Origin of the sequence: Streptomyces sp. NPDC001222, from assembly GCF_042896945.1 — a bacterium.
Classification (GTDB): domain Bacteria; phylum Actinomycetota; class Actinomycetes; order Streptomycetales; family Streptomycetaceae; genus Streptomyces; species Streptomyces gibsoniae.
In genome coordinates this window covers 115,343-226,433 of sequence record NZ_JBIAXT010000004.1, presented here as the reverse complement: position 1 = coordinate 226,433, position 111,091 = coordinate 115,343, and the positions used below count along the sequence as shown (strand labels likewise).

At 71.7% G+C, this 111,091-nt stretch carries 99 protein-coding genes and 7 pseudogenes (1 of these 106 only partly in view); 51 read left to right on the top strand and 55 right to left on the bottom strand.

The window, feature by feature from the left end; all coding sequences use genetic code 11:
• Positions 1–157: 157 nt before the first annotated feature.
• Positions 158–607, top strand: coding sequence for a nitroreductase family deazaflavin-dependent oxidoreductase (locus ACFY2Z_RS08470; protein WP_390743398.1), 450 nt, complete (start codon positions 158–160; stop codon positions 605–607).
• Here ACFY2Z_RS08470 and ACFY2Z_RS08465 read toward each other — a convergent pair.
• Positions 597–1,829, bottom strand: a complete 1,233-nt coding sequence (locus ACFY2Z_RS08465) for a geranylgeranyl reductase family protein (protein ID WP_390743397.1) — start codon at positions 1,827–1,829, stop codon at positions 597–599. The genes ACFY2Z_RS08470 and ACFY2Z_RS08465 overlap by 11 nt on opposite strands.
• A 209-nt stretch (positions 1,830–2,038) precedes the next feature.
• Here ACFY2Z_RS08465 and ACFY2Z_RS08460 point away from each other — a divergent pair, with 209 nt between their 5' ends.
• The gene (locus ACFY2Z_RS08460; protein WP_390743396.1) at positions 2,039–3,394 is read left to right on the top strand and encodes a dipeptidase; all 1,356 of its coding nucleotides are present in this window, start codon (positions 2,039–2,041) and stop codon (positions 3,392–3,394) included.
• A gap of 313 nt (positions 3,395–3,707) precedes the next feature.
• Here the strand turns inward: ACFY2Z_RS08460 and ACFY2Z_RS08455 are convergent, their stop codons facing one another.
• The 4 genes from ACFY2Z_RS08455 to ACFY2Z_RS08440 all read right to left on the bottom strand — a co-directional run bounded on the left by ACFY2Z_RS08455 (position 3,708) and on the right by ACFY2Z_RS08440 (position 10,924).
• Positions 3,708–4,751, bottom strand: a complete 1,044-nt coding sequence (locus ACFY2Z_RS08455) for an NUDIX domain-containing protein (protein WP_390743395.1) — start codon at positions 4,749–4,751, stop codon at positions 3,708–3,710.
• Between the two features lie 183 nt (positions 4,752–4,934).
• Complete coding sequence (locus ACFY2Z_RS08450) at positions 4,935–5,129, bottom strand: hypothetical protein (protein WP_311700851.1); 195 nt, start codon at positions 5,127–5,129, stop codon at positions 4,935–4,937.
• A gap of 61 nt (positions 5,130–5,190) precedes the next feature.
• Entirely contained in the window at positions 5,191–9,492 is a 4,302-nt protein-coding gene (locus ACFY2Z_RS08445) for a hypothetical protein (RefSeq protein WP_390743394.1), read from the bottom strand.
• 472 nt (positions 9,493–9,964) lie between these two features.
• Positions 9,965–10,924: an ROK family protein gene (locus tag ACFY2Z_RS08440; RefSeq protein WP_390743531.1), complete on the bottom strand. Its 960-nt coding sequence runs from the start codon at positions 10,922–10,924 to the stop codon at positions 9,965–9,967.
• 258 nt (positions 10,925–11,182) lie between these two features.
• On the opposite strand from ACFY2Z_RS08440, the gene ACFY2Z_RS08435 reads away from it, so the two are divergent.
• A complete protein-coding gene (locus ACFY2Z_RS08435; protein WP_390743530.1) occupies positions 11,183–12,232 on the top strand; it encodes a LacI family DNA-binding transcriptional regulator in 1,050 nt (349 codons plus the stop codon).
• A 64-nt stretch (positions 12,233–12,296) separates the two neighbouring features.
• Here the strand turns inward: ACFY2Z_RS08435 and ACFY2Z_RS08430 are convergent, their stop codons facing one another.
• Positions 12,297–13,601 (bottom strand): DUF6986 family protein, encoded by a 1,305-nt coding sequence (locus ACFY2Z_RS08430; RefSeq protein ID WP_390743393.1) that lies wholly within the window; start codon positions 13,599–13,601, stop codon positions 12,297–12,299.
• Between the two features lie 216 nt (positions 13,602–13,817).
• On the opposite strand from ACFY2Z_RS08430, the gene ACFY2Z_RS08425 reads away from it, so the two are divergent.
• Positions 13,818–14,723 (top strand): endonuclease/exonuclease/phosphatase family protein, encoded by a 906-nt coding sequence (locus ACFY2Z_RS08425; RefSeq protein ID WP_390743392.1) that lies wholly within the window; start codon positions 13,818–13,820, stop codon positions 14,721–14,723.
• A 56-nt stretch (positions 14,724–14,779) separates the two neighbouring features.
• Here ACFY2Z_RS08425 and ACFY2Z_RS08420 read toward each other — a convergent pair whose 3' ends face one another.
• The 5 genes from ACFY2Z_RS08420 to ACFY2Z_RS08400 all read right to left on the bottom strand — a co-directional run bounded on the left by ACFY2Z_RS08420 (position 14,780) and on the right by ACFY2Z_RS08400 (position 17,877).
• On the bottom strand, positions 14,780–15,742 hold the full coding sequence (locus ACFY2Z_RS08420; protein WP_390743391.1) for an electron transfer flavoprotein subunit alpha/FixB family protein: 963 nt from the start codon (positions 15,740–15,742) through the stop codon (positions 14,780–14,782).
• A 57-nt stretch (positions 15,743–15,799) separates the two neighbouring features.
• A complete protein-coding gene (locus tag ACFY2Z_RS08415) occupies positions 15,800–16,585 on the bottom strand; it encodes an electron transfer flavoprotein subunit beta/FixA family protein (RefSeq protein WP_311700845.1) in 786 nt (261 codons plus the stop codon).
• Between the two features lie 194 nt (positions 16,586–16,779).
• Positions 16,780–17,289, bottom strand: coding sequence for a flavin reductase family protein (locus ACFY2Z_RS08410; RefSeq protein WP_390743390.1), 510 nt, complete (start codon positions 17,287–17,289; stop codon positions 16,780–16,782).
• Positions 17,290–17,336: 47 nt separating this feature from the next.
• Positions 17,337–17,417 (bottom strand): putative leader peptide, encoded by an 81-nt coding sequence (locus ACFY2Z_RS08405; protein WP_390743529.1) that lies wholly within the window; start codon positions 17,415–17,417, stop codon positions 17,337–17,339.
• A 127-nt stretch (positions 17,418–17,544) separates the two neighbouring features.
• The gene (locus ACFY2Z_RS08400) at positions 17,545–17,877 is read right to left on the bottom strand and encodes a TlpA family protein disulfide reductase (RefSeq protein WP_390743389.1); all 333 of its coding nucleotides are present in this window, start codon (positions 17,875–17,877) and stop codon (positions 17,545–17,547) included.
• A 346-nt stretch (positions 17,878–18,223) separates the two neighbouring features.
• On the opposite strand from ACFY2Z_RS08400, the gene ACFY2Z_RS08395 reads away from it, so the two are divergent.
• On the top strand, positions 18,224–18,952 hold the full coding sequence (locus ACFY2Z_RS08395) for a lysophospholipid acyltransferase family protein (protein ID WP_390743388.1): 729 nt from the start codon (positions 18,224–18,226) through the stop codon (positions 18,950–18,952).
• A 144-nt stretch (positions 18,953–19,096) separates the two neighbouring features.
• Here ACFY2Z_RS08395 and ACFY2Z_RS08390 read toward each other — a convergent pair whose 3' ends face one another.
• The 4 genes from ACFY2Z_RS08390 to ACFY2Z_RS08375 all read right to left on the bottom strand — a co-directional run bounded on the left by ACFY2Z_RS08390 (position 19,097) and on the right by ACFY2Z_RS08375 (position 23,059).
• On the bottom strand, positions 19,097–19,690 hold the full coding sequence (locus ACFY2Z_RS08390; protein ID WP_390743387.1) for a transglutaminase domain-containing protein: 594 nt from the start codon (positions 19,688–19,690) through the stop codon (positions 19,097–19,099).
• A gap of 95 nt (positions 19,691–19,785) precedes the next feature.
• Positions 19,786–20,856 (bottom strand): threonine aldolase family protein, encoded by a 1,071-nt coding sequence (locus tag ACFY2Z_RS08385; RefSeq protein ID WP_390743386.1) that lies wholly within the window; start codon positions 20,854–20,856, stop codon positions 19,786–19,788.
• A complete protein-coding gene (locus tag ACFY2Z_RS08380) occupies positions 20,853–21,605 on the bottom strand; it encodes an SDR family NAD(P)-dependent oxidoreductase (protein ID WP_390743385.1) in 753 nt (250 codons plus the stop codon). The genes ACFY2Z_RS08385 and ACFY2Z_RS08380 overlap by 4 nt, the downstream gene beginning before the upstream one ends.
• Before the next feature lie 56 nt (positions 21,606–21,661).
• Entirely contained in the window at positions 21,662–23,059 is a 1,398-nt protein-coding gene (locus tag ACFY2Z_RS08375) for a DUF6421 family protein (RefSeq protein WP_390743384.1), read from the bottom strand.
• Positions 23,060–23,501: 442 nt separating this feature from the next.
• Here ACFY2Z_RS08375 and ACFY2Z_RS08370 point away from each other — a divergent pair, with 442 nt between their 5' ends.
• On the top strand, positions 23,502–24,185 hold the full coding sequence (locus ACFY2Z_RS08370; protein WP_390743383.1) for a glycerophosphodiester phosphodiesterase: 684 nt from the start codon (positions 23,502–23,504) through the stop codon (positions 24,183–24,185).
• A 93-nt stretch (positions 24,186–24,278) separates the two neighbouring features.
• Here the strand turns inward: ACFY2Z_RS08370 and ACFY2Z_RS08365 are convergent, their stop codons facing one another.
• Entirely contained in the window at positions 24,279–24,827 is a 549-nt protein-coding gene (locus ACFY2Z_RS08365) for a GNAT family N-acetyltransferase (protein ID WP_390743382.1), read from the bottom strand.
• Positions 24,828–24,898: 71 nt separating this feature from the next.
• Between ACFY2Z_RS08365 and ACFY2Z_RS08360 the strand changes: the two genes are divergently transcribed.
• Both ACFY2Z_RS08360 and ACFY2Z_RS08355 read left to right on the top strand, forming a co-directional pair.
• Positions 24,899–25,291 (top strand): VOC family protein, encoded by a 393-nt coding sequence (locus ACFY2Z_RS08360; RefSeq protein ID WP_390743381.1) that lies wholly within the window; start codon positions 24,899–24,901, stop codon positions 25,289–25,291.
• A gap of 60 nt (positions 25,292–25,351) precedes the next feature.
• Positions 25,352–26,122, top strand: a complete 771-nt coding sequence (locus ACFY2Z_RS08355) for a VOC family protein (protein ID WP_390743380.1) — start codon at positions 25,352–25,354, stop codon at positions 26,120–26,122.
• 10 nt (positions 26,123–26,132) lie between these two features.
• On the opposite strand, the gene ACFY2Z_RS08350 is transcribed toward ACFY2Z_RS08355, so the two are convergent.
• The gene (locus tag ACFY2Z_RS08350) at positions 26,133–27,254 is read right to left on the bottom strand and encodes a hypothetical protein (protein ID WP_390743379.1); all 1,122 of its coding nucleotides are present in this window, start codon (positions 27,252–27,254) and stop codon (positions 26,133–26,135) included.
• Between the two features lie 116 nt (positions 27,255–27,370).
• On the opposite strand from ACFY2Z_RS08350, the gene ACFY2Z_RS08345 reads away from it, so the two are divergent.
• Entirely contained in the window at positions 27,371–27,829 is a 459-nt protein-coding gene (locus tag ACFY2Z_RS08345) for a nuclear transport factor 2 family protein (protein ID WP_390743378.1), read from the top strand.
• A 65-nt stretch (positions 27,830–27,894) separates the two neighbouring features.
• Here ACFY2Z_RS08345 and ACFY2Z_RS08340 read toward each other — a convergent pair whose 3' ends face one another.
• Together ACFY2Z_RS08340 and ACFY2Z_RS08335 are read right to left on the bottom strand one after the other, a co-directional pair.
• Positions 27,895–28,524, bottom strand: a complete 630-nt coding sequence (locus ACFY2Z_RS08340) for a MarR family winged helix-turn-helix transcriptional regulator (RefSeq protein ID WP_390743377.1) — start codon at positions 28,522–28,524, stop codon at positions 27,895–27,897.
• A complete protein-coding gene (locus tag ACFY2Z_RS08335) occupies positions 28,521–30,158 on the bottom strand; it encodes an FUSC family protein (protein WP_390743376.1) in 1,638 nt (545 codons plus the stop codon). Before ACFY2Z_RS08335 ends, ACFY2Z_RS08340 begins: the two co-directional genes overlap by 4 nt.
• A gap of 170 nt (positions 30,159–30,328) precedes the next feature.
• On the opposite strand from ACFY2Z_RS08335, the gene ACFY2Z_RS08330 reads away from it, so the two are divergent.
• The 3 genes from ACFY2Z_RS08330 (at position 30,329) to ACFY2Z_RS08320 (ending at position 32,827) form a co-directional block, all read left to right on the top strand.
• Positions 30,329–30,874, top strand: a complete 546-nt coding sequence (locus ACFY2Z_RS08330) for a DUF5134 domain-containing protein (RefSeq protein WP_390743375.1) — start codon at positions 30,329–30,331, stop codon at positions 30,872–30,874.
• 151 nt (positions 30,875–31,025) lie between these two features.
• On the top strand, positions 31,026–31,961 hold the full coding sequence (locus ACFY2Z_RS08325) for a M56 family metallopeptidase (protein ID WP_390743374.1): 936 nt from the start codon (positions 31,026–31,028) through the stop codon (positions 31,959–31,961).
• A 167-nt stretch (positions 31,962–32,128) separates the two neighbouring features.
• Positions 32,129–32,827 (top strand): HAD family hydrolase, encoded by a 699-nt coding sequence (locus ACFY2Z_RS08320; protein WP_390743373.1) that lies wholly within the window; start codon positions 32,129–32,131, stop codon positions 32,825–32,827.
• Positions 32,828–32,846: 19 nt separating this feature from the next.
• On the opposite strand, the gene ACFY2Z_RS08315 is transcribed toward ACFY2Z_RS08320, so the two are convergent.
• Complete coding sequence (locus ACFY2Z_RS08315; RefSeq protein WP_390743372.1) at positions 32,847–33,092, bottom strand: DUF2630 family protein; 246 nt, start codon at positions 33,090–33,092, stop codon at positions 32,847–32,849.
• Between the two features lie 291 nt (positions 33,093–33,383).
• Here ACFY2Z_RS08315 and ACFY2Z_RS08310 point away from each other — a divergent pair, with 291 nt between their 5' ends.
• Positions 33,384–34,097: a TetR/AcrR family transcriptional regulator gene (locus tag ACFY2Z_RS08310; RefSeq protein ID WP_390743371.1), complete on the top strand. Its 714-nt coding sequence runs from the start codon at positions 33,384–33,386 to the stop codon at positions 34,095–34,097.
• 78 nt (positions 34,098–34,175) lie between these two features.
• Here the strand turns inward: ACFY2Z_RS08310 and ACFY2Z_RS08305 are convergent, their stop codons facing one another.
• The gene (locus ACFY2Z_RS08305) at positions 34,176–34,676 is read right to left on the bottom strand and encodes a DUF6214 family protein (protein ID WP_390743370.1); all 501 of its coding nucleotides are present in this window, start codon (positions 34,674–34,676) and stop codon (positions 34,176–34,178) included.
• A 228-nt stretch (positions 34,677–34,904) separates the two neighbouring features.
• Here ACFY2Z_RS08305 and ACFY2Z_RS08300 point away from each other — a divergent pair, with 228 nt between their 5' ends.
• Positions 34,905–36,344 carry an FAD-dependent oxidoreductase gene (locus tag ACFY2Z_RS08300; protein ID WP_390743369.1) on the top strand — a complete coding sequence of 480 codons (1,440 nt, stop codon included), beginning with the start codon at positions 34,905–34,907 and terminating at the stop codon, positions 36,342–36,344.
• Between the two features lie 60 nt (positions 36,345–36,404).
• Here ACFY2Z_RS08300 and ACFY2Z_RS08295 read toward each other — a convergent pair whose 3' ends face one another.
• The gene (locus ACFY2Z_RS08295; protein WP_390743368.1) at positions 36,405–37,004 is read right to left on the bottom strand and encodes a rhodanese-like domain-containing protein; all 600 of its coding nucleotides are present in this window, start codon (positions 37,002–37,004) and stop codon (positions 36,405–36,407) included.
• Positions 37,005–37,079: 75 nt separating this feature from the next.
• Between ACFY2Z_RS08295 and ACFY2Z_RS08290 the strand changes: the two genes are divergently transcribed.
• Positions 37,080–37,367 carry a metal-sensitive transcriptional regulator gene (locus ACFY2Z_RS08290; protein ID WP_390743367.1) on the top strand — a complete coding sequence of 96 codons (288 nt, stop codon included), beginning with the start codon at positions 37,080–37,082 and terminating at the stop codon, positions 37,365–37,367.
• A 12-nt stretch (positions 37,368–37,379) separates the two neighbouring features.
• Here ACFY2Z_RS08290 and ACFY2Z_RS08285 read toward each other — a convergent pair whose 3' ends face one another.
• From ACFY2Z_RS08285 to ACFY2Z_RS08275, 3 genes are all read right to left on the bottom strand, one after another.
• Positions 37,380–38,126 carry a sulfite exporter TauE/SafE family protein gene (locus ACFY2Z_RS08285; RefSeq protein WP_390743366.1) on the bottom strand — a complete coding sequence of 249 codons (747 nt, stop codon included), beginning with the start codon at positions 38,124–38,126 and terminating at the stop codon, positions 37,380–37,382.
• Positions 38,123–39,544: a rhodanese-like domain-containing protein gene (locus ACFY2Z_RS08280; RefSeq protein ID WP_390743365.1), complete on the bottom strand. Its 1,422-nt coding sequence runs from the start codon at positions 39,542–39,544 to the stop codon at positions 38,123–38,125. The genes ACFY2Z_RS08285 and ACFY2Z_RS08280 overlap by 4 nt, the downstream gene beginning before the upstream one ends.
• A gap of 660 nt (positions 39,545–40,204) precedes the next feature.
• Positions 40,205–40,804 carry a hypothetical protein gene (locus ACFY2Z_RS08275; RefSeq protein ID WP_390743364.1) on the bottom strand — a complete coding sequence of 200 codons (600 nt, stop codon included), beginning with the start codon at positions 40,802–40,804 and terminating at the stop codon, positions 40,205–40,207.
• A 237-nt stretch (positions 40,805–41,041) separates the two neighbouring features.
• Between ACFY2Z_RS08275 and ACFY2Z_RS08270 the strand changes: the two genes are divergently transcribed.
• From ACFY2Z_RS08270 to ACFY2Z_RS08260, 3 genes are all read left to right on the top strand, one after another.
• Positions 41,042–42,127, top strand: a complete 1,086-nt coding sequence (locus tag ACFY2Z_RS08270; protein ID WP_390743363.1) for a WD40/YVTN/BNR-like repeat-containing protein — start codon at positions 41,042–41,044, stop codon at positions 42,125–42,127.
• Between the two features lie 187 nt (positions 42,128–42,314).
• On the top strand, positions 42,315–42,992 hold the full coding sequence (locus ACFY2Z_RS08265; RefSeq protein ID WP_390743362.1) for a uracil-DNA glycosylase: 678 nt from the start codon (positions 42,315–42,317) through the stop codon (positions 42,990–42,992).
• A gap of 447 nt (positions 42,993–43,439) precedes the next feature.
• Complete coding sequence (locus ACFY2Z_RS08260) at positions 43,440–44,363, top strand: sirohydrochlorin chelatase (protein ID WP_390743361.1); 924 nt, start codon at positions 43,440–43,442, stop codon at positions 44,361–44,363.
• Between the two features lie 129 nt (positions 44,364–44,492).
• On the opposite strand, the gene ACFY2Z_RS08255 is transcribed toward ACFY2Z_RS08260, so the two are convergent.
• On the bottom strand, positions 44,493–45,512 hold the full coding sequence (locus ACFY2Z_RS08255) for a lactonase family protein (RefSeq protein ID WP_390743360.1): 1,020 nt from the start codon (positions 45,510–45,512) through the stop codon (positions 44,493–44,495).
• A 75-nt stretch (positions 45,513–45,587) separates the two neighbouring features.
• A complete protein-coding gene (locus ACFY2Z_RS08250) occupies positions 45,588–47,075 on the bottom strand; it encodes an FUSC family protein (RefSeq protein ID WP_390743359.1) in 1,488 nt (495 codons plus the stop codon).
• 228 nt (positions 47,076–47,303) lie between these two features.
• Here ACFY2Z_RS08250 and ACFY2Z_RS08245 point away from each other — a divergent pair, with 228 nt between their 5' ends.
• Together ACFY2Z_RS08245 and ACFY2Z_RS08240 are read left to right on the top strand one after the other, a co-directional pair.
• The gene (locus ACFY2Z_RS08245; protein ID WP_390743358.1) at positions 47,304–47,780 is read left to right on the top strand and encodes an Lrp/AsnC family transcriptional regulator; all 477 of its coding nucleotides are present in this window, start codon (positions 47,304–47,306) and stop codon (positions 47,778–47,780) included.
• Positions 47,781–47,809: 29 nt separating this feature from the next.
• A complete protein-coding gene (locus tag ACFY2Z_RS08240; RefSeq protein ID WP_390743357.1) occupies positions 47,810–50,962 on the top strand; it encodes a carboxyl transferase domain-containing protein in 3,153 nt (1,050 codons plus the stop codon).
• An 88-nt stretch (positions 50,963–51,050) separates the two neighbouring features.
• On the opposite strand, the gene ACFY2Z_RS08235 is transcribed toward ACFY2Z_RS08240, so the two are convergent.
• Complete coding sequence (locus ACFY2Z_RS08235) at positions 51,051–51,857, bottom strand: LysR family substrate-binding domain-containing protein (protein ID WP_390743356.1); 807 nt, start codon at positions 51,855–51,857, stop codon at positions 51,051–51,053.
• 58 nt (positions 51,858–51,915) lie between these two features.
• Between ACFY2Z_RS08235 and ACFY2Z_RS08230 the strand changes: the two genes are divergently transcribed.
• Positions 51,916–52,308, top strand: coding sequence for a DUF5997 family protein (locus ACFY2Z_RS08230; protein ID WP_311699310.1), 393 nt, complete (start codon positions 51,916–51,918; stop codon positions 52,306–52,308).
• A gap of 60 nt (positions 52,309–52,368) precedes the next feature.
• Here ACFY2Z_RS08230 and ACFY2Z_RS08225 read toward each other — a convergent pair whose 3' ends face one another.
• The 4 genes from ACFY2Z_RS08225 to ACFY2Z_RS08210 all read right to left on the bottom strand — a co-directional run bounded on the left by ACFY2Z_RS08225 (position 52,369) and on the right by ACFY2Z_RS08210 (position 55,353).
• Complete coding sequence (locus tag ACFY2Z_RS08225; RefSeq protein WP_390743355.1) at positions 52,369–53,436, bottom strand: iron-containing redox enzyme family protein; 1,068 nt, start codon at positions 53,434–53,436, stop codon at positions 52,369–52,371.
• On the bottom strand, positions 53,433–53,735 hold the full coding sequence (locus ACFY2Z_RS08220; protein ID WP_390743354.1) for a CDGSH iron-sulfur domain-containing protein: 303 nt from the start codon (positions 53,733–53,735) through the stop codon (positions 53,433–53,435). Before ACFY2Z_RS08220 ends, ACFY2Z_RS08225 begins: the two co-directional genes overlap by 4 nt.
• Positions 53,719–54,396, bottom strand: a complete 678-nt coding sequence (locus ACFY2Z_RS08215) for a HemK2/MTQ2 family protein methyltransferase (protein ID WP_390743353.1) — start codon at positions 54,394–54,396, stop codon at positions 53,719–53,721. Before ACFY2Z_RS08215 ends, ACFY2Z_RS08220 begins: the two co-directional genes overlap by 17 nt.
• 117 nt (positions 54,397–54,513) lie before the next feature.
• A complete protein-coding gene (locus ACFY2Z_RS08210) occupies positions 54,514–55,353 on the bottom strand; it encodes an SDR family oxidoreductase (protein ID WP_390743352.1) in 840 nt (279 codons plus the stop codon).
• 314 nt (positions 55,354–55,667) lie between these two features.
• Between ACFY2Z_RS08210 and ACFY2Z_RS08205 the strand changes: the two are divergent.
• From ACFY2Z_RS08205 to ACFY2Z_RS08190, 4 genes and pseudogenes are all read left to right on the top strand, one after another.
• Positions 55,668–56,048: pseudogene (locus ACFY2Z_RS08205) on the top strand (trehalase-like domain-containing protein); the annotation flags it as partial.
• Between the two features lie 155 nt (positions 56,049–56,203).
• The gene (locus ACFY2Z_RS08200) at positions 56,204–57,133 is read left to right on the top strand and encodes a cyclase family protein (RefSeq protein WP_390743351.1); all 930 of its coding nucleotides are present in this window, start codon (positions 56,204–56,206) and stop codon (positions 57,131–57,133) included.
• Positions 57,134–57,147: 14 nt separating this feature from the next.
• Positions 57,148–58,277, top strand: a pseudogene (locus ACFY2Z_RS08195) (GMC oxidoreductase).
• A 105-nt stretch (positions 58,278–58,382) separates the two neighbouring features.
• Positions 58,383–60,554 (top strand): hypothetical protein, encoded by a 2,172-nt coding sequence (locus ACFY2Z_RS08190; protein ID WP_390743350.1) that lies wholly within the window; start codon positions 58,383–58,385, stop codon positions 60,552–60,554.
• Positions 60,555–60,668: 114 nt separating this feature from the next.
• Here ACFY2Z_RS08190 and ACFY2Z_RS08185 read toward each other — a convergent pair whose 3' ends face one another.
• From ACFY2Z_RS08185 to ACFY2Z_RS08170, 4 genes are read right to left on the bottom strand one after another with little or no spacing between them, the layout of a single operon-like run.
• The gene (locus ACFY2Z_RS08185) at positions 60,669–61,811 is read right to left on the bottom strand and encodes an XdhC family protein (RefSeq protein ID WP_390743349.1); all 1,143 of its coding nucleotides are present in this window, start codon (positions 61,809–61,811) and stop codon (positions 60,669–60,671) included.
• A complete protein-coding gene (locus tag ACFY2Z_RS08180) occupies positions 61,804–63,942 on the bottom strand; it encodes a xanthine dehydrogenase family protein molybdopterin-binding subunit (protein ID WP_390743348.1) in 2,139 nt (712 codons plus the stop codon). Before ACFY2Z_RS08180 ends, ACFY2Z_RS08185 begins: the two co-directional genes overlap by 8 nt.
• Complete coding sequence (locus ACFY2Z_RS08175; protein WP_390743347.1) at positions 63,939–64,931, bottom strand: FAD binding domain-containing protein; 993 nt, start codon at positions 64,929–64,931, stop codon at positions 63,939–63,941. The genes ACFY2Z_RS08180 and ACFY2Z_RS08175 overlap by 4 nt, the downstream gene beginning before the upstream one ends.
• Positions 64,928–65,500: a 2Fe-2S iron-sulfur cluster-binding protein gene (locus tag ACFY2Z_RS08170; RefSeq protein WP_390743346.1), complete on the bottom strand. Its 573-nt coding sequence runs from the start codon at positions 65,498–65,500 to the stop codon at positions 64,928–64,930. Before ACFY2Z_RS08170 ends, ACFY2Z_RS08175 begins: the two co-directional genes overlap by 4 nt.
• 289 nt (positions 65,501–65,789) lie before the next feature.
• On the opposite strand from ACFY2Z_RS08170, the gene ACFY2Z_RS08165 reads away from it, so the two are divergent.
• Both ACFY2Z_RS08165 and ACFY2Z_RS08160 read left to right on the top strand, forming a co-directional pair.
• Complete coding sequence (locus ACFY2Z_RS08165) at positions 65,790–66,368, top strand: TetR/AcrR family transcriptional regulator (protein WP_390743345.1); 579 nt, start codon at positions 65,790–65,792, stop codon at positions 66,366–66,368.
• A 75-nt stretch (positions 66,369–66,443) separates the two neighbouring features.
• Positions 66,444–67,184, top strand: a complete 741-nt coding sequence (locus ACFY2Z_RS08160; RefSeq protein WP_390743344.1) for a class I SAM-dependent DNA methyltransferase — start codon at positions 66,444–66,446, stop codon at positions 67,182–67,184.
• Between the two features lie 86 nt (positions 67,185–67,270).
• On the opposite strand, the gene ACFY2Z_RS08155 is transcribed toward ACFY2Z_RS08160, so the two are convergent.
• Positions 67,271–67,486, bottom strand: coding sequence for a DUF4177 domain-containing protein (locus ACFY2Z_RS08155; protein WP_390743343.1), 216 nt, complete (start codon positions 67,484–67,486; stop codon positions 67,271–67,273).
• A 372-nt stretch (positions 67,487–67,858) separates the two neighbouring features.
• On the opposite strand from ACFY2Z_RS08155, the gene ACFY2Z_RS08150 reads away from it, so the two are divergent.
• From ACFY2Z_RS08150 to ACFY2Z_RS08110, 9 genes and pseudogenes are all read left to right on the top strand, one after another.
• Positions 67,859–69,118, top strand: coding sequence for an ATP-grasp domain-containing protein (locus ACFY2Z_RS08150; RefSeq protein WP_390743342.1), 1,260 nt, complete (start codon positions 67,859–67,861; stop codon positions 69,116–69,118).
• 3 nt (positions 69,119–69,121) lie between these two features.
• On the top strand, positions 69,122–70,366 hold the full coding sequence (locus ACFY2Z_RS08145; RefSeq protein WP_390743341.1) for a lysine N(6)-hydroxylase/L-ornithine N(5)-oxygenase family protein: 1,245 nt from the start codon (positions 69,122–69,124) through the stop codon (positions 70,364–70,366).
• Positions 70,363–70,713, top strand: a complete 351-nt coding sequence (locus ACFY2Z_RS08140) for a cupin domain-containing protein (protein WP_390743340.1) — start codon at positions 70,363–70,365, stop codon at positions 70,711–70,713. Before ACFY2Z_RS08145 ends, ACFY2Z_RS08140 begins: the two co-directional genes overlap by 4 nt.
• The gene (locus ACFY2Z_RS08135; protein WP_390743339.1) at positions 70,706–71,800 is read left to right on the top strand and encodes an NAD(P)/FAD-dependent oxidoreductase; all 1,095 of its coding nucleotides are present in this window, start codon (positions 70,706–70,708) and stop codon (positions 71,798–71,800) included. Before ACFY2Z_RS08140 ends, ACFY2Z_RS08135 begins: the two co-directional genes overlap by 8 nt.
• A complete protein-coding gene (locus tag ACFY2Z_RS08130; protein WP_390743338.1) occupies positions 71,797–73,428 on the top strand; it encodes a class I tRNA ligase family protein in 1,632 nt (543 codons plus the stop codon). Before ACFY2Z_RS08135 ends, ACFY2Z_RS08130 begins: the two co-directional genes overlap by 4 nt.
• Positions 73,425–74,678 (top strand): acetyl-CoA carboxylase biotin carboxylase subunit family protein, encoded by a 1,254-nt coding sequence (locus ACFY2Z_RS08125; RefSeq protein ID WP_390743337.1) that lies wholly within the window; start codon positions 73,425–73,427, stop codon positions 74,676–74,678. Before ACFY2Z_RS08130 ends, ACFY2Z_RS08125 begins: the two co-directional genes overlap by 4 nt.
• On the top strand, positions 74,671–75,966 hold the full coding sequence (locus ACFY2Z_RS08120; RefSeq protein ID WP_390743336.1) for an MFS transporter: 1,296 nt from the start codon (positions 74,671–74,673) through the stop codon (positions 75,964–75,966). The genes ACFY2Z_RS08125 and ACFY2Z_RS08120 overlap by 8 nt, the downstream gene beginning before the upstream one ends.
• Before the next feature lie 72 nt (positions 75,967–76,038).
• The gene (locus ACFY2Z_RS08115; RefSeq protein WP_390743335.1) at positions 76,039–77,097 is read left to right on the top strand and encodes a threonine aldolase family protein; all 1,059 of its coding nucleotides are present in this window, start codon (positions 76,039–76,041) and stop codon (positions 77,095–77,097) included.
• A 33-nt stretch (positions 77,098–77,130) separates the two neighbouring features.
• Positions 77,131–77,263, top strand: a pseudogene (locus ACFY2Z_RS08110) (SAM-dependent methyltransferase); the annotation flags it as partial.
• A 109-nt stretch (positions 77,264–77,372) separates the two neighbouring features.
• Here the strand turns inward: ACFY2Z_RS08110 and ACFY2Z_RS08105 are convergent.
• From ACFY2Z_RS08105 to ACFY2Z_RS08090, 4 genes are all read right to left on the bottom strand, one after another.
• Positions 77,373–78,857, bottom strand: a complete 1,485-nt coding sequence (locus tag ACFY2Z_RS08105; RefSeq protein ID WP_390743334.1) for a DEAD/DEAH box helicase — start codon at positions 78,855–78,857, stop codon at positions 77,373–77,375.
• A gap of 171 nt (positions 78,858–79,028) precedes the next feature.
• Positions 79,029–79,232 carry a cold-shock protein gene (locus ACFY2Z_RS08100; RefSeq protein ID WP_311699250.1) on the bottom strand — a complete coding sequence of 68 codons (204 nt, stop codon included), beginning with the start codon at positions 79,230–79,232 and terminating at the stop codon, positions 79,029–79,031.
• 563 nt (positions 79,233–79,795) lie between these two features.
• Positions 79,796–81,490: a hypothetical protein gene (locus ACFY2Z_RS08095; RefSeq protein ID WP_390743333.1), complete on the bottom strand. Its 1,695-nt coding sequence runs from the start codon at positions 81,488–81,490 to the stop codon at positions 79,796–79,798.
• 609 nt (positions 81,491–82,099) lie between these two features.
• Positions 82,100–82,522 carry a YjbQ family protein gene (locus ACFY2Z_RS08090; protein ID WP_390743332.1) on the bottom strand — a complete coding sequence of 141 codons (423 nt, stop codon included), beginning with the start codon at positions 82,520–82,522 and terminating at the stop codon, positions 82,100–82,102.
• A gap of 184 nt (positions 82,523–82,706) precedes the next feature.
• Between ACFY2Z_RS08090 and ACFY2Z_RS08085 the strand changes: the two genes are divergently transcribed.
• On the top strand, positions 82,707–83,813 hold the full coding sequence (locus ACFY2Z_RS08085; protein WP_390743331.1) for an NAD(P)-binding domain-containing protein: 1,107 nt from the start codon (positions 82,707–82,709) through the stop codon (positions 83,811–83,813).
• Between the two features lie 60 nt (positions 83,814–83,873).
• On the opposite strand, the gene mltG is transcribed toward ACFY2Z_RS08085, so the two are convergent.
• A complete protein-coding gene (gene mltG / locus ACFY2Z_RS08080) occupies positions 83,874–84,701 on the bottom strand; it encodes an endolytic transglycosylase MltG (RefSeq protein WP_390743330.1) in 828 nt (275 codons plus the stop codon).
• A gap of 43 nt (positions 84,702–84,744) precedes the next feature.
• Entirely contained in the window at positions 84,745–86,547 is a 1,803-nt protein-coding gene (locus tag ACFY2Z_RS08075) for an ABC transporter ATP-binding protein (RefSeq protein WP_390743329.1), read from the bottom strand.
• A gap of 139 nt (positions 86,548–86,686) precedes the next feature.
• Between ACFY2Z_RS08075 and ACFY2Z_RS08070 the strand changes: the two genes are divergently transcribed.
• Positions 86,687–87,157, top strand: a complete 471-nt coding sequence (locus tag ACFY2Z_RS08070; protein ID WP_390743328.1) for a MarR family winged helix-turn-helix transcriptional regulator — start codon at positions 86,687–86,689, stop codon at positions 87,155–87,157.
• A 116-nt stretch (positions 87,158–87,273) separates the two neighbouring features.
• Here the strand turns inward: ACFY2Z_RS08070 and ACFY2Z_RS08065 are convergent, their stop codons facing one another.
• Positions 87,274–88,911, bottom strand: coding sequence for a peptide-N4-asparagine amidase (locus ACFY2Z_RS08065; RefSeq protein ID WP_390743327.1), 1,638 nt, complete (start codon positions 88,909–88,911; stop codon positions 87,274–87,276).
• Between the two features lie 309 nt (positions 88,912–89,220).
• On the bottom strand, positions 89,221–90,162 hold the full coding sequence (locus tag ACFY2Z_RS08060; protein WP_390743528.1) for a hypothetical protein: 942 nt from the start codon (positions 90,160–90,162) through the stop codon (positions 89,221–89,223).
• 299 nt (positions 90,163–90,461) lie between these two features.
• Between ACFY2Z_RS08060 and ACFY2Z_RS08055 the strand changes: the two genes are divergently transcribed.
• From ACFY2Z_RS08055 to ACFY2Z_RS08040, 4 genes are all read left to right on the top strand, one after another.
• Positions 90,462–92,285, top strand: a complete 1,824-nt coding sequence (locus ACFY2Z_RS08055; RefSeq protein ID WP_390743326.1) for an ABC transporter transmembrane domain-containing protein — start codon at positions 90,462–90,464, stop codon at positions 92,283–92,285.
• Positions 92,282–94,063 carry an ABC transporter ATP-binding protein gene (locus tag ACFY2Z_RS08050; protein ID WP_390743325.1) on the top strand — a complete coding sequence of 594 codons (1,782 nt, stop codon included), beginning with the start codon at positions 92,282–92,284 and terminating at the stop codon, positions 94,061–94,063. The genes ACFY2Z_RS08055 and ACFY2Z_RS08050 overlap by 4 nt, the downstream gene beginning before the upstream one ends.
• A 263-nt stretch (positions 94,064–94,326) precedes the next feature.
• On the top strand, positions 94,327–94,797 hold the full coding sequence (locus tag ACFY2Z_RS08045; protein WP_390743324.1) for a DUF5709 domain-containing protein: 471 nt from the start codon (positions 94,327–94,329) through the stop codon (positions 94,795–94,797).
• A 35-nt stretch (positions 94,798–94,832) separates the two neighbouring features.
• Positions 94,833–95,108, top strand: a complete 276-nt coding sequence (locus tag ACFY2Z_RS08040) for a type B 50S ribosomal protein L31 (protein ID WP_390743323.1) — start codon at positions 94,833–94,835, stop codon at positions 95,106–95,108.
• A 102-nt stretch (positions 95,109–95,210) separates the two neighbouring features.
• On the opposite strand, the gene ACFY2Z_RS08035 is transcribed toward ACFY2Z_RS08040, so the two are convergent.
• A complete protein-coding gene (locus ACFY2Z_RS08035) occupies positions 95,211–96,005 on the bottom strand; it encodes a metal-dependent hydrolase (protein ID WP_390743322.1) in 795 nt (264 codons plus the stop codon).
• Between the two features lie 145 nt (positions 96,006–96,150).
• Between ACFY2Z_RS08035 and ACFY2Z_RS08030 the strand changes: the two genes are divergently transcribed.
• Positions 96,151–98,664 carry a DEAD/DEAH box helicase gene (locus ACFY2Z_RS08030; protein WP_390743321.1) on the top strand — a complete coding sequence of 838 codons (2,514 nt, stop codon included), beginning with the start codon at positions 96,151–96,153 and terminating at the stop codon, positions 98,662–98,664.
• A gap of 19 nt (positions 98,665–98,683) precedes the next feature.
• Complete coding sequence (locus ACFY2Z_RS08025; RefSeq protein WP_390743320.1) at positions 98,684–99,556, top strand: acyl-CoA thioesterase; 873 nt, start codon at positions 98,684–98,686, stop codon at positions 99,554–99,556.
• Positions 99,557–99,599: 43 nt separating this feature from the next.
• On the opposite strand, the gene ACFY2Z_RS08020 is transcribed toward ACFY2Z_RS08025, so the two are convergent.
• Both ACFY2Z_RS08020 and ACFY2Z_RS08015 read right to left on the bottom strand, forming a co-directional pair.
• Positions 99,600–100,589 (bottom strand): DUF6397 family protein, encoded by a 990-nt coding sequence (locus tag ACFY2Z_RS08020; RefSeq protein ID WP_390743319.1) that lies wholly within the window; start codon positions 100,587–100,589, stop codon positions 99,600–99,602.
• A 192-nt stretch (positions 100,590–100,781) separates the two neighbouring features.
• Complete coding sequence (locus tag ACFY2Z_RS08015) at positions 100,782–101,195, bottom strand: roadblock/LC7 domain-containing protein (protein ID WP_390743318.1); 414 nt, start codon at positions 101,193–101,195, stop codon at positions 100,782–100,784.
• A gap of 94 nt (positions 101,196–101,289) precedes the next feature.
• Here ACFY2Z_RS08015 and ACFY2Z_RS08010 point away from each other — a divergent pair, with 94 nt between their 5' ends.
• Complete coding sequence (locus tag ACFY2Z_RS08010; protein ID WP_390743317.1) at positions 101,290–101,718, top strand: PPOX class F420-dependent oxidoreductase; 429 nt, start codon at positions 101,290–101,292, stop codon at positions 101,716–101,718.
• Between the two features lie 4 nt (positions 101,719–101,722).
• Here the strand turns inward: ACFY2Z_RS08010 and ACFY2Z_RS08005 are convergent, their stop codons facing one another.
• The 5 genes from ACFY2Z_RS08005 to ACFY2Z_RS07985 form a co-directional block, all read right to left on the bottom strand.
• The gene (locus tag ACFY2Z_RS08005; RefSeq protein WP_390743316.1) at positions 101,723–102,328 is read right to left on the bottom strand and encodes an ATP/GTP-binding protein; all 606 of its coding nucleotides are present in this window, start codon (positions 102,326–102,328) and stop codon (positions 101,723–101,725) included.
• A 195-nt stretch (positions 102,329–102,523) separates the two neighbouring features.
• Positions 102,524–102,937 (bottom strand): DUF742 domain-containing protein, encoded by a 414-nt coding sequence (locus ACFY2Z_RS08000; RefSeq protein ID WP_390743315.1) that lies wholly within the window; start codon positions 102,935–102,937, stop codon positions 102,524–102,526.
• 19 nt (positions 102,938–102,956) lie between these two features.
• Positions 102,957–103,394 carry a roadblock/LC7 domain-containing protein gene (locus ACFY2Z_RS07995; RefSeq protein ID WP_390743314.1) on the bottom strand — a complete coding sequence of 146 codons (438 nt, stop codon included), beginning with the start codon at positions 103,392–103,394 and terminating at the stop codon, positions 102,957–102,959.
• Positions 103,391–105,895 (bottom strand): nitrate- and nitrite sensing domain-containing protein, encoded by a 2,505-nt coding sequence (locus tag ACFY2Z_RS07990; protein ID WP_390743313.1) that lies wholly within the window; start codon positions 105,893–105,895, stop codon positions 103,391–103,393. Before ACFY2Z_RS07990 ends, ACFY2Z_RS07995 begins: the two co-directional genes overlap by 4 nt.
• A gap of 48 nt (positions 105,896–105,943) precedes the next feature.
• Complete coding sequence (locus ACFY2Z_RS07985; RefSeq protein ID WP_390743312.1) at positions 105,944–106,717, bottom strand: MHYT domain-containing protein; 774 nt, start codon at positions 106,715–106,717, stop codon at positions 105,944–105,946.
• A 152-nt stretch (positions 106,718–106,869) separates the two neighbouring features.
• On the opposite strand from ACFY2Z_RS07985, the gene ACFY2Z_RS07980 reads away from it, so the two are divergent.
• Positions 106,870–107,469, top strand: a complete 600-nt coding sequence (locus tag ACFY2Z_RS07980; RefSeq protein ID WP_390743311.1) for a class I SAM-dependent methyltransferase — start codon at positions 106,870–106,872, stop codon at positions 107,467–107,469.
• A 3-nt stretch (positions 107,470–107,472) separates the two neighbouring features.
• On the opposite strand, the pseudogene ACFY2Z_RS07975 reads toward ACFY2Z_RS07980, so the two are convergent.
• A pseudogene (locus tag ACFY2Z_RS07975) lies at positions 107,473–107,928 on the bottom strand (alpha/beta fold hydrolase); the annotation flags it as partial.
• Between ACFY2Z_RS07975 and ACFY2Z_RS07970 the strand changes: the two are divergent.
• The 4 genes and pseudogenes from ACFY2Z_RS07970 to ACFY2Z_RS07955 form a co-directional block, all read left to right on the top strand.
• A pseudogene (locus tag ACFY2Z_RS07970) lies at positions 107,927–108,273 on the top strand (PadR family transcriptional regulator); the annotation flags it as partial. The pseudogenes ACFY2Z_RS07975 and ACFY2Z_RS07970 overlap by 2 nt on opposite strands.
• Positions 108,274–108,442: 169 nt before the next feature.
• Complete coding sequence (locus ACFY2Z_RS07965; RefSeq protein WP_390743310.1) at positions 108,443–108,757, top strand: hypothetical protein; 315 nt, start codon at positions 108,443–108,445, stop codon at positions 108,755–108,757.
• A gap of 131 nt (positions 108,758–108,888) precedes the next feature.
• Positions 108,889–109,752, top strand: a complete 864-nt coding sequence (locus tag ACFY2Z_RS07960) for a hypothetical protein (protein WP_390743309.1) — start codon at positions 108,889–108,891, stop codon at positions 109,750–109,752.
• Positions 109,753–109,927: 175 nt separating this feature from the next.
• Positions 109,928–110,407: pseudogene (locus tag ACFY2Z_RS07955) on the top strand (tannase/feruloyl esterase family alpha/beta hydrolase); the annotation flags it as partial.
• A 13-nt stretch (positions 110,408–110,420) separates the two neighbouring features.
• On the opposite strand, the gene ACFY2Z_RS07950 reads toward ACFY2Z_RS07955, so the two are convergent.
• The gene (locus tag ACFY2Z_RS07950; RefSeq protein WP_390743308.1) at positions 110,421–110,603 is read right to left on the bottom strand and encodes a hypothetical protein; all 183 of its coding nucleotides are present in this window, start codon (positions 110,601–110,603) and stop codon (positions 110,421–110,423) included.
• A gap of 283 nt (positions 110,604–110,886) precedes the next feature.
• Here ACFY2Z_RS07950 and ACFY2Z_RS07945 point away from each other — a divergent pair.
• Positions 110,887–111,091 (top strand): annotated as a pseudogene (locus tag ACFY2Z_RS07945) (esterase-like activity of phytase family protein) (it continues 1,132 nt past the right edge of the window).

The window sequence follows — 111,091 nt, the reverse complement described above, 5'->3', positions numbered from 1 at the left end:
GTTTCCGGAGCAGTGCACACAACCGCGAGCACCGCACTCAAACAAGAGCGCCGCACCAAAATGTGAGCGCCGCTCTTGCGATGGGACACCGCTCTCCCCCACACTGTTCCCACAGCGAGAGCACCGCTCACACTTTCCGCCCCAGGAGGACCGCCCCATGTCCACACACGTCCAGAAGCCCGGCTGGTTCACCGTCAACGTCTTCAACCGCGCCGTGGCCTGGATGACCCGCCGCGGCATCAGCATCTGGGGATCCCGGGTGCTGGCGGTGCGCGGCCGCAAGAGCGGCGAGTGGCGCACCACTCCCGTGAATCTGCTGACGGTGGACGGACAGCAGTACCTGCTCGCTCCCCGCGGCCATGTGCAGTGGACCCACAACATGCGCGCGGCCGGCGGCGGCGAACTCCGCCTGGGCAGGAACGTGGACGTGTTCACGGCCGACGAGGTCGCCGACGACGACAAGGTTCCCCTGCTGCGCGCCTACCTCAAGCGCTGGAAGGCGGAGGTCGGGGTCTTCTTCAACGGTGTCGGCCCCGACTCCCCGGACCAGGAGCTGCGCCGGATCGCCCCCGACCACCCGGTCTTCCGCGTCACGGTCAGGAACTGACCTCTTCCCCGGCCGGTCGCCGGTCCAGCGCGGTCAGGGCGCGCTGGGCGATCGGACGGTTGCGGATCATCTCCGCCAGGGAGGAGGCCCCCTGCGTGATGTCCTTGAAGGCCTTCCAGGCGGGGCGGAAGCCGGTCAGCGCCGCGTGGAAGAGCCCGGGGCGCCGCTCGAACGCCGCCAGCAGCCGCTTCCCGACGCTCATCTCGACGCCCAGACCGGCCTTGATCGCGAACGCGTAGTTCAGGGCCTGGCGCCGCGTGTCCACGGCGTCGTGCGCCTCGGCGATCCGGACCGCCCACTCGCCGGCGAGCCGCCCCGACCGCAGCGCGAAGGAGATGCCCTCACGTGTCCACGGCTCCAGCAGCCCCGCCGCGTCGCCGCACACCAGCACCCGCCCGCGCGACAGCGGCGAGTCGTCGGCACGGCAGCGCGTCAAGTGCCCGGAGGAGATGTTCGGTTCGAAACCGGCGAGACCGAGCCGGGCGATGAAGTCCTCCAAATACCGCTTCGTGGCGGCGCCTTCACCGCGCCTGGAGATCACGCCGACCGTCAGCGTGTCGCCCTTCGGGAAGACCCAGCCGTAGCTTCCGGGCATCGGGCCCCAGTCGATGAGAACCCGCCCCTTCCAGTCCTCGGCGACGGTCTCCGGCACCGGGATCTCCGCCTCCAGGCCCAGGTCCACCTGGTCGAGCTTCACCCCGACATGGGCCCCTATGCGGCTGGCGCTGCCGTCGGCACCCACCACCGCGCGCGCCAGCACCGTCTCGCCGCCCTGCAGGACGACGGCGACCGTGCGCCGGTCGGGCACCGCCGACCCGTGCTGCTCGACCCGCGAGACGGTCACACCCGTCCGCAGTTCCGCGCCCGCCTTCTGTGCGTGCTCGACGAGTTGCTGGTCGAACTCGGGACGGTTGATCAGCCCGAACAGCATCTGCTTGGAGCGCCGGGTGCGGGTGAAGCGGCCGTTGTTCGAGAAGGTGACCGCATGCACCCGGTCGCGCAGCGGCAACTCGAAGCCGGGCGGCAGCGAGTCGCGCGAGGGGCCGATGATGCCGCCGCCGCAGGTCTTGTAGCGAGGCAGCTCCGCCTTCTCCAGCAGCAGCACGCTGCGTCCCGCGACGGCCGCCGCATAGGCGGCCGAGGCCCCCGCGGGTCCCGCGCCCACCACGACGACGTCCCATACCCGCTGCACGTCGTCCGCCGAAGAGTTCTCGCTGCTCACGATGGTCTACTGCTCCCGATCAAGCCGCCTGCCGCACCTGTCCCCCGCATCCTACGGCGGCATCGTCGCAGGCCGCTGTGGGAGGATCGGCACCGTACGTGCACTGCACACCCGTACGCGCGTACCCCAGCGTGATCACTCGCACACAGAATTACACACCTACACAGAAGTACCCATCGGTGCCACACCGCACCTCAAGGAGCGTTCCCATGTCGTCGAATCCCGTCGCCGAGACCGTCGCCTCGCTGATGCCCAGGGCGAAGGAGGAGCTCACCGAACTGGTGGCCTTCAAATCGGTGGCGGACTTCGGTCAGTTCCCCAAGAGCGAGAGCGAGGGCGCCGCGGGCTGGATCGCCGACGCGCTGCTCGCCGAGGGCTTCCAGGACGTGGCGCTGCTGGACACCCCGGACGGCACACAGTCGGTGTACGGGTATCTGCCCGGCCCCGAGGGCGCGAAGACCGTGCTCCTCTACGCCCACTACGACGTGCAGCCGCCGCTCGACGAAGCCGGCTGGACGACGCCGCCCTTCGAACTGACCGAGCGCGACGGCCGCTGGTACGGACGCGGCGCCGCCGACTGCAAGGGCGGGGTCGTCATGCATCTGCTGGCGCTTCGGGCGCTGCGGGCGAACGGCGGTGTGCCGGTACATGTCAAGGTGATCGCGGAGGGCTCGGAGGAGCAGGGCACGGGCGGCCTGGAGCGGTACGCCGAGCAGCACCCCGACCTGCTGGCCGCCGACGCCATAGTCATCGGCGACGCGGGCAACTTCCGGGTCGGCCTGCCGACCGTCACCACCACGCTGCGCGGGATGACCCTGGTCCGGGTCGGGATCGACACGCTGGAAGGCAATCTGCACTCCGGCCAGTTCGGGGGTGCGGCCCCGGACGCGCTGGCCGCGCTGATCCGCGTCCTGGACTCGCTGCGCTCGGAGGACGGCTCGACGACCGTCGACGGGCTCACAGGCGGGTCCGAGTGGGAGGGCCTGCGGTACGACGAGGAGCGGTTCCGCAAGGACGCCAAGGTGATCGACGGTGTGGAGCTGATCGGCTCCGGTTCCGTCGCCGACCGGCTGTGGGCCCGGCCCGCCGTGACCGTCCTCGGCATCGACTGCCCGCCGGTCGTGGGCGCGACCCCGTCGGTGCAGGCGAGCGCCCGTGCGCTGATCAGCCTGCGGGTGCCGCCGGGGGTGGAGGCGGCGGAGGCGACGAAGCTGCTCCAGGCCCATCTGGAAGCCCACACGCCGTGGGGTGCCCGGGTGCGGACGGAACAGATCGGACAGGGGCAGGCGTTCCGGGCGGACTCCTCGGGACCGGCGTACACCGCGATGTCCGAGGCGATGGCGGTCGCCTACCCGGGCGAGGAGATGCAGTACGCGGGCCAGGGCGGCTCCATCCCGCTCTGCAACACCCTCGCGTCGCTCTATCCGCAGGCCGAGATCCTCCTCATCGGCCTGAGCGAGCCGGAGGCGCAGATCCACGCGCTGGACGAGAGCGTGTCCCCGGAGGAACTGGAGCGTCTGTCGGTCGCCGAGGCCCTGTTCCTGCGCAACTACGCGGCGCTCTGAACCGGTTCTGCCCACGGTGGAGGGCCCCGCCCGCGGGCGGGGCCCTCCACCGTGGTCGTCTCCCTGGACGTCATCGAACTGCTGCCGCGTCTGCATCTGCCGCGCTTCGCGGTCGGTCAGGCGTATCTGTGGTGCGACGACGACGGGTTGACGCTCATCGACGCCGGTCCGAAGGGCGACCTCCTCGACTTCGGCGGCGGCGCCCGGTCGTGCACGCCCCCGGTCACCCGCACGGCAGCATCGTGCTCCATCTCCCGGAGCAGAGAGCGCTGTTCACGTACGACATCGCCTGCTGAAGACGGAGGACGGCTCGTCAGCCGAGCGGGACGCCTGCCTCCAGATAGAGCGTCGCACCGCGTTCGCGAGCCCGCAACGCCCAGCGGAGACGTTCGTAGCGCACCGGCGGCAGCAGATCGGCCGCCTCCGCCTCCGTGACGAACCGCCAGGCGCGCAGCTCGGGTCCGGGCAGCAGGACGCGCTCGGCCTCGGTGCTGTCGAGGCGACCGCCGTCGAAGAGCAGGCGCAGTCCGCCGTAGCCGGGGGGCGCGGGGGACTCCCAGTCGACGACGAGAAGCGGGGGAACCTCCTGGAGCGTGATCCCGGTCTCCTCGGCGACCTCGCGCATGCCGGCGCGGGCAGGTGCCTCGCCGGGCTCGACGACGCCCCCGGGGAACTCCCAGCCGGCCTTGTAGGTGGGGTCGACCAGCAGCACACGGTCCTGCTCGTCGAAGAGGAGCACCCCGGCCGCGAGGGTCTCGGAGGTCGGCTCGGGGGTCTGCACGATGTCGCTGACGGGCGCGTCGCCGGTGCGTACGGCCTCGGCGACCCGCAGGGCGCTCTCGTACGGGGTGAGCGCGCTGGTGTCGACGGGGTGGGCGTCGGCGGCGAGCCAGCCGGCCAGCGCGGCGCGGTAGGGCTCGATGTGGTCGTACGACCACTGGCGGATCCGCATCTCGCCGTCAGGGAGGTCGGGCGGCACCTCCCGGCCGGCTATCCGCTCACGCAGGATCGTTTCGGCCGGGGCGAGCAGGACATGGCACACGGAGATGCGCCGAGCGGCGAGGCCGCCGAAGATCTCGTCGCGGTACTCCTGGCGCAGCAAGGTCATCGGAACCACGAGGACACCGCCGAGTTCGGCGAGCATGGCCGCCGCGGTGTCGATCACGAGCCGTCGCCAGATCGGAAGGTCCTGGAAGTCGCCGACCTCGGCGAGGCGTTTGGGTGGCAGCAGGTGCGTGAGCGCTCCGCCGATGACCTCGGGGTCGAAGAGCGTGCTGTTCGGGATCAGCTCGATCACTTCCCGTGCGGTGGTGGACTTCCCCGCACCGAACGCGCCGTTGATCCAGACGACGATCACAGTTCCCCCTCTTCTGTTGGCCCCCTGTGGCTTGCCCGCTCCACCCTGCCATGGAAACCCGGCGCTGATGAGGGTGTGTCCGGGGCCGATCGCGGGGACGCCGGGGCGGTCAGGGGACCGGGTATGCCGCGGCGCCGGTGCCCCTGTCGTCCAGGGCCACCGGCGCCGCGCTTCGGCTCCCCCTCAGCCGTTCTGCCCCAGGGTGCCGTCCTCGGTGGCGAGGCCGTCCTGGTCGATGGTGTGGTCCACGGTGCTCAAGGTGTCCTTGACGTTCAGATCACCGAGCGAGTCGCGGTCCGCGGCGTGGGACGGGGTGACGGCCGCCACGACGAAGCCGGTGGCGAGGGAGGCGAGGGCGAGCATGCTGCGCTTCTTCATGACCGGTTCAACTGCCGCCACCGGCCTCGGGTCACGGCCCGTCCTCCGCTGACCCGGCCGCTCAGTACAGCGGCGCCCGTTCCAGCAGTTCCGGCCAGCCGCCCAGGGTGCCCTCCGTCCGTGCGTGAAGGTAGTTGCTGCCCCTCATGCTCTCCCGCAGCGAGGCCGGCGTGGCCTCCTCGCGGAACAGCGCGTCGAGCCAGGCCGGTTTGGGCTTGAGCTGAGCCGCTGCCGACACGACGGGCGCGCAGAAGGCGGGTTCGCACAGCATGCGCCGTGTCCAGCGCTCCTGGTCGACCGGCGCGAGCCGGGTGCACAGGTCGCCGAGGAAGACCGCCCAGGGCCGGGCGATGTCGCGCTTCCACTTCACGTTCTCGGGCTGGACCCGGTGCATCGCCTCCACGATCGTCGCCGTCAGACGGGCCGCCTCCACGGGGTCCTCGTGGACGAGCCGCTCCATGAGGAAGCCCAGAGACCGGAAGATCTCGCTCACCGTCCCGCTGCCGAGGTTCGACCGCACGTCGTAGCCGGCGCGCTCGGCCAGGCAGAGCGCGAAGGCGACGATGCCGTCGGCGCGGTGCAGCGCCCCGAGATGGGCATGCGCCTGGGTGAGCAGCATGCGGGCCTTCGACTCATGGCTGATCACCTGCTCGGTGGTCCGGGTCGGCGGCTCGGCGCGTGCCTCCCGGCCGGCCTTCAGCAGCGGCCTGAGGGCGCGCAGCAGCATCGTGGGAGCCGTCGAGTCCCACACCCGGGCGGGGATCGTCACCGTCGCCAGTTCCAGGAGGGCGTTGCGCAGATCCTGCGCCGCCGCCGCTTCCCAGGCCCCGACGATCTCGTCGATCGTCGGGTGGTCGTCGAAGCCGAGTTCGAGATGGACCTTCCAGAGGATGAAGCCGTGTCGGCGGATGTCCGGTCTGCGGTCGTCGACGAGCCGTCGCCGATACTCGATCAGCGCCCCACGGTGCGGGGCCGGGAGCCACTCCCGGACCGGCGGGACGTCGTGCGCGTCGGACCGCACGGCCTTGGCCATGTCCCCCAGCGTCTGGTGGAGCACCTCCGGCTTCGCCGCGGTCCGCGCGTAGACGATCAGTTGGTCGACGAGTTCGGGGTGGCGGGGTACGGCGTACTGCAGCCGGCCCACCATGTTCTCCAGCGCGGCGCGCCCTTGCCGCGTGCCGCGCAGTTTGTCCTGGACCTCACGGTCGCCGACCAGGGCGGTGAGCGCCGTGCGCGCCTCGGCGTGCCCGGCGGTGGCGGCGGAGATGAGGAACGAGCTCAGACCCGTGTTGCTCAGCCACAGCGAGCGGTCCGGGTCGAAGGGACCGGATCCGGCCTCGGGCAGCAGCGTGAGCAGGGCCGCGGCGGGCAGCCGCGCCTCCTGAAGGGCGTTGCGCCACAGCCACCTCTCGTCCTTGCCGCCCTGCGGCGAGTTCTCCTCGCACGGCAGGTCCCGCAGTGCCCGGGCGCAGCGTCGGCGTGCCTCGACGGTCAGCGGGTCGTCGGTCTCGGGTACGGCGTCCGGGTCGTCGTCGGCAGGCTGGGCCGGGTCGGTGGTGGTGCGCGGGTCGCGCCGGAAGCGTGCCGCCCGCCCGACGAGCGATTCGGTCAGGACGCCGTAGCACACGGCCAGTTGGTGCGCCGGTTCCCGGGTGGACAGGACCGTGTCCAGGTATTCGGCGGGATCGACGGCGAGTCCGCCGAGTACGGCAGCCGTGTGCATGCGCAGCGTCGTCCGCAGGGCCAGGACGCTCGTGCGGCGCTCCTGCCCTCGGGCAGCCGTCCGGTCCTGGCCGAGCCCCAGCCGTCTGCGCAGTTCCGGGAGGACCTCCTCGGCTCTCGGCGCACTGTTGAGGAAGAGGCTGCCGAACGCCCGCTCAAAGGGAACGGTGTCCTGTTTGTCCGGCTGAATGTCCGCGAGTTCCTCCATGAAGGCCTTGACGGACTTCCGGACGAGTCGTGGAGGAAGTGTCCAGCGGGCCATCCGCACCAACAGGTCGGTCAGCAGGGCGAGTCTGCCGGTGCCCACGGCCGGCCGCCAGAACTCGGCGGCGAGATCGACGGCGCGCTCCTGGTTGGCCGCCACCACGGCGTCGAGTAGCCGGAAGGCCAGCTTCTCGTTGTGGTGCAGTTCGTTGGCGGGCAACGACCGCAGCCACTCGAAGCAGCCGTGGGTCCGGGTGAACGCCTCGACGGCCACGGCGTCCTGGGTCGCGAGCCGCACCAGGGCCTCGATCACGCCCCGCCTGACCCGCTTGCTGTCCCGCTCCCCCGCCCACAGCAGGGCGAGGTCGTCCAGCGGCCGACTCAGGTCCCGGTGGGTCACGGACGGCAGCAGCCGCAGGAAGCGGTCGATCAGCGGGGTGTCGGCGCGTGTCAGCGCGCCCGGTGCGTTCGCGCGCACCAGCGGGCCGGGCTCCTTGAACTTGGCGTAGACACGCAGTCCCATGCCCAGCAGAGCGGGGTCGTCGGAGGCGAGCCAGCCGGCCAGGGCCGCATCGGCCCGGTCCTTGGAGAAGGTCTCGCCGCCCGCTTCGGGAAGCCGTCCGGCCATCAGCAGGACCTCGCCGGCCACCTCGCCGAAGTAGAGGTCCGCCGGGTCGCGGGCGACTCTCGCCATCAGGTCGTCGACGGCCGAGCTGCCGCACGCGAGCACGCCCCGCGCCGCCGCGTGCTCGAAGAACGTCTGATGGAAGAACCAGAGGTATCCGGTCTGCTCCCGGATGGAGAGCACGCCCCGGGAGCGCAGCGCCTCCACGGCGGCCGGCACATCGGGGCCGTCCCGCATGTCCAGCTCCCGCGTGCGGGCCAACTGGGCCTCGATCTTGTTCTCCAGCACGGCCCGCCGGGCATCGAGCCGGCTGGAGGCGAGGATCAGTCGCGCGGCGGCCCTGGCGTGCGGGGACAGATCGGTCGCGGGCAGCGTGGTCGACGAGGCCCGCCAGGCCCGCTGGTCGGTCACCACCCGGCGTTTCCAGAACCGGTCGTACAGATGAGGCGTGTCCACGTCCTCTTCGGGCATGTCGGGCGCGTACAGCTCGAACAGCAGGCGCAGCGCGAAGGGGTTGGCGCACACCTCCCGGAGTGCGCGGCCCAGCGAGGCGGCGTTCGTGACCCGGTCGACGACCGCTTCGGTCGGCGGGGCCCCGTCCAGTCCGTCGTAGAAGCCACGGGCATAGCTGCGGACCGCCTCGGGCCACTCGTCGGCGTCGTAGGACCCGAGGAGACGGGTCCTCAGGTCCACTCCCGCTTGCGCCGCCGCCGTGGCCAGGCGCTGGGCCTCCACGGGGCGGCAGGTCAGCAGCGCGGGCAGGCTCAGGCGGTCGGCGGTGCGCACCACGTCGACGACGAGGGCACAGGCGTCGTCGCTGTGCATGAGCAGGTCGACGGTGTCGACCAGGAGAACCGTCGAGGGTTCCCGTCGGGCCGCCTGCTCGATCGCGCGGAGCACCACCTCGGGCGCGAGGACGCCCCTGCGCCGGGCCGAGTCGCCCTGCCCCGCTTCGTGGAGACCGGACAGCAGGCTGCTCGCCCGGATGAACAGGGGACATCGTCCCTGCCCGGCGAGGCGACGGTGGATGCTCCAGACGAGGCTCGTCTTGCCGTAGCCGGCCTCACCCACCACCGCAGTGCACCCCGGGCTCTCCAGGGCCGCGACGACGTCCTTCTCGATGGTGCGCGGGACATACAGCCCTTGGGAGAGCCGCAGGTCGTGGCCGAGGGGGTGTACGCCGACGACCTCGGCCTCGGTGGCAGCGGCCTGCGAGGTGTGCCATAACTCCGCCAACTCCGGTGGAGCGCCGTCCTGTCGAGCGCCTGCCGAGGTGTCACGCGGCGGCAGTACCGGCCGGGGTCCGAGTTCGGGCTCGATCTCATAGGGCTGCCCGAGGAGATAGCGGAGGAGTTTCTCGGCGCCCTCAAGAGTGATGGGATCGACCATGAAGGGCGGTACGGAGGCGGGCAGGAGGTAATCGGGCAGGTCGTCCGGCGAACCTCCTGGCAGCACGACGGTGAGGATGTGGCGGTGCCATGTCCGGCGGTTCCGGTACACATAGTCCTGCAGGAGGCCCGTCTCCCAGGCGACCCCTCGGCCGACCCCCGGGGCCTCGGTGCCCTGGGCCCGTCGCTTGTAGGCGGGTGAGGCGATCACGAGGGAGAATTCCCCCTTCCCGGCCTCCCTGAGCATCCAACTGGGCCAGTTCTGCCGCTGCTCGGCGGCCATCTGGTCCAGCTGCGCGTCCACGTGGTTGGCCCGCAGCAGGAAGTACAGCTCCCGCACCTGGTCGGCATGGACACCGCCGTCGTCCTCGTGCGCGTAGGAGATGAACACCCTTGGCGCGTCGGATGGTTCGGTACGCGTCATGGCCAGGCACCCTACCGCTCACGTCCCGCTCCCGGTGCCCCACCATGCGGCGGGCCCCGGCACCGCCTCGGGCACAGCACCCGCTCCCGCACCGCCTCGCGGTCGGCGCCGTCCTCGAGCACCACCCGGTCACCGCGGAGACCGCGACCGCGGCACCGTGGTCCTGCCGTTGCGGCCACGGCCGCTCACACCGCTGCTGACAGCGTTTCGGCCGACCCGGCTGCGCACCCCGGCCAGTGCGTCCAGACAGTCCGGCACCGCTCGCTCGACGGCCGCCGTGCCGAACGAATCCAGGGCCGCGCGTGCCGGTTCCTTCGCCGCTCCGCATGTCAGGCCCCGCGATGAAGTGCCGTCGCACCAGCGGCACACCAGGACCCGAGGGCGGGGGGACCAGGCCGGGCTCGCGTGGAACCCGGTGACCTCGCGACAACCGGCCAGGTGCGCGCCGCGACCCCGCTCCCCTCGGGGCCGGTCAGGTCGCGATGCCCGCCGTCGGCATGCTGTCCCGGCCCCCCAGGGCCGCCGCGGCCGCGCCCACGAGGCCCGCGTCCGTGCCCATCACCGCGGGCGTCACGGTCAGGCCCTGGACGAAGGACAGCGTGGCGTAGTCGGAAAGGGCCCGGCGCAGGGGCGTGAAGAGCACGTCGCCCGCGTTGCCCACTCCCCCGCCGACGACCGCGATGTCGATCTCGACCAGTGTCGCGGTCGCGGCGATCCCCGCCGCCAGCGCCTGCGCGGCCCGCTCGAAGGAGGCCATGGCCACCGGGTCGCCCTGACGTGCGGCGGCGGCCACCGCGGCGGCCGAGGTGTCGCCGTCCGGGCCCGGCTGCCAGCCACCGTCCAGCGCACGGCGGGCGATGTTCGGTCCGCTCGCGATGCGTTCCACACAGCCGCGCGAACCGCAGGGGCACAGATCACCGTCCAGGTCGACGCTGATGTGCCCGACGTGGCCCGCGTTGCCGGTCGGGCCCGGGTGCAGCCGCCCGCCCAGCACGAGACCGCCGCCGACACCCGTCGACACCACCATGCAGAGCGCGTTGTCATGGCCGCGGGCGGCGCCCTGCCAGTGCTCGGCGGCCGTGATCGCCACACCGTCGCCGATCAGCCGGACGGGCAGGCCGCCCGTCGCCGCACGGACCCGCTCGACCAGCGGATAGCCGCGCCAGCCCGGTACGTTGACGGGGCTCACCGTGCCCGCGGAGGCGTCCACGGGGCCCGCACTGCCGATGCCCACGGCACTCGCCCTGCACCAGAGCGGGGAGAGCGCCAGCTCCGCGATGACGTCCGCCACCGCGCCCATCACGGTGTCGCCGTCCTCCTTCGCGGGCGTCGCGCGCTGCGCGCGCACCAGGATCCGGCCATGGCCGTCCACCAGCGCCCCGGCGATCTTGGTGCCGCCGATGTCGAGCGCGGCCACGAGGTCGTTGTGCATCAGTGTCAGATCTCCCAAGGCTTGAGTCGTACCGGAGTCGTGCCGGACCGGACGCACTGCGGCGGTCACCGCGGGATCCGGGCCCCCGGCCGGGTACGGGCAGGAGGCGCCTCTGCAGGAAGGCGCAGGCCGGAGATTGCGGTGGACAGTCTCTCCCGCATCTGACAACGTTGTCCAGGCTCTATGCTCGACGCCACATCCTCATACAACCCCATGGACCGCCGCACCCCCGTGGACGACAGGACAGGACAGCGCATCGTGCCCGAGACCGCCCGCCGAGGAGACCGCGTCTCCGGAACCCGCTACGGCAATCGTCCGACGATGAAGGACGTGGCAGCGCGAGCCGGAGTAGGCCTGAAGACGGTCTCGCGTGTCGTCAACGGCGAACCCGGGGTCACCCCGGACACCGAGCGCCGGGTCCAGGAGGCCATCGAGGCACTGGGATTCCGTCGCAACGACAGCGCGCGGGTCCTGCGCAAGGGACGCACCGCGAGCATCGGCCTGGTCCTGGAGGATCTCGCGGACCCGTTCTACGGCCCGCTCAGCCGCGCGGTCGAGGAGGTCGCCCGGGCCCACGGCGCCCTGCTGATCAACGGGTCGAGCGCGGAGGACCCGGAGCGCGAGCAGGAGTTGGTGCTGGCGTTGTGCGCGCGCCGGGTGGACGGGCTGGTGGTCATCCCGGCCGGTGACGACCACCGCTATCTGGAGCCCGAGCTCAAGGCCGGCGTGGCCACGGTGTTCGTGGACCGCCCGGCCGGCCGGATCGACGCGGACGTGGTGCTGTCCGACAGCTTCGGCGGCGCCCGTGACGGGGTGGCCCATCTCATCGCGCACGGCCACCGGAGGATCGGATTCATCGGTGACATGCCCCGCATCCACACCGCGGCCGAGCGACTGCGCGGCTACCGGGCCGCCATGGAGGACGCGGGGATAGCGGTCGAGCCCTCCTGGATGTCCCTCGGCGTGACCGACCCCGAGCGGGTGCGGCGGGCCGCCGAGGAGATGCTCTCCGGTCCCGTCCCGGTGACCGCGATCTTCGCCGGCAACAACCGGGTGACCGTCACCGTGGTGCGTGTCCTGGCCGAGCACGACCGTCAGGTCGCCCTCGTCGGCTTCGACGACTTCGAGCTCGCGGATCTCCTCAAGCCGGGCGTCACGGTCGTCGCCCAGGACGCCGCCGCCCTCGGGCGCACGGCCGCCGAGCGGCTCTTCCGCCAGCTCGACGGCTCGCTCGTCACTCCGGAGCGCATCGAACTCCCGACCCGTCTGATCACCCGCGGCTCGGGCGAACTGCCGCCCGCGGACTGACGATCGGCGCGCGGGCGGCAGGCAGCGCGCCGTCGGCCCGGCAGGCCTGCGCCCCGACGCGTGCCTACTGGGCCGACGCCGTCAGGCCGCCCCGTCGCGGCCTCGCGAAGCCTTCCAGGTCCGCCCGGGTCAGTCCGGTCGCCCGGGCGACCTCGGCCATCTCGAGCGCGCCGCAGTCCAGGCCGCGCAGCAGATAGCCGCTCAGCGCCTTCGCGGTCGCCGGTTCGTCCATGACATCGCCACCGGTCCGGCCGGCGTAGCGGACCAGGCGCGCCGCGGCCTGCTCGAAGCCCTCGCGGTAGAAGGCGAAGACGGCCGCGTACCGGGTGGGCAGGTGTCCGGGATGCATGTCCCAGCCCTGGTAGTAGGCGCGGGCCAGGGCCCGCCGGGTGAGCCGGTAGTGCAGCCGCCACGCCTCGTGGACCTTCTCGGTCGGGCCGACCGGCAGCACGTTGGTGGAGCCGTCGCAGACACGTACTCCGGTGCCGGCGGCCGCGACCTGCATGACGGCCTTGGCGTGGTCGGCGGCCGGGTGGTCGCTGGACTGGTACGCGGCGGACACGCCGAGACAGGCGCTGTAGTCGAAGGTGCCGTAGTGCAGTCCGGTGGCACGCCCCTCTGCGGCCTGGATCATGCGCGCGACGGTCGCCGTGCCGTCGGCGGCGAGGATGGCCTGGCTGGTCTCGATCTGGATCTCGAACCCGATCCGGCCGGGCTCCGACCCGCGCGCCTTCTCGAACTCCTCCAGCAGCCGCACCAGGGCGGTGACCTGCTCGGGGTAGGTGACCTTGGGCAGGGTGAGCACGAGGCCCCGCGGCAGGCCGCCGGCCTCCATCAGGCCGGTGAGGAAGATGTCGAGTGTGCGGATGCCCCGGTCCCGTACCGGCGCCTCCATGCACTTCATACGGATGCCCATGTACGGGGCCGCCGTACCGTCGCGGAAGGCCTCGGCGATCAGCCGCGCCGCGCGGGCGGCCGCCTGGTCCTCCTCGGGGTCCGGCCGCGATCCGTAGCCGTCCTCGAAGTCGACGCGCAGGTCTTCGACCGGTTCACGCTCCAGCTTCGCGCGGACGCGGTCGTGGACGGGCCCGGCGAGCTCGTCCGGGAGCCCGAGCACGGCGGCCAAGGACGCGGCGTCCGGGGCGTGTTCGTCGAGGGCGGCCAGGGCCGCCGTACCCCAGGAGCGAATGGTGTCGGCGGCGAAGACGTCCCCGGGGACGTAGACCGTGTGGACGGGCTGGCGCGTGCCGGGGTCACCGGGGTAGCGGCGCTCCAACTCGGCGTCGACCGGGGCGAGGGAGGCGCCGATCGCCTCGCTCACGGCACCCCGCAGGGTCGTCGCCACCCGCTCCTGCTGGCCCTGGCCCATCCGGCACCCTCCCGCTTTCCGCTGCACGGAATCAACAATTCGTTGAACGAAGCTATCGGCGGCTGTCGCCATGGGTCAACACCCTCGGAACCCGTGCGGCGGCTCCCGCTCCAGGGCGGACACTCCCCGCCCTCGCCTGTTCACGCCCATCTCATCCGGCTCTGTCACACTACGGGCGCAGGGCTCGTCCGGCACCCGCCACAGAAGGAGCCTCCCGTGCCCCATCTCAGCAGCGTCACGCGCCGTCTGGGCCTCAAGACGGCGGTGGCGGCCGCGGCCGTCCTGCCCGTGTCCGGTGCGGCACTGTCGTCCCAGGGTGCCTCGGTCTCGGACCGGCACGAGCGCCATCTGGAGGTCATGTCGTTCAACCTGCGGTACGCGAGCGACACAGGGCACCACAACTGGGCGGTCCGCCGCCCGGCGATGCGCGCGCTGCTGCGCGGCGAACGGCCGCATGTCATCGGCACCCAGGAGGGCCTGTACCACCAGGTGCGTGACATCGCGGCCGATCTCGGGGCGGAGTACGCGTGGCTCGGCACCGGCCGTGCGGGGGGCAGCCGTGACGAGTTCGTGGCCGTCTTCTACGACACGCGCCGGCTGACACCGGTGGAGTACGACCACTTCTGGCTCTCCGACACGCCCGACGTGATCGGCTCCAACACCTGGGGCGGTTCCTGTATCCGCATGGTCACCTGGGTCCGCTTCCGCGACGCGCAGCCGCCTGGGCGGGAGTTCTACGTCCTCAACACCCACCTGGACAACAAGAGCCAGTACGCACGCGCGCGTGCCGTGTCCCTCATCGCCGATCGCATCGCCGGGCTCGACCGTGCGCTGCCGCTCGTGGTGACGGGCGACTTCAACGTGGCCGCCCACAAGAACCCCGTGTACGACACCCTGCTCGGCGCCGGTCTCGTCGACACCTGGGAGATGGCGGCCGAACGCACCGCGCCCTACGGCACGTTCCACGGCTATCGTCCGCCGAAGCCGTACGGCGATCGCATCGACTGGATCCTGGCCACGCCCGGCGTGACCGCGCACTGGGCCAGTGTCAACACCTTGGCCCCGGACGGGCAATTCCCGAGCGACCACCTGCCGGTGCAGGCGTCGCTGAGTCTTGGATGAACGAGGCCCCCGGGACCGTCGTCGCGGTCTCGGGGGCCTCACAGCCGCGAAGTCGGTCAGCCCTTGCGGGCCTTGACCTCTTCGGTCAGCTGCGGGACGACCTCGAACAGGTCGCCGACCACGCCGTAGTCGACCAGGTCGAAGATCGGGGCCTCGGAGTCCTTGTTGATCGCCACGATCGTCTTCGAGGTCTGCATGCCGGCGCGGTGCTGGATCGCACCGGAGATGCCGGAGGCGATGTACAGCTGCGGCGACACGCTCTTACCGGTCTGGCCCACCTGGTTGGTGTGCGGGTACCAGCCGGCGTCGACGGCGGCACGCGAGGCACCGACGGCCGCACCGAGGGAGTCGGCGAGCGCCTCGATGATCGCGAAGTTCTCCGCGCCGTTGACACCACGGCCACCGGAGACCACGATCGCGGCCTCGGTCAGCTCGGGGCGGCCCGTCGACTCACGCGGCGTACGGCCGGTGACCTTGGTGCCGGTCGCCTTGTCGGAGAACGTCACCGCCAGCTGCTCGACGCTGCCGGCGGCCGGAGCGGCCTCCACGGCGGCCGAGTTCGGCTTGACCGTGAGGACCGGGGTGCCCTTGGAGACACGGGACTTGGTGGTGAAGGAGGCGGCGAACACCGACTGGGTGGCCACCGGGCCCTCGTCGCCGGCCTCCAGGTCGACGGCGTCGGTGATGATGCCGGAGCCGATGCGCAGCGCGAGACGGGCGGCGATCTCCTTGCCCTCCGCGGAGGACGGAACCAGGACGGCGGCCGGGGACACCTGCTCGTAGGCGGCCTGCAGCGCGTCCACCTTCGGCACGACCAGGTAGTCGGCGTACTCGGACGCGTCGTGGGTGAGCACCTTCACCGCACCGTGCTCGGCGAGCGCGGCGGCCGTGTCGGCGGCACCGTTGCCGAGGGCGACGGCGACCGGCTCGCCGATGCGCCGGGCCAGCGTCAGCAGCTCCAGGGTGGGCTTACGGACGGCGCCGTCCACGTGGTCGACGTAGACGAGAACTTCAGCCATGGGAATGGATCTCCTTGCGGATTGCGAAGTCTTCAGGGGCGGTCAGGCTGAGGAGCCTTAGATGAACTTCTGGCTCGCGAGGAACTCAGCGAGCTGCTTGCCGCCCTCGCCCTCGTCCTTGACGATGGTGCCCGCGGTGCGCGCCGGGCGCTCGGCGACGGCCTCGACCGCGGTCCAGGCGTTCTCGAGACCGACCTCGTCGGCCTCGATGTCCAGGTCCGAGAGGTCCCAGGACTCCACCGGCTTCTTCTTGGCCGCCATGATGCCCTTGAAGGACGGGTAGCGCGCCTCGCCCGACTGGTCGGTGACCGACACGACGGCCGGAAGGGACGCCTCCAGCTGCTCCGAGGCGGCGTCGCCGTCGCGGCGGCCCTTCACGGTGCCGTCCTCGACGGACACCTGGGACAGCAGCGTCACCTGCGGCACGCCCAGGCGCTCGGCCAGCAGCGCCGGTACGACTCCCATGGTGCCGTCGGTGGAGGCCATGCCGGAGATCACCAGGTCGTAGCCGGCCTTCTCGATGGCCTTGGCCAGCACCAGCGAGGTGCCGATGGCGTCGGTGCCGTGCAGGTCGTCGTCCTCGACGTGGATCGCCTTGTCGGCACCCATCGACAGGGCCTTGCGCAGCGCGTCCTTGGCGTCCTCCGGACCCACGGTCAGCACGGTGACCTCGGCGTCGTCGGCGTCCTCGGCGATCTGCAGGGCCTGCTCGACGGCGTACTCGTCCAGCTCGGAGAGCAGACCGTCCACGTCGTCCCGGTCGACGGTCAGGTCATCGGCGAAGTGCCGGTCGCCAGTGGCGTCGGGCACGTACTTCACAGTGACAACGATCCTCAAGCTCACGCCGGCTCTCCTACTGCATCGTCATTTCTGGGCTGCCTTCTTGCAGGCAGCATAGGCGCCTGAAGCGGCCGATCCCGGTCGGGGCGACCCCGCGCTCCGAACGAAATATTACTCGCCAGTACACCTACTCCATGCCCGCTAAGCAAGCGCTTTGAACTGTGACCTTGGCAACGCTGCGTAACCGGCGAGTAGGTTCAGTCGCGCAGTCCGTTGAAGCGCCCCTGGTGGTAGAGCAGCGGGCGGCCGGGGCCGGACGGGTCGCCGTGGACGACCTCTGCGACCACCAGGCGGTGGTCGCCGGCGGGCACCCGCGCCACCACACGGCAGACGAGCCAGGCGAGCACGTCGTCCAGCACGGGGACGCCGTGCGGCCCCTCGCGCCAGCCGGTGGGCGCGCCGAAGCGGTCGGCCCCGCTACGGGCGAAGGTGTCGGCCAGGGCCTCCTGATGCTCGCCGAGTATGTGCACACCGACATGGCCGGCCCGGGAGACGGCGGGCCAGCTGGAGGCGCCGAGGCCGATGCCGAACGAGACGAGCGCAGGCTCGGCGGAGACGGAGGTGAGGGAGGTGGCGGTGAAGCCGACCGGACCGTCGTCCCCTCGGGCGGTGATCACGGCGACTCCCGCGGCATGCCGGCGGAAGACCGCGCGCAGCAGGTCCGGGGAAGCGAGCCGGGCGGCGTCGAGGCCGGGCGTTGCCGTCATGATGCTGTCCTTCTGCGAGAGGGGCGTGGAGGAGGAACCGCGGCCGGTCACCGGGCCGGACAGCAGGCACTCGCGGTGCGGGCCAGGTCCACATGGACACGCTCGAAGAGAAGGAGTTGCGGGGGCATACGGTCAGGCTGACGATAGATGGTGCGCACAGTCAAGTGGGTACCGGGATCCGGGAGATGAGTCACCGACTGCCTCACGGTTCACCTCATATGGTGTCAAAATACCCGGCGGCGCTCGCCGGGGGCCTCACACGGCCTCGCCGAGGGCGACGATGACGTCCGCCTTGCGGGGCTGCCCCGTCGCCCGCCGTACGATGCGCCCGTCCGCGTCCAGGACGAGCACGGTCGGCGTCTTGAGGATGCCGAGTGCGCGGACGAGTTCGAGTCGCCGCTCGGCGTCGATCTCCACATGAGCGACCCCGGGCACCATCCCGGCGACCTCTGCGAGGACGCGCCGTGTGGCCCGGCAGGGGGCGCAGAAGGCGCTGGAGAACTGGACCAGCGTCGCCCGCTCACCGAGCCCCTGGCCCAACTCGGCCGCCCCGAGCCGCGTTTCCTCGTCCCGCTCGCGCACGCTCACTCTCCCGCTCCGCCGCCACTGCGGCACATCACCGACGCCCGCCGGGGCAAGCGCGGCCACACGTCACACATCCGGTCATTCTCCGTTGCAGCGTCCATGGGTCCGCGATGATTCCCGCGGGCGGTATCCGCCCGTAGGGCATGTGACCCGACACAAGGAATATGACCAGACGAAAAGCTCACGATGGGTCATACCGCTGACGTGATGAGGATCTCGCCGCACACGGGCACCAGAACTGGCCCCACGTCCGTTCTTGGGGCACGATCTGCGAGACGCCGTAAACCTACGGCTGCGTAACTTCCGCCGGGAGTCCCTTCCCAGGCAGAGAGAAGGGTCCACCCCGTCCATGGCTGAGCTCGTCTACCGCCCCGTCATCGGTCTCGCCCTCACGATGTTCAAGGCATGGGACCTGAAGATCGACTGCAAGGGCTCGGAGAACATCCCGCGCTCGGGCGGTGCGGTGCTGGTGAGCAATCACATCAGCTATCTGGACTTCATCTTCAACGGCCTGGCGGCCCTGCCGCAGAAGCGCCTGGTCCGCTTCATGGCCAAGGAGTCCGTCTTCCGGCACAGGATCTCCGGCCCGCTGATGCGCGCCATGAAGCACATCCCGGTGGACCGCAAGCAGGGCGAGGCCGCCTATGCGCACGCGCTGGACTCGCTGCGGTCGGGCGAGGTCATCGGCGTCTTCCCCGAGGCCACGATCTCCCAGTCGTTCACCCTGAAGAGCTTCAAGTCCGGCGCGGTACGGCTGGCCCAGGAAGCGGGCGTCCCGGTGGTCCCGATGGCGGTCTGGGGCACCCAGCGACTGTGGACCAAGGGCCACCCGCGCAACCTCAAGCGCAGCCACACCCCGGTCACCATCCGGGTCGGCGAGCCGATCGAAGCCCCGCGGGACTCGTACGCGGGCGCGCTCACCCGACAGCTGCGCGGGCGCGTCCAGGAGCTGCTCGAGGCCGCCCAGCGCGCCTACCCCGGGCGGCCGAAGGGGCCCGAGGACGCGTGGTGGATGCCGGCCCACCTCGGCGGCACCGCTCCGACCGTGGAGGAACTGCGCGCCGCCGAGGCGCACTGAGCCGGATCAGACGGGGCGCGCACCGTGACTCGCACCCCGGGGCTCAACGTCTCCAGCACTTCGGCAAGTTCGGCACCGGACCCGGTCTCCTCGCCGCCCGCGCCCCTTCGGCGCCGGGCCCGTTCACGAGCCTCGTCGCCCGCCTCAGAGTGCGGTGGGGAGCGTCTCCCAGAGGGTCGGCCGGTCGGGCGCGGCTCTGAGGACGTCCAGTACGGCCGGATGAGGTTCGGCATACAAGTCCGGGTAATCCAGCTCATCGGACTTCGCGTCGGGGACCCAGGCCAGCCGCTCCCCGTCCAGGGAGAACCGGGCGTCCACCCCCGGCTTGTTCCCGCGGGGATCCTGCCGGTGCCAGGCACCGTGGAACCGGACGGCGACCAGTCCGTGCACGGCATGGCCGCTGCCGTCGTCGTGCAGCAGCCGCTGGTAGCACAGGGCCGTCGGGATGTCCTCCGCGCGCAGGAGCGCGGCCAGGGCGTGCGCCTTGGCATAGCAGACACCGGTGCGCTCCCGGAGAACGTCGGAGGCGCGCCAGGTGACGCGCGGGTCACCGCTGTCGGCGGAGTGCGGGATGGTGTCGCGCACGAACTCATAGGCGGCTTGCGCATAGGCATACGAGTCCACCACCTGCCCGGCCAGACGCGCGGCCGCCGCACGTACCACCGGATGATGATGGTCGATGACGTCGTCCGCGGCCAAATAGGCGGACAGGTCCGGCGTTCGCTGGATCAGCTCCATGGTTTCAGAGCATAGGAATGCGGCCGATCGAAGGTCAATGACTTTTCGATCGGCCGCAAAGTTATGCAGATGGCGACTCGGCGGTCGGCGAAGGTCTAGCCCGCCATCTCCTCCTTCAGCGCAGCCAGGAACCGGTCCACGTCGTCCTCGGTCGTGTCGAAGGCGCACATCCAGCGGACGACGCCGGCGGCCTCGTCCCAGAAGTAGAACCGGAACCGCTGCTGCAGCCGCTCGCTCACCTCGTTCGGGAGCTTGGCGAAGATGCCGTTGGCCTGCACCGGGTAAAGGATCTCCACCCCGTGCACGGACCGCACGCCCTCCGCGAGCCGCTGTGCCATCTCGTTGGCGTGACGGGCGTTGCGCAGCCACAGATCCTTGGCCAGCAAGGCCTCCAGCTGCACCGACACGAAGCGCATCTTCGACGCGAGCTGCATCGACAGCTTGCGCAGGTGCTTCATATGGCTGACGGCGTCCTGGTTGATCACGACGACGGCCTCGCCGAACAGCGCGCCGTTCTTCGTGCCTCCCAGGGAGAGGATGTCGACGCCGACCGCGTTGGTGAACGCCCGCATCGGCATGTTCAGGGAGGCGGCCGCGTTGGCTATCCGAGAGCCGTCCAGGTGCACCTTCATCCCGTGGGCGTGGGCGTGCTCGCAGATCGCGCGGATCTCGTCGGGCGTGTAGAGGGTGCCCAGCTCGGTGCTCTGGGTGATCGAGACGACCTGCGGCATGGCGCGGTGCTCGTCCTCCCAGCCGTACGCCTGCCGGTCGATCAGCTCGGGGGTGAGCTTGCCGTCGGGCGTGGGCACGGTGAGCAGCTTCAGGCCGCCCATGCGCTCGGGGGCGCCGCCCTCGTCGACGTTGATGTGCGCGCTCTCCGCGCAGATCACCGCGCCCCAGCGGTCGGTGACGGCCTGCAGCGCGACGACGTTCGCGCCGGTGCCGTTGAACACCGGGAACGCCTCGGCCGTGGAGCCGAAGTGACTGCGGATGATCTGCTGGAGGTTCTCGGTGTAGACGTCCTCGCCGTATGCGACCTGGTGCCCGCCGTTGGCCACGGCCAGGGCGGCGAGCACCTCCGGGTGGGCCCCGGCGTAGTTGTCGCTGGCGAAACCGCGGACCTCCGGGTCGTGACGGCGGCGCGCGTCGGTCTTGGGAGGGTTCACGGCTTCTCGGTCAGCCACAGGCGTTTTCCGTTCACTTCCGCGGCGGGCTCGCTCCAGACGCCGGCGATGGCCTCGGCCAGGTCCTTGACGTCCGTGAAACCCGCGAACTTCGCGTTGGGGCGCTCCGCGCGCATCGCGTCGTGCACCAACGCCTTCACCACCAGGATCGCAGCTGCCGACGTCGGCCCCTGCTCGCCCCCGGCCTTGCGGAAGTAGTCGGCCATGGCCAGCGTCCAGGCCTCGGCGGCGGCCTTGGCGGCGGCGTAGGCGGCGTTGCCCGCGGTCGGCCTGCTCGCGCCCGATGCACTGATCAGGACGTAGCGGCCGCGGTCGCTGCGCTGCAGCGCCTCGTGGAACGCGAGGGAGGTGTGCTGCACGGTGCGAACGAGCAGCAGTTCGAGGAAGTCCCAGTCGTCGAGACTGGTCTTGGTGAAGGTCTCACTGCCGCGCCAGCCGCCGACCAGGTGCACCAGTCCGTCGACCCGCCCGAAGTCCTTCTCGACATGGGTGGCCCAGTCGCGGGTGGACTGCAGGTCGAGCAGGTCCACCGTGTCCCCGGTGACGGTGGCGCCGCCGAGCGCGTAGCGAGCCGCGTCGACGGCCTCCGCGAGGCGCTCGGGGTCGTTGTCCGAGGCCACGACGGTCGCGCCCGCCTCGGCCAGCCTCAGCAGCGTCGCCCGGCCGGCCGCTCCGCCCGCGCCGGCCACCGCGATCACCGCGCCACTCAGTGGTCCGTTCCCGTTCCGCATGGTCCTCGCCTCCCGAACAGCGTCCGCTGCATCAGCCGTACCCACGGCGCGGGCGCTCACGCGGCGACTCGCTCGGCGGTCTCCGCGGTGATGCCCTTGGTGGAGGCGATCACGTTCTTCAGCTTCTTCTGGAGCGCCTCATAGAACATGCTCAGGGGAAACTCGTCGGGAAGCACGTCGTCCACGAGCTTGCGCGGCGGCTGGCTCAGGTCGAGGGCCTCGGGGCCCTTGGCCCACTTGGAGCCCGGGTGCGGGGCGAGGTAGGTGGAGACCAGCTCGTAGGCGGCGAACCAGTGCACGAGCTTCGGGCGGTCGATGCCGTCCCGGTACAGCGTCTCGATCTCGGCGCACAGCTGGTTGGTGATCTGCGGCGCACGCTGCCAGTCGATGGAGAGCTTGTTGTCGGTCCAGCGCACCACGTCGTGCTTGTGCAGGTAGGCGAAGAGCAGCTGGCCGCCGAGGCCGTCGTAGTTGCGGACGCGCTCACCGGTGACGGGGAAGCGGAACATACGGTCGAAGAGCACCGCGTACTGCACGTCACGGCCCTGCGGGAAGCCGTCGGCATCCAGCTGCACGGCCTCCTTGAAGGCGGTGAGGTCGCAGCGCAGCTCCTCCAGGCCGTACATCCAGAACGGCTGGCGCTGCTTGATCATGAACGGGTCGAACGGCAGGTCACCGTGGCTGTGGGTGCGGTCGTGGACCATGTCCCAGAGGACGAACGCCTGCTGGCAGCGCTCCTGGTCGTGCACCATGGCGGCGATGTCCTCGGGCAGTTCGAGGCCCAGGAGGTCGACGGCCGCCGCGGTGACCCGGCGGAAGCGCGCGGCCTCGCGGTCGCAGAAGATACCGCCCCAGGAGAAACGTTCCGGCGCCTCACGCACGGCGATGGTCTCCGGGAAGAGGACGGCCGAGTTGGTGTCGTAGCCGGCCGTGAAGTCCTCGAAGGTGATGCCGCAGAACAGCGGGTTGTCGTAGCGGGTGGCCTCCAGCTCGGCGAGCCACTCCGGCCACACCATGCGCAGGACGACCGCCTCGAGGTTGCGGTCGGGGTTGCCGTTCTGCGTGTACATCGGGAAGACGACCAGGTGCTGGAGGCCGTCCCGGCGGTCGGCGGCGGGCTGGAAGGCCAGCAGCGAGTCCAGGAAGTCGGGGACCTGGAAGCCCCCGTCGGCCCACCGGCGCAGGTCCTTGACGAGCGCCTCGTGGTAGGCGGCGTCGTGCGGCAGCAGCGGCGCGAGTTCCTCGACGGCCCGCACCACCTCGCTCACGGCCTCCTCGACGGCCGTACGCTCGGGGGCGCCCTCGACGTCGAAGTCGATCGAGCCGTCCTTGGCCTGCCATGGCCGGATCCGCTCCACGGCACCCTTGAGCACGAGCCAGGCCGGGTGGTCCACCACCTTGTCCTGCGGAGGAACCTTCCCCTCCGTACGCGCCTGCACAAGAATTTCCGTCATGACCCATCCTCCACGGAAGAACCTCAAGTAGGGACACCGTATGCGGCGAGTGTTTCTCCCAGCAAGAGGACGATCGGGAAATTATCCTGCCCGCCCCCACCCGAGCCGCTCTTTTTCCTGCCGGGAACCGAAGCGTGCGTGACATCCGCGATACATCGGCGGAGCGCCAAGGGGCCGCGACGGCGCGTGGGCAGCCGTACGTTTTCGGCCACTCCAGGAGGCGGCAGGCGATCGCGGCGACGGTCAACGGCGGTATGACGCGCCCACCCTGGGGTGACACCCGCCCGGCTCTGCCGATCCGGCTTCGCGCCGCGCCATGCGCCCGTTGCCCCGTACAGAAGCGGGTTCAGCTCACACCCGGGCTACTAGGCTGCGCCCTGCCGCGACGGTGCGGGAACGCCTCGCGGCAGCCGAGCCGCCGTCGACGGAAGCGAGTTGAACCTTGAACTTCCTCACCATCGGTCACCGCGGAGTCATGGGTGTCGAACCCGAGAACACCCTCCGCTCGTTTGTCGCCGCGGAGCGTGCGGGCCTCGATCTGATCGAGCTCGATCTGCGTCTGAGCAAGGACGGCGCCCTCGTGATCATGCACGACGCCGAAGTGGACCGGACGACCGACGGCACCGGGCCGATCGCCGAGAAGACCGTCGCCGAGCTGCGCGCGCTCGACGCGGGTCTCGGTGAGCGGGTCCCCGTCTTCGAGGAGGTCCTGGACGCGGTGCGGACACCGCTCCAGGCGGAGATCAAGGACGTGGCCGCGGCGCGGGCACTGGCCGAGGTGATGCACCGCCGGGACCTCGTCGGCCGGGTCGAGGTGTCGTCGTTCCAAGCAGAGGCGATCACCGAGATCGCCCGGCTGGTCCCCGGCGTGCGCACCGCGCTGATCGCCGGCCGCTACGGCACCGACGTGGTGGACGACGCCGTCGCGGCGGGGGCGGGGACGGTCTGCCTCAACATCCGCCGGCTGACCCTGGAGGTCGTCGAGCACGCGCGCAAGGCGGACCTGAGGATCATCGCCTGGGTCGTGAACACCCTGGACCATCTGCGGCTCGTCCGCGCCCTGGAACTGGACGGCGCGACCACGGACTACCCGGAGATCAAGCGCACCGGCCGCTTCACCGCCTGAGGCCGCCGCGGTCGTGCGTACGGCCCCGCTCGGACTGCTTCCTGCATCGCCACACGCCCGGCGCGCACGTCGCGCCGGGCATCGCTCCGGAGCTCAGACCAGCGGCTTGACCAGCAGTTCGAACTGAAGGTCGTCGCGCTGCGGGATGCCGAAGCGCTCGTCGCCGTACGGGAAGGGGGTCATCCGTCCCGTACGGCGGTAGCCGCGCCGCTCGTACCAGGCGATGAGGTCGTCGCGGACGGAGATCACCGTCATGTGCATCTCCGTGACGCCCCAGGTCGCGCGGGCCATGCGCTCCGCCTCGGCGATCACCGTCTTGCCCAGGCCCTCGCCCTGGAGCGTGGGGCTCACCGCGAACATGCCGAAGTAGGCGGCCTCCCCACGGTGTTCGAGCTGGCAGCAGGCGACGACCACGCCGTCGCGCTCGACCGTGAGCAACCGGCTGCCGGGCGACTCGATGACCTGGAGCACGCCCGCCGGGTCGGTCCGCTGCCCCTCCAGGATGTCCGCCTCCGTCGTCCATCCGGCCCGGCTGGCGTCGCCGCGGTAGGCCGACTCGATCAGCGCGACCAGCGCGTCGACGTCACCTTCGGTGGCGTCGCGGAAGATCAGGCCGGTCGTGGCGGTGGCGGCGCGGTCCATGGGCTGTTTCTCCGATCAGTGGCGCGGCGCGGGCATCGTTGAGCGTAACGCTCCCACTAGGCTCCGTTTGCATGGTCCACGTACTGAACAGCCGCGTTCTCCTGCGTCCCACCGACCCCGAGCGTTCCCGGGCGTTCTACGGCGAGAAGCTCGGGCTGGCGGTCTACCGGGAGTTCGGTACGGGCCCGGAACGCGGGGTCGTGTACTTCCTCGGCGGTGGCTTCCTGGAGGTCTCCGGCCGCGGTGAGACAGCGCCCTCCCCCGCGCTGAAGCTCTGGCTCCAGGTGCAGGACGTCACGGCCGCGCACAAGGAGCTGGCCGGCGCCGGCGTCGAGATCGTGCGGCCCCCGGTCAAGGAGCCGTGGGGACTGATCGAGATGTGGATCGCGGACCCCGACGGCACCCGGATCGTGCTGGTGGAGATCCCGGCCGACCATCCCCTGCGCCACCGTCCCGGCATCTGATGCCGTCGCCGGGGCGGGAGGCATAGCCTGCTGAAGGGGCGCGCGTCACGGGAGGATCCCATGAAGCTCGAGAAACCGGTGACCGGCGGACCGTGCTGGGCCGAGCTGGGGACCAGCGATCTCGCGGCGGCCGAGCGGTTCTACACCGAGCTGTTCGGCTGGCGACCGGAGACGGATCCCCGGCCGGAGGCGGGCGGATACACGGTCGCCCACCTCGGTGACGCCGCGGTCGCGGCCCTCGCCCCGCTGCAGCAGGAGGGGCAGCCGGTCGCCTGGAACGTGGCGTTCTCGGTGGACGACGCCGACGCGGCGGCCGAGGCGGTGCGGGCGGCGGGCGGCACGCTGGTCCTGGGGCCGCTGGACGTCCACGACGCGGGCCGCTTCACGGTGGCCGTCGATCCGGGCGGCGCGGCCTTCCAGATGTGGCAGCCGAGGGCCTTCCCCGGTGCGGGGCTGTTCAACGCGCCGGGCACGCTCGGCTGGGTGGAGCTGCTGACCCGCGTCCCGGACCGGGTCACCGACTTCTACACGACCGTCTTCGGCTGGAGCGTGAACCCCTCCGAGTACTACACGCAATGGGGCGTCGCCGGCGCCGACTTCGGCGGCATGATGACCATGGGCGACCGGTTCCCGCCCGAGGTGCCGTCGCACTGGCTGCCGTACTTCGCGGTCGAGGACGTGGACGCCATGGCGTCCGTCGCCACGGGCGCGGGCGGGAGCATCCTCATGGAACCGACCTCCCTCCCGGGCGGGCGTCGTATCGCCCCCCTGAAAGACCCGGAAGGCGCGGTCTTCGGCATCTACACGGCCGGCGAGGAAGGCCGGGCATGACGCCACCGGGTCAGCCCCCGGGCCGGTCCTCCGGCAGCGTCTCGAGGGTCCACACATGCACGGCGTCGCGGGACGCGGACGGGGTGAACCAGGTGCCGTCGCCCAACGCGGTGGGCGGGCCGGTGACCGGGAACGGGTAGGTGATCTGCACGAGTTCACGCGTCCCGGAGGGGTCGATGAGCCAGTGCCGGCCCTCGCCCCACTCCTCGTCGCCCTCGACGGTCGAGCCGATCATGGTCGTCTCGTCGAGGAAGCCACCCGCCCAGTCCCAGTAGGGCAGCGCCTCGTCGTTGTCGGGCTCGGCGTCGCCGGCGGTCTCGGCGTCCCACTGGGCGTCCTCCAGGACGAGCCCGCGGGTGTCGTGCACGGCGAGTGCGCTCTGGTCGTGGGTCACGGTCATGAGCCGCTCGCCCGAGGGGCTCACGCTCAGCAGGGCGAGATCGCCCTCGAAGTGGTCGACGCTGAGATCTCGTCCGTCCCAGCGGCCCCAGCGCAGGGGCGCCCCGTGCTGCCCTTCCCCGATGCTCAGCCCCATCTGCTGCGGATCGGCCGGATGGGGCAGGTGGAAGCTGCCGGCCGCCGCGGCCTCGGCGTTCGCCCGGGCGAGCACGCGCCCGTCCTCCACGTCCAGGACCAGCCACTCGTCGATCGTGTCCGGGCTCAGCTCGCCTTCGGGCAGCGGACCGCGTATGTGCGCCCAGACGAGCTTCCCGTCGGCCGAGAAACCGGCCGAGCCGCCCTCCGGGTACCGGTGGTCCTCGCGGTCCGCGTACTCGTCGTACGACCGGTGCATCTCCAGGCAGGCGCCGTACCAGCAGCCGTGCCGGACCTCCCAGCGCGTGGCGCCCGACTGCTCCACCGCCCGCACCGCATGGACACCCGCGAAGACCGCCAGGCTTGCGTCCGGCGCGACCGCCCAGGTCCCGCGTCGGCGTGGCCAGGGCGCGGGAAAGCGCACCACGGCGTCGGACGGGGTGAGCGAGGTGTCGTCCAGGGGCTGGGCCACGATCGCGTCGTCGTCCCGCTGGACGAGCATCCGGCGCCCGGGCGGACCGAGCAGGACCGGGATGTCGCTCTGCACCGAGGGCATGGGAGCGGGGACGGTGGCATGGAGCCGGACACGAGCAGGCACGCGAATCTCCCAGGGACGGCGAGGTTCCGCGAACCCTGCGGCACGCCTCGGACAGTGCGGCCGACCGGGCGGGCGGGGCTTGACCTCAAGTGCGCTTGAGGTAGAAGGCTCTGCTCATGACCGCACAGCACGATCACGCAGAGATCACCCTGCTCGTCGACCGGTTCTTCCGGGCGCTGGACGAGCGGACGTTCGCCAGTGGCTGGACCGACGCCTTCCTCACCGAGGACTCCGGCATGGAAACGCCCCTGGGCACCTTCCACGGGGCCGATGCCGTCCGCGCCACCGAGGAGGCGCTCGGCCGCTACGACCGCACGCAGCACCTCGTGTCCGGGGTCGTCGTCGATACGGCCGCCGGGGCCGACCGCGCCGCCGCCTCCTGGAACGCCCTGATGACCCATGTGCACAACGACGCCACACTCCGGGAGTACGGGGCCGGCACCGATCCGCTCTTCACCGTCGGCGGACGCTTCGACGCCGAGCTGCGCCGGACCTCCGGGGGCTGGCGCTTCAGCCACGTGAGGGTCCGGCCGATCTGGACGAGGGGCCGCCCGCCTCTGGGGGTGGGCGGCTAGGCCGCGTTGCGCGGCCCGGTGCGGCCGGGCCGCGCGCGCCACGGTCGGGTCCCGGCGGTGGGCGCTCAGCCGCGCGGTGCGCCGAGTCGTCCCTCCAGCTGGAACAGCAACTCCCCGAGCAGCGACGCGAGCTGCGACTGTTCCTGGCCGTCCAGGCCGGAGAGGACCGCGGTCTCGTAGGTGAGCTGCTCGGGCAGGACGGCGTCGACCAGGTCGCGGCCCGCGTCGGTGAGGCGGACATGGGTGACCCGTCGATCCCGGGTGTCGCCGCGCCGCTCGACCAGTCCCCGTTCGGTGAGCTGCTTGAGGCGCTTGGTGACGGCGGCACCGGAGGAGAACGTCTCGCGGGCGATCTCACCGGGCGTCAGCTCGTGGCCCGTACGCCGCAGTGTGCCGAGGACGTCGAACTCGGGCCGGGTGAGCCCGGCGCGGCGCAGCGGTGCGTCCTCGGCCTGCTGGAGCAGGGCGGCGCAGCGGTTGACCCGCCCGATGATCTCCATGGGGCCGGTGTCGATGTCGGGACGGACGGCCTGCCACTGGCGCACCACGCCGGCGACCGTGTCGTTCACGCGGCCACGCCCACCCGCGGCACCGGCGGCCGCTGCGGCAGGGTCAGGTGCCCCCGCCCCGACGGCCCTTCGTCCGTCCGCGTCCTCGCCGCCCGTGGCCGCCGCCCGCCCGTTCCCTGCCGTCATGCCCGTGCGCCTTCCGCGGTGTGCAGTCCCTGCCGTCGTACCGTCGCGGCGAGCGTACGGTGTCCGGCCTGTTCGGCGCGCAGCACCCGCTCCTCCGGCAGGGCGCGCTGCCACCATTCGCCGGCCGCCGCGTCGGCCACGGCGCGCAGGTCCACCACCGCGGCGGCGAGGCCACGGCGCGCGGTCTCCAGGGCGCCCGGTTCGGGGTGCTCCGCGGCCACCACACCGGCGGCGTGCACCCGGGCCCGCTCCAGGGCGGCGAGGGCGTTCTCGATACGGTCGCCGGCGCGCCGGTTGGTGACGACGACCGCGGCGACGAAGCCGAGGAGCGCTCCGACGAGCGTGTCCAGGACGCGGTCGGCCATCAGTGTGCCGGGCTCCTGGTAGTGGGCGAACTCGGTGATGAGCAGGGCCATCGGAGTCACGCAGACGCTGCCGAGCCAGTAGTTGCGGCCGATCAGCGCCTCGGCGCCGAAGTTGAGGGCGAGGCCGCACAGCACGAGGGACAGCCGGCTCTGGTGGGCGAGCGGTGCGATGGCAGCGAACACCAGGACACCGGCCAGGTTGCCGACGACGCGCTGTACGCCGCGGCTCCAGGTGAGGGTGACATTGGCCTGGTAGATCGAGGCGGCGGTGACCAGCGCCCAGTACGGGCGGCCGACGCCGAACGCGAGCGAGGCGTATCCGGCGAGGGCGCACCCGATCGCGGTGCGCAGGGCGAGGGGACCGAGCGGGCCGAGCCTACGGTGCAGCGGGGGCACCGGGCTGTCGAGCTCGGCCTCGACACCGAGGAGTTCGTCGGCGGCCTCGCCGAGGTCGTCCGGCTGCGGCACCGGCCCGGTGCCGTGCAGGGCCCGGGCCCAGACCCGCAGTTGCTCGGGGTCACTGTCGGCGGGTGCCGCGAGTGCGACCTCGGCCCGGACGACGAGCCGCTCCAGGGCGCGCCGCGGCGCGGAACGGGCCCCGGTGGACAGCAGCGACTGCCAGGCGGTGTGCACCGCGGCCGCCGCACCCGCCCGGGCGGCGTCCGTACGGGTCTCGGTGAACGCGGCGGTCGCGTTCAGCGCGTGGGCGGTGGCCCGGCGCTCGGGTCCATGGGGCCGCAGCAGGCCGGGGACCATGCCGACGATCCAGGACCAGGCGCCCCCTGCGGCGGCGAGGGCCAGATGTCCGGGCACCTGGCCGAGTGTCTGCGGGACGAACAGCGATGCCGAGCTGACGAAAGTGAAGATCACGTTTCCGGGCGGGCCGATCCGGGTCGCGTCGCACAGCACCTTCTGCACGGCCGCGAGCAGGGCCCCGACGGTCACCAGCATCATCGCGTCCGTGGTGAGCGAGGCGGCGAGCAGGGCGACGGCGACGCCGCCGAGCATGCCGAGGACGACCAGGGCGAGGGTGCGGGCGCGGGCGGCGTACGGGCGGCTGTGCCCGTAGAGGGCGCAGAGGGAGCCCGCCATGGTGTAGGCCGCGAGGTCGAGACGGCCGAGGGCGAGCAGGGTCAGGTTCGGCGGGGCGACCGCGGCGACCACGCTCAGCGCGGGCTTGAACCAGATCTCCGACGGCCCGCCGAGACGCAGAAGGCCGGACACGGGAAGCGGGCGCACACGGGAGGCTCTGGGGGTCGCACTGCTCATACCCAGAAGCTTAGCACGTGTTTTACTCGTAAAAGATTCCGGATGACGCACACCCCGATCTGCGCCGTGTCCCCCACGCTCCCCCGGCGTACCCCTGTGCGCTCGCTTGCGCACCGTCGGTGAGGGGCATGCCCCCTGAGTCCGTCTCAGTGTCGAGCGGGAGGTGCGCGGTGCACGGACCGGCTTCGCCCGGCTGGCTGCTCGTCGCGCTGTGCGCGGCGACCGGTGCCTACTGTCTGCTGCGCATGCGCAGCGCCGTCGAGGAGCAGCGCCGGGCGGCGGGAGGCGAGGCGCTGATGGGGTTCGGCATGGCGGTTATGGCGGTGCCCACGGCGGTCGTGGTGCCGCCACGCTGGGTCTGGGTCGCCTACGCCCTCGTCTTCGGCGGGGCTGCCCTGCGGGCCCTGTGGGCGGCCCGGGCGAGCACCCACCATCTGCACCATCTGGTGGGTGCCGGAGCCATGGTCTACATGGCGGCGGCGATGGCGTCCTCGCCCGGACACCACGAGCACGGGGGCATACCGCCCCTGACCGGGGCACTCCTGCTCTACTTCACGGTCTATGTGCTGTGGTCGGGGGTGCGGCTGGTGCCGGTGACCGCGGTGGCCACGGCCGGGGGTGCGCGGCCCGCGGGCTGGGGCGACCGTCCTGAACTCGCACGGGTGTGCCGGCTGTCCATGGCGATCGGAATGCTGGCGATGCTTCTGGCCCTCTGAAGCGCTCCGCATCACTCCGGAGCACCCCGGAGCAGGCGATCGCGCGGGCACACCAGCCCCGTACGAGACGGCACAACGAAACCGTGGTGTACGTCACTTTGGCGCGACAGCACGTATCCCGTGGCGCCGCCCGGCTCATAGGCTTCGGCCCATGATGGTCCCCGCGGCACTGTTGCTGCTCGGCGCCCTGACCGCCGTGCTCGCTCCGCGGCTGCTCGCCCGGGCGGACTGGCCGGACCGGGAACCGGTGGTCGCGCTGTGGGTGTGGCAGTGCGTGGTGGCGGCCGTACTGGTGTGCTGCGCGCTGTCGATGACCCTCAGCGCTGCCGCGGCCTGGGCCGCCGTACGGGGCCATGTGTTCGCCACCGCACCGCACGGCGTCGTGGACGCCTATGCGCTGGGCACCGGAAGCACCTGGGCCGCGACGACCGCCGTGGCGCTCGCGTGCGGCGGGGTGTGGACCGCGGCGATGCTGGTGCGGGAGGTCGTACGAGCACAGTCGCGCCGTCGGCGCAGCCGGGCCGAACTGCTCGTGCGTGCCCCGCAGTTGCCCGGCGAGGAGCCCGGCAGCGACCGGCTGGTGGTGCTGGAGGGGGAGCGCCCGGACGCCTGGTGGCTGCCCGGAGCGCCGCCCCGGCTGGTCATCACCACGGCCGCGTTGCGCCGGCTCAAGGGCAGCCAGCTGGACGCGGTGCTCGCTCATGAGCAGGGCCACGCACGGGCGCGGCACGACTGGCTGCTGCACTCCTCGGCCGCCCTGGCCAACGGTTTCCCGCAGGTGCCGGTCTTCGCCGCGTTCCGCGACGAGATGCACCGGCTGGTCGAGCTCGCGGCCGACGACATGGCGTCGCGCCGCCACGGCCGCCTCACCACCGCGCTCGCGCTGGTGGAACTCAACGAGGACCGGGGCGTGTTCGGGCCCTGCGCCACCCCGCAGTCCCATGTGCCCCAGCGCGTCCACCGTCTTCTCACTCCGCCGGACCGGCTGCCGGCGGCGCACCGGCTCAGGCTCACGGCGACGGCGGCGCTGGTTCCCGTGATTCCGGTGCTGGTGGCGTTCGTACCGGGGCTGCGGGCCCTGGGATAGCCACCGGTCGCACGGGGCCGGGGTGGCCCGCTGTGGCTCATGCCCCGGCACGGCGGCTCCGCGCGCCCTGTCGCGTACTGCGCCGGGTACAGCAGGGCCCGTCGGGCGCCGCGCTCGGGCGAAAAGCGGTCCTTGACCCGTGCGGACCGGTCCCGAAGGATCGGCCCATGACGATCAAAGCTGCGCTCTTCGACTTCTCCGGGACCCTTTTCCGCGTCGAGTCGACCGAGTCATGGCTGCGCGCCACTACGACGGAAGCCGGACTGGCCCTGCCCGAGGCGGAGTTGATCCGCGCGGCCGAGCGGCTGGAGTCGGCGGGCGCGCTGGCCGGCGGCGCCGCTCCCACCGCTCCCCTGCCGGACGACCTGGCCGCGCTGTGGGCGGTGCGGGACCGCAGCGCGGAGGCGCACCGGGCCGCGTACACCGGCCTGTCACGTCAGGTGCCGCTGCCGGACCCGCGGCTCCATGACACCCTCTACGACCGCCATATGACGCCTGCCGCCTGGCACCCCTACCCCGACACGGCCGAGGTGCTCGGCGCACTGCGGGAGCGGGGCGTGGCCGTCGGCGTGGTCAGCAACATCGGCTGGGACCTGCGACCGATCTTCCGCGAGCACGGGGTCGCGCCCTACGTGGACGCATACGTGCTGTCGTACGAACACGGAATCCAGAAGCCGGACACCCGGCTGTTCGCCCTCGCCTGCGACACGCTCGGGGTGGCTCCGCAGCACACGCTGATGGTGGGGGACGACCGCCGCGCCGACGGCGGCGCGGCGGACCTGGGCTGCGCGGTGCACTTCGTCGATCATCGCCCGGTGGCCGAACGCCCGGACGGGCTCCGTCCCGTGCTGGACCTGATCGGCTGAGCCGGCCGTTCGGCCGCGCTCAGCCCTCGTAGTCCTCGACCTGGGACGCCGGGCGGACGCGGGCGTCGTCAGGGTTCTCGCCGAACTCGGCCTTGGCTCGACGCTGGCGCAGCAGGTCCCAGCACTGATCGAGCGCGTGCTCCAGTTCGGTGAGCCGCTCGTGCTCCGTCGCGCTGTCGATCCGCCCGGACTGCAGCGCGTCACGCAGGCCGCGTTCCTCGTCCACCATCGCCGAGATCCGGGTCAGGATCTGCTCTTGGTCCATGTGCGTATGCCTCCTCTGGGACTCGTGCCCACTCTAGGGACCGTTGAGCGCCACTGCGAGACCTGGCCGAGACCGCGACTCGTGAGGAGGGGCGGGGACGGGGTGCGAGTTCTCAGAGCAGGTCCGGCGTGGGCGGGTACGGCCGACGCTCGACACGGAGGCAAGACCGGTGCCTGCCCTGGACCATCCCCCGTGTGATCCAGGGCAGACGCCCCCGGAACGGGCCCGCCGGGCACGGTCCGGATGCGCTGAGTATAGTTGGCTGGCAACCAGTCAACGCAGGAGTCCAGGATGTCCCCGCGCAGCGCCTCGGTCAATGAAGAATTGCGGCGGCGTTCCCGCGAGCGGCTTCTGCAGGCCGCGGTCGAACTGGTCAGCGAGCGCGGCTACGACGCGACGACGCTCGGCGACATCGCGGACCGCGCCGGTTCCGCGCGCGGCCTGGTGTCGTACTACTTCCCCGGCAAACGGCAGCTCCTCCAGTCCGCCGTGCACCGCCTGATGCACCGCACTCTGGAGGAGGCCCTGGAACGCGAGCCCCGCACCGAGGACGGTCGCGAGCGGATGGCGCGGGCCATCGACGCGATCCTGGGGCTGACGGTTCATCATCCCGTACTGATGCGCCAGCACATGGCGGGCATCCTGCAGGCGGAGGGGTTCGTGCAGTGCCCCGAACAGCAACGGCTGGCGGAGCTGCTGCGCACCACGGTCGCCGGACACGGGTCGCCGGACCCCGGCGCCGACTACCCGAGACTGCGGGCCCTGTTGATGGGCGCGGTCTACGCTGCGCTCGTGCCCGGCGCGCCGATGCCGCTGCCGGTGCTGCGGGCCGAGCTGTTCCAACGGTACGGACTCGACTGGCGATTGGGGACACCGCCGGATGCCGAGGGCACGCCCGAGCCGCACGACAAGGACCTGTCCCGGTTCTTCGCGACGGAGAGCCGCGATCCCGAGAGGACCGGCCAGGACAGCTGCCGTCCGGAGGAGACCGGGCAGGACGGCTAGACGAGTGACCCGGCCACACTCCTGCCGCCGCGTACACCCCTGCCCTCGCGGACACCTCCGCCGTCGTGCGGGTCCCGCTCAGCGCCGTGTGTGACGTGGTGTCAGGAAGCCGGCGTCGCGTGCCCCGCCGATCAGCCTGAGCGAGCCGCGACGGCTGCGGCCCGTCGCGGACATCACCGCGAGCACCGGGTCGGCCCCCTGCCCCTGGGCCGCAAGGTACTCCTCGGCGACGAGGCGCATCCCTTCGGCGCCGGACGGCCAGGCGGGACGGTCGCCGGCCACGAGCGCCTCGGCGGACTCGGGTGACAGGGCGGACCCGGGTGACAGGGCGGACCCGGGTGACGAGGCGGCTTGCGCGGCGCACGCCTCCAGCAGGGGTTCCTCGATCCAGTCGGCGAGCGCCGTCAGATCGTCGAGGGACAGTGGCGGCTGCGCCCTGACCTCCTCGATCTCCACGCATCCACCGGCCGCCACCGCGAGCACGTCCACCCGTCCCCCGTCGGGCAGATCGAGCCGGACCGCGTACCACGACGTGACACTCCCGCACTCCTGCACTTCCCAGGCGGGCCACACGGACACCGGCCCGTCCGAAGGGAAGTCGGATCGGAAGTGATCGGAAAAATCCCCAAAGGACGCTTCCAACATATACGCAACGTAAGCGAGCGATCACATACCATGCGAAGAGCCACGCACGGCAGGAACCCGCTCCGCACTCCGTCGGCCCAGTGCCACGGTCGCCCTCCCCTCCCGTCGCGCGCGGTGCAATGCTGGAGCCACCAGCGATCTCCTCAGCGAGGGAGTTCCGCCGTGCTGAATGTCGCCGTCGTCGGCTCCGGGCCGAGCGGGGTCTACACCGCCCAGAGCCTCGTCCAGCAGGACCCGGAGGTACGTGTCGACGTCCTCGACCGGCTGCCCTGCCCGTACGGGCTGGTGCGCTACGGAGTGGCGCCCGACCACGAGAAGATCAAGTCGCTGCAGAACAACCTGCGCACGGTTCTCGAACACGAGCGGATCCGGTTCCTCGGCGGTGTCGAGGTGGGCGAGGGCGGAGTGCCGCCCGCCCGGCTGCGCGAGCTCTACCACGCGGTGGTCTACTGCGTGGGCGCCGCGACCGACCGGCATCTGGGCATCCCGGGCGAGGAGTTGCCCGGCAGCTGGTCGGCGACGGAGTTCGTGTCCTGGTACAGCGCACATCCGGACTCCATGGCCGACGACTTCGTGCTCGGCGCGCGGTCGGCCGTGGTGATCGGCGTCGGGAACGTCGCGGTGGACGTGACCCGGATCCTCGCCCGCGGGGTGACGGAGCTGAGCCCCACAGACATGCCGCAGGCGGCGCTCACGGCGCTGGCCGCCAGCGAGGTCACGGAGATCCACATGGTGGGCCGGCGCGGCCCCTCGCAGGCCCGGTTCACCACCAAGGAGCTGCGCGAGCTGGGCACCCTGCCGGACACCGACGTGATCGTGGACGAGGAGGAGCTGGCGCTCGACCCGGCGTACCTCGACCCGTCCGGGCTGCCGGCCACCCAGCGTCGCAACGTCGAGGTGCTGCGCACATGGGCCGCGACACCGCCGCGCGGGGCTCCCCGCCGGATCCACCTGCGGTTCTTCCTACGACCGGCGGAACTGCTCCCCGCGGAGGGCGCCTCCCCGCTCGAACCCAGCCCGGAGCCCGGGGAAGGCCGCGTGGGCGCGGTGCGCTTCGAACGGACGGTCCCCGACGGGGCCGGCGGCGTCAGGGGCACCGGGCGTCACGAGGACGTGGAGGCCCAGCTCGTACTGCGTTCGGTCGGCTATCGCGGGGTGCCCCTGGAGGGGCTGCCGTTCGACGCGAAGACCGGCACCGTGCCGCACACTTCGGGGCGGGTGCTGCGGGACGGGGCCGCCTCACCGGGCGAGTACGTGGCCGGATGGATCAAGCGGGGTCCGACCGGCGTGATCGGCACCAACCGGCCCTGCGCCAAGGAGACGGTGACCTCCCTGCTGGAGGACGCCTCCGGGCTCAGGGGGCGGGAGGTGCCCGAGGACGCGCTCCCGCTGCTGCGGGCGGACGGACTCGCTCCGGTCGAGTGGCCGGGGTGGCTGGCGATCGAGCGGGCGGAGGCCGAGCTCGGGCTCTCGCTCGGCCGGGCGGTGGTGAAGCTCCCCGACTGGCAGTCCCTCATGGCCGCCGCGCGGTGCGACGCGCCCCTGACCGTCGCGCAACACGCCGCACAGCGGCAACCGCCTCGGGATCAGCAGCCCGTCTGAGCCGCTTGCCGTCTCCGCCGTGACCGCGGTCGCGACCCGCCCGGGCCGCGACCGTGTCCGTCAGCGCTCGCGCAGCCGGGTGAGAGTGGCGTCCAGGCCCGCGCCGCGCGGCCGGTTGTACGGGAACTTGCCCAGCAGGAGGGCCATCCCGCAGGTGTCGGTCACGGCCGAGTAGACGAGCCCGCTCGCGACGCCCGCCGACAGCAGCCGGAGCGCCGGGTGAGCCAGTCGGCCGAGCCCGAGGCCGACCAGCACCAACGAGCCCGCGGCGAACCTCACCTGCCGCTCCATCCCCCACACCTCGCGCGCGCCGGACGCCGGGCGCTGCACCTCGTACCCCGCGGCGGCCCATGCCTTCGTGCCCCCGACAAGGGTGGCCGCGGCGACGCGGTGCCCGGCGAGGATCCCGCACGCGGTTGCGGAGCGGCTGCCGGAGGCACAGACCAGGAGCACATCGCTGCGGGAGGCGGCCTCCCGCAGCGCGGGCAGGGCGTCACGGAGGGCGTCGAGGGGGATGTTGAGCGCCCCGGGGAGATGCCCCGAGGCGTACTCGGCGGGCGTCCGTACGTCGATGACGGTCAGATCGGCCATTCGGGCCCGGGCCGTGGCGATGTCGAGGGCGAGCGGGGCGTACGGAGTGGTGGTCTGCGGGTCGGACATGAATGTCATCCTTGGTTGTCGCTGTTGCCCCGAAGCGGGGTAGATTACCCCCAGGGGTATTTCTGAGGAGGGATCGTGGACCTGGATCTGGCGGGTGCCGAGCTGCGCGCCGTACTGAACCGACTGCGTCGTGCGCAGGGCCAGATCGCCGGTGTGATCCGGATGATCGAGGAGGGCCGCGACTGCGAGGACGTGGTCACCCAGCTCGCCGCCGCCTCCCGCGCCCTCGACCGGGCGGGTTTCGCGATCATCGCGACCGGTCTGCAGCAGTGCCTCACCGACGGCGAGGACGGATCCACGCCGACCGAGGACCGCGAGGCGATGCGGGCCCGTCTGGAGAAGCTCTTCCTGTCGCTGGCGTGACGCGACGAGCGTTCACAGGATCGCGTCGGCCAGCATGAAGACGGCCACCGCGAGCAGCACGACCGCGAAGTACCGCTGCAGCCGGCCGCCGGGGACCCGGGCGGCGAGCCGTTTCCCGTCCCACGCGCCGAGGACCGCCGCCCCGGCGAAGGGCGCGACGACGGACCAGTTCAGACCGGCTGCCGTGCTTGTGCGGGCCGCAAGTGCCGCCAGCGAGTTGATCGTGATGACCAGCAGGCTGGTGCCCACCGCAAGCCGCATCCGCAGTCCGAGGACGTTCACCAGTGCCGGTACGGCGAGTAAGCCGCCGCCGACCCCTAGGAATCCGGTGACCGCGCCGAGCCCCGCGCCTGCCGCGGCGGCGGGCACCGCCCGTGGCTCGCGCTGTTCGTCGGCCGCCTGTCGCGGCCACAGCATGCGCAGTGCGGCGGCCGCCGCTATGGCGGCGAAGGCACCGGCCAGCACGGGTTCGGGCACCCTGGCCGCCAGGACCGCCGTGAGCATCGCGGGCAGAATGCCCGCCGCGGCGAACAGACTTCCCGCGAGCCAGCGGACGTTGCCTTCGCGAGCGTGTGCGACCAGGGCGGTGGCGGAGGTCGCCGCCACGATGAGCAGGCTTCCGGTGGTTGCGGCGACCGGCGTGAAGCCGAGCAGATGGATCAGGGCGGGGACGGCCAGAACGCTCCCACCGCCGCCGAGCGCCCCGAGCGCCAGGCCGATCACGGCACCGGCGGCAAGTGCGAGGACCAGAGTGCTCACGCGGCCGGGCCGCCGTCGCCACGGCTCCGCCGCACGGTGAGTCCGGCCGCCACGGCCGACGGGAAGCCGTCGTCCACGGCGACGACGGAACGGCCCGCGGCGTCGAGCAGGGACGCGGCGATCGCGGCGCGCAGGCCGCCCGCGCAGTGCACCCACACCTCACCCGTGGGGACCTCGTCGAGCCGCCGGTACAGGGTGTGGAGGGAGATGTGCACCGATCCCTCGACGTGTCCGTCGGCGCGTTCGGCGGCGCGGCGGACGTCCAGGACGACCATGCCCCCACCCGTGCCCCCGGTTGCGCGTCGGGCGGCGAGTTCGGCGAAGGTGGCACGCCGAAAGGAGGCCGGGGCCGCGCCGTCCCGTATCCAGGAGGCGGGGCCGCCCACAGCGGCCGCGGCCGGGCGGTCGATGCCCACCCGGGTCAGCTCGCGCTGCGCCGCGGCCAGTTGCTCCGGCGACTCGGCGAGCAGCGTGACGGGCTTGCCCCACGGGACGAGCGAGGCCAGATACGTGGCGAGTTGCCCGCCCGCCTCGAAGTTCAGCGAGCCCGCGACGTGCCCCTCGGCGAAGGCGACCCGGCTGCGCAGGTCCACCACCCACTCCCCCGCGGCCAGGCGTGCGGCGATCTCGTCGGCGTCGGCGACCGCGGGCGGGGTCAGGTCGACCGGTGCGGGGCCCTCGGCGTTGGCGGGGCCCATGTACGCGTAGTACGCGGGTATGTCCGCCAGGCCGGCCAGCAGGTCCGCGACGAAGGCGTCGACGTCGCGCAGCAGGGCCTCGTTGGTCTCCTTCTCCTTGCCGATGGTGGTGGTACTGCCGGTGGCCTGTACGGAGGCGGAGGCACAGAAGCTGCCGAAGCCGTGCGTGGGCAGCACGGGGGTGTCGTCGGTGAGTTCCGTGGCCAGGCGGTGGACGGAGGCGTGCTGGGCGCGGGCGAGCCGCTCGGTCAGCCGCGGCTCCACGAGGTCGGGGCGGCCGACCGCGCCGATGAGCAGCGAGCCGCCGGTGAACACTGCCACGGGCGTGGCCGCTGCGTCCGGGACGTCGGATTCCTCCAGGACGTACGAGGTGTGGTGCGGCGTGTGTCCGGGGGTCGCGAGGGCGCGCAGGGTCAGTCCGGTGTCGATCACCACGGTGTCGCCGTCGTGCACGGCGGTCCGCGCGAACGAGACGCGCGCGGCGGCCGGGACCAGATACGCGGCACCGCTGACGCGAGCCAGTTCGAGACCGCCGGAGACGTAGTCGTTGTGCAGATGCGTCTCGACGACATGCGAGATCCGCACGCCGCGCCGCGCGGCCGCGGCGATCACCTGGTCGACGTCCCTGGGCGGGTCGACGGCCACGGCCGTGTGCGCGCCGCCCGCGAGATAGCTGCGGTTTCCGAGCCCCGACAGCTCGATGGTGTCGATGAAGAACACCGGGCACTCCTTCGCTCGCCTTCGTCGGCCCTCGCCGACCGAATTACCCCCGGGGGTATCTGGAGGCTAACACGATTACCCCGGGGGGTATTTTTGAGGGGTCGAGGGGCCGTGCAGAGCGGGCGGGGGGAGCTTCGATGCGCCGGGGGCTGCTGCGCCTCGTCACTTCGCCGGACGGGCCGATCGGCGGCCGGTACCGGACTGGCTGCGCCCGCCGGGCCGTGCCGGGCGGGGCGCTCAGGGCCGGGTGCGCCGGCGAGACCGTCTCAGGAGCGCGCGGTGCCGGGCGGGCCTGCCTCGAACGATGCCTGGGCGGAACGTCGCGGCCGGGCCGTACCGGCCGCGACGTTCCACCCAGGCATGCTTCCGCGATGGGCCCGCGCTCCCGAGCGACAGGCAACTCGCCGCAGGCGTCGCACTGTTGCAGGACGCAGCCGTCTGTGTCCCGGGGCTGCTCGACCGGGCCCGTTCCGGGGGCGGGCCGGGTCAGCCCGTCTTGCGGCCCCACATCGGGCCGAACCGCGCCCATGCCTCGCCCCACGCGATGACGCCCGCGCTCCCGAGCGACAGGCAAACCGCCGCAGGCGTCGCACTGTTGCAGGACGCAGCCGTCTGTGTCCCGGGGCTGCTCGACCGGGCCCGTTCCGGGGGCGGGCCGGGTCAGCCCGTCTTGCGGCCCCACATCGGGCCGAACCGCGCCCAGGCCTCGTCCCACTGCGCCATGCGGCGCCGTTCCAGGCGTTCACGGACGATGCGCCCGCCCAGGTACGGAACCGCCGCAACGCTCGCGCCGACCAGCACCCCGACCATCGCCGCGCGTATCTGCACCTCGGACAGGGAGGCGGGCCGGGTCACCAGGGAGTCGCCGCCGTCCGTCCACACGGTGACGGTCGTGCCCGTGCGGCTGCCCGGTGCCACGCGCGCCTCGCCCGCGTGGGATCGGCCGTCGGTCCCGGTCCAGCGCACGTCCGCCCAGACACGTCCCGCACCGGACGCGGTCGAGGCCGTCGCCTTCGGCGCGTCCTCGGTGAGCAGGGCCACGACCGGGCGCCACTCGGCCCGCTCCTGGGCCAGGCCGTGCTCCACGGAGTGCGTCGCCGCCACCCCTGTCAGCACTCCCCCGACCACGGACACCACCCACACGGTGAGGACGACCCAGGCCTCCAGCGCATCGCTGCGGCGCCGCAGCGGATTGCTCCGCCACCGCCACCACCACACCCTGGGACCGCGGAACGCCGTCTTCGATGGCAGCCGCCTCATCGAGGCCCTCCTTCTCACGCACGCACGGATACCCCCGAACGCCCTCCCATACGAGAGCCGGGCCGCCGCTGCTCACGTGATGTCCGCCGCGCCCCGGTCCGGCCCCCGGGCGGAACGCTCTCCTCGTTCGGCAACACGGCATACGACCTGCGCGAACAAGGCGAGTCGGGGTGACTGTCAGTGCCTGGGTGCAGACTGGCCCGTGTCTGGAACAACGGCGTTTCGGAGGTGGCCGGCATGACCGAGGTACTGCTCACCGTGGGCACACGCAAGGGACTGTTCATCGCGCGGCGACGGGGCGGCGCATGGGAGTTCGACGACAGTCCGTACTTCAACGCGCAGGCGATCTACTCGGTCGCCATCGACACCCGTGCTGCGACCCCGCGCCTGCTGGCCGGAGGAGACAGCTCGCACTGGGGGCCGTCCGTCTTCCACTCCGACGACCTGGGCCGCACCTGGGCCGAGCCGGCCCGACCCGCCGTCAAGTTCCCCCAGGACACCGGCTCTTCGCTGGAGCGCGTGTGGCAGTTGCACCCGGCGGCAGCGGAGCCGGACGTCGTGTATGCCGGCACGGAGCCGGCCGCGCTGTACCGCTCGGAGGACCGCGGCGAGAGCTTCGAGCTGGTTCGCCCTCTGTGGGAGCACCCGACGCGCGGCCGATGGGTGCCGGGCGGCGGCGGCGAGGGCCTGCACACGGTGGTGACCGACAAGCGGGACCCCAAGGCCGTGACGGTCGCCGTGTCGACGGCGGGGGTGTTCCGGACCCGGGACGGCGGCGTGAGCTGGGAGCCGTCCAACTCGGGTGTGTCCGCGGTCTTCCTGCCCGATCCGAACCCGGAGTTCGGCCAGTGCGTCCACAAGGTCGCACAGGACGCGGCGGTCCCGGACCGGCTGTATCTGCAGAACCACTGGGGGGTCTACAGAAGCGACGACGGCGGCGAGCGCTGGACGGACATCGGCGCCGGGCTGCCCTCCACGTTCGGCTTCGCCGCGGCCTCCCATCCGCATCGCGGCGACACGGCGTACGTCTTCCCGATCAACGCGGACGCCGACCGCGTCCCGGCGGGCCACCGCTGCCGTGTCTTCCGGACGGCGGACGCGGGCAGGAGCTGGGAACCGCTCACGGCCGGCCTGCCCGGCGAGGACCACTACGGCACCGTGCTGCGCGACGCCCTGTGCACGGACGACGGGGACCCCGCGGGCGTGTACTTCGGCAATCGCAACGGCGAGTTGTACGCGTCGGCGGACGACGGGGACAGCTGGCAGCAGCTCGCGTCCCATCTGCCGGACGTGCTGTGCGTACGGGCGGCGGTGATCGCCTGATCCGACACAGGCAGGACTGCGGACCGCGGGCCCGGAGACAGCCGCTCAAAGATCCCCCGAGAGAAAGGACTTGCGCTCGGTCGCATACGCCCGTCCCCTGCCCCGATCGCAACTCTCGCGATCATTCTCGGTCGCCCTCAGGCCACCGGTTGATCGTCGGCGTGCGCCCGGCAGTAGGGTGACGCCCGTGGCACCACGACCGTTGCATGAGATCGTCGAACCCGGCTGGGCGAAGGCCCTGGAACCCGTGGCCGGAAGGATCGCCGAGATGGGCGACTTCCTGCGCGCGGAGATCGGCGCGGGGCGCACCTACCTCCCCGCGGGACCGAACGTCCTACGGGCCTTCCAGCAGCCCTTCGACGACGTCCGCGTCCTGATCGTCGGACAGGATCCGTACCCGACCCCGGGACACGCGGTGGGGCTGTCGTTCTCGGTCGCCCCGGACGTCCGTCCGCTGCCGGGGAGCCTGATCAACATCTTCCGGGAGCTGAACACGGATCTGGACCTGCCCCAGCCGTCAAACGGCGATCTCACACCGTGGACCCAGCAGGGCGTCCTACTGCTCAACAGGGCGCTGACCACAGCCCCGCGCCGTCCCGCGGCACACCGGGGCAAGGGCTGGGAAGAGGTCACCGAGCAGGCGATCCGGGCGCTGGCGACACGCGGAAAGCCGCTGGTGTCCATCCTCTGGGGCCGTGACGCCCGCAATCTGCGGCCCCTGCTCGGCGAGTTGCCCTCGGTCGAGTCGGCGCACCCGTCGCCCATGTCGGCGGACCGCGGCTTCTTCGGCTCGCGCCCGTTCAGCCGCGCCAACGACCTGCTGCTCAGGCAGGGCGCACAGCCGGTGGACTGGCGCCTGCCCTAACGCCTGGGGGCCTCGCCGGCGGCCGTGATCGGGGCCGCTCCGGCCCCTCTTCCGGCCGCCCTGAGTCGCCCTGACCGGCCACCCGTTCCGTATGAAGGAACCGCTCCTCACGCCGCTCCGGGATGAGTTGGCACACCGACTTCCGCGCGCTCGGCAGGTCCCCTCCCAGGGCGACCCGCCGTACGGCGCCGCGCGGACCGTTCGCGCACCGGCGGACGACGTGCTCAAACTGCCGTAGGCCGAACGACCGCTGTACCTCGCGACCGAAAAGGGCGAGTGGTCCCTCTTGCCGGGGGTGGGCCGATGCTCCGGGTGCGTGACGGGTGAGTCACACGGTATCGATCACTTCTCATCCGTACGTAACTCATCAGACAAAACCGGACGGATACCGCTCACCTGCACCCTCCCCGAACAGGGGAGCCCACAAAGTTAGTAGCATGCGGCGCCATGAGCTCCCCCACTGGGCCGGCATCCGGCCTGCCTGTACGAATGCCGCGACCCCGCCAGCCCGGACGGCACCGCCGGCCCGAACCGCTGGCGGCTCCCGAGGGCGCGCCCGCGCTCGTCCTCGCGGTGCCGGGCACGCCCAGCGCCGCCACGCGCAGCCTCGCCGAGGAGGTTGTGAGCATCGCACGTTCCGAGCTGCCCGGTCTCGACGCGCGGATCGGTTACGTGGACGGGGACGAGTCCGAGTTCCCCACACTGCAGTCCGTCCTCAGCCACACCGCCGAGGAGCGCACCGCCCGCTACGAGCAGGCGATCGCGGCCGGCGCGGAGGCCAAGGCCCCCGAGGGCCCCGTCGCCGTCGTGGTGCCCCTGCTGGCCGGTCCGGACAGCGCGCTGCTGCGCCGGGTCCGCCAGGCCGTGATGGACAGCCGTGTCGCGGCCGACCTCACCGATGCCCTCGGCCCGCACCCGCTGCTCGCCGAGGCGCTGCACGTGCGCCTGTCGGAGGCCGGCCTCGCCCGCGCCGACCGCGCCCGTCTGTTCACGGTGGCGACGGCCGCGGACGGCATCATCCTCGCGTCCGTGGGTGGCGACGAGGCCGTGCAGGCGGCCGGGATCACGGGCATGCTGCTGGCCGCACGGCTCGCCGTGCCGGTGATGGCAGCCGCGCTGGACCAGGAGGGCTCGATCGCGGCCGTCGCGGAGCAGCTGCGATCCTCGGGCTCGCAGCAGCTCGCGCTGGCCCCGTACCTGATCGGCCCGGAGCTGGAGACCGGTCTGCTGAACGCGGCCGCCGAGGAGGCGGGCTGCCCCGCCGCCGAGGCCCTGGGCGCGTACCCGGCGATCGGCAAGCTGGCGCTCGCCAAGTACACGACGGCGCTCGGCATCGCCCCGCAGCAGCCGCAGGGCGCGCCGGCCCGCTGAGCCCCGCACGAGAGCACCTGGACGACCAGGGCCCGCTTCCCTCTCGGGAGCGGGCCCCTTTGCCTGACCAGGCCCTCAGGACGGCTGCCGGAGCACACGAGGACGGACCGGGGCGGAGGCGAGGGCGCCTCAGCCGAAGACGACACAGGAGGCCGCCGGAGCCTCCACCGAGCCGCCGCGCCGCGGCAGGCCGGTCTCCTGGTCCAGCGCGAACCAGGTCACGCCCCCGGACCGCTCGTTGGCGACGTAGAGGAAACCCTCCGACAGGGCGATCGCACGCGGCCAGACGCCCCCGCACGGCACCGTAGCCGTCAACCGCAGTCCGTCACCCTCGACCGCCAGCACGGACAGCAGGTCCTGTCCCCGGGTCGCGGTCCACACGAAGCGCCCGTCGGGTGAGGCGACGATCCCCGACGGGTAGGCGTCACCCACGGGCGCCTGAGGCAGCACCGGTGTCTCGGCGACCGGTTCGAGGATCCCGGCTCCGGCGTCCCAGCGGCAGACGGTCACGGTCGGCGTCAGTTCGTTCAGGACGTAGGCGCGGTCGCCGTCCGGGTGGAAGGCCAGATGGCGCGGTCCCGACCCGGCGGGCAGCGGCGTCTCCCGATGCAGCCGCACACTGCCGTCCTGAAGAGCGCAGACGCGGACGGAGTCCGTGCCCAGGTCGACGCTGACGACCCAGCGGCCGCTGGGGTCCGGCTGCACCTGATGGGCATGGGGGCCCTCCTGCCGCTGCGGGTCGGGCCCGGAGCCCCGATGCCGGAGCACCCCGGAGGCGTTCTCCGCCGGGACCCCCTCGGCGCGCAGGGGGACGGCGGTGACGCTGCCGGAGCCGTAGTCGGCGGTCAGGAGGTGACCGTCGTACAGGCTCAGATACGTGGGTCCGGCGCCGACGGGGACCGGCGGACCGGCTGGTTCCAGCCGGTCACCGCCGCAGCGGTGCGCAGCGACCGCGCCGTCGGGCCGCTCGCTGACCGCGTACAGCATGTCCCCCGACACCGCCAGCCAGGACGGGTCGCGCAGCCCCTCGTACGCGCTCAGGACGGTCAGCGCTCCGCTGCCCGGATCGACGGCGGCCGTGAGGATGCCGCGCCCTCCCGCCGTCGTGAACGAGCCGATGTACGCCCGCCGTCCGCCGCCGTCCGCCATGCCGTCCCCTCTCGTCGACGCTGTGCCGGCACGACGGTAGCAGCAGGTCTAGACCAAAGGGCGGGGCCGGGGAAGTCAGGCCCGGGCGGGCGACGAGCCGCTCAGCGGCGCGGCCAGCGCGAGCAGGGCGCGTTCCAGGTCATGGAGGTGACCGAGGGCCTGCTCGGCGCCCGGGTGGTGGCCGGGGACACCCGGATGTGCCGCGAGGACGCGCTCGGGCACCGCGCCGAACAGTGCCTCCACCGCCGCCTCGACCCGTCGGCACGCGGCGGTGAGGCGGGCGTCGTGCGAGGCGTCGGGGTCGGCGGCCACGGCCACCAGGCCGCGCGTCTCCCGGGCGCACACGTCGAGCAGGGCCAGCACCTGCAGGGCCCGCGCCTTGCGGGACCGCAACGGATTCAGCGGGTGCACCAGCGGCGCGAGGGCCCCCCGCACCCGCGCGAGCAGTGCCTCCAGCTCGGCGGCGCGGGACGCGGGGTCCGCCTCCGTGTCGCCCGCGAGCCGGCGCGCCGCCTCGGCGGTGCAGCCGTGCACGGCGTGCACCGCCCGGCGCACCCATCGGTCGGTGACCTCGTGGGTGGTGATCGGCAGGACGAACGCGACAGCGAGCGCGGCACCGAGCGCCCCGACGCCGGTCTCCGCGAGGCGCAGACCGAGCAGACCGGGGTGCAGGACGCCGAGCAGGCCGTACAGCAGGCCGGCCATGACGGTGACGAAGAACATCATCCAGCTGTAGGACAACGCAGCCGTGTAGAAGATCCCGAACACACAGGCGGCGATGAGTACGGCCGTGGGGGCGGGGGTGCCGTGCAGCGGCACGGCGACCAGCAGCCCGACGACGATGCCGGTCACCGTGCCGACGACACGCCGGAAGCCGCGGATCAGCGTCTCGCCGCGCGAGGCTGTGTTCACGAAGATCCACCAAGTGGCGCCGACGGCCCAGTACCAGCGCTCGTGCGACAGCACCTGGCCCGCGGTGATCGCGAAGGCGCAGGCGGCCGTCGCCTGGAAGGCCTGCCGGGTGGCGGGCCGGGCCAGTCCCCGCCCGCCCAGCGGCGCGGGCACGGCGGGCAGCGGCCTACGGCGTTCGACGCACCACAGGCCGAACCGGACCCCCGCCGCGGCGGCCAGCGACAGCGCCACGGCCGCGAACAGTTCCGGCAGCAGATCCGGGACGGCGTGCAGGAACTGCGCGACGAAGAACGTCATGAAGGCGAAGATGCCGAGCGCGTTGCCGCGCGGCCCCCAGCGGCGGGCGTACACACCGGCGAAGACCACCGCGAGCCACGCCGCGTCCCGCATCGCCGGCGCCCCGTGCAGGGCGGTCGCGAGCGTGAGGACGGGCAGTCCCACGACGGGCAGCAGCGCGGTGGTGACCGCCTGGCCCCGCACCGTCGGGTCCGCGACCGTGAACAGCGCCAGGAGCGCGGCGAGCCCGCCGGTGATCGACGCGGTCAGGGACAGTCCGGCCCCCTCGCACACCGCCACGCCCAGACCGATGCCGAGCACCGCACGCAGCGAGACCCGCAGCCTGAACAGCCCCGGATCCGGAGCCATGAACATCTTCTTCACCGTGGGAGACCCGCCCCTGCATGTCTGTGTGCCGCCCGGACATGGGAAATGGCGCCGCGGGCACGGTTTCCGGCTTCGTCACCGGTCCTGCGCTGCGCGGCGCCATTGATACGCATCAGGAAAGCATCAGTAAGGCACTGGCTCAAGCGGCTGCTTGTCCACTGAGCCATTGGTACAGTCACGCACGATCCCGTCCGGCACCAGGGAGGCCAACGGACCATGGCCGTGGACGAACTCGACACTCGCATCCTGCGGCTGCTCATCCAGCAGCCGCGCACCAGCGTGCGGGAGTACGCACGGATCCTGGGCATCGCCCGTGGCACGCTGCAGGCCCGGCTGGACCGCCTGGAGCGCGACGGGGTGATCACCGGCGCGGGCCCCTTCCTGTCCCCCGCCGCGCTCGGCCACCCGGTGCTCGCGTTCGTGCACATCGAGGTCACCCAGGGGCACCTGGACGACGTGGGCGACGCGCTCGCGGCCGTGCCGGAGATCGTCGAGGCGTTCTCGATCACCGGGGGCGGTGATCTGATGACCCGGGTCGTGGCACGGGACAACGCGCACCTGGAGGACGTCATCCAGGTTCTGATCAGCCTGCCGGGGGTCGTACGCACCCGCACGGAGGTGGCACTGCGCGAGCGAGTGCCGCACCGGCTGCTGCCGCTGGTGGAGTCGATCGGCCGCACGGCCGTGAGCTGACTGTCTAGAACTCGATCGGGGAGGGATTCATGGGCTCTGCCGCCGTGCTCGTCGCGAACCGCGGTGAGATCGCCGTCCGGGTGCTGCGCGCCGCCGCCGAACTGGGCCTGCGGACGGTCGCGGTGTATACGGACGGCGACGATCCGCATACCCGGCACGCCGACGACGCCGTGCCGATCGGCGACTACCTGGACGCGCAGGCGCTGGTGGCGGCCGCGCGCTCGGCCGACTGCGGCTTTCTGCACCCGGGCTACGGTTTCCTCAGTGAGGATCCGCAGCTGGCCCGGCTCTGCGCCGCCGGGGACGTCACCTTCGTCGGCCCCGCACCGGACGTCCTCGCGCTCTTCGGCGACAAGGCACGCGCGCGTGCGCTCGCCGCGGACTGCGGCGTGCCCGTGCTGCCGGGCGGCGGCACGACCTTGGCGGAGGCCCGGGAGTTCCTGCGCGGCGGGCCCCTGATGATCAAGGCGGTCGGCGGGGGCGGCGGGCGCGGGATGCGGGTGGTGCACACCGCCGGTGAGCTGGACGAGGCCTGGGAGCGCTGCCGCTCCGAGGCGCGGACCGGGTTCGGACGCGACACGCTGTACGTCGAGCGGCTGCTGGAGGGCGCCCGGCACATCGAGGTGCAGATCGTCGGCGACACGAGCGGCGCCGTCACCCATCTGTGGGAGCGGGACTGCAGCGCGCAGCGCCGCCACCAGAAGCTCATCGAGATCGCACCGGCGCCGGAACTCCCCGATCCCGTGCGCGAGAAGATCCTGGCAGCCGCACTGCGCCTGGCCCGCGCCACTGGCTACACGGGGCTCGGCACCTTCGAATTCCTGGTGCGGGACGAGGAGTTCCACTTCATCGAGGCCAACCCGCGGCTCCAGGTGGAGCACACGGTCACCGAGGAGGTGACGGGCGTCGATCTGGTGACCGTGCAACTGCGCCTCTCGGCGGGCGAGTCGCTCGCGGCACTGGGCCTCGCGGGCCCTCCTCCGCCGCCGCGCGGGTTCGCGGTGCAGGCCCGGGTCAACGCCGAGGTGACCTCGGCCGACGGCACTGTCCGGCCCTCGGCCGGGCGGCTGACCCGCTTCGAGGTGCCGACGGGACCGGGGGTGCGCGTCGACACGGCGCTGCGGACGGGCGCCGATGTGGGCGTGCGCTACGACTCGCTGCTCGCGAAGGTGGTGGCGCACGTTCCGCAGGGCGGCTGGGAGGCGGCCTGTGCCCGGGTGCGACGGGCACTCGGCGAGTTCGCGGTCGAGGGCGTGCGGACGTCGATCCCGCTGCTGCGGGCGGTGCTGGAGCGGCCGGACTTCTGGTGGCACACGGGCTTCGTCGAACAGTGTCTGCCCGAGCTGGTGCCCGGCGAGCCGGCCCAGGCCGACGGCGAGGCGACGGGCGGCACCGTGACCGCACCGCTGAGCGGCACGGTGGCCTCCGTCGACGTCGCACCGGGCGGGACGGTGCGCGCGGGCGGGCAGCTGCTGGTGCTGGAGGCGATGAAGATGGAGCACGTCGTACGCGCTCCGGGCCCGGGAGTCGTACGCGCCCTGCACGCGCGCGTGGGCGAAACCGTCGGCGAGGGCAGCCCCCTGCTGGAACTGGACGTCACGGACGACGGGCCCCATGAGGACGACGGTGCGCCACTCCTGGACCCGGACGCCGTACGGCCCGATCTCGCGGAGGCCGTCCGGCGGCATGCGTTCGGCCTGGACGAGAACCGGCCGGAGGCCGTGGCGCAGCGCCATGCGCTCGGCCGTCGTACGGCGCGCGAGAACATCGCCGACCTGTGCGACGAGGGGTCGTTCACCGAGTTCGGCGCGCTCGCGATCGCCGCGCAGCGGCGCCGGCGTTCGCTGGAGGACCTCATCCGGTCGACGCCCGCGGACGGCATGGTCACCGGCACCGGGCGGGTCGACGGCGCACCGTGCGTGGTGATGTCGTACGACTACACGGTCCTGGCGGGCACCCAGGGACTGCAGAACCACCGCAAGACCGACCGGATGCTCCAGATCGCCGGGGAACGCGGGCTGCCCGTGGTGCTGTTCGCGGAGGGCGGCGGGGGGCGGCCCGGGGACACCGACACCACGGCCGTGGCAGGCCTGGACGTGACCACGTTCCAGCGGATGGGCCCCCTCAGCGGCAGCGTCCCGTTGGTCGGCATCGCCTCGGGGCGCTGCTTCGCGGGCAACGCGGCCCTCCTCGGCTGCTGCGACATCGTGATCGCCACGCCCGACGCCACGATCGGCATGGGCGGACCGGCGATGATCGAGGGCGGTGGGCTCGGTGTTCACCGCCCCGAGGAGGTGGGGCCGCGCGCGGTCCAGGCCGCGGGCGGGGTGGTGGACGTCGAGGCCGCCGACGAGGCGGAGGCGGTCGATGTGGCCCGGCGGTACCTCTCGTACTTCCGGGGACCACAGGAGAGTTGGGAGGCGCCCGACGCCCGGTTGTTGCGGCACGCCGTCCCGGAGAACCGCCGCCGGGTGTACGACGTGCGTACGGTGATCGAGGCGCTCGCGGACACCGGTACGGTGCTGGAGCTACGGCGCGCCTTCGGGGTGGGCGTCCTGACGTGTCTGGTCCGGATCGGGGGCCGCCCGATGGGGTTGATCGCGAACAATCCGGCACACCTCGGCGGGGCCGTCGACCGTGACGCGGCCGACAAGGCCGCCCGCTTCCTCCAGCTCTGTGACGCGTTCGGGCTGCCGGTCGTCTCGCTGTGCGACACACCGGGCTTCATGGTGGGCCCGGACGCCGAACGGACGGCGACGGTACGTCACTTCGCCCGCCTCTTCGTCACCGGCGCGAACCTGCGGGTGCCGCTGGTGAGCCTGGTCCTGCGCAAGGCCTACGGCCTGGGTGCGATGGCGATGATGGGCGGTTCCACCCACGCGCCGCTGGCCACCGCGGCCTGGCCCACGGGCGAGTTCGGCGGCATGGGCCTGGAGGGCGCGGTCCGCCTCGGCTACCGCAGGCAACTGGCCGCCATCGAGGACCCTGAGGAGCGGGCCCGGGTGTTCGAGGCGCGGGTCGCGGAGCTGTACGAGCGCGGCAGGGCCGTCAACGCGGCAGCCGCGCTGGAGATCGACGCGGTGATCGATCCGGCCAGGTCACGGGAGTGGATCCGCGCGGCGCTGGAGGGCTGGGAGGGACCGGAGGACGAACGGGGGCGCGGTTTCGTGGACACGTGGTGAAGCGGGGTGCGGCACCGGCGCCGGGCATCATCGAGCGCCTCGTGGCGCCCGGGCCGGTGTCGCGGGCGCCGGGGTAGGTGTCGTACGTCTACGACCGGCGGCGGGGCTTGCCGCGCCGATTGCCCTGGGATCCGCCGGAACCGCTCCGCGCACTCCTGCCCGCGGTACCCGTGGGCTTGCCCGCCCGCCCCGTCTTCCCCGCCGCCTTTCCGGCAGCAGGCTGGCGCCGGGCGCCCGCCGCGTCGGAGCGTGTCTGCTTCGGCTGCGCGGCGGCCTGCGCCGTGCTGCGCCCCCGCGTGCTGTTCACCGTCCGTCCGCGCACGATCCCGATGAAGTCCTCGACCAGGTCCGTGGTCGCGTCCTCGGGCCAGGACAGGGCGACGCCCGACTGAGGGGCGTCCACGACGGTTCGGTAGGTGAGGTCGCGGCGGTGGTACAGCCGCGCCAGCGACTGCGGGACGACGAGAAGCCCCACCCCCGCCGCCACCAGCTCGATCGCGTCCTCCGTCGTGGCGGGCCGCTCGAACGCGGGCAGCCCCGGCGGCTGCTCCCAGTCCAGGACGTCGTCGAGGGGGTGGAACACGACCTCCTCGGCGAGGTCCGCCAGGGACACCTCTTCCACGGCGGTCACCAGGTGGTCCTTGGGGACGACGACGACCGTCGTCTCGGTGTAGAGGGGGATCGCGCTGAAGAAGGTACGGTCCACCGGCAGCCGCACGAGTGCCGCGTCGGCCTCACGGTCGCGCAGCACCTCAGGGGCCTGGGCCGCCGGCACCTGGAGCAGCGTCAGCGGGACGTCTGGCAGGCGTTCGTTCCAGATCCGCACCCACTTGGCGGGCGTCACCCCGGGGACGTACGCGAGCCGGAAAGAGGGGGGTACTTCCGAGCCTGTCACCCCGCCAGGTTACCGGGCGTGGTCGGCGGGCCCTTACCCGGCGGATAGTCTGGACACCATGAAGTCGCACCAGACCGCCCAGACGATGAAGCCCGCGACCGCGGCGAAGAAGCTGGGTGTGTACCTCCCCGCCACCCCCGCCGAGTTCCAGGAGGGTGTCGTCTCGCGCACCGAGCTGAACGAGCTCCAGGCGAATCCGCCGGAGTGGCTGCGGGAGCTGCGGCTGAACGGACCGCACCCCCGCCCGGTGGTGGCGGCGAAGCTGGGCGTGTCCATCGCGGGTCTCGCGCGTGGCGGGGTCACGGAGGCCCTCACCACCGAGCAGATCGACGCGCTCAAGGAGGACCGGCCCGAGTGGCTGGAGAAGGAACGCGCCACCCAGGCCGAGGTCCGCAAGGAAGCCGCCCGGATCAAGAAGCGGGACGCCGAGCGCGCCGAACAGGACCGCTGACCCGCTCCCCGACATCCGCCCCGGGCCCTGGCAAAGGACAGCGCCCCCGGCCCTTGCCGGTCAGATCGTGCCGAGGCCGGTTTCCCCGCCGCCGGCCCGGGGGGCCTCCCGTATCGGCGGCAGTGGTCCCCTCCGCAGGGCGGAACCTCCACCGCGCCACGCGGTGAGCAGGTACGCGGCGAGGCGGTCCTCGAGGAAGCCGGTGGCCCGGATGCCGAACACGACGTCCGTCTCCAGACCGGGCTCGCTCTCCAGCAGCCCGCCGACCACATCGTGGCGCACGACCTGCTCATGGACCGCGTCCGCCACCACGTGCTCCTCGTAGAAGCGTCTGGCCGCCGCCCCCGCGCCGACCCGGCGCAGGGCCTCGGCCAGTCGGCGCGACCCAGGGGACGAGGTCACTTCCACCGCCGCGAAATGGCCGGTCAGGGCGCCCCTGAGGCTGCGGTGCAGACCGAACAGCGACATCAGGTTGACCGTGGCGAGCAGCTCGGCGGGGGCGGCCTCCAGGTAGTACCCGTAGGCCGTGCTGAGTCTCAGGTCCTCCATCAGGTCCGCGTAGAGTCCCGCGTGGATCTCCTCGGCCCGTCCCGCCCCGAACTCGTCGAACTCCACGGCCGCCATACCCGCCTTGGCCCGGCCGTGCAGGCGGGGGATCACCCACGCGTGTGGATCGGCCTCCTTGAGGTGGTACAGCGACCGCAGCGCCGCGTACTCCCGGAGATGCTCCAGCCGGCCCTGGTTCCTGAGGAAGTGGGAGACGCTCGTGGCGTCGTCTCCGACGGGCTCGACCTGAAGGTCGTCGAGGGCCTGCCGGGACCCGATGCCCGCGACAGGGACGTCGGCCCGCAGAGCGGTCTGGAACCGCCCTTCGAGGGCGCGGCGGAAGGCGAGCAGCGCGGGATCCCATTCACGGTCGTCGTCGACCCCATAGAACCCCTGGTAGTGCAGTTCGTACAGCACATAGAGCGCGAGCTGGAGATCCTCCCCGTAGGGATCGCCGTCCTCCGGCGGGGCGGCAGGAGCACTCCCCTCGCGCAGGGCGGTCGCCACCGCGTGCGAGAGCGGTCCCCTGGCGTGCGGCAGGGGCGGGCTGCACCGGCGTGGTTCGGACCGGGTGATCGTCACTCCTGCGTCTCCCCTCCTGCGGATCCGGGATCGTCTCCCGCGGGTCCGGGATCGTCCGCGAGCCTGCCCCGGCGGCGGTGGCTGGTGTCGCACCAGGGATAGGTACGGCTGCGCCGACAGGTACAGACGGCCACCAGGAACCGCCTGCTCACCGCTCGCCGACCGTCCGGGCCGATGATCTCCACCGGCCCCTCGATCAGCAGCGGACCGTCGCGATCGGCGCGGACACGGCAGACACGTTCCCGCCCGCGCGGCACGGCCTCGCGTTCGCGCGGCACGGCGTCATGTTCGTACGGCACGGATGACCACCAGCTCTTCCACCCTGTCGTCGGCCGTCAGACCGCGCTGCCGCAGCCAGTTCAGCCGGGAGAGCAGTACCCGGCCGTAGGGCACTCTCGTACGGTCCGTGACGGTGGCGCTCAGTCCCGACCCGGTCAGCCGGGCGAGCGTGTCCTCGACCCCGCACAACGCTGACTGCACCATGAGCAGGACACCCTGCGGGCGCAGCAGCGTGGTCGCGGCGTCGCAGATGCGGTCGAGCACCATGCGTCCGTCCCATCCGGCGTCCCAGGCACGCGCGGCGCCCCTGGGAACCGCACGGCAGGGGGACGGGACGTACGGCGGATTGCTGACCACGAGGTCGAAGCTGCGTCCGGGCACGGCCGAGGTGAGGTCACCGCGGCGCACGCTGATGTTCTGCCGGCTGAGCAACGCGTTCACCCGGGTCACGAACACCGCCCGCCAGGAGATGTCGACCGCGGTGACCTGCGCGCCGAGCCGTGCGGCCGTCAGCGCCAGGGCACCGGTACCGGTGCCCAGGTCCAGGACCTCCGCCCCCGGGGCGAACCGCTCCCGGCACAGGGCCCGGGTGAGCAGCCGGGTGTCGTCCTGGGGCTCGTACACACCCGGCGGGACCCAAGCGGGAGACCGCGGGGTCGGGCAGCGGGCTTCGACGGTCATCGGCTCCTCCATGTCTCCCTGGACGACACGCAGCCCCGAGTCCCCAGCTGTGTCTGATCGACACGTGCGTGTCCGATCGGCACAGGGCGCCGGAGGAGCATCCGGTCACCGGCGGGTTCAGCCTCCGGTGGCGAAGCCGGGGAAGAGGGTCATACCGCCGTCGACATAGAGGGTGGCGCCGACGACGTAGTCGAGCAGGTCGGAGGCCAGCACGCCGACCGCCCGCGCGATGTCCTCCGGCACGCCCACCCTGCCGTACGGGATCAGCTCCAGCAGGCTCGTCTCGGCCTGGGGGGTGTCCCAGGCGCTGCGGTTGATGGGGGTGCGGATCGCTCCGGGCGCGACTCCGTTGACCCGGATCCGCTGCGGTGCCAGCTCCTGGGCCATGGTCTCCATCAGCATCTGGACGCCGCCCTTGGAGGCCGCGTAGTTCACATGACCGGCCCAGGGGATCACCTGGTGCACCGAGCTCATGCAGATGATCTTCCCGGCGGACGACGACACCTCGGGGACCACACCCCTGCGCAGGAACTCCTTGGTCACCTCCCGCGCGCACAGGAACTGCCCGGTGAGATTGACGTCCAGGACCTTCTGCCACTGTGCGAGGGTCATGTCCGTGAGGCGGGCGTCCCGCTGCAGACCGGCGTTGGCGACCAGGATGTCGACCGTGCCCAGCTCCTCCACCATGCGGGACACCATGCCGACGACCTGGTCCTCCTGGGAGACGTCCGCCCGGTGGGCGTAGGCGCGCACCCCGAAGGCCTCGATCTCCCGCACCACCTGATCCGCGGAGTCGGCGTCGGAGACGTAGTTGACGACGACGTCGGCGCCCATCCGGCCCAGACCGACGGCGGTGGCCTTGCCGATCCCGGAGTTGGCGCCGGTGACCAGCGCCTTCTGCCCCTTCAGAAGCGGAATGCTGCCGGTCCTCTGAGCCTCGTCCACGCTGGTGCCCACGCTCGCCTCCAGTCGGTACCGCCCCGGAACGCGGCCGGGACCGCCTCTGTTCTCCGGCCGGTCACCCCTGACCGCACCACTCGACCACCCATGACCACACCACCTCGGGCGGCCCTCAGCGCGCCGCGAAACCCGACTCGGGCGCGCCTTCACTCCTTCGGCGTCCGCTGCTTCGAGGTCTCCGCGTCAGCGGTCACTCCTCGGGCGTTGCGGAAGGAGGCCGTGCGACAGGGCGGTGCGGCGGGTCACCGTCCGGGCTCGCGACCGCCCGTACTCGCCGCGCGCACCCTCGCCTCATGAGCCACATTGGGACCATGGATCGCTATCCGCCGATCGCCGATCACGGACTGGTGGGTGATCTGCAGACCGCCGCCCTGGTCTCCGCTCAGGGTGTCGTGGGCTGGTTCGCCGCGCCGCGTTTCGACTCGCCCAGTGTCTTCGCGTCCCTGCTCGGCCACGACCGCGGAGGCTACTTCCGGCTGGCACCGGTGGGCGGGGACGGCGGAACCTGGCGGCAGCTCCACTACCCGGACAGCGCCGTGCTGGTGACCCGGTTCATGTCGGCCGACGGCGTGGGCGAAGTGATCGACTGCATGCCCCTCGACCGTTCCCACCGGGCCACCGACCGCCGCACCCTGGTGCGGGCCGTACGGACCGTGCGCGGCACGGTCCGCTTCGCCGAGGAGATCGGCCCCGGCGGCGAGCAGTTGGGCAACTTCCCCCAGGCCTTCACCCATCTCTCGCTCATCATGGCCGCCTCGTCGCTCGACGACGGCCTCGACGAGGTCGCCGACCGGTCCTGTCTCCAGCCGGACGACGAGAAAGCACCGCCATGGCGCATCACCGCGGTATGACCGATCCCCTCACGCTCGGCCTGGACGACTTCGAGGCGCTGTACCGGCGCCTGCGCGGCGCGGCCGGCGCCGGTCCCACCCCCCGAGGGGCACTGGACCGGATCACGCCGGAGCTGATTCGGCGCGCGGCGGGCGAAGTCCGCACCGGACGCGCCGTGTCGATGGCCGCACCGGTGGAGACGCGGCAGGAGCCCGACTGCCCCGATCCGGCCCGGCACTGGCTGACCGCCCCGGCCCCGCCCGAATCGCCCGCCGACGGACTGCACTTCGCCATGGACCGGCTGGCGATGAACATGCACAGCAACGCCGACAGCCATCTCGACGCGCTGTGCCATGTCATCTGGGAAGGAACCCTCTACGGCGACACACCGCCGAGCACCCTCACGCCGTCCGGAGCCACCGCGCTCTCCGTCGACCTGGCACGCGACGGCATCGTCGGACGCGGAGTCCTGCTGGACGTCCCCGGGCTGCACGCGGTGCCGTGGCTCGAACCCGGCGCCCAGGTGACCACCGAGGACCTCGTGGCCGCGGAGGCCGCGCAGAACGTCCGGGTGGAGCCGGGAGACCTGCTGTTCGTGCGGGTGGGTCACCGCCGGCGGCGCAGGGCCATGGGTCCCTGGGACGTCGCGCGCGAGCGGGCCGGTCTCCACCCCACCGCGATGGAGTTCCTCGCCGAGCGGCAGGTCGCGGCCCTGGGCTGCGACAGCAACAGCGACGCCGCGCCCAGTGCGATCCCCGAGGTGGCCTTCCCGATCCATGTGCTCGCCGTGCACGCCATGGGCATCCACCTGCTGGACTATCTGCAGTTCGAGGACCTCACGCCGCTCTGCGCCGAACGGGGGCGCTGGTCCTTCCTGTGCGTCGTCGCCCCGCTCCGGGTCCCCGGGGCCACCGGATCCCCCGTCAATCCGATCGCCGTCCTGTAAGGGGGAGCCGGAACATGTCCGACGACCGGCACTACGACGTCATCGTCATCGGATCCGGCGCGGGCGGCGGCACTCTCGCCCACCGGCTGGCCCCCACCGGCGCGCGCGTCCTCATCCTGGAACGCGGGGACTACCTGCCGCGGGAACGCGACAACTGGGACTCCTCCGCCGTCTTCGTCAGGGCCAAGTACCGGGCACCCGAGGTCTGGTACGACCGGCACGGCAACGCCTTCCCACCGGAGGTCAACTACTACGTCGGCGGGAACACCAAGTTCTACGGCGCGGCTCTGTTCCGCCTGCGTCCCGAGGACTTCGGCGAACTGCGCCACCACGACGGCATCTCCCCCGCCTGGCCGCTGGACTACACGGACTTCGAGCCGTACTACACCCAGGCCGAGCACCTCTACCGGGTGCACGGCCGCCACGGGGAGGACCCCTCCGAGGGGCCGGTGAGCGCCCCGTACGCCCATCCGCCGGTCCGGCACGAGCCCCGGATCCAGCGGCTCAGCGACGATCTGGAGAAGCAGGGGCTGCACCCGTTCCACCTTCCCATGGGGGTCGATCGCTCGGCGGCATCCAGATGCTCGGCAAGTCGGACGCCGAGCAGATCCGCGCCGAGGCTCCGCACTGGGCCGCTCTCGCCGCGCCGGACCTGCCCTTCGAGACGCTGGCCCACCATGCCGTCGACTTCTGGCTCTGTGGAGAGGACCTGCCCCGGCCCGACAACCGGGTCACCCTGGACCACGAGGGCGGTATCCACCTGGCCCTGGACGAGCGGAACAACATCGCCGGAGTCGCGCGGCTTCGGCACAGGCTGCAGGGGATGCTCAGCAGTCTGGGCATGCACCGGAACCATCTGCTGCCCCACAGCCTCTATCTGCACAAGGGCATGCCCATCGGCGCCACCGCCCATCAGGCCGGCACGGTCCGCTTCGGCGACGATCCGCGCAGTTCGGCCCTGGACATCCACTGCAAGGCCCACGACCTCGACAACCTCTATGTCGTGGACACGAGCTTCTTCCCCAGCATCGGAGCCGTGAATCCCTCCCTGACCGCCATCGCCAACGCGCTGCGCGTCGGCGACCACGTCGCCGAACGCCTCGGTGCGCGTCCGGCACGCCCTGCCACACGGGCAGCACCCTGAGCACATGGACGATCGGCCTGACGCACAATCAACTTCCGGTACGTGGGCGACCCGGGTCGAAAAACCCGAATGCACCGCCTCGCACGACCATGGAATCATGCGGCGGTGATCCACCGTCTCGAACCGCTGGTCGTCCGGCACACCCACCGCCTGCCCTCCCCCACGGGGCCCTCGGGAAAGGGCGACGTCGCAGCGCGGCAGTTCGACGCCGCGCTGATGTCCGTGGGCTTCAAACTCTCGGCGGACCTGCTGGAGCATCTGTCGGCGCTGTCCGAGGGCACGGTCGTCGACGCCGCCGTACGCACCCTGGCCACCGTCCGGGAGATGGTCGGGGACCATGTACGCCACAACGTCTACTTCATCGACTTCCCGGCCAACGTGCCCGACACCTTCGACTTCTGGATGGGCTGCATCGCCGGGGCGCTCGACGACTACACCACGCGCGAGCGCACACAGGCCCAGCTGGAGAGCGGTGTGCTGGACCTGCTCACCCTTCCGTCCTACGGCAACTACCGTCACACCTATGCCGAGATGCTCGCCGCCCATGACGAGCTCATCGCCGCGGCGGGCGACCGTATGACGGTGCTGCGGCGGGGCGGCGGCCTGGCGGACGAGGTCACCGCCTTGTATCTGGCGCTGGCCGGCAGCCCCACCCCGCTCGGCGACGACGAGCTGGAGGACCTGCGCGTGCTCGCCGGGCACTGCGCCGAGGGTCCCCAGCCGGAGGCGATACCGGTCCGGGAGATCCGCGCCGTCGTCAACCGGGCACGTCTCCAGGCGGGCGCGGACCTCCTGCTCGACACCGTCACCGATGTGCTCCGGCTGGCCTGTGCGCTCTCGGACGGCGATGTGACCCTGCGGGAACCGAGCCGGTTCCGCACACTGCCCCGCCCGGTCCGTCGCACGCTGCTCGCCGGACTCGACGCCGTCGTCGCCGCCGCCCCGGCCAAGCTCGCCGATGTGGCGGCGCACCGCGAGGCGTGGAAGCGCCTCGGCGAACGCCTCCACCCGCACGAGTACCCGGACCGGCCGCATGCCGCCGAGGTGTTCGCCGTCGCCCGGGGTGACAGGACCGTGCGGTCCTTCGACAGCCGGGTCGAGGAGCTGCTCGCCCGGTACGACGTCATCGCGGCGACGGAGTTGCTCAAGTCCGCGCCGGGCAAGCTGTTCCGCGCCGTGGACCGCCTGCTGCGCACGGCCGGCACCCAGGCCGAGCGCGACGCGGTCGTGGCCGCCGCCGAGGAGGTCGCTCCCCTGGTCTCCGGCCGCGTGGTGCTGTCGGTCCGTGAGCACCTCCACAACCGCGCCGCGCAGACCGGCAAGCGGCGCGTCTTCGTCAATCGTCTCGGCCGTGCCCGGGTCGTCCCCGACACCCGGTCGGCGGTGCGGGCCCCGGAATGCACTCGTCTGATCGCCGCTCTCGACGCCGAGACACGCCGGCGCCTCCCGGCCACCGGCCACCTCCTGGTCGACCCCGACGTCCTGGACGTCGCACTCCCGCTCAGCGGCCGGGCGACCACGTCCGGCCTCGGCGTGCTGCCCCGGGGTTCCGTGTCTCCCGTCGACGGCGAACTGCTGCGCTTCTTCGTCTACTGGAAGCAGACGGCACACCGCACCGACTACGACCTGTCGGCACTGACCCTGAACTCCGACTACTCGACCCGGTCCTGGCTGTCCTACACGCACCTCGCCGCCGTCGACGGCGAGCACTCGGGCGACGTCACCGACGCCCCCGACGGCGCCTCGGAGTTCATCAACCTGCGGCTGGGCGCCGTGCGCGGCACCTTCATCGTCCCGCAGGTCCACATCTTCGCCGGGGAGGGCTTCGACGAGACGGAGGAGTCGTTCTTCGGCTTCATGCTGCGCGACGCCGAACAGCGGGGCCGGCCGTTCGAGCCGCGCACCGTGCGCATGAAGTCCGAACTGCGCGGCCCCGGCCGGGTCGCGCTGCCGCTGGCGTTCCACCGCGGCCGTGACGGCCGGTGGCACGCCAGATGGCTGCACCTGTACCTCAAGGGCGAGCCGTCGGCCAACCGGGTCGAGGAGCACCGGGTGTCGGTCGCGACGCTGCTGCGCGGCATCATGGAGCGCGCTCCCCTGACGGTGCGGTACCTCACCGACCTGATGGCCGAGGGTGCCACGCGGGTGACGGTCTGGGACGGCGCGACGGTCCCGGACGGTCCCGTCACCTTCATCGGCCTGGAGCAGCCCGAGGGGCTGCCTCCCGGCTCCCGGATCATCACCCCGGGAAATCTGCGCGACCTGATCCCGGACTGACTGCTACCGTTGATCGTGGTGAGGCCATGAGGGGGCTTCCTTCTCAATTCCCTTTGATGCCAGTCCCTTCGCTCTCCTCGCCCTCGACGTTCGCGCGGCAGCACCCCGGGCCCCTCAGGCGGCCTCGGCGCTGCCGCGCGTGCTGACGTCACGGTGGATCGGCGTCCCCGAGCCGGTCAGCGGGACGCCGCTGCCGCCTCGCCGGGCCGCCACGATCTCCGCCGCTATGGACAGTGCGGTCTCCTCCGGCGTACGCGCGCCGAGATCGAGGCCGATCGGGGACCGCAACCGGGCCAGCTCCCGCTCGCTCAGGCCTGCTTCACGCAGCCGCCGGGTGCGATCCTCGTGCGTGCGGCGCGAGCCCATGGCGCCGACGTAGGCGACGGGCATCCGCAGAGCGGCCTTCAGCAGCGGTACGTCGAACTTGGCGTCATGGGTGAGCACGCACAGGACCGTGCGTTCGTCGGTCGCGGTGCGCTGGAGACAGCGGTGCGGCCAGTCCACCACGATGTCGTCGGCCTCGGGGAAGCGGGCTCGCGTGGCGAAGACGGGGCGGGCGTCGCACACGGTCACGTGATAGCCGAGGAACTTGCCCACCCGCACGAGCGCCGCGGCGAAGTCGATCGCGCCGAAGACGATCATGCGGGGCTGTGGCACACGCGACTCGACGAACAGGGTGAGACCGCCGGGGCAGTGCGATCCGTCCTCCGAGAGGTCGACCGTGCCGGTGCGGCCTGTGTCCAGCAGCGCCCGGGCCTCGGCCGCCGCCGTCCGGTCCAGCTCAGGATGGCCCCCGAGGCCGCCGTCACCGGATCCGTCGGAGCGGACCAGCAGGGCCCCGCCGAGAAGTTCGGCCGGTCCCCGGACGATCCGCGCGAGCGCCACCGGCTCACCCTGTACGGCCGCCGCCAGCGCCGCGCGGAACACCGCCGTGGCGGGCGCCTGCGCATCGACCGGGGTGACCAGGACATCGATGACGCCGCCGCAGGTCAGGCCGACGGCGAAGGCGTCCTCGTCGCTGTAGCCGAACCGTTCGAGGACGCTCTCGCCGTCGCTCAGCGCCTGGCGGCACAGCTCGTACACCGCTCCCTCGACACAGCCGCCGGAGACCGAGCCGATGACCGTTCCGTCGCTGTCGACGGCGAGCGCGGCGCCGGGGTCGCGCGGTGCGCTGCCGCCGACGCCGACGACGGTCGCCACGGCGAAGGACCGGCCCTCGTCGCTCCAGCGGTTCAGCTCCTCTGCGATGTCAAGCATGTGTCGCTCCGTCGGCGGCCGACAGCACGCGGTCGGGCCGGATGGGCAGGTTCCGGTGGCGGACGCCGGTCGCGTGCCAGACCGCGTTGGCGATCGCCGCCGCGGCGCCCACGATGCCGATCTCGCCGACGCCCTTGATCCCGACCGGGTCGTCCGGGTCCGGGTCGTCGATCCAGTCGGCCTCGATGAGCGGCACGTCCGCGTGTGTGGCGACGTGATAGCCCGCGAGGTCGGCTCCCACGTGGCCGCCCGTGGCCCCGTCCCGGACCGCCTCCTCGTGCAGCGCCATGGAGATGCCCCAGATCATGCCTCCGACGAACTGGCTGCGCGCGGTGAGCGGATTGACCACCCGGCCCGCCGCGAAGACACCGAGCATGCGCCGCACCCGTACCTCGCCGGTGGTGACGTCCACCGCGACCTCGGCGAACTGCGCCCCGAAGGAGTGGCGTTCCTTGCGCGCGAGGGCCCCGATGGCCGCGGAGGTGTCGGACCGCACCGTGATCCCCTCCGGGGGGATGCCCGCCCCGAGAGCGAGCCGTTCCCGCAGCTCACCGGCCGCGGTCTGGACGGCCCAGGCCCAGGAGCGGGTGCCCATCGAGCCGCCGGCGATCATCGCCGGACCGAAGTCGCTGTCCCCGATCCGCACGCGGACGCGCTCCGGCGCCACGTCGAGCGCGTCGGCGGCGATCAGCATGAGCGCGGTCCGTGCGCCCGTTCCGATGTCCGAGGCGGCGATCCGCACGGTGAAGGTGCCGTCGGGCTCCGCCGTGAGGGCCGCCGTGGACGGTCCGGCTCCCGACGGGAAGGAGGCCGCCGCGGTGCCCGTGCCGAGCAGCCAGCGCCCGTCGCGGCGCAGGCCGGGCCGCGGATCCCGGTTCGCCCAGCCGAACCGCCGGGCGCCCTCGCGGAAGCAGGCGAGCAGATTGCGGCTGCTGAACGGCAGTCCGGACAGGGGGCCCCGCTCGGGCTCGTTGCGTACGCGCAGCTCGATCGGGTCGATCCCGCACTTCTCGGCGAGTTCGTCGAGCGCTGCCTCCAGCGCGAACGACCCGGGTGCCTCGCCCGGCGCCCGCATCCAGGTCGGGGTCGGCACATCGAGCCGGACGACCCGGTTGGCCGTGTGGTGGGCGTCGGCGTCGTACATCACCCGGGCCGGTGCGGCGCCCGGCTCGACGAACTCGTGCACGGTGGAGGTGAGGTTCAGACAGCTGTGTTCCAGCGCGCGCAGCCGTCCGTCGGCGTCGGCGCCGAGCCTGAGCCGCTGTGTCGTGGGACTGCGGTAACCGGCCAGGGAGAACATCTGACGGCGGGTCATGACGACGCGGACCGGGCGCTGGAGGACGGTCGCGGCCATCACGGCGCCCACCTGGTGGGCGCGGACGCCCTTGCTGCCGAAGCCTCCGCCGATGTGCTCGGACCGCACCCGCACCGAGTCCGGGTCGAGCGAGAACAGCTTCGCGAGTTCCCCCGCGACCCAGGTGGTGCCCTGGTTGGAGTCGACGACCTCCAGCCGGCCACCGTCCCAGTGGGCCGCCGCGGCGTGCGGCTCCATCGGGTTGTGGTGCTCTTCCGGGGTGGTGTACTCGGCGTCCACGACGACGGCGGAGGCGGCGAGCTCGGCCTGGAGGTCGCCCTTCTCCGCCACCCCCGGCGTGTGGCCCTCCACCGGGTACGCGTCCGGGTGTCCGGCGAAGAAGGCGACGTCGTGCGGTTGCTGCTCGTAGTGCACCACGAGTGCCTCGGCGGCCTCCCTGGCCTGCTCGGGCGTCTCGGCGACGACCAGCGCGACGGGCCAGCCCAGGTACGGCACCCGGTCGTTCTGGAAGAGGGCCACGCTCGGGTCCGGCCGGGATCCGAGCATGCCGACGAAGTCGCTGTCGACGCGTGGCGCGTTCTCGTGGTGCAGCACGGTGAGGACGCCGGGCATGGCGAGGACGGGGGCGGTCTCGATCGAGCGGACGCGGCCGCGGGCGACGGTGGACAGGACCAGCCAGCCGTGGGCGAGCCCGGCGAAGGGGATCTCGCCCGCGTAGCGGGCCGCCCCGGTGACCTTGTCCCTGCCCTCCACACGGGTGTGCGGCGTGCCGACGGAGCCCCGCGTCGTCGTGGTGCCGGTCGTGGCGGTGGTCATCGGTCGGCCTCCTCGGCGAGTTCGGTCAGCACGGCCACCACGAGATTGCGCATGAGCATGACCTTGTATCCGTTGTGGGGCAGCGGCTTCGCCGCCGCCAGTTCGGCGTCCGCCGCGGCGGCGAACGTCTCGGGGTCGGCCGGTGCCCCGGTCAGCACCCGCTCGGCCGCGCGGGCCCGCCAGGGCCGCGACGCGACCGCGCCGAAGGCCAGGCGCGCCTCGTGCACCAGACCGTCGCGCACGTCGAGCGCGGCGGCGATCGAGCCGATCGCGAACGCGTACGAGGCGCGCTCGCGCACCTTGCGATACCGGGAGCGGGCGGCGACCGGGGCGGGCGGCAGCGTGACGCCGGTGATCAGCGCGCCCGCCGGCAGCGCGGTCTCCCGGTGCGGGGTGTCGCCGACGGGCAGATAGAACTCACCGAGCGGCAACTCGCCCGGCCCGTCGGCGGTTTCGTACGAGACCACGGCGTCGAAGGCGGTCAGCGCCACGCCCATGTCCGAGGGGTGGACGGCCACACAGTGGTCGGAGGCGCCCAGGATGGCGTGATTGTGATGCTCGCCCTCGACGGCGGGGCAACCGCTGCCGGGACGGCGCTTGTTGCAGGGGCGGGACACATCGGTGAAGTAGCCGCAGCGGGTGCGCTGGAGCAGATTGCCGCCGACCGTGGCCATGTTGCGCAGTTGCCCGGAGGCACCGGCGAGCACGGCCTGCGTCAACGCCGGGTAGCGCGTGCGGATCTCGGGGTGGGCCGCGAGGTCGCTGTTGGTGACGGTCGCGCCGATGCGCAGCCCGCCCTCCGGTGTCGACTCCACCCGGTCCAGGGGGAGTTCGCGTACGTCGACGAGTCGGGCGGGCCTCTCGATCCCGGTCTTCATCAGATCGACGAGGTTGGTGCCGCCCGCGAGGAAGCGCGCCTCCGGGTCGGCCCCGAGCAGGGCGACCGCACCGGCGACGTCGGACGCCCTCTGATAGCCGAACTCCCTCATGCCACCGCCTCCGCGGCCTCGTCGGCCTCGGCCCGGACGGCGGCCGCCCGGGCGACGGCCTGGACGATCGACACATACGCGCCGCAGCGGCACAGGTTGCCGCTCATCCGTTCCCGGATCTCGTCGGCTGTCAGCGTCGGTGGGCCCGCTTCGGGGCGTACGTCGTCGGTGACGGCGCTGGGCCAGCCCGCCGCGTGTTCCTCGATCACCGCGATGGCCGAGCAGATCTGGCCCGGGGTGCAGTAGCCGCACTGGTAGCCGTCGAAGTCGAGGAACGCCTGCTGCACCGGATGCAGCCGCTCGCCCTCGGCCACCCCTTCGACGGTGGTGATCTCACGACCCTCGGCAGCCACCGCCAGCTGCAGACAGGAGACCGCTCGGCGCCCGTCGATCAGAACCGTGCACGCACCGCACTGTCCCTGGTCACAGCCCTTCTTCGTACCGGTCAGATCGAGCCGCTCACGCAGGGCGTCGAGCAGCGTGGTGCGATGGTCGGCGGTCAGCTGGTGCTTCTCGCCGTTGATGTTCAAGGTGATGGCGCTGTACGTCGACGAGGGGGCTGGGGCCATGATCAGCCTTCTTTCGCATATCCGGGTTCCGGAAGGCGTTCGAGGTGGGGGGTCCGGCGGTCAGACGGTTCAGGAGACGGTGAGTCGGCCCTTTTGAGGGGGCGAGGTGCTTCGGAGACGTACCCGATACGCGGCAGGAGTGCCGACGGTCACGGACCCTGCCGTTCGCATCGACGGCGTCCGCCGCTATGGTGGAGCTAACCGGACAGCTGTCCGCTATTGCAAGAACTTAACGGACAGCTGTCCGCTTAGCAAGACCGGGTTCGGCCAGGGCCTGGAAGGAGGACGAGTGCGGCAGAAGAAGGACGCACCCCAGCGCTCGGACGCACAGCGCAATCGCGAGCGCATCCTGGAAGTGGCACTGGTCGAACTGACGCGCTGCGCGGACGCCCCGCTGAGCGTGATCGCCAAGAAGGCGGGTGTCGGGCAGGGCACGTTCTACCGCAACTTCCCCAACCGCGAGGCGCTCGTCCTCGAGATCTACCGCTACGAGATGCAGCAGGTCGCCGACAGCGCGGCCCAGTTGCTCGGCTGCCGGGAACCCGAGCGGGCACTGCGTGAGTGGATGGACCGCCTCGCGGAGTTCGCCATGGCCAAGGCCGGGCTGGCGGACGCGATCCGCCTGGCCACCAGCGCCCCGGGCAGCCAGGCGAAGCCGGGGCACGCCCGGGTGGCCTCCGCAGCGGAACTCCTGCTCCGCGCCAACGAGGAGGCGGGCACGATCCGCCCCGGAGTCACCGCGGACGACTTCCTCCTGGCCATCGCGGGCCTCTGGCAGATCGACCCCCGCGGCGACTGGCAGCCGCGGGCCGCCCGGCTCCTGGACCTCGTCATGGACGGTCTGCGCACGGGCGCACCGGGTCGGTGAAGGTCACCGCGCCCGCTCCGGCGGCTCGGTAATCGAGTGGACAGCGCTTCGTCGCGCCCCTCACAGTGGTCGCTCGTGACGAGTAGTGAGCTGTGGACCCGTGCGACCGCCGACCGCTATGACGCCGAGGAGACCGAGATGTCCTCGGCCGCCGTCCTCGGACCGACTCTCGACTTCCTCACCGAACTCGCCGGAGACGGCCGGGCACTGGAGTTCGCGATCGGAACCGGACGCGTGGGTGTCCCCCTCCGGGAGCGCGGCGTACCGGTGGCGGGCATCGAGCTGTCCGAGCCCATGGCAGCGGTCCTGCGGCGCAAGCTCGACGAGAACACGCTGCCCGTCGTCATCGGGGACATGGCCACGACGGTCGTCCCGGGCGAGTTCACCTTGGTCTATCTCGTCTACAACACCATCTCGAACCTGCTCACACAGGACGAGCAGGTCGAGTGCTTCCGCAACGCCGCACGCCATCTGGCGCCCGGCGGCCGGTTCGTCATCGAGCTGGGCGTGCCGCCGCTGCGGTTCCTCCCGCCCGGCCAGGTGGCGGTGCCGTTCGACGTCTCCGAACGGCACCTCGGCTTCGACACCTTCGACCTCGTCCAGCAGATTCTGGTCTCGCACCACCTCACCCGCGACGGCGACGCGGGCCACTACCGCCGCGACAGTTCCCGGCACCGCTACGCCTGGCCTGCGGAACTCGACCTGATGGCCCGGATCGCGGGGCTCGAACCGGAACGCCGCGTCGCGGACTGGGACGGGACACCGTTCACCGAGGACTCCACGAAACACATCTCCGTGTGGCGCAAGCCGGCCTGAGCGACCCCTTGCGGCATCCGCCTCCCCGAAAGGTCGGCTGTACAGCGGTGACGGCCGTCCCTCAGGACGGCCGAAGACCGCGACCGCTACTGGCGCGGCCGTTCGAAGGTGAGCAGCAGGCCCTCGACCGCTCCGGGCCCGATGCGGCCCTTGACGTCGGCTGCCGTCATCGCCTTCAGCCCCCAGCCGTCCTCAGCGTGCTTGTTGAGGACTTTCTCCAGCTTGTCGGCATCCAGGGCATCGCCGATGAGCGACTCTCGGAAGGTGACGACCTTGTACTCGTACGTGTAGGGCTGGCTCATGACTGCGGGGTTCTCCTGCCAAGTGGGTGCTGCGGTTGCCGGGGCCAGTCAATCATCGTTCGACACCGACCGGGCGGCGAGGTTTTGCGGTCCGGGGCCGGCCTGTGGCCACGGGCCCCGTTCGGAGCGCAGCCGGCCTGCGCCGGGCGGGGACCGCACCCGCGCAACGCCCGAGAAGATGATGACGAACGAGCGGTCCAGCGACGGAAGATGTCCTTCCGTTCACCTCAACAGCCAGCAAATGCTTGCCAGATGAGTGTGATCACCGTCATTTCTACGGTCAGGCATTGACGGGTTTACAAGGTCACGGATACAAATCGGTGCACCCCCGCACCAATCCAGCCCCTTCTTCCGTGACCCGGAGATGCCGTCTTGTCCTCAGCTTCCCTGCCGCAGGCCCCTCGCGTCCTCGTGGTCGAACCGGCCTCCTCGGGCGGCACCACCCTGATCGGCGTCGCCGCCGAGTCGGGACTGCGTGTCGTCGTCGCCAGCGCGGACGCGGGTGACCGCACCCTCTCCGATGCCGTACGCACCGCCGCCGAGCGGGTGTTGACCGTGGAGACCAACGACCAGGCGGCCCTGGAGGCGGCCGTGCAGGAGGACCACGAACGGGAGCCGTTCGACGCCGTACTGGCCGGTTCCGACATCTACGTCGCGGTCACCGCCCGCGTGGCCCACGCCCTCGGCCTGCGCGGACTGCCGGTGGACACCGTCGAGCGCGTCCGAGACAAGAGCGTCATGCGGGCCGCTGTGGCCACCGCCGGACTGCGCACCCCGCGCTTCGCCGAGGCGACCACCGAGGACGAACTCCGCGCCGCAGCCGAGCAGGTCGGCTTCCCGTGTGTGCTGAAGCCCGTCGCCTGCTCCGGCAGCATCCATGTCAGCCGTGCCGACACATCGGCCGAACTGTTTGCCGCCTTCCGCCGGTTGGTCACCGACCCGGTGCCCGACATGGGCAAGCTCCACGAACACCGGGTCCTGGTCGAGGAGTACGTCGAGGGACCCGAATTCAGCGCCGACGGATATGTGCGGGACGGCGTCACCACCGTGGTGACACTCACCCGTACCCTGCTCGGCCCCGAGCCCGACTTCGTCGAGATGGGCCACCTCACCCCGGCCGACGTCGACGTCGCCACCCTGAAGACGGTCGAGTCCTACGTGGCCGAGGTGGTGACCGCCGTGAACCTCACCTCAGGACCATTCCACTGCGAACTCCGGCTGGCCGCCGACGGGCCCGTCCTCATCGAGATCGGCGGCAGGCTCCCCGGCGACCGCATCGTGGAGCTGGTCCGGCTGGTGAGCGGGGTCAGCCTGCCCAAGGTGGCGCTGGCCGACGCGCTCGGCGTGGACCCCGCCGACATGGGCGCGTTCGCCGAGGCGGAAGCCGCGGCCGCCGGCATCCGGTTCTTCGCCGCCGAGAAACTCGCCGTCTTCCAGGAGCTGGCCGGCTGGCAGCAGGTCACCGCGCTGCCCGAAGTCACCGAGTCCGCGCTCTACTTCGCGCCGGGCGACGAGATCCCGCTCGCCCGGGACTGCCGCTCCCGGCTCGGCCACGCCCTGTTCACAGCCGACTCCCCGGCACAGGCGCTGTCCCGCTGGCGGCACCTCGGCGACACCGTCACGCCGAGCTGACCCATGAACGATCACACAGACACACACATACTCGACTACGTCGCGGTGGGCGTCGGTCCGGCAAACATGAGCCTGGCCGCCCTGGCCCATCCGATCGACGGCCTGCGCGCCCGGCACCTGGAACGCCGGGAGAGTTTCTCCTGGCATCCCGGTCTGCTGCTGCCCGAGGCCACCCTCCAGGTGTCCCCGCTGAAGGACCTGGTCACGCTCGTCGATCCGACCAGCCCCTTCTCCTTCCTGTCCTTCCTCGCCGCGCACGGCCGCCTCTACCGGTTCCTCGCCGCCCAGTTCCCCGCCGTCCTGCGCGCCGAGTTCAACCAGTACCTCCAGTGGGTCGCCGGACAACTGCCCGCCATCGTCTTCGGCGCGGAGGTGCGCGAGGTCGATTTCCACTCGGGCGCCTTCCGGGTGCGCACGGCCGACGACGAGTCGGCCGCCCGGCATCTGGTTCTCGGCACCGGCCCGACCCCGAACGTCCCCGTACAGTTCCGGGAACACCTCGGCAAGACGGTCTTCCACTCCGGCGAGTTCCTGCCGCGGCTGCCCGACGTCACCGGCCTGCGGGTCGCGGTGGTGGGCGGCGGCCAGAGCGGCGCCGAGGTGGTGCGCCACCTCGCCGCCGCCCCGGCCGCGCCCGCCACGATCACCTGGATCAGCCGGCGCCCGTCGTTCCAGCCCATGGACGACTCGCCGTTCGCAAACGACCTCTACACCCCCGACTACGTACGCCGTTTCCACGCCCTGCCCGACGACGAGAAGGCCCGGCTGCTGGAACTGCAGACGCTCACCAGCGACGGCGTCGACCTGCCCATCCTGCGCGACATCCACCAACTGAGCTACCGGGCGGACTTCCTCGACGGCACCCCCGGCCGGCTCCGCTTCCTGCCGGACACCGACGTCACCGCGCTCGCCGGCACGGACGGCGACTGGAAGCTGACACTGGACGGGCAGGGCGGTGACACACCGACCGTGGTCGGCGCGGACATCGTGGTGCTGTGCACCGGATACGGCTACCGGATCCCCGACTTCATGGCCCCGATGCTGCCCCTGCTGCACCGCTCCGGCCAACACCTGGAGGTCCAGAAGGACTTCTCCGTCGCCTGGGACGGGCCCGTCGGGCATCGCATCTACCTCCAGAACGGCGCCCGGCATGCCTGGGGCGTCGCCGACCCCAACCTGAGCCTCCTCGCCTGGCGCAGCGCGGTCATCCTCAACAGCATCCTGGGCGAAACGAGGTACCCGGTATGACCACGGATCCCACCCCGCACATCCCCTTTCTCCCGGCCGAGGTCGAGGAGGACGGGGTCACGGTCGCCGACGCGGACCTGGCCAACTCCATCGTTCCGCAGGCGCCGTTCAAGATGGCCAGGTTCACCGTGCCCGCCGGGGGGACCAGTTCGCCCGACGTGCACGCGGTCCAGGAGATCTGGGTCGTACGGGCAGGCACCGGCACCCTGGTCGTCGACGGGACGCGCACCGCGCTGCGCGCCGGATCGGTCGTCGGCTTCCCCTCGCACGCCGTGCACGAGGCCTTCGCCGACCGGGGCGAGGACCTCGACGTCCTCTCGCTGTGGTGGGACGCGCCCGATGCGTGACACCTCTTCGGCAGGGCCCCACGACCTCGCCGTCGTCGGCACCGGCGTCATCGGCGCCCTCACCGCCTACTACGCCTGCCTTCGCGAGCCCGGTCTGCGCATCCTGCTGGTGTCCCACGGCTCCCGCGAGCACGGCGCCACCGCCCTGTCGGCGGGCTTCGACACGCTGACCGGGCGCGATGCCGCCCACCGCGAACTGGCCCTGCGCAGCACCGAGTTGTTCAAAGAGCTGGCCGGGGAACTGCCCGGGCTGCCGCGCCGGGACCTGGCGGTGCGCTGGGTCGTCGCCCGCACCGGTGCGCGGGCCCTCGACGCCACCCTCGCCGACGGCAGCCGCACCGCGCCCGTCGACGAGGGACACCGCCAGGCGCTGAGCCGGGTCTTCCCCGGCCTGCGCGTCGGCGGCGACCAGGTCCTGCTGTCCTCCGCCCCCATGGCGGTCGGCGGCCCCCGGGCCCTCGCCGACCGGCTCCTCGACCACGTGCTCGGCCGCCCCGGCAGCATGCTCGCCGAGGGTTTCCGGGTCACCGGGATCCGCCGCGACGGACGTCGGCTGGAACTCACCGCCTCCGACGGCTCCGTCCTCACCGCCCGCCGGGCCGTCGTCGCGCCCGGCCCCTGGGCACTGGACGGGCCCGTCGCCGACGCGGCCCGGGCCCGCGGCGCCCGGGTGAAGAAGGTGGTGGCGTTCCACGTCCTCACCCCGCCCCCGCCCGGGGCCCCCGCCCTCGTGTTCGAGGACGACGACGCCTTCCTGCTGCCGGACGAACCGGGCGGCCGCTGGATTCTCAGCATCACCTCACCCGACTGGGACCGGGGCCCCGACGGCCCGTTGGCCATCGGCCCGCACGACCGTGCCCTCGCCCTGACCCTCCTCGAGCGTCACGTGCCGGGATTCGTGCCCCACCTGACCGGGGGCCGTGTCTTCAGTGACTGCTTCACGCCCGGCCACCTGCCCGTCGTGGAAACCGCCGGCGACCCCGACGTCGTCATGGCCATCGGCGGCTCGGGCTCCGGCTACCGGCTCGCCCCCGCCCTGGCCGAGCACGCCCTCACCCTGCTGTACGGGAGAACCACCGCGCCATGAGCACCCTGCTGACGACCGGGAGTCACACCCCCCGGCACTACCTGCTCGTCCCGCCCGAGGCCACCCCCAACGGCCCGCTCCACCTCGGCCACATCGGCGGCCCGTTCCTGTGGTCCGACATGATCGCCCGCCATCTGCGGGTCCGGGGCGATCTGCCCCTGGTGATCACCGGCAGCGACGTCTACGAGTCCTACGTCACCCTGCGCGCCCACGCGGAGGACACCACCCCGACCGAGGTCGCTGCCCGCTACGGGCGGCGCATCCAGGACGACCTCGCGGCGATGGACATCGGCGTCGACGCGTTCATCACCCCCGACCAGGAGCCGTGGAAGGAGCAGTTCGAGGCCGAGGTCACCGCCTGCCTCGCCCGCCTGGACGAGCGCGGCGCCGTACTCACCCGCACCGAACGCGTCCCCTACTGCGCCGACTCCGGCCGCTGGGTCGTGGGCGGCTGGCTCCAGGGCCGCTGCCCCGAGTGCGGGGCCCAGGTGGCCAGCTACTTCTGCGAGGAGTGCAGCGCGCACTTCCTCCCCGAAGCCGTCCTCGACCCCTGTCCGCTGCTCGACGAGGGCCCGCTGACCTGGCGAGAGATCACCAGCCGCTTTCTCACGGTGCCCGCCACCGGCGTCCTGGACAGTGTCCTCGCCGAGCGGGGCATCGCCCGCGGCTACCGCGACACCGTGGCCCGCTTCCTGGACCGGGACGGCCTCACCATCCGGCTCACCGCGCCCCAGGAGTGGGGCCTGGCCCTGCCCGCACCTCAACCCGGCGTGCCGCACGCCCTGTTCCCGTACGCCGGCATCCTGATGTTCGCCCGGCTCGCCGGCGCCGTGCACGGACAACTGTCCGGCACCGGCGTCAACGCGTTCGACCCGGACTCAGGCGTCACCACCATCACCACCCTGGGCATCGACAACGTCATCCCCACGCTGGTCGGCATTGTCGGCACCAGCCTCCTACACGGAGGCATGAAGCCCTACGACCGCTGCCTGATCAACCACTTCTACCAGCTCGCCGGCCGCAAGTTCTCCACCAGCGCCCGGCACGCGATCTGGGCCGCCGATGTGGCCGCCGCACCGGCGCTGGACGTGGACGCCGTCCGCTACCACCTGGCCCGGGCGGACCTGGAGGCCGGTCCGGCCAGTTTCGAGCCGGAGGACTTCCTGGCCACCGCCCGCAGCGCACTCGCCGACGACCTCGGCAAGCGGATCGCAGACGCCTTCCGGACCCTGCCGCCCACCGCTCCCGCCGCACCGTCCACCACCCTGACGGCCCGTCTGGACGCGCTCCTGGCCGAGCAGTCCGCCGCCCTGGACGGCACCCGGATCTCCACCCGCCGCGCTGTCGACGCCTTCGACGCCTGGGCCGCCGACACCGCCGCCGCCGAGGTCGACGCCTACTGGTGGCTGAAGGGCCTCGCCCTCCTCGGTTTCCCCGTCATGCCCGGCCTGGCCGAGCGGATCTGGCACCTGCTGGGCGGTACCGGCGAGCCGCGCGCCCGCACCTTCCGCGCCGCCACCCGACCCCTGCCCGGCGCCCGGACCCGGATCCCGACCCTGTCCCGGCCCGAGGCGGCGGAACTCGCCGCCTGCCTGCCCGCCACCCTGCGCCCGGAGAACCGAACGTGACCGACGCCCCCCTGTACGTCGTCCTGAATCGCTCCGGCGACGAGTTCGGCGAGTACCACCGCTTCCTCGACGGCGCGCCCGCCCGGATGGTCTACCTGACCACGCCCGGCGGGCTGCCCGCGCTGGACCAGGACGGCGCCACCGAGCTCCACGTCCTGGACAGCCTCGCCCACGACGACGTGCTGCCCCTCGTCCGGGCCGTCACGAACCGGCACGGACGGCCCGCCGCGGTCTTCGGGCAGTCCGAGTACGACATCCTCACCGCGGCCCGGCTGACCGCCGACCTCGGCGTCACCGGCGGCTACGGCCTCGACCTGGTTGGCCGGTTCAAGGACAAGCCCACGATGAAGCAGGCCGTCGCCGAGGCGGGCGTACGGGTGCCCCGCTTCCGCAACCTGGACGACGCCCCCGACGCCGCCGCTCTCCTCGCCGACCTCGGCGAGGAGTTCCCGCTGGTCCTCAAGCCCCGCTCGGCGGCCGGTTCGCAAGGCGTCCAGGTGGTCCGCACGCGAGCGGAGCTGGCGGCGGCCCTCGACGGCCTGGACCCGGCCGCCCACGAGTGCGAGGAGTACGTCGACGGTGACATCCTGCACGTGGACGGCGTCTACCGCGCGGGCGCCCGCCACTTCGCCAGCGTCTCCCAGTACGTCAACACCTGCCTGGACTACACCCGCGGGCTGCCGCTCGGCTCGGTCCTGCTGGACGACGGCCCCGAGCGCGATCGGGTCACCGCCTTCGCGGACGACTGCCTGCGTGCCCTCGGACTGGCCGACGGAGCCTTCCACCTGGAGGTCATCCGGCGCCCGGACGGCGAACTCGTCTTCCTGGAAGTCGGGTTGCGGCCCGGTGGCGCCCAAGTGCCCTTCCTGCATGCCGACCTGTACGGCATCGACCTGTTCGCCGAGGCCTTCCGCGCCGCCATCGGCCTGCCACCGCTGTGGCACGGCTCCCACGAGCCCGCCGCAGGCGGCTGGCTGATCTACCCGGCACCCGACCGGATTCCCGCCCGGATCAGCGACCGTTCCGACGCGCCTGACGGCATCGCGGAGCTTTATCACCATGAACTCCCGCCCGTCGGCAGGGTGTTCACCACCCCGGGCAGCTACGACGAGGGAACCGGCATCTTCCGCTTCCGCGGCGCGGACGCCGCGTCGGTCCACCGGGCCGTGCAGACGGTGCTGGGTGAGTACCGGGTACGAACGGAGCCTCAGGGCCACCCGGCGGCCGCGCCCGGACGGCACGATGGCTGACCCGCGCTCGTCGGGCGTCCTGCGCGACTGGATCCGGCAGTCGGTACCCGCCCCGGGGGCCGCCCGTCGGCTCGGGCTGCTCACCCTCATCCAGTCCGTCGGCCTCGGGGTCTTCATCACCGCCAGCGCCGTGTTCTTCACCCGCACGCTCGGCATTCCCGCCCAGCGCGTCGGCCTCGCCCTGTCCGTCGCCGGGCTGTGCGGCCTCCTGTGCACCGTACCGATCGGCCGACTGGCCGACCGCCTCGGCCCACGCCCCGTACTGATCGCGAACTTCCTGCTGGCCTCGGTCTGTTTCGTCGCCTACTGCCTGGTCCGCGGCTTCGCCGAGTTCCTCGCCCTGGCCTCGGTCGTCGCCGTGCTGGAGACATCGGCGGGCGGCCTGCAGGCCTCGCTGACGCACGCCCTGATGGGCGGCGGCGAACGGGTGCGGGTCAGCGCGCAGATGCGCAGCCTGTTCAACCTGGGATTCCTCGGCGGCGCCGCGCTGGCCGGGATCGCGCTCTCGGTGGGCACTCCGGCCGCGCTGTACGGCACCGTACTCGCCAACGCGGCGCTCCAACTGGTCTCGGTGGCCGTCCTGTGGTCGACGCGTCCCGCCCGGACGGCGGAGCCGTCTGTACCCGCCGACAAGCCCCCGGCTGACGACGAGCCCCCGCGCCTGTCCCGCAACTCGGCCCTGCGCGACATCCGTTACGTCGCCGTCGCCCTCGTCTGCGGTGCGTTGGAGCTGTACCAGCCGCTGCTCACCGTCGGCCTTCCGCTGTGGATCGTCACCGCCACCCACGCGCCCACGCCGATGGTGTCCGGCATCCTCATCCTCGACACCGTCCTCGTCCTGCTCTTCCAGGTCGCCGTCAGCCGGAACGCCGAGACACCCGCCGCGGCCGCCCGGATGCTGCGCCGGGCCGGTCTCTGGCTCGCCCTCGCCTGCCTGGTGTTCCCGCTGAGCGCCGGCCGCGGCGCCGTGCTGGACTCGGCCGTGCTGCTGGGCGGCGCGTCGGCCCTGATACTGGGCGAGCTGTACCAGGCCGCCGCCGGCTGGGGCCTGGCCTTCGGGCTGGCCCCGGCCGGCCGCCAGGGCGAGTACCAGGCGGTGTTCTCCCTCGGACGAGGCCTGCAGCAGTTCGCCGGTCCCTGGCTGATGACCTCGCTGGTGGCCGGCACCCACGGCACCGGCTGGCTGGTCCTGGCCGCCCTGTTCGCCGCTCTGGGCCTGCTGGCCCCGCCGCTCGTCCGCGCGAGCGGGCGCTCCGGCGACCGCTGCGCCCCGGTGACCACACCCTGACCCACCACCCGCTCTCCGGGCCGGTACTTTCCACCGGTCCACCGCACCACACGTTGGGAACGAACCAGCATCATGACCGTGATACGACGGCACGACCCCGCGGCCCGCGGCTTCACCAGCGACAACTACGCCGGTGTGCACCCCGAGATACTCCAGGCCATCGCCGAGGCCAACGGCGGCCACCAGACCAGCTACGGCGACGATGTCTACACCGACCGCCTCCAGGAGGTCTTCCGGGACCACTTCGGCCCCACCGCCCAGACCTACCCCGTCGTCAACGGCACCGGCGCGAACGTCGTCGCCCTGCAGTCCATGACGAGCCGCTGGGACGCCGTGGTCTGTGCGGAGTCGGCGCACATCAACGTGGACGAGTGCGGCGCGCCGGAGAAGGTCGGCGGGCTCAAGCTGCTCACCGTGCCGACCTGGGACGGCAAGCTCACCCCCGAGCTGGTCGACCGTCAGGCCTGGGGCTTCGAGGATCAGCACCGGGCCCGCCCCCGGGTGCTGTCGATCACCCAGTCCACCGAGGTGGGCACCTGCTACACCCCCGAGGAGATCCGCGCCCTGTGCGACCACGCCCATGGGCTCGGCCTGCTGGTCCACCTGGACGGGGCCCGGCTGGCCAACGCGGCCGCCACCCTCGGCGTATCGCTCGCGGCCCTGACCACGGAGGCGGGCGTCGACGTGCTGTCCCTCGGCGGCACCAAGAACGGCATGCTGTTCGGGGAGGCGGTCGTCGTCCTCAACCCGGAGTCGGTGCGGGGCATGGCGCACATCCGCAAGTCCAGCATGCAACTGATCTCGAAGATGCGGTTCCTGTCGGTCCAGTTCGAGGCGCTGTTCGGCAGCGATCTCTGGCTGCGCTCCGCCGCCCACGCCAACGCCATGACCCAGCGCCTGTACACGTCGGTACGCGACCTGCCCGGTCTGTCGATCCCACGTCCCGTGCAGGCCAACCAGATCTTCGCGGTGCTCCCGGCCGCGGTGACCGAGCGCCTGCGCAAGCGCTTCCGCTTCTACGTGTGGGACGAGCAGGTCGGCGAGGTGCGGTGGATGACGTCGTACGACACGACCGAGGAGGACGTGGACGCGTTCGCCGCCGCCATCGCGGAGGAACTGGCAGCGGGCTGACCGCCTCGGCTCCCGGCGGGCGCCCCGCCGGGAGAGCGGCACCTCGGTGCCGACACCTTCGACCTGGTCGAGCGGTTTCTCGCCTCGCACCACTTCACCCGCGACGGCGACGAAGGCCACTACCGCCGCGAAGGTGCCCGGCACCCGGTACGCCTGGCCTGCGCAGCCCCTGCCGGCATCGGCAAGGGCACCGGAGGCCGGACCGCCGGATTCCTGGTGACGTCTGCCGACGTAGCGATCAGGGCTCGCGGTTGTACGAGGGCACGGTTGCCGACCTATGCGCCGCGACGGACCCGGGCGGCCTTGCGGGCCTCGGCGATCTGGCGCGCCTCAGCGGACCGGCGGGACTCGCCACCGCCGCCTGCCCGCCCCGGGCGGGTGCCCAGACCGCCGAAGGGGGCACCGCCGCGCTTCGGGCGCTCCACGACCGGCTCGCTGCCGCCGACGGGGACACCGGAGGGAGCCTGGGCGCCGGTGATGCGGCTCAGCTCGGCCTCGCCGGAGCGGACCTGCGTGATCTGCGGCCTGATGCCTGCGTCGGACATGAGGCGGGCCAGGTCCCGGCGCTGGCCGGGGAGGACGAGCGTGACGACACTGCCGGACTCTCCGGCGCGGGCGGTACGGCCACCGCGATGCAGGTAGTCCTTGTGGTCGCTGGGCGGATCGACGTTGACGACGAGGTCGAGGTCGTCGACGTGAATGCCCCGGGCCGCGACGTTGGTGGCCACCAGCGTCGTGACATCACCGGTCTTGAACTGTGCCAGGGTGCGAGTGCGCTGGGGCTGCGACTTGCCGCCGTGCAGCGCCGCGGCCTTTACGCCGCTGCTCAGCAGGTGCTTGGTGAACTGGTCGACAGCATGCTTGGTGTCCAGGAACATGATCACACGCCCCTCGCGGGCGGCGATTTCGGTGGCGGTGGCGTACTTGTCGGCACCGTGCACCTGCAGCACGTGATGCTCCATCGTGGTGACCGCGCCCGCCGACGGGTCGACCGAATGGACCACCGGGTCATGGAGGTAACGACGGACCAGAAGGTCGATGTTGCGGTCCAGCGTGGCCGAGAACAACATGCGCTGGCCGTCGGGACGTACCTGGTCCAGCAGTTCGGTGACCTGCGGCATGAAGCCCATGTCTGCCATCTGGTCGGCCTCGTCCAGGACGGTGATGTCCACTCGGTCCAGGCGGCAGTCCTTGCGCTCGATGAGGTCCACGAGGCGGCCAGGAGTCGCGACGACCACCTCGGCACCGGCACGCAGTGCGCCGGCCTGCCTGCCGATCGACATCCCGCCGACCACAGTGGCCAGCCGCAGCTTCAGCAACCGGGCGTACGGGGCGAGCGCATCGGTGACCTGCTGGGCCAGCTCGCGCGTGGGGACGAGGATCAGGGCCAGCGGCTTCCGCGCCTCGGCACGCTGCCCGCTCGTGCGCACGAGGAGCGCCAGGCCGAAGGCGAGCGTCTTGCCCGATCCGGTGCGCCCGCGGCCCAGGACGTCGCGCCCCGCGAGGGAGTTCGGCAACGTGGCGGCCTGGATCGGGAACGGCTCGTTCAGGCCGAGACTGGTGAGCATCTTCAGCAACTCGACGGGCATGTCCAGTTCACCGAAGGTCGCGACCGCGGGGAGAGCCGGGGTGACGGTGACCGGCAGCGCGAACTCCCCCTGTGGTGCGGAGGGACGGCGCCCGGTGCCGCCTGGACCGGCGCCGGGGCGGCCCTGACCCTGTGGGCGAAAACGGTCGTTCGTGCGAGCTGAACGGCTCATGGAGAACCTTCCTCGAGTGGGCACGCATCGAGGAATTCCCGACAGGAACGAGCCGGATGAATTGCAGGAACGAGCCGAATGTGAGACTAAAAGAATTACGCCGGAATGCAAAAACAAATATCTGGGACCCCGCCGCAAGGCGGGGTCCCAGATATCTCATACGCTTCGACGTCAGGCGGGAGTGATGTTCTCCGCCTGCGGACCCTTCTGGCCCTGCGTGATGTCGAAGTTCACCTTCTGGCCTTCCTGGAGCTCACGGTAGCCCTGGGTGGCGATGTTCGAGTAGTGGGCGAAGACGTCCGGGCCGCCGCCGTCCTGCTCGATGAAGCCGAAGCCCTTTTCCGCGTTGAACCACTTGACGGTGCCAGTAGCCATTTCAAATCCCCTTGGGGGCAGTGCCCGCGGGTCCACACCGTGTGAACCCCTGCGTTGCGACAATGAACCCCGTCCGGATAAGCACCGGAGATACAAAAATGCCCGACGACATAGGGTCGCCGAAGCACTTGAAGTTTCGGGAACCACAACTGCAACTGCCTGCAAGTTTAGCACGGTACGCACACCTGCACTAGTTGCACCCGTGACGCAAGGCCTCGACCTCACGGGAGCACCGGACCAGTACGCCGTCCGGCGTCACCTCGAATACATACGGAAGGTGAAGTTCCAGATTACCCAAGGTGTGGCCAGCTAACCAAGGAAAGCCAATGGCACCCCTCGGCTCGGATTATCCCGATTTATTTCCACGAAAGACAGGCCAGAACCCCTCGGCGTCGAACTGTTCGAATCCCTTCCGCCATCAGACCTCGAACTCCTCGCGCAGTTCGGCATCGCTCAGCCGAGCTTCGAGGCTGTGGTGACGAGCTTGGCACGCGAGGACGTTCGCAACGGCAAGGCCGAACGCCTCAACCGCCCCTGCAGACCGAGCGGGCCTACCGCCAGGTCTATGGGAACTCGGCAAGGCGTTGCTCCTCCTGGGCCAAAAGGTCCGCGTAGCGGGCAGTCAGGTGTTCGTCACCGCAAGCCCGCGCTGCGGCGTGGCCCGCGCGGTACAGGGCCGGGGGCACGCGGTGGACTGTGTCGAGAAGAGCCGTGCCGGTGATGAGGGACAACTGGGCGAGGGCGGGATCGCCCGAGTCGGCGGCGGAGCATGAGAGCAGGAAATGTTCCTCGATGAGGTCGCGGGCCGCAGCCCTGTCGCGCCAGTCGTCGTCGGCAGGGGGCGGCTCGATGTCGAAGAGTGCGGTTTGACACGAACCCGGCTTCGGTGACGGAGGGCCGTCGAGGGTGGTGAGCGCGCGCTGCAGCGACGTCCATGCCCGGTCGAGGTCGCCGGCCTGCCGTTCCAGGCCGGACAGACGGGTGTACGCGAAGCCCCGGGCCAGGTCGGTGTCCTGCAGCAAGACGTACAGGCGCTGGGCGCGGGAGGCTTGCGGGAAGTCGCCCAGCTCGGCGAACTCATCGACGATCCAGGGAAGTTCGCTGATGTCGGTGGGCCCGATGTCGTCGAGCATGCGTATCAGAGTCGCGCGGGCGAGTTCCGTGCGGCCCTGGCGACGGGCGAGGGTCACCCAGGTCTCGACGGGCTCGGACTTCGGATCATGGCCGAACCACTCCGACGTGTCGAGGGCTCCGACCCAGGCCTGCAGGGCCTCGGGGTCCCAGCGGAGATCGTCCTCGCCCCTCGTGTCCGGTCGGCCGAGTGGCAGGTCGGACAGGGCGCACCAGGTGTCGAAGTTGGCGCGGCGAGCCGCGTAGAGACGAGGGAGGTCCTCCTCGCAGAGGCGGCGGGCAACCAGGAACACGGCGAGGTGCAGTTCCTCGCCCATCCCACCGAAGGGGGCCTCACGGCGGCAGAGGGTCTCCTGCTCGAGGAGGTGGCGCAGGAGCGGCAGGTCGGTGTCGCGCCGGTCGCACTGGGCCGCGCGCAGCACACCGGCGCGGCGGCCCGCGTTGGCGTCGTGCTCCGAGCCGCTCCGGTCGGACATTGCGGAGAAGGCAACCATCGGCCAGGCGGCACGGTCGGCGCGCAGATGGTCAAGGTCCGCCTGGCAGGCTGCGAGCACGGTGTCCCGCAGCGGGGGTCGGGGGTGCGGGTCCAGCAGGTGGTAGGCGCTGCCCTCGTCGGTGAGCAGCAGCAGGTGGTCAGGCTCGGTGCGGAGGAAGGAACGATGCATCCGGGCGAAGAGCTCGGCGGGAGGCCGCAGGGTTAGCCCGAGGGCGGTGAGGAGTTCATCGCGGCAGGCGTCGAGGGCGGGGGCGTAGGAGGCGCGGATGCTGTCCTCCGCTTCGAGGGCTGCGGCCGACAGTTGCTCTTCTCCCGTTTCCGGCGGTAGGTGCAGGTGGTCCCGCCATCCGGGGAGGCCGGTCACCAACTCCAGTGCGTCGGCAAGGCTTTCGGCGATCAGTCCCGCACGACCCTCCGAGGAGGCGTACAGCACCCCTCCGTCGCCGTGGAGAAAGTAGGTGCCACCCGTGTCGTCGCCTGCGATTCCCTCCAGCGGCGCACCCGATGCCAGACGGACGTCCTCTCCGTGGTCGGCTCGGCAGAGGTCGAAGTCAAAGGGGAACCCTGCGAGTTCGGCCAAGCGTGGGCTCTGCCGGAGCAAGTCGAGGAGGCGGAGATCGGAACGGGGCATGCGACGGAACGTAGCAGCCCGCAGAACGGGCCCTGTCGCCCGGGGAAGCTCGGACATCGTAGGTCCTCCCGTTGCGCGTCGGCCTCCTCGCCGCGACCGCAGCGCTCAAGGACGTCGGCGCGCATGCGTTTCGGTCATGCCGGCCGCAGATCCGCCGGCCGTGATGGGGTCACGGCGACAGCGACCAGCTCGCCGGAGTCCGAGCGACGCCGTCGGTACCGAAGCCGTGGGCATGGCCGTCCAGCAGCAGCCGGGGATCGGCCGCCCGCTTCCTGGACGCCGCCCATGTGCGTAAAGAGCGCCGTCGGGACGCCGAACACGAACGGGCCACCGACCGCGGCCGGCACCTCACCGCTCTCGCACGCGAGATCGAATCCGTCTGGCAGCAGATCGAGGCGCGTATCGCCACCGAGAAGACCGCAGCCTACGACCAGGTCAGTCGTCCTCCTCGCAGAACTGCGCGACGCATACGCCCACACCGGACGGGACACCCCGTGCCACCAGTGCCTGACCCGCCTGCGCGAAGGCAATCGCCGCCGCCCCGCCCTCATCCAGCGCCGCGGCTGGACGCTGCGGCCGGAATTCGACGCTACAGTCCCTTGACGAGCATCAGGCCAGGAAGCTCAGCCGCACCTGACGGTGGGGATTGTCCCTGTTCGTGTCCACCAGGCACACCGACTGCCAGGTCCCGAGTTCGAGTCGGCCGGCGATCACCGGCAGGGTCGCGTGGGGTGGGACGAAGGCCGGGACGACATGGTCGCGGCCGTGGCCGGGGCTGCCGTGGCGGTGCTGCCAGCAGTCGTCGGCCGGAAGCAGCGTATGGAGCGCGGCGAGGAGGTCGTCGTCGCTGCCGGAGCCGGTCTCGATGATCGCCACGCCGGCGGTGGCGTGCGGTACGAAGACGTTGAGTAGGCCGTCCCGGCCCGCCGCCGTCTCGCGCAGGAAGTGCTCGCACTCCCGGGTGAGATCCACGACCGTTTCACCGGAACCGGAGGCCACGTTCAGGACACGCGTGCTGAAGGCATCGGACATGTCTTCATCCTCGCCCATGTCAGCGGGTCCACACCGGCCGGTCCTCCGTCCGGTGGTATGCGAGGTCCGTCCTGCGAGACGCAGCCGACCGTGCACGGCCCCTCCGGTTCGACGTCACTCGCCGCCTCCGGGCCGGTCCTGAGCGTCCGGGAAGATCCTCGCCCTCGGTGCGGTTGGTGGAAGCGTGAACAACATCGGGGTGCACGACGTCGACGTGGTCGTCATAGGCGCTGGTCAGGCCGGCTTGTCCAGCGCCTATCACCTGCGACGCACGGGATTCGAGCCGGATCGAGACTTCGTGGTGCTCGACCACGCCCCGAGTCCAGGCGGCGCCTGGCAGTTCCGCTGGCCCTCGCTGACCTTCGGCAAGGTCCACGGGATGCACGCACTGCCCGGCATGGAACTGACGGACGCGGATCCGGCGCGGCCGTCGTCCGAGGTCGTGTCCGAGTACTTCGACCGCTATGAGCGCGCCTTCGACCTGCGTGTACGGCGGCCGGTCGACGTCCAGGCCGTACGCGAGGGAACGGACGGGCGGCTGCTCGTCGAGACCTCGGCCGGTACCTGGGCGACGCGGGCGCTGATCAACGCGACGGGGACCTGGGACCGCCCCTTCTGGCCGCGCTACCCCGGCCAGGAGAGCTTCCGGGGGCGGCAGTTGCACACGGCCCAGTACCCCGGCCCGGAGGAGTTCGCCGGGCGGCGGGTGATCGTCGTCGGTGGCGGCGCGTCCGGTACCCAGCATCTGATGGAGATCGCCCCCTATGCCGCTGCGACCACCTGGGTGACCCGGCGTCCCCCGGTGTTCCGGGAGGGTCCGTTCTCCGAGGAGGTGGGGCGGGCGGCCGTCGCGCTCGTGGAGGAGCGGGTGCGTCAGGGGCTGCCGCCGCGCAGTGTGGTGTCGGTGACCGGGCTGCCGCTCAATGACGCGATCCGGAAGGCGATCGAGGACGGGGTTCTGGACCGGCAGCCGATGTTCGACCGGATCGTGCCGGACGGAGTGGAGTGGGCCGACGGTCGGCATGTGGCGGCCGATGTGATCCTCTGGGCGACCGGCTTCCGGGCGGCGATCGACCATCTCGCCCCGCTGCGATTGCGCGAGCCGGGCGGCGGCATCCGGGTGGAGGGTACGCGCGCGGTCTCCGACCCACGGATCCACCTGGTCGGATACGGCCCGTCGGCCAGCACGATCGGCGCCAACCGGGCGGGACGCGCGGCCGTGCGGGACATCCGGCGTCTGCTGGCCGGGGAACCGGCGAAGGAAGCGGGAGAAGCAGCCGCCGTGGCCTGAGGGAGCGGCGGCGGCCGGTACGGCAGGGCCCCTCCCGGCGTCGTAGGTGACGCTCTCCTCCTACTTCGCGGCGCGTAGCCGGTTGAACTCGGCGACGTTCCGCTGTTGCTCCTCGTAGCTCGCCGTGAACCGGGTGTCCCCCGGCTTGACGGTGACGAAGTACAGCCAGTTGCCCGGTGCCGGGTTGAGCGTGGCGCGCATCGCCTTCTCGCCCGGATTGGAGATCGGTGTCGGCGGCAGACCCACGCTCCGGTACGAGTTGTAGGGGCTCTCGATCTTCGTGTCCTTGACGCTGGTGCGCAGCGTGGAACGCTTCAGCGCGTAGTTGAGCGTGGAGTCCATCTGCAGCGGCATCCCCCGCTCCAGGCGGTTGAAGACCACTCGGGCCACCTTGGCCATGTCGGCCTTGGTCGCCGCCTCGGCCTGCACGATGCTGGCGACGGTGACGGCCTGGTAGCCGGTCAGGGCGTGGCGCTGGGCGCCCGCGGTGATCGTGCCGCCGCTGAACCTCTTGTTCGCGGTCTCGACCATGAACCGCAGCACGGACTCCGGGCTCGCTCCCTTGTGGAGGGGGTACGAGGCCGGGAAGAGATAGCCCTCGGGGTTGCCCTGAGCGTCCGGTGGCAGCTTGAGGTGGGCCTTGGGCAGGGATTTCTTCGTCGAGCCGGGCGGCAGACCGAGAACCTTGTCGAGCGCCGTGTAGATCTGGCCCGTGCGCCAGCCCTCCGGGATCACCAGGCCCACGTGCGGGCCCTTCCCGTCACTCCGGGTGGTCACCAGCGGCACGGCCATGACGGCGGCCGCCACGGCGATTCCCGTCCCGACGAAGGCGAACCGGCTCCGGCGCGTCAGTCCGGTGTGCTTGCGGGGCGGCGTGGTCGTCTGCATGGCCGCACCGTATCCCGCCAGACCGGAGATACCTGGCATATCGTCAGCTTGTGGGCTCCAGTCGGGCGTCCCTCCGGACAAGACCCGCATACCGGCCGTCGAGCTCCAGCAGTTGCTCGTGGGTGCCCCGTTCGACCGTGCGCCCGGAGTCGAGGACCACGATCTGGTCGGCCCCCCGGATGGTGGACAGCCGATGGGCGATGGTGAGGGTCGTCCGGTTGGCCGAGAGAGCGTCGATGGCCTCCTGGACCGCGTGCTCGGTACGGGTGTCGAGGGCACTGGTCGCCTCGTCGAGGATGAGCACGGGCGGATCACGCAGGATGGTGCGGGCGATGGCCAGCCGCTGCTTCTCGCCGCCCGAGAAGCGGTGTCCACGCTCACCGACGACCGTGTCGTACCCGTCGGGAAGGGACGCGATGTGGTCGTGGATCTGGGCGGCCTTCGCCGCAGCGTACAGTTCCTCGTCGGTCGCGTCGGGCTTCGCGAAGCGCAGGTTGTCGGCGACCGAGGCATGGAAGAGATACGTCTCCTGGGAGACGACGCCGACCGCGCGGGCGAGGGTGTCGAAGTCCAGGTCGCGGACGTCGACGCCGTCGAGCATGACCCGCCCGCCCGTCACGTCGTACAGCCTCGGCACCAGATAGCTGAGCGTGGACTTCCCGGAACCGGTGGGTCCGACGACGGCGAGACTCGAGCCCGCCGGGACGGTGATGTCGATGTCCTCGAGTATCGGACCGCTCTTGTCGTCGTAGTGGAACTCGACCCCCTCGAAGCGCACCTCGCCCTTGACCTGGTCGAGACGGACCGGCTGCTCGGGTTCGGTGATGTCGATGGGCAGGTCGAGATACTCGAAGATGCGCTGGAAGAGCGCGAGCGACGTCTGGATCTGCACACCGGTGGACAGCAGGCTGACGGTCGGCCGGAACAGGCCCTGCTGGAGCGAGACGAACGCCACCAGCGTGCCCAGCGAGATGGACGGGCCGCCCAGCTGGAGCGCCACGCCCGCGGTCCAGTAGATGACGGCCGGCATGGCGGCCATGACGATGGTGATCACGGCCATGCGCCAGCGGCCCGCCATGTTCGACTTCACCTCGAGGTCGACCAGACTCTCGGACTCGCTGGCGAAGGACCGGGTGAGGGAGTCGGCACGGCCCATGGTGCGGCCGAGCAGGATGCCGCTGACGGAGAGCGACTCGGTGACGGTCGCGGCCATCGCGGCCATCTGCTTCTGGCGCTGGGTGGCGATCTTCTTGCGTTCGTTGCCCACGCGCCGGCTGATCCAGACGAACAGCGGCAGCAGGAGCAGCGAGACGACGGTGAGCCGCCATTCGAGGGCGACCATCGCGACGACGGTCGCTGTCACGCTGGTGAGGTTGGAGACCAGGGAGGTGGCGGTGGAGGTGACGGTCGCCTGCATACCACCGATGTCGTTGGCGATACGGGACTGGACCTCGCCCGTGCGGGTCCGGGTGAAGAAGGCGAGCGACATGCGCTGGAGCCGGCCGTAGACGGCGGTGCGCAGGTCGTGCATGACGCGCTGGCCGACCGTCGTGGAGATGAGGGTCTGCAGCACGCCGAAGACGCTGTTGACGACGGCGCTCAGGATCATGCCGAGGGCGAGCAGGCTCAGCAGTCCGGTCCGGCGCTGCGGGATGGCGACGTCCAGGGTCTCCTTGAGCAGGAACGGCGTGGCGACGGAGACCAGCGACGCGGCGCCGACGAGCAGGCCCACGACGGCGAGCCGACCACTGTACGGCTTGAAGAGGCGGAGGATGCGTCGCACCTGCCGCGGCTGTTCGGACGTGCCGTCGAGGGACGGCGTCGAGGTGAGGTTCTCGGGATGCATGGGCTCCTACGGAGGTCGGGCAGCGGCCGGGACACGACGGCGCTGCGGCATCGGGGACGCGATGCGGGACGATCGATCACGGATCTTAGCTCATTGTTACCTATACTCACAATGAACGAGGCCCTGATATTGTTCCCGCATGACCACCGCCGACCCCGACGGCCTGCTCGCCGAGCAACTGCTGCGGTTCACCCGCCGTGTGCACCGCATCCAGAAACGGCATCTGGAGCGGTCCGACCTGGGTATCACTCCGGCCCAGTCCCGGCTGCTGCGCACGCTCGCCCACTTCGGCTCGCCGCCCCGGATGGCGGACCTGGCCGAGCGTCTCGAAGTGGTGCCACGGGCGGTGACCACGCTGGTCGACGGTCTGGAGGCGAGCGGCAGGGTGCGCCGGGTGCCCGATCCCACCAATCGGCGGGTGATCCGGATCGAGGTCACGGAGCAGGGCCGGGAGGCGCTGCGGGCTCTGCGAAGCGCGCGAAGAGCCGCGGCGGAGGAGATCCTGGCCCCGCTGACGGACGAGCAGCGCAAGGTGCTCGGCGGGCTGCTCAGCACACTGATCGACGGCGGCGACGCGCCCTTCGCCGCCGGACCGGAACATCGCTGCTGACCGCGTAGCGATCCTCGGAAGTCATCTCACCCGACGCGCCGCACGCCGTTCCTGCGGTCTCCGCGGCGCCCGCGGGCTCTGTGGTTCCCGCGGGCACGTGGTCCCTGTGGTTGCCCTCAGCAGTTGTCGCGGTTCTCGGTGAGCACCCCCTGGACGGTCGTCAGCCGCCGGTCGTAGCAGCCCTGCGAGCCGTACAGCCGGTAACGCTCGCTCGTCGTGCCGACCGCGTGCCGCTGGTCGCGCGGCACAGTGGTCGAGTAGGCGGCGTCGCCGGTGTAGGTGTCGTCGAGCCCGGACCACACAACGCGCCGACCGCCGTGGGTCTCGACGACCGCGGCCCGGTCGGCGAGCGTCAGTACGGTACGCAGCCGGCCATCGGTGCCGATGGTCGTGGAGCCACCCATCGTGTACGTGCGACGGGTGTGCGTCGCACGTACCGGGCCGAGTCCGTGGACGGTGACGGTCTCGTCGTCCGTCCAGGTGGCGTCGAGACCGTCCTGGTCCTCGCCCTCCGTCCAGCGGTGCACGGAGGTGTTCGCCAGCGTCCGGCTGACCGTGGTGGTCACCCGGCCGTGCGAGGTGTCGACGTATCCCGCGACCGTGAACCTGTGGCCGCCCTGGGTGTCCAGCCGGTTCTCCGGGCCGGGGGTGTAGACCGGGGAGCCGACGGGATCGCCCACCTGATGGACGGTGAGCCCGCCGGTGACATGACGGCTCTTCGCGTCCTGCCAGACCAGGACGTTCACAGGGGTGCTCCAGCCGGTCTGCCCGGCGGGCGCACCGACGACGGAGACCTCGACCCGGTGCGGCCGGCCGTCGTCGAGGAGCCCGGCGAAGGGCGTCAGGTCATAGGTGATCGGCTGGACGTCGAAGGCGCGTGGGCCTGGGATCACGTACCAGAGGAAGGGATTGGACCAGCCGCCGGTCCACACGGTCGGGAACGGCGCCGCGATACCGGCGAGCCGGCCGTCGACCGTGATCTGCACCTCGCGGTAGGGGCCGCCCGCCGCCTTGCAGGAGTACGGCGCCGTGTCGGGCACGGTGAGATACCAGAACTCCTCACAGCCGCCGCCCGAGCCGGTGGCGTACACCTCGGCGACGATGCGTTCGCTGTTGCGGGGCGTGGTCAACGTACCGTTCTGGAGGGTGAGAACGCGGTCGGGGGTGTGTGCGGACCTGCCCGCGTAGAACGTCAGCGTGGCCTTGACGTCGATGACCCCGGTGTAGGTGTCGTCGACGACGTTGCCGATGAGCATCTCGACGTCACGGCTCTGCCGGAACGTCTCGCTGTACCGGGTGACGTCCTTCTCGACGGACCACCCGATGCCGTCCGGCGACGGCTCCGGCGTGGACGTGCGGAGGATCTCGACCCCGCCGACGTGCAGATAGCCGAGGCGGTCGAACTGCCGTCCCTTGACCTTGCCTTCGAGGCGCAGCACCACCTTGCTCCAGTGGTCGCCGCAGCCGCTCGGCGGGGTGTACGTGCCCCGGTAGGGGGTGAAGTCCCGGAACTGGGCCTCGGCGAGGGTGACGTCGCAGGACCGGGAGTTCGGCCGTGCCACCGGCGGGGCCGCCGTCACCGGGTCGTGCCAGTCGGTGCCGAACTCGTCGGGCGGGGCCACGGTGGCCGGGGAGGGGGCGTGGGAGGCAGGCCGGGCCGAGGAGGTCGTGGCCGAGGCGGGACCCGCGCCGAGGAGGAGACTCACCGTCAGAACCCCTCCGGTGAGCATGGACATGATAATCCTGCTTCTCATGTCCCGTGTTTCTACGGGGAGTCGGCCCGCTCCGCAATGAGCACTCCGGGGCAGTCGCGGCGCACGGGCATCCGGCGAAACGGCCAGGGCGTGTTGCGAGAGTCCCGTCGTTCGCCCGAAGGGCGGGCCTCGCGGCGCCAGGTGCGCGCTCTGGCCGCTCGAAGCAGCTTGGGGGAGTGCCGGGGGCCCTGGTACTGGGTGTACGTGGGTTTCGCCCGGTGCGGCGAGTGGGGGCACCTCCCACCACCTTGAGGCCGCGGGGGGAGCGTGCATGGCGTCGCGAGGCAGGCGGGACTTTCGCCACACGGCCTAGGCCCTGAGGGTCTCCCTGTCGCCCATCACCACCACGGGGTACCAGTCCGGGTCGAGCGTCCGCAGCAGGTACTCCATCCCGGACTCGGGCAGGCTGACGCAGGCCGACGTACCGTCACCGTGGTCCACGTGCAGCCAGATGCCGCCGCCCTTCTCCATACCCAGCGGCCGGGTCGGGTCGTTCGGCGGAGTGCCCCTGAGCCTGTTGTAGTCGATGGCGATGACATAGTCGAAGTCATGGCGGTGGGCCTCGCCCCAGCCCTCAGGCACCCGGTAGGACTCACCCTGGTCGTACGGGAGCCTGGTGTCCGGGTCGTCGAGGACACCACCGGCGTCGCTGAGCGTGAACACCCCCACAGGCGTGCGCAGATCGTCCTCGTGGTGGTCCACCGTCCAGCCTCTTCTGCCGTTGTGTCCCCGCCACTGCCCGATCTCGCTCCAGGCGTCGTCATCGCCCTTCTCGTAGAGCACGATCGTGCAGTCCGGGGAGTCCTCGCCGTCGCCGTAGACCGCGAGGACCTGGCGCGATGCGTCAGGGATGAGCCGGCGCAGCCGGTCGCCGACGCCCGGGACGCGCTCCGGGTCGTTCGTGGGCGCGGAAGTCGGCGAGGACCTCGGATCCACCGGGTCCGGTGACGCCCCTCCGGGGGATTCCCTGTCGGGCGACGGCACGGCTTCCTCCGCGGATCCGGTGTCCGACGACGGTGCGCCTCCCCCTGCGGGTCCCGCACCCGCGGACGGCGCGGCTCCGCCGGCGGCTTCCGGGTCCGACGACGGCGCGCCTCCCCCGGCGAGCCCGGGAGCCGAGGGCGGCGCACCTTCGGCGGTACGCCGGGGGTGCGCCGTGAGCGTGGCGGTTCCCCTGGCGCCGTAGCCCGGGCCACCCCCCTTCACGCCATGGCCGCCCTCCCCCCAACCGCCGCACGCCGACAGGGACATCACCAGCACGCCACAGGCCGCCGCAACAGCTCGCGCACGCACTCCACCGTGCACCTCACCCGTACTCATACGACATATCGTCACATTGTCCTCTTAATAATGGGTTTCCCGTCTCCGCTTTTCACCCGCCTGCCGGAGGGGCCGGAACTCGCCTTCCGGACCGGAAAACCGTTTGCTTTCGCCCACCCTCCGACGCGACCCTGTCACGGCTTGTCACGGGCCCGCGCGGAGTGCGGGGACCCGTACCGGTCCGTGCACCGCACCCCCATCCATCCGCTGACACGAGCCACTGGGACGCCATGCAGATTCAAGACCTTCCGTATCCCGACCCGGGTGTGCCGGACGCCCGCTCGGGGCCCCGATTCCTGTGGTGGCTCGGCCGGAACCAACTGGGCGGGCAGCTCAAGGCCCTGGCCTGGGGGCTGCTGCACTTCCTCTCCGTCTCCGGACTGCCGTTCTGTCTCGGCCTCGCGGTTCAGGCCGTCGTCGAGCGCTCGGGCGTCCGGCTCGCTCTGACCGGAGGCCTGCTCCTGCTCTGCGGCGTCGGCGTCGCGCTGGGCGACACCATGCTGCACCGCGCCGCGGTCACCAACTGGATCACTGCGGCCGCACGCGTCCAGCAGCTCCTGGCCCGCCGGACGGCCCAGCTCGGCTCCGCCCTGACTCGACGCGTCGCGGCCGGTGAGGTCGTCGCCGTGTCCACCGGTGACGTCGAGAAGATCGGCTGGTTCGTGGAGGCTGTGTCCCGTTTCAGCGCGGCGGCGCTCACCGTCGTGGCGGTCTGCGTCGGGCTCCTCGTCTACCAGCCCGCGCTCGGTGTCGTCGTGGCCGTGGGCGTGCCGGTGCTGGCGCTCGCCGTGCTGCCGCTGCTGCCCCGTGCCACCCGGCGCGCCGACACTCAGCGTGAGAAGGCGGGCCGGGCCACCGAACTGGCCTCGGACACCGTCGCGGGACTCCGGGTGCTCAGGGGCATCGGCGGCGAGGAACTCTTCCTGGAGCGCTACCGCAGGGCCTCCCAGGAGGTCCGCACCGCTGCCGTGCGCAGCGCCAGGATGTGGTCGCTGATCTCGGCGATCCAGGTGCTGCTCCCGGGGCTGCTGATGATCGCGGTCGTCTGGCGCGGTGTGCACCTGGCACGGGAGGGCCGTATCGCCGTCGGTGAGCTGGTCACCGTGTACAGCGCCGTCATGCTGCTCACCTACCCGCTGCGGCACTTCGAGGAGATCGCGATGGCGTACTCCTTCTCCCGGCCGTCCGCCCGACGCGCGGCCCGGGTCCTGTCGCTGGAGCGGGCCACTGAATCCGGTGGTTCACGTGAGGCCGGTGTTCCGGACGGAGACCTGTACGACCCGCGGACCGGGCTGCTCGCACCCGCGGGGCGGCTGACCGCCGTGGTCTGCGGCGACCCGGACGCGGCGGGCGTGCTGGCCGAACGGCTGGGCGGGCACCCCGCCGAGCAACCGGGACAGGACGCCTCGGCGCTCCTGGGCGGCGTGCCGCTGGACGAGCTGCCGCTCGACTCGGCCCGCACCGCGGTCCTCGTCCAGGACAAGGACCCGGTGCTGCTCTCCGGCTCGCTGCGTGAACTGCTCGACGTACCGGCCTCGGGCTCGGTCGCCGCCCGGGACGCGCTCGCCGCCGCCCAGTGCGGTGATGTCCTGGACGCGCTCGTCCAGGGGTCACCGGGCACCGAGGACCCGATGGACGCGCGGATCACCGAGCGCGGCCGGTCGCTGTCCGGTGGCCAGCGCCAGCGACTCGCGCTGGCCCGGTCACTGATCACCGACCCGCCGGTGCTCGTCCTGGACGAGCCGACGTCGGCCGTCGACTCCCACACGGAGGCACGGATCGCCGCGGGCATCCGCAAGCTGCGGACGGGCCGCACGACGGTCGTGTTCACCTCCTCACCGCTGCTCCTGGACCACGCGGACCGGGTCGTGCTGGTGCACGAGGGCGAGGTCGCGGCGGTCGGTCTGCACCGGGACCTGGTGCACAGCGAGCCGCGGTACCGCGCGGTCGTGACCCGGGAGACCGACGCCGATACCGCCGCACTTGCCGAGCTGGAAGAACTCAACGACATGGATGAAATGAACACGCTGGAAGGGATCGAGGAGAGCGCATGATCGGCGTGGCGCCCCCGGCGTACGACCCGGCGGCCCCGACGGCGGCGACCACGCTGCCCGTCGGCGCCCCTGCGACCGTGCGCGCCTATGTGGCAGAACTGTTCCGCCGGCACCGCCGGGCCTTCCTGCTCCTGATCGCCGTCAACACGGTCTCCGTCGTCGCGTCGATGGCCGGCCCGTACCTGCTCGGCGGCCTCGTCGAGCGCCTGTCGGCCGGCACGCGGGAACTCCACCTCGAGCGCACCGCCGCGCTCTTCGTCGTCGCCCTGGTGATCCAGGCCGTGTTCGTACGGCTGGTACGACTGCACGGGGCCGTCATCGGCGAGCGGATGCTCGCCGATCTGCGGGAGGACTTCCTCGTACGGGCGGTGGGCCTCCCGCCGGGGGTCCTGGAACGCGCCGGGACCGGCGATCTGCTGTCCCGGATCACCACCGACATCGACCGGCTGGCCAACGCCATGCGCGAGGCCGTGCCACAACTGGCCATCGGCGTCGTCTGGGCGGTGCTGCTGCTCGGCGGTCTGACCGTCACGGCTCCCCCGCTCGCACCGGCCGTGCTCATCGCCGTGCCCCTGCTGGTGATCGGCTGCCGCTGGTATTTCCGGCGGGCTCCCTCCGCCTACCGCTCCGAGGCCGCCGGGTACGCCGCCGTGGCCGCCGTCCTCGCCGAGACCGTGGACGCCGGACGCACCGTGGAGGCCCACCGGCTCGGTGCCCGGCGCATCGAACTGTCGAACCGGCGGATCAAGGAGTGGACCGCCTGGGAGCGGTACACCCTGTGGCTGCGGTCGGTGCTCTTCCCGGTCATCAACATCACGCATGTGACGGTCCTGTGCTCGGTCCTGATGGTCGGCGGGGTGTTCGTCCTGCAGGGCTGGATCGGCATCGGCCAGCTGACGACGGGCGCGCTCATCGCGCAGATGCTCGTCGACCCGGTCGGCCTGATCCTTCGCTGGTACGACGAGCTGCAGGTCGCCCAGGTGTCGCTGGCCCGGCTGGTCGGCGTGCGCGACATCGAGCCGCAGGCGGGCGACCCTTCCGTGGCCCCCGACGGACACGACGTCGAGGCCGACGAGGTGCGCTTCGGATACCTGCCGGGAGTCGACGTGCTGCACCGTGTCTCCCTGAACGTCGCGCCCGGCACCCGGCTCGCCCTGGTCGGGCCCTCCGGGGCGGGCAAGTCCACGCTCGGCCGGCTGCTCGCCGGGATCTACGCGCCCCGGGACGGCCGGATCACCCTCGGCGGCGCCGAACTCTCCCGGATGCCGGCGGAACGGGTGCGCTCGCACGTGGCCCTCGTCAACCAGGAGCACCACGTCTTCGTGGGCTCCCTGCGCGACAACCTGCTGCTTGCTCGCACCGACGCCGTCGACGCCGAGCTGTGGGCCGCGCTGGGCGCGGTGGACGCGGACGGCTGGGCACGCGCCCTGGACCAGGGTCTGGACACCGAGGTGGGCTCCGGCGGTCTGGCTCTCACCCCCGCGCAGGCGCAGCAGATCGCGCTCGCCCGCCTGGTGCTCGCCGACCCGCACACCCTGGTCCTGGACGAGGCCACCTCTCTCCTGGACCCCCGGGCGGCCCGCCACCTGGAGCGCTCCCTGGCCCGTGTCCTGGACGGCCGCACGGTCGTCGCGATCGCCCACCGACTGCACACCGCCCATGACGCCGACGTGATCGCCGTCGTCGAGGAGGGGCAGATCAGCGAGCTGGGCAGCCACGACGATCTGGTCGCCGCGGACGGAGCGTACGCGGCCCTGTGGCGGTCCTGGCACGGCTGACGCCGTTCCACCGGCCCGTGAGAGGCGGGCCGGGTCCCCGGCGCGGCGGCCGGGAACCCGGCCCGCTCCAGCGCCCCGCACCTTCGTGTCACGCCTGCCGTTGCGCGGTGGGGAAGGGGGGTGAAAGGCTGGATCTCGGAAGCGGCAAGGGGGCGCGGCCGAACCGTCCGGTTCCGCACAGTGCCGTCCGCGCCCGGCAGTACCCCGTGTCCGCCGCCGACCTACGACGGCGTCCGGACCGTCCCACCACCTGGAGGTACCCCGTGGACAGCACCGACGGTTGGGGAGACGACGTCTACCAGCCCGACGGATCCGAGGTGCAGGACGACGCGGGGCTGCTCGACGCCGAGGACACTCTCGAGAACGACGGGGTGAACAACCCCCTCGAACGGGGCTGGTCGCCGCCGGAGCGGCCGTGGGCGGTGGACCACGTCGGCGTGACCGCGGCCGAGGGGCACTCCGGCGAAACGCTGGACCAGCGCCTCGCCGAGGAAGTCCCCGACATCACGGTCCCGGACGACGACGGCATCGGGGACTGGCTCGACGGCGAGGGCGAGCCCCTGGACAACGAGGTCGGCGGCTCTCGCTCCGGTCGGCTCGTCGCCCCCGACGAGGGGTCGCACGAGGACGAGGAGAGCGGACTGATCGCCACCGATGTCGGCATCGACGGCGCCGCGGCCTCGGCGGAGGAGGCGGCCGTGCACATCGTCGACGAGGACTTCCTGTCCGGCTGATCCCGCCGGTGCCCGCCCCCATGCGAGGAGCAGCCATGCAGCAGGACGAGCAGCCCGACTACCACCCCGTCGTCTTCCGCGACCGCTCCGCCGGATACGCCTTCCTCACCCGGTCCACCGCGGCCAGCGACCAGACCATCGAGTGGGACGACGGCGAGACCTACCCCGTCGTGGACGTGGAGATCTCCTCCGAGAGCCATCCCTTCTACACGGGCAAGGCCCGGACGGTGGACTCCGAGGGGCGCGTCGCTCGGTTCGAGCGTCGGTACGGCGCCCCGGAACGGACGGCCGACGAGGACACAGCGGGCTGAGTCGGCAGGCGGGGGACGCCGGTCCGCCGCCGCCCAGGCCCGCCGCCTGCCACGACAGGCCCCCGATGTCGGGGTCGGCAGCCCGCCGCGTCGAGAGCGGTCTCAGATGACGTTGAGCGCGGCTGCGCAGCCCACCCCGCCGAGCAGCATGAACACCGGCATCAGGACCTTCAGCTCGACCCAGCTGCCGGCCCGGAACCGCATCGCCTTCGGCGGGCCCACCGGGTACCAGCGCTTGCGGCCCAGGGGTATCGGCCAGAGGATCGGGCAGCCGGAGACCGTCAGCGCGTCCCCGATGTCGTGGACCAGGGCACCCAGGACGATGGGCAGGCCCAGCCACAGGTACTGCTGGCCCGGCGCGGTGAAGAGCCAGTCCGCACCGTTGCCCGGTTTGTCGAGTGTGCCCGCGAGGATCCAGGCGCTCGTCGCGGCCAGCAGCCACACCAGCACATCGCTGCTCGAACCACGTGCCGCCCGCCACAGCAGGCCCTCGATGGCCAGCACCATGTGCACGAAGAGGATGGCGAGCACCGCCCACCGGCCGCCGACGATCGCCGCGACCGAGCTGCCGGCACCGATGAGCACAGCCCACAGCCAGGTGTGGGTCAGCGTGCGGTGACCGCCGGATCGGCGCGGGTCGCCCGCTTTCCTGGTCGACTTGTACACGGCGTACGACAGTTTGTCGACGATCTCGCACAGCCAGCGCGAGACGGGGCCGAAGGACCGCGAGATGGTGGCCGCCTTGTGGTCCAGATCCGGAGCCAGCGCGGCACCCGCGCAGATCAGCGCGCCGACGAGCAGGACCGGCCAGGGCATGGGGTGCCCCGCTGCGGCGGCGGCCGCTCCCACCCCGAGCCAGGCCGCGGCCCCCGACAGTGAGTGTGCTGGTCCCATCATGGCCGCTTCCCGCCCCATTTCTCTTGTAGCGCTTTCCGGTTGTTCCCGTGCGCTGACATGTCATCGGCGCCACAGCGTAGCGTTCGTGATCTTCGCGAGGACATCCGATTCCCCCATCGGGTGTGAGTCCAGGCAAGATGGGGGCGTGACCCTCATCGATCAGCTCCCGCAGACCGCAGACCCCGACGCCCTCTACGAAGCCTTCGAGTCGTGGGCCGGGGAGCGCGGCCTCACCCTCTATCCGCACCAGGAGGAGGCGCTGATCGAGGTGGTCTCGGGGGCGAACGTGATCGTGTCGACCCCCACCGGCTCCGGTAAGAGCATGATCGCCGCAGGCGCTCACTTCGCGGCACTCGCCCGGGACGAGGTCACCTTCTACACCGCGCCGATCAAGGCACTCGTCTCGGAGAAGTTCTTCGAGCTGTGCAAGATCTTCGGTACCGAGAACGTCGGCATGCTCACCGGCGACGCCTCCGTCAATGCCGACGCCCCTGTGATCTGTTGCACAGCCGAGGTCCTGGCTTCGATCGCGCTGCGCGACGGCAAACAGGCCGACGTCGGCCAGGTCGTGATGGACGAGTTCCACTTCTACGCCGAGGGCGACCGCGGCTGGGCCTGGCAGATCCCCATCCTCGAACTGCCGCAGGCGCAGTTCATCCTGATGTCGGCGACGCTGGGCGACGTCTCGATGTTCGAGAAGGACCTCACCCGCCGTACCGGCCGGCCGACTGCGGTGGTCCGCTCGGCGACCCGTCCGGTGCCGCTCTCGTACGAGTACCGGCTCACCCCGCTCACCGACACGCTCACCGAACTTCTCCAGACCAAGCAGGCGCCGGTCTACATCGTCCACTTCACCCAGGCGCAGGCCGTGGAGCGGGCCCAGGCGCTGATGAGTATCAACATGTGCTCGCGCGAGGAGAAGGACGAGATCGCAGAACTGATCGGCAACTTCCGCTTCACCACCAAGTTCGGCCGCAACCTCTCCCGTTACGTGCGGCACGGCATCGGTGTGCATCACGCCGGCATGCTGCCCAAGTACCGCCGCCTGGTGGAGAAGCTGGCCCAGGCCGGTCTGCTGAAGGTCATCTGCGGCACGGACACCCTGGGGGTCGGCGTCAACGTCCCCATCAGGACTGTGCTGTTCACGGCGCTGACCAAGTACGACGGAAACCGTGTGCGCACCCTGCGCGCCCGTGAGTTCCACCAGATCGCGGGCCGCGCCGGGCGGGCAGGCTTCGACACGGCCGGGCTCGTCGTCGCCCAGGCGCCGGAGCACGTCATCGAGAACGAGAAGGCGCTCGCCAAGGCCGGCGACGACCCGAAGAAGCGCCGCAAGGTGGTGCGCAAGAAGGCACCGGAGGGCTTCGTCGGGTGGACGGAGAACACCTTCGAGAAGCTGATCGCCTCCGAGCCGGAGCCGCTCACGTCCCGCTTCCGGGTCACCCACACGATGCTGCTGTCGGTGATCGCCCGGCCGGGCAACGCCTTCGAGGCGATGCGTCATCTGCTGGAGGACAACCACGAGCCGCGCAAGCAGCAGCTGCGGCACATCCGGCGGGCGATCGCGATCTACCGCTCGCTGCTGGACGGCGGAATCGTCGAGAAGCTCGACGAGCCCGACGCCACCGGCCGAATCGTGCGCCTCACGGTCGATCTCCAGCAGGACTTCGCGCTCAACCAGCCGCTGTCGACCTTCGCGCTGGCCGCGTTCGAACTCCTCGACCCGGAGTCCCCTTCCTACGCGCTCGACATGGTCTCGGTGGTCGAGTCCACCCTGGACGACCCGCGGCAGATCCTGGTCGCCCAGCAGAACAAGGCACGCGGTGAGGCCGTGGCCGCGATGAAGGCGGACGGCGTCGAGTACGAGGAGCGCATGGAGCGGCTCCAGGACGTGACCCACCCCAAGCCCCTGGAGGAGCTGCTCTTCCACGCGTACAACACGTACCGCAAGAGCCACCCGTGGGTCGGTGACCATCCGCTGTCGCCGAAGTCGGTCATCCGCGACATGTACGAGCGGGCGCTGTCCTTCACGGAGTTCGTGTCCTTCTACGAGCTCGCCCGCACCGAGGGCATCGTGCTGCGCTATCTGGCCGGCGCCTACAAGGCCCTCGATCACACCGTCCCCGACGACCTGAAGTCGGAGGACCTGGAGGACCTGATCGCCTGGCTGGGCGAGATGGTGCGCCAGGTCGACTCCAGCCTGCTGGACGAGTGGGAGCAGTTGGCCAACCCGGAGGAGATGACGGCCGAGGAGGCCCAGGAGAAGGCCGACCAGGTCAAGCCGGTCACCGCGAACGCCCGCGCCTTCCGCGTCCTGGTACGCAACGCCATGTTCCGCCGTGTGGAGCTCGCCGCCCTCGACCGGATCGACGAACTCGGTGAGATGGACGCGGAGTCCGGCTGGGACGCCGATGCCTGGGGCGCGGCGATGGACAAGTACTGGGACGAGTACGAGGAACTCGGCACCGGCCCCGACGCCCGCGGCCCGAAGCTGCTGATCATCGAGGAGGAGCCGGCCCACGAGCTGTGGCGGGTCCGCCAGATCTTCGCCGACCCCAACGGCGATCACGACTGGGGCATCAGCGCCGAGATCGACCTTGCGGCCTCCGACGCGGAGGGCCGCGCCGTCGTACGGGTCACCGACGTCGGCCAGCTGTGAGCACAGGAGAAGCCCACTCATGACGAACCCAGCCGAGAGGCTCGTCGATCTGCTCGACCTGGAGCAGATCGAGGTCAACATCTTCCGCGGTCGCAGCCCGCAGGAGTCCCTGCAACGGGTCTTCGGCGGGCAGGTGGCCGGCCAGGCACTGGTCGCGGCCGGCCGCACGACGCACGGCGAATGGCCGGTGCACTCCCTGCACGCGTACTTCCTGCGGCCTGGCATCCCGGGCATGCCCATCGTGTACCAGGTCGAACGGATCCGCGACGGCAGGTCCTTCACGACCCGTCGCGTCACGGCCGTGCAGCGGGGCCGCACGATCTTCAATCTGACCGCCTCCTTCCACAAGCCTGAAGAGGGGAGCTTCGAGCACCAGTTGCCGCCGGCCCGCGAGGTCCCGGACCCGGAGTCACTGCCGACGGTGGCGGAGGAACTCAAGGAGCATCTGGGCGGGCTGCCCGAGACGCTGGAGCGGATGGCCCGGCGTCAGCCCTTCGACATCCGCTATGTGGACCGGCTGCGCTGGACCCCCGAGGAGGTCAAGGAGGCCGAGCCGCGCAGCGCCGTCTGGATGCGCGCCGTGGGTCCGCTGGGCGACGACCCTCTCGTACACACCTGTGCGCTGACCTACGCGAGCGACATGACGCTGCTGGACGCCGTCCGTATCCCCGTCGAACCTCTGTGGGGACCGCGCGGCTTCGACATGGCGTCGCTGGACCACGCCATGTGGTTCCATCGGCCGTTCCGCGCTGACGAGTGGTTCCTGTACGACCAGGAGTCCCCGATCGCGGTGGGTGGCCGTGGCCTGGCCCGGGGGCGCATCTACGACCGCCAGGGGCGCCTGCTCGTCTCGGTCGTCCAGGAGGGGCTGTTCCGCAGTCTCGAGCGGTGACGTCCTGGGCGAAACACGGCGCCCGGCCGTCCGGGCCGGGCGGTCAGGCGTCTCTGCGCCGCAGCCACCCGAGCATGCTTCGCGACCGCATGTGTTCCGGCCGCGTTGCCGAGGTCTGACCGAGTAGGGCGTCCTCGTGGACGCGCATCACCTCATCGCAGGCCGCGGGCGGGCGGCCAGGCATGGTGGGCTGTCGGTCCGGTGGTCCCGGCGCCGGCCTCGGAGCAGGCCGGTACCGGCGGGCCTCGACCAGCGTCTGTGCCAGCTCGGCCCGGAGCCAGTCGATCTCGTCGCAGTCCTGCGCCGTCATGATCCGTGTCGCGATCGAGGCTGCTGGCGACTCGGGCGCCGGATGCCCCGGCCGCGCGGGTCGGAGGCGGTCCAGATGGGCGCGCTCGTAGGGATCCCGGACGATCTCCACCGTCTGGACCGGGTCCAGCAAGGACGCCACGACGGCGGCCTTCGCCCATGGGTCTTCCGCCTGGCGCAGTTCGAATCCCAGGTGGCGTCCGCGCCAGTTGCGGGGCCGCAGATCCACGCCCGTCTCCAGTTGGCCGCGCAGCCCCTCCGGTGTCCTGCCGGTCAGCAGCCGGGCGCTCTCCGGTTGGGAGGCGAACTGCCGTACCTCGTCGGCGAGATACAGCCAGACCACGGCCCGGTAGCGGTTCACGTACCAGTTCACCGGGACCACCAGGCCGAGGCGGGCGAACCGGGTGAACCTGCCCGGGGTCACTCCCATCAGGGCCGCGCCGTCCCTGGTGCCCACGGTCTCGACCCGGCCCCGCAGCACTTCGGGGAATCCGTCCTCCGCACGCACACGGTCGATCTCCGCGCGGGTGACGCGGCGGCCCCCTCCTCCCTCGTCCGGAACGGTCCGTACGCGACCGAGCCGGACGGCGAGGTCGAACTCGCCCCGCTTGAGGTCCAGTTCCTGGGCGGCACGGCTCAGCGCCAGTGACGACCGGCGGGAGGTGCGGCCTGCGGCGGTGGCGGCAGCCTCGGCGCGCGTGGGCGTGATCGTGTGTCCGGACATGGCGGTCTCCCCCGGGGATTGCCTCGCGAACGCCGTGTGCATCCGCTGCGGAAAAACCGTAGCTCGATCGCCGAATCTCGGAGATTGCCTGTGGATAACTCCGCCCACAGCTCGTTTCCGCAGGTCACCTGCCAAACGGCCGTGGCTCGGAGGCATCGGCCGCCCAAGGTCCGGGCCGATGTCCGCCTCGTGTCAGAGATCCACGGTCGGCGTCTGGTCCCGCTGTCGCTCGTCCACCGCCAAGTGCTCGCCGACCTGGTTCACCAGCAGCGTCATCTCGTACGCGATCTGCCCGATGTCGGCCTCGGCGGCGCTGAGCACGCACAGACAGCTGCCGGCGCCGGCCGCCGTCACGAACAGGATCGCGTCGTCGAACTCGATCATGGTCTGGCGGACCTGACCGGCTCCGAAGTGGCGGCCCGAGCCCTTGGCCAGGCTGTGCAACCCGGACGACACCGCAGCGAGATGCTCGGCGTCCTCACGCCGCAGCCCGGTGCTCGCACCGGTGACCAGTCCGTCGTTGGACAGCACCAGCGCATGCCGTATGTGCTCCACCCGCCCGGTCAGATCGTCCAGTAGCCAGCTGAGTCCCGTGTTCTGCGCCATAGTCCTCTCTCCCCGTGTTGTCACTCCCCCTGGCCGGAGGATCCGATCAGCCAGCCTTCACCACAGCCGCCCTCGCGGCAAGCAGGATGGGCACATGGCACAGAAGATGACCGACGAACAGTGGCGGGCCTTCGTCTCCCACGGCACCCGCACGGGGAAGCTTTCCACCGTCCGCGCCGACGGCAGTCCTCATGTGGCGCCGATCTGGTTTCTGCTGGACGGCGACGATGTGGTCTTCAACACCGGGAAGGAGACGGTGAAGGGGCGGAATCTCACCAGGGACGGCCGGGTCGCCCTCTGCGTGGACGACGACCGTCCTCCGTACGACTTCGTCGTGCTGCAGGGGCGGGCCGAGTTGTCCGAGGACCTCGACGAGGTGCGGCACTGGGCGGCCCGGCTCGGCGCCCGGTACATGGGCGAGGAACGGGCCGAGGAGTTCGGCGCCCGCAACGGGGTCCCGGGAGAACTCCTCGTCCGGGTGCGGATCGAGAAGGTGCTGGCGCACAGGGCCGTGGCCGAATAGCGCCTCAGCTCACGGAGTCGAGCAGCCGGGCCGTGTGCATCCGCCCGGCGTACTCGACGAGGCGGATCAGCACCTCCTTCCCGGAGTCACGGTCCCGCGCGTCACACAACACCACGGGTGTGCCCCGGTCGAGGTCGAGGGCGCGTGCCACATCGTCGGCGTCGTAGGCGCGGGCTCCCGTGAAGCAGTTGACGGCGACCACGAACGGGATGTGCCGATGCTCGAAGTAGTCGACCGCGGGGAAGCAGTCCTCAAGTCGCCGGGTGTCCGCGAGGACGACGGCACCGAGGGCCCCCTGGGCGAGTTCGTCCCACAGGAACCAGAAGCGATCCTGACCCGGGGTGCCGAAGAGGTAGAGCGAGAGCCCGGACCGGATGGTGATGCGTCCGAAGTCCATGGCGACCGTCGTGGTGACCTTCTGGTCCACGCCGTCGGTGTCGTCCACGGACTGACCGGCTTCGCTCAACAACTCCTCCGTGCGCAACGGCCGGATCTCGCTGACCGCGCCCACCAGGGTCGTCTTGCCCACGCCGAATCCGCCGGCGACCAGGATCTTCAACGCCAGGGCGGCCGTCTCGGCCTCGGGGGCGTCGGGGAACTCGGAGACCATGGATCACTTCTCTCGGGAGTGCCGACAACGGTCGACTTCACTACATCTGTGCGAGTTCAGCATCATGACAACTACGCTCGGACTTCGTGGGGCTAAGCGGTCATTTGACCGATCTGATCGGTTCTCGTTCGTTCGACGTCCGAACGGGTGCGCAACTCGGCGTCTGCGCGGCCCATGTTGAGGACGGCTCGTCGTCTACAGCGCCCTCAGTCCCGCGATGACCTCGCGCAGTATGCGTTCATCGGGCAGTTGGGCCGGTGGCACGGGACGGCTGACCCTGACGCGGCCCAGCTCCAGGAGGTCCCCGACGAGCACTCTGACGACGCCCACGGGCAGGTCCGCCTCCGCGGCGAGTTCGGCGACCGACTGTGTCTCGATGCGGCACAGGTCGACCAGAGCGTGGTGCTCGGGACCCAGTGAGGTGTCGTCGGCGGCCTCGGGGACGCCGGTCTCCAGCGAGACGAGGGCGATGAGGTCGAAGGCCACCCCGGTGGGCCCCGACCTGGTCCGGCCGCCCGTCATGGCGTAGGGACGGACGAGTGGCCCCGCCTCGCGGTCGTACCACTGGCTGCCCGGCCGACGCTGCGTGCCTGTTCTGTCCTCGGTCATCCCCGCCCGCCTTCGGCCTTCATCCGGCGGCCGGCGGATGCTCGGTCATCCGGGGCGCTGCGCGGAGGTGTTCACCGACCCGTTTGACCAGCCGGGCCATCTCGTAGGCCACCAGGCCGATGTCCGCCGTGACGACGGTGAGGACGGCGAGACAGGAGCCGTCGCCTGCGGCCGCCACGAAGAGGAAGCCCTCGTCCATCTCCACCATGGTCTGGCGCACTCCACCGACACCGAAGTGGCGTCCCGCGCCCTTGGCCAGGCTGTGGAATCCGGAGGCAACAGCCGCCAGATGCTCGGCGTCCTCGCGGCCGAGGTCGGTCGAGGCGCCGACCGCGAGGCCGTCGTTCGAGAGCACCACGGCGTGGCGTACCTCGGCCACGCGCAGCACCAAGTCGTCCAGCAGCCAGTCGAGTTCCCCCGACCGCCGGGTGGCCCTCGTGCTCGAGTCATGGATCATGCGGGGTCTCCTTCGCTGCTGTCACCCAGGGGGCCTGCCGTACGACCGGGAGGACGGCCGCCGCCGCGTACCCATCCGTCGCGGTAGGCGGTCATTCGGTCCCGTACCAGTTCGGGGGCGCGTTCGTCGTCGCGCCTTACGCCGGGAGCGCCCGTGGTCTGCTCCTGGGCGCGCTGTCCGCGCAGTTGAGGGGCGAGGCTCGCCTGCCGTACTCGACGCGGAAGGTCCTCGGAGACAGCGGAGTCGTCCGCGGTCCGGCGCAACCGCAGGGAAGCGACCGCGGCCGGGGGGCCGGACGGCGCCTGGGGCGTCGCCCGTGCCAGCGCGGGCCGTTCCACCGCCAGCTCGACGGGCTCCTTGGGTGCCGCGCTCGCGGGCACGCGCGCGTACCGGCGTTCCTCGTGCGGTTCGGCGGCGGAAGGAGGAGGCGAGTGTTCCGTCACGCCACCGTGCAGCAGGGCGGTGGGCAGGAGGACCACGGCGGTCGTTCCGCCGTAGGGCGAGGTGCGCAGATGCACCTTGATGCCATGGCGGGCGGCGAGCCTGCTGACGACGAAGAGGCCCAGCCGGTCGCTGTCGAAGAGATCGAGTGCCTCGGACTGCTCGATGCGCCGGTTCGCCTCGGCGAGTGTCTCCTCGCCCATGCCGAGCCCCCGGTCCTCGACCTCGACGGCAAATCCGTTGCCGACGGGCTCTCCGCTGACACGCACGCGCGTGTGGGGCGGCGAGAACTGGGCCGCGTTCTCGATGATCTCGGCGAGGAGGTGGGTGACGTCGGCGACCGCGCCGCCGATCACCGAGGCTTCGGAGAGTTGTCGTACCTCCACGCGCGCGTAGTCCTCGACCTCTGAGACGGCCGCGCGGACGACATCGGTCAGGGGGACGGGCATCCGCCAGGCCCGGCCCGGTGCGGCTCCGGACAGGATGATGAGGCTCTCGGCATGGCGGCGCATGCGCGTGGTCAGGTGGTCGAGCCGGAAGAGGTCGCTCAACTCGCTCGGGTCCTCGGAGCGGCGCTCCATGCTGTCGAGAAGGCTGAGCTGGCGGTGCACCAGGATCTGGCTGCGACGGGCGAGGTTGACGAAGACCCCGGAGATGCCGCTGGCGAGTTCCGCGCGTTCGGCGGCGGCGTGCAGGGCAGCGCGGTGCGCGGTGCCCAGGGCCTCGACGACCTGTCCGATCTCGTCTTCGGCGGGCAGACCCTGCGGCGCCTCGGCGTCCACGTCGATCTCTTCGCCCGCACGCAGCTTCCGCATGGCCTGCGGGAGCTTGTGCCGGGCGATCTCCAGGGCGCCGTTGCGCAGGCTGACCAGTTCGACGACGAGTCCGCGTCCGATGCGCACGGAGATGACGAGCGACGCGGACACGGCGACGAGCCCCAGGAGGACGGCGGCGCCGGCCGGGGTGAGCAGTCCGCGGATGAACGGGTCGGCCCGGCGCGCCATGCCCCGCCCCGCGTCCGCCTCGATGGTGCGCATGCCGTCCTGCACGCGCGCGTGGGCCGGGTTCCAGACGCCTTCGGGAGCAGCCTCGACGGCCGCGCGGCCCGTCCGGGCGGCGAGGATCTTGTCCTCGGCAGCGCCGACCTCGGCGTATGCGGCGTCTTGCGCGAGCCGGTGCCAGGCGGCACTTTCGCCGCCGCGCAGATCGGCGACGGCGGAGGTTGTCAGGGTGCGGCGTGTGTCGGCGGCGCCGGTGAACAGCCGCATGCGTCGGCCGTCCAGGGTGCCCGCGAGACGGGCGCTGGAGAGCATCGTGTCCTCCTGGGCGAGCGACTCCGCCGCGCGGGAGAACTCGAGCAGTACGCGCGCGTCGGAGCCGAGGCCGGCGTCCTGGACACCGCTGAGCGCGCCGCTCACCGAGAAGGCCGTACTGATGGTGCCGGTGTACTGCCCGTACGTCTCGTCCCAGCCGACCCGGTGGGCGAGTACATCGCCGCGAAAGGAACCCAGATGTTCCGCTTCGGTGACGAAGGCTTCTAGGCGAGCGGGCACCCCCGAGGGAAGGTCGGTGCCGTCGGCGACGGTGTTGTGGTCGCCGAGCCGCAACTTGGCCACGGCACGGTCGGTCCGCGCCGCACGGGCCTTGAGATCACTTAGCTGTTCGGCCGCGGGATCGGTCGCGTAGCGCACCGCGGCCGCGCGTTCGCTCTGGAGGGCGACGACCGCGTCCGCGAGCGGAGCGCGCACGGTGGCGTCCACCTGTTGCAGCCGGCGCAGCCGGGCGACGTCCTGAGCGGTGCCGACGGTGGCGTACGCCCAAAGGGCGAGCAGCGAGATCACGGGCACCATCAGCAGGCAGACGACCTTGGCGCGGACGGTGCGGGGGCGTACACGCCACCGCCGCGGACGTCTGAGCGGAACGGGCGGCGCGGGGCGGCGGGCCTCCCCGGTGTCGGCGCGTTCGTCGGCCGGCGGACCGGCGTGTGCGCGCCGGCCCCGGACCGGTGGCTGAGCCGGCGCTCCGGTGGCGGCCGTCGGGGTTCTACGGGGTGTACGCATGGCCTCCTCGCTCGGGATGGGGCTGAACGTGCCGTTGCGGGCCACAAGTCAGCCGGCGGGGCTCTCGGCCGGTCGCTGGGCCGAAGCGGAGGCCTCGCGCTCACCCGCCGTCGGCGACAGGGCGACGAACGCCGAGGTCAGGAAGAGGTAGGCGCCGAGACCGACGGCGAGGGGGAAGATGAACTGCATGGCCGAGGCCCCGGGCAGGGCCTCGCCGGACGGCGCGATGCGAACGCTCACCGCGAACATCCCGGTGTAGTGCATGGAGCTGACCGCCGCCCCCATGACGAGCGAGGCGACGGTGACCGCGACGGGGGACTTGACGTTGAGGCCTGCCCACAGGGCCAGGGTCGCCGCGACCACCGCGATCACGACGGAGGCCGCGACGAGCAGGGGGTCGTAACGCACCGTCCCGTGCAGCCGCAGCGCCGCCATGCCCAGGTAGTGCATGCTCGCCACGCCGAGGCCGGTGGTGAGGCCGCCCAGCAGCAGCGCCCGGACCCGGTCCCTGCTGTAGCCGACTGCGAAGACGCCTGCGCCGACGACGATCATGGCGACGAGCAGGCTCAGTATGGTCAGTGGCACGTCGTAACGGATCTCCGTGCCGCTGACGCCGAAGCCGAGCATGGCCACGAAGTGCATGGTCCAGATGCCGGTGCCGATCGCCGAGGCAGCGGTCAGAAGCCAGTTGCGACGCGATGTGCCGGTGGCGCCGAGCGCCCGGACGGTGCAGCGCAGCCCGAGGGCGGCGCCTATGCACGCCATCACGTAAGACAGTACGGGGGTCAGCCAGCCGAATGTGGCGTGGTCCAGGTGTCCCATGGCCCGGGGACGCTAGCCCTGACGAGGGGCCGTACAGGGGGCTCATTTCGAAAAGTGTTGGAATCTGACCCGGGCGGCTCAAGGAACGATCGCCTCAAGTCCGTACATGCGCACAGAGGCATCCCCGATGGAGGTGAGGAATCATGCGGAACATGAGCGACGACCACACACACGTCCAGGAGTTCTTCACTGCGCGGGCAGCCGACTGGGACGCGCGGTTCCCCGACGACGGCCCGGCCTACGCCGCAGCAGTCGCCGCGCTCGGGCTGCACGAGGGCGACCGCGTGCTCGACGCCGGTTGCGGTACGGGCCGGGCCCTGCCGCCGCTGCGCGCGGCCGTGGGACCGTCGGGAGTGGTCCTGGGGGCGGATCTCACCCCGGCGATGCTGGAGGCCGCCGTCCGGGCCGGGCGGGACCGCGACGGCCGGCTGCTGCTCGCCGATGTGGCCGCGCTGCCCTTGCGCACGGAGTCCCTCGACGCGGTCTTCGCGGCGGGTCTGATCGCTCATCTCCCCGCGCCGGCCCGGAACCTGAGGGAGTTGGCCCGCGTGGTGCGGCCCGGCGGCCTGCTGGCGCTCTTCCATCCGATCGGCCGGGCGGCCCTCGCGGCCCGGCAGGGCCGGCAGATCACCGCCGACGACCTGCGCGCCGAGCCCAACCTCCGTCCCCTGCTGGCGGGTTCCGGCTGGCGCATGACGTCGTACGTCGACGAGGACCCTCGCTTCCTCGCCCTGGCCGTCCGCGAGGGCTGAGCCTCAGCGGGCCCCCGCGATCTCGGCGACCAGAGCGTCGGGGCGGTCGAACATGATGTTGTGCCCGGCACCGGGCACGGTCACCACCCGCACGCCCGCGGCCTCCAGGCCGTCCCTGTCGTCGAGTTCGCCGCTCAGCTCCCCCTGGAGGTAGACCCGGTCCGCTGTCAGCGCCTCCAGCAACCGGCGCATGGTGGGGTTCGTGCCCCGCACGAGGTGCGTGGCCGTGCGATGGAGGGCCCGCGGGTCGGCGAGGCGCATGGTCGCCGCCCAGGTGGGGCCGATCCGACGGAGCACACGCGCGTGGCCGCCGTTGTCGGCGTACTCGTCCTCCGTGTACCGGGAGATGCCACTGCTCCCGGCGCCGGCCGGCGGGTTCGGATCGAGGTTGGCCTCCAGGAGCACCAGCCGTGAGACGAGATCGGGCCGGCGGTGGGCCAGCACGATGGCGACCGAACCGCACGTCCTCACGCTCACCGACGAGGGCAGACAGGAGCTGCGCCATCGGCTGGCGGAACCCGCACAACGCGACATCAGCGACGAGAACGCTGGTTCACGGTGCTCGCCTTCCTCAGGCACCTGGAGGACCCGGCGGCCCAGGCCACCGTCCTGCGCCGTCGGCTCGCCTTCCTGGAGGAGCCCTCGAGCTTCTTCTACGCGGGTGACCGCCCGTTGCGCGCGGAGGAGCTGCACGACCCCTTCAGACGCGGCATCCTCACGATCGCGCGGGCCACGAGCCGGGCCGAGCTGACCTGGCTGCGCACGACACTCGACTCACTCGAGGGGAGCGGTGCGACTGGTTGATGCAGCGACCGCGGCGCGGGTCGGCCGAGCGGCAGAGCGCGGCGCCGTTCGAGTCGCTCGCATCTCTTCACCGTCCGGTCCCTCTTCTGCCGCCGAAGTTTCAACTCTAGGTTGATGAGCGGCAGATGCGCCCCGGCGAGGGCAACCGCACAGGGGGAAGGTGGTCGGCATGTTCGACAGGATCCGCAAGTCGGTCGGCAGATTCGTCAAGTCCCCGGGCACGGTGACGGGCACGGACGCGGAGACGCCCACGGGCGGGGGAAAGCGCACACACAACCTGTTCGAGGCTGCTGCCGCCTATGTCGCGGCGTGTGCCGAGGACGACCAGGACCGCATGGACGAGGCCGTGGCGTGGGTGTCGCCGGAGGCCCTGTCGTTCGGCGTGAACGAGTTGGCGTGCCGGGCCGTCATCGCCCTGGCTCGGGAGCGCGACGAGTCGCCGTCGGTGGTCGCTCGCACACTCCTCGGTCTGTCCGCGCACTGAGGGCGGCGCCCGTCGGCCGTTTCGCCCCGATCCCGCCGGAGAACTGCGATTTCTCGTGTGATTCGCACTCGTGACAACCGGCTCGCGTGAGCATTAAGGTGCGCCGACGGACGAACCACTGGGAGGGTGGCATGGCCGGGACGGACGAGGACGCCGTCGCCGCCGAGGACGACGCGCTGTATGTGCTGACGGCGGCCCTGCTGACGCCCGCGCAGTTCCCGAGCGTGCTGGGCGACGACTATCCGGATGCCTGTGCGGCGCTCGACCTGCCGCCCCTGGCCGACGGGTACGGCCTCGTGCTCGGCCAGGACGGCGACGGTGCGCGCTGGACCGTGGTCATCGACGACGTGTCTCTGGTGGCCGTGGCCATCGCGTCCTGGGACTGCGGCATGGAGTACGAGCTGTCGCCGGACGAGCGGACGGTCGTCGCCGCACTGCCGGGGTGGCCGCTGGCGGTGGCCGTCGCGGCGCCGGGTCTGCCCGCGCCGCACGACCCCGCCCCCGAACTCGCCGAACGCGAGCCGCTGTCCCCGCCGGACACCAGCACCTGGGGGCCGGCGCAACGGCGCCTGGGAGCCGACGAGATCGCCCTCCAGTGGACGATGTGGCGCGAGCAGATCGACGACGACTTCTTCGCATCCGCAGACGGCGAGACACCGGCCGGGGAGGCGGCGGAGAAGGCCGGGGAGGGGACGGAGAGCTCCGGGGAAAGTGGCAGTGAGAAGTCCCCGGTGGGCCTCCGCCGTGTCCTCGCGGAGGCCCACGCCTACGTCGACGCTCCCCCGCCGCTGGGCCGTATCCGCTCCTCGTTCGCTCCGGGCGACGCGCGCACCTTGCGTGCCGACGGGCCCGGCTGGTCCATGGTGGCCAGAACCGACGACATCGCGTTCGTGCTGCTCGACGAGAAGCCCGGCGAGGTTCTCCCCGTGGGCCGTGGCTCGAAGCTGCCCGGACTGCTCGAGGCGCTGGACAAGCTGGCGGTCCGGCCGGCCTGAGGCGGCAGCCCGGGCGGAGTGGGCGGGCCGGACTCGGCGTGCAAGGCCGGAGCGGCTCACGGCTGGCTCAGGAGGGAAGGGGCCCGCACGGCGTGCCTCCGGATGCAGGGGGAAGGGAAGGCCGCAGCCGCGCCGCAGGACCGGGCGCGGCGTGAAGCCCTGAGCTGAGTGGATCGACCCCTCGTACGACGCCGCCTGTCCTGGTGCGTCCGCCGGGTCCACGGCGGAGCAGGTCCTTGCCCCCTGCGCGTCGGACGCGGCCTACGACTACGCGAAGCGGCCCGCGCCGTGCACCGCGCGGTGGGCCGGGTCGCCCTCACGGGGACGGATCGGCAAACCGTTGATCACACTGCACGGCGACCCGGATGTGCTGCTGCCCAAGGCCACGGACTCGGACGTGTACGGCCGGATGGTGCGGGAGAGCGGGCGTGGGCCGCTGCACCGCTTCTACACCATCCAGGGCGGCACCCATGTCGACGGGCTGTACGACTCCTTCCCTGATCGGCTGCGGCCGATCCTGCCCTGCTACCGGGCGGGCTTCGACGCCCGCACCGCGTGGGTGGACCGGCGCGAGCGACCGCCCGCGGACCGTACCGTCGGCAGGCCCACGGGGGGCGACGTGGTCGACTCCTGCGCTCTGGCGGGGCAGGCGGCGGACCGCCAGGACCTCAGCGGCCGAGTTCCTTGCGTGTCACACGGCGCAGCCTGCGCCGCTGGGAGGGGTCCAGGGTGAGGTACGCGGCCGCGGGGACTCCCAGGATGATCAGGAGGGCGGCCCACCAGGGGAGCCATATCAGCAGGAGGAGCCCGACCAGCGCTCCCCCCATGGCGATCTTCGCGTTCTTCGACATGTGTCGCCTCCTTCGCGGCCAGTGCCGCTCTCTGCCATGAGAACGGGTGCGTCCCGCGCGCGGTTCCAACCGTGACCCTGAGACGCCCCTGAGCCGCCCCCCACTCATCCCTGAGAGACCCGGTCCGTCACCGCCACGCGACCTACCCCATGAGCCGGGCGCCCCGGCCGGGCGGCGGCCCGGTCCACGGCCGTCGTCCGGCGTTCACCGAGCCGTCGCTCGGCATTCGATACCGGGGCCAACTCTGGCCGCTGTCAACGAACTTGCGCCTCAGGAGGCCCCGATGTCCCCGCATGCAGCCGGTCGACGCCGTGTGCACCGCTCCGTCGCCGGGAGCGTACCTCTCGCGGTCCTGGCCGCCCTCACGGTCTCCGGCACCGCGAGCCCGCACAACGATCAGCCGCAGGTGACGCGCACCGCCACGCTCGGAAACATCCCGCTGGGTGCGTTCAGCGACGCGTTGCTGCACGGCACGGTGGACGACGACC

Coding starts and splice junctions, on each gene's coding strand:
- ACFY2Z_RS08440 (WP_390743531.1), bottom strand. CDS start 10,924: ATGCACAACGACCTCGTGGCCGCGCTCGACATCGGCGGCACCAAGATC.
- ACFY2Z_RS08240 (WP_390743357.1), top strand. CDS start 47,810: ATGGGCTCTGCCGCCGTGCTCGTCGCGAACCGCGGTGAGATCGCCGTC.
- ACFY2Z_RS08025 (WP_390743320.1), top strand. CDS start 98,684: ATGACGAACCCAGCCGAGAGGCTCGTCGATCTGCTCGACCTGGAGCAG.
- ACFY2Z_RS08450 (WP_311700851.1), bottom strand. CDS start 5,129: ATGAAGAAGCGCAGCATGCTCGCCCTCGCCTCCCTCGCCACCGGCTTC.
- ACFY2Z_RS07960 (WP_390743309.1), top strand. CDS start 108,889: ATGGCCGGGACGGACGAGGACGCCGTCGCCGCCGAGGACGACGCGCTG.
- ACFY2Z_RS08295 (WP_390743368.1), bottom strand. CDS start 37,004: ATGTCCGACCCGCAGACCACCACTCCGTACGCCCCGCTCGCCCTCGAC.
- ACFY2Z_RS08355 (WP_390743380.1), top strand. CDS start 25,352: ATGAAGCTCGAGAAACCGGTGACCGGCGGACCGTGCTGGGCCGAGCTG.
- ACFY2Z_RS08185 (WP_390743349.1), bottom strand. CDS start 61,811: ATGCTTGACATCGCAGAGGAGCTGAACCGCTGGAGCGACGAGGGCCGG.
- ACFY2Z_RS08100 (WP_311699250.1), bottom strand. CDS start 79,232: ATGGCTACTGGCACCGTCAAGTGGTTCAACGCGGAAAAGGGCTTCGGC.
- ACFY2Z_RS08065 (WP_390743327.1), bottom strand. CDS start 88,911: ATGAGAAGCAGGATTATCATGTCCATGCTCACCGGAGGGGTTCTGACG.
- ACFY2Z_RS08470 (WP_390743398.1), top strand. CDS start 158: ATGTCCACACACGTCCAGAAGCCCGGCTGGTTCACCGTCAACGTCTTC.
- ACFY2Z_RS08140 (WP_390743340.1), top strand. CDS start 70,363: ATGACCACGGATCCCACCCCGCACATCCCCTTTCTCCCGGCCGAGGTC.
- ACFY2Z_RS08260 (WP_390743361.1), top strand. CDS start 43,440: ATGAGCTCCCCCACTGGGCCGGCATCCGGCCTGCCTGTACGAATGCCG.
- ACFY2Z_RS07985 (WP_390743312.1), bottom strand. CDS start 106,717: ATGGGACACCTGGACCACGCCACATTCGGCTGGCTGACCCCCGTACTG.
- ACFY2Z_RS08135 (WP_390743339.1), top strand. CDS start 70,706: ATGCGTGACACCTCTTCGGCAGGGCCCCACGACCTCGCCGTCGTCGGC.
- ACFY2Z_RS08105 (WP_390743334.1), bottom strand. CDS start 78,857: ATGAGCCGTTCAGCTCGCACGAACGACCGTTTTCGCCCACAGGGTCAG.
- ACFY2Z_RS08040 (WP_390743323.1), top strand. CDS start 94,833: ATGCAGCAGGACGAGCAGCCCGACTACCACCCCGTCGTCTTCCGCGAC.
- ACFY2Z_RS08395 (WP_390743388.1), top strand. CDS start 18,224: ATGGCTGAGCTCGTCTACCGCCCCGTCATCGGTCTCGCCCTCACGATG.
- ACFY2Z_RS08180 (WP_390743348.1), bottom strand. CDS start 63,942: ATGACCACCGCCACGACCGGCACCACGACGACGCGGGGCTCCGTCGGC.
- ACFY2Z_RS08410 (WP_390743390.1), bottom strand. CDS start 17,289: ATGACGGCAACGCCCGGCCTCGACGCCGCCCGGCTCGCTTCCCCGGAC.
- ACFY2Z_RS08430 (WP_390743393.1), bottom strand. CDS start 13,601: ATGGGCCAGGGCCAGCAGGAGCGGGTGGCGACGACCCTGCGGGGTGCC.
- ACFY2Z_RS08365 (WP_390743382.1), bottom strand. CDS start 24,827: ATGGACCGCGCCGCCACCGCCACGACCGGCCTGATCTTCCGCGACGCC.
- ACFY2Z_RS08445 (WP_390743394.1), bottom strand. CDS start 9,492: ATGACGCGTACCGAACCATCCGACGCGCCAAGGGTGTTCATCTCCTAC.
- ACFY2Z_RS08275 (WP_390743364.1), bottom strand. CDS start 40,804: ATGAGGCGGCTGCCATCGAAGACGGCGTTCCGCGGTCCCAGGGTGTGG.
- ACFY2Z_RS08145 (WP_390743341.1), top strand. CDS start 69,122: ATGAACGATCACACAGACACACACATACTCGACTACGTCGCGGTGGGC.
- ACFY2Z_RS08340 (WP_390743377.1), bottom strand. CDS start 28,524: ATGACGGCAGGGAACGGGCGGGCGGCGGCCACGGGCGGCGAGGACGCG.
- ACFY2Z_RS08095 (WP_390743333.1), bottom strand. CDS start 81,490: ATGCCCCGTTCCGATCTCCGCCTCCTCGACTTGCTCCGGCAGAGCCCA.
- ACFY2Z_RS08200 (WP_390743351.1), top strand. CDS start 56,204: ATGACCGATCCCCTCACGCTCGGCCTGGACGACTTCGAGGCGCTGTAC.
- ACFY2Z_RS08070 (WP_390743328.1), top strand. CDS start 86,687: ATGACCACCGCCGACCCCGACGGCCTGCTCGCCGAGCAACTGCTGCGG.
- ACFY2Z_RS07965 (WP_390743310.1), top strand. CDS start 108,443: ATGTTCGACAGGATCCGCAAGTCGGTCGGCAGATTCGTCAAGTCCCCG.
- ACFY2Z_RS08060 (WP_390743528.1), bottom strand. CDS start 90,162: ATGTCCCTGTCGGCGTGCGGCGGTTGGGGGGAGGGCGGCCATGGCGTG.
- ACFY2Z_RS08015 (WP_390743318.1), bottom strand. CDS start 101,195: ATGGCGCAGAACACGGGACTCAGCTGGCTACTGGACGATCTGACCGGG.
- ACFY2Z_RS08170 (WP_390743346.1), bottom strand. CDS start 65,500: ATGGCCCCAGCCCCCTCGTCGACGTACAGCGCCATCACCTTGAACATC.
- ACFY2Z_RS07990 (WP_390743313.1), bottom strand. CDS start 105,895: ATGCGTACACCCCGTAGAACCCCGACGGCCGCCACCGGAGCGCCGGCT.
- ACFY2Z_RS08380 (WP_390743385.1), bottom strand. CDS start 21,605: ATGCGGAACGGGAACGGACCACTGAGTGGCGCGGTGATCGCGGTGGCC.
- ACFY2Z_RS08000 (WP_390743315.1), bottom strand. CDS start 102,937: ATGACCGAGGACAGAACAGGCACGCAGCGTCGGCCGGGCAGCCAGTGG.
- ACFY2Z_RS08005 (WP_390743316.1), bottom strand. CDS start 102,328: ATGGTCTCCGAGTTCCCCGACGCCCCCGAGGCCGAGACGGCCGCCCTG.
- ACFY2Z_RS08175 (WP_390743347.1), bottom strand. CDS start 64,931: ATGAGGGAGTTCGGCTATCAGAGGGCGTCCGACGTCGCCGGTGCGGTC.
- ACFY2Z_RS08390 (WP_390743387.1), bottom strand. CDS start 19,690: ATGGAGCTGATCCAGCGAACGCCGGACCTGTCCGCCTATTTGGCCGCG.
- ACFY2Z_RS07995 (WP_390743314.1), bottom strand. CDS start 103,394: ATGATCCATGACTCGAGCACGAGGGCCACCCGGCGGTCGGGGGAACTC.
- ACFY2Z_RS08115 (WP_390743335.1), top strand. CDS start 76,039: ATGACCGTGATACGACGGCACGACCCCGCGGCCCGCGGCTTCACCAGC.
- ACFY2Z_RS08230 (WP_311699310.1), top strand. CDS start 51,916: ATGAAGTCGCACCAGACCGCCCAGACGATGAAGCCCGCGACCGCGGCG.
- ACFY2Z_RS08215 (WP_390743353.1), bottom strand. CDS start 54,396: ATGACCGTCGAAGCCCGCTGCCCGACCCCGCGGTCTCCCGCTTGGGTC.
- ACFY2Z_RS08360 (WP_390743381.1), top strand. CDS start 24,899: ATGGTCCACGTACTGAACAGCCGCGTTCTCCTGCGTCCCACCGACCCC.
- ACFY2Z_RS08460 (WP_390743396.1), top strand. CDS start 2,039: ATGTCGTCGAATCCCGTCGCCGAGACCGTCGCCTCGCTGATGCCCAGG.
- ACFY2Z_RS08405 (WP_390743529.1), bottom strand. CDS start 17,417: ATGCCCCCGCAACTCCTTCTCTTCGAGCGTGTCCATGTGGACCTGGCC.
- ACFY2Z_RS08130 (WP_390743338.1), top strand. CDS start 71,797: ATGAGCACCCTGCTGACGACCGGGAGTCACACCCCCCGGCACTACCTG.
- ACFY2Z_RS07980 (WP_390743311.1), top strand. CDS start 106,870: ATGAGCGACGACCACACACACGTCCAGGAGTTCTTCACTGCGCGGGCA.
- ACFY2Z_RS08020 (WP_390743319.1), bottom strand. CDS start 100,589: ATGTCCGGACACACGATCACGCCCACGCGCGCCGAGGCTGCCGCCACC.
- ACFY2Z_RS08310 (WP_390743371.1), top strand. CDS start 33,384: ATGTCCCCGCGCAGCGCCTCGGTCAATGAAGAATTGCGGCGGCGTTCC.
- mltG (WP_390743330.1), bottom strand. CDS start 84,701: ATGCAGACGACCACGCCGCCCCGCAAGCACACCGGACTGACGCGCCGG.
- ACFY2Z_RS08325 (WP_390743374.1), top strand. CDS start 31,026: ATGATGGTCCCCGCGGCACTGTTGCTGCTCGGCGCCCTGACCGCCGTG.
- ACFY2Z_RS08345 (WP_390743378.1), top strand. CDS start 27,371: ATGACCGCACAGCACGATCACGCAGAGATCACCCTGCTCGTCGACCGG.
- ACFY2Z_RS08320 (WP_390743373.1), top strand. CDS start 32,129: ATGACGATCAAAGCTGCGCTCTTCGACTTCTCCGGGACCCTTTTCCGC.
- ACFY2Z_RS08050 (WP_390743325.1), top strand. CDS start 92,282: ATGATCGGCGTGGCGCCCCCGGCGTACGACCCGGCGGCCCCGACGGCG.
- ACFY2Z_RS08250 (WP_390743359.1), bottom strand. CDS start 47,075: ATGTTCATGGCTCCGGATCCGGGGCTGTTCAGGCTGCGGGTCTCGCTG.
- ACFY2Z_RS08155 (WP_390743343.1), bottom strand. CDS start 67,486: ATGAGCCAGCCCTACACGTACGAGTACAAGGTCGTCACCTTCCGAGAG.
- ACFY2Z_RS08375 (WP_390743384.1), bottom strand. CDS start 23,059: ATGACGGAAATTCTTGTGCAGGCGCGTACGGAGGGGAAGGTTCCTCCG.
- ACFY2Z_RS08270 (WP_390743363.1), top strand. CDS start 41,042: ATGACCGAGGTACTGCTCACCGTGGGCACACGCAAGGGACTGTTCATC.
- ACFY2Z_RS08075 (WP_390743329.1), bottom strand. CDS start 86,547: ATGCATCCCGAGAACCTCACCTCGACGCCGTCCCTCGACGGCACGTCC.
- ACFY2Z_RS08420 (WP_390743391.1), bottom strand. CDS start 15,742: ATGGCTGAAGTTCTCGTCTACGTCGACCACGTGGACGGCGCCGTCCGT.
- ACFY2Z_RS08035 (WP_390743322.1), bottom strand. CDS start 96,005: ATGATGGGACCAGCACACTCACTGTCGGGGGCCGCGGCCTGGCTCGGG.
- ACFY2Z_RS08010 (WP_390743317.1), top strand. CDS start 101,290: ATGGCACAGAAGATGACCGACGAACAGTGGCGGGCCTTCGTCTCCCAC.
- ACFY2Z_RS08245 (WP_390743358.1), top strand. CDS start 47,304: ATGGCCGTGGACGAACTCGACACTCGCATCCTGCGGCTGCTCATCCAG.
- ACFY2Z_RS08335 (WP_390743376.1), bottom strand. CDS start 30,158: ATGAGCAGTGCGACCCCCAGAGCCTCCCGTGTGCGCCCGCTTCCCGTG.
- ACFY2Z_RS08315 (WP_390743372.1), bottom strand. CDS start 33,092: ATGGACCAAGAGCAGATCCTGACCCGGATCTCGGCGATGGTGGACGAG.
- ACFY2Z_RS07950 (WP_390743308.1), bottom strand. CDS start 110,603: ATGTCGAAGAACGCGAAGATCGCCATGGGGGGAGCGCTGGTCGGGCTC.
- ACFY2Z_RS08090 (WP_390743332.1), bottom strand. CDS start 82,522: ATGTCCGATGCCTTCAGCACGCGTGTCCTGAACGTGGCCTCCGGTTCC.
- ACFY2Z_RS08255 (WP_390743360.1), bottom strand. CDS start 45,512: ATGGCGGACGGCGGCGGACGGCGGGCGTACATCGGCTCGTTCACGACG.
- ACFY2Z_RS08120 (WP_390743336.1), top strand. CDS start 74,671: ATGGCTGACCCGCGCTCGTCGGGCGTCCTGCGCGACTGGATCCGGCAG.
- ACFY2Z_RS08055 (WP_390743326.1), top strand. CDS start 90,462: ATGCAGATTCAAGACCTTCCGTATCCCGACCCGGGTGTGCCGGACGCC.